The sequence below is a fragment of the Jeotgalicoccus sp. S0W5 genome (genome assembly GCF_011634875.1).
Classification (GTDB): Bacteria; Bacillota; Bacilli; order Staphylococcales; family Salinicoccaceae; genus Jeotgalicoccus; species Jeotgalicoccus marinus.
In genome coordinates this window covers 56,992-172,334 of the sequence record NZ_SIRQ01000004.1, presented here as the reverse complement: position 1 = coordinate 172,334, position 115,343 = coordinate 56,992, and the positions used below count along the sequence as shown (strand labels likewise).

Annotated in this window: 120 protein-coding genes, 2 tRNA genes and 1 riboswitch (2 of these 123 only partly in view); of the genes, 90 read left to right on the top strand and 32 right to left on the bottom strand. The window is 36.1% G+C overall.

The window, feature by feature from the left end; all coding sequences use genetic code 11:
- Window positions 1–178 carry the 5' end (the start) of a bifunctional hydroxymethylpyrimidine kinase/phosphomethylpyrimidine kinase gene (thiD, locus tag EYB29_RS07355; protein ID WP_026866125.1) on the bottom strand. It extends 656 nt beyond the left edge of the window, so 178 of the gene's 834 nt are visible here — the first part of the coding sequence; it begins with the start codon at window positions 176–178; its stop codon lies off the left edge, out of view.
- Between the two features lie 119 nt (window positions 179–297).
- Between thiD and EYB29_RS07350 the strand changes: the two genes are divergently transcribed.
- From EYB29_RS07350 to EYB29_RS07315, 8 genes are all read left to right on the top strand, one after another.
- Window positions 298–957, top strand: a complete 660-nt coding sequence (locus EYB29_RS07350; RefSeq protein ID WP_035855713.1) for a uracil-DNA glycosylase — start codon at window positions 298–300, stop codon at window positions 955–957.
- Entirely contained in the window at window positions 957–1,193 is a 237-nt protein-coding gene (locus tag EYB29_RS07345; protein ID WP_166627015.1) for a YwdI family protein, read from the top strand. The genes EYB29_RS07350 and EYB29_RS07345 overlap by 1 nt, the downstream gene beginning before the upstream one ends.
- A 17-nt stretch (window positions 1,194–1,210) precedes the next feature.
- Entirely contained in the window at window positions 1,211–1,483 is a 273-nt protein-coding gene (locus EYB29_RS07340; RefSeq protein ID WP_166627014.1) for a hypothetical protein, read from the top strand.
- 17 nt (window positions 1,484–1,500) lie between these two features.
- Window positions 1,501–1,866, top strand: coding sequence for a DUF423 domain-containing protein (locus EYB29_RS07335; RefSeq protein WP_166627013.1), 366 nt, complete (start codon window positions 1,501–1,503; stop codon window positions 1,864–1,866).
- 478 nt (window positions 1,867–2,344) lie between these two features.
- Window positions 2,345–2,713, top strand: a complete 369-nt coding sequence (locus tag EYB29_RS07330; RefSeq protein ID WP_026866120.1) for a GntR family transcriptional regulator — start codon at window positions 2,345–2,347, stop codon at window positions 2,711–2,713.
- Entirely contained in the window at window positions 2,713–3,591 is an 879-nt protein-coding gene (locus tag EYB29_RS07325; protein WP_166627012.1) for an ATP-binding cassette domain-containing protein, read from the top strand. The genes EYB29_RS07330 and EYB29_RS07325 overlap by 1 nt, the downstream gene beginning before the upstream one ends.
- Window positions 3,592–3,595: 4 nt before the next feature.
- Complete coding sequence (locus EYB29_RS07320; protein WP_166627011.1) at window positions 3,596–4,234, top strand: hypothetical protein; 639 nt, start codon at window positions 3,596–3,598, stop codon at window positions 4,232–4,234.
- A gap of 13 nt (window positions 4,235–4,247) precedes the next feature.
- Entirely contained in the window at window positions 4,248–4,913 is a 666-nt protein-coding gene (locus EYB29_RS07315; RefSeq protein ID WP_166627010.1) for a hypothetical protein, read from the top strand.
- Between the two features lie 54 nt (window positions 4,914–4,967).
- On the opposite strand, the gene EYB29_RS11600 is transcribed toward EYB29_RS07315, so the two are convergent.
- Together EYB29_RS11600 and EYB29_RS11595 are read right to left on the bottom strand one after the other, a co-directional pair.
- Complete coding sequence (locus EYB29_RS11600; protein WP_256370667.1) at window positions 4,968–5,525, bottom strand: LysR family transcriptional regulator substrate-binding protein; 558 nt, start codon at window positions 5,523–5,525, stop codon at window positions 4,968–4,970.
- A gap of 12 nt (window positions 5,526–5,537) precedes the next feature.
- On the bottom strand, window positions 5,538–5,840 hold the full coding sequence (locus tag EYB29_RS11595) for a LysR family transcriptional regulator (RefSeq protein WP_240921846.1): 303 nt from the start codon (window positions 5,838–5,840) through the stop codon (window positions 5,538–5,540).
- A gap of 104 nt (window positions 5,841–5,944) precedes the next feature.
- On the opposite strand from EYB29_RS11595, the gene EYB29_RS07305 reads away from it, so the two are divergent.
- Window positions 5,945–6,628: a YczE/YyaS/YitT family protein gene (locus tag EYB29_RS07305; RefSeq protein ID WP_166627044.1), complete on the top strand. Its 684-nt coding sequence runs from the start codon at window positions 5,945–5,947 to the stop codon at window positions 6,626–6,628.
- A gap of 164 nt (window positions 6,629–6,792) precedes the next feature.
- Window positions 6,793–7,773: an acyltransferase family protein gene (locus EYB29_RS07300; RefSeq protein WP_166627009.1), complete on the top strand. Its 981-nt coding sequence runs from the start codon at window positions 6,793–6,795 to the stop codon at window positions 7,771–7,773.
- Between the two features lie 51 nt (window positions 7,774–7,824).
- On the opposite strand, the gene EYB29_RS07295 is transcribed toward EYB29_RS07300, so the two are convergent.
- The 3 genes from EYB29_RS07295 to hemQ all read right to left on the bottom strand — a co-directional run bounded on the left by EYB29_RS07295 (window position 7,825) and on the right by hemQ (window position 9,584).
- A complete protein-coding gene (locus tag EYB29_RS07295; protein ID WP_166627008.1) occupies window positions 7,825–8,547 on the bottom strand; it encodes an MBL fold metallo-hydrolase in 723 nt (240 codons plus the stop codon).
- Window positions 8,548–8,609: 62 nt separating this feature from the next.
- On the bottom strand, window positions 8,610–8,753 hold the full coding sequence (locus EYB29_RS07290; RefSeq protein ID WP_156889126.1) for a hypothetical protein: 144 nt from the start codon (window positions 8,751–8,753) through the stop codon (window positions 8,610–8,612).
- Window positions 8,754–8,834: 81 nt separating this feature from the next.
- The gene (gene hemQ, locus EYB29_RS07285) at window positions 8,835–9,584 is read right to left on the bottom strand and encodes a hydrogen peroxide-dependent heme synthase (protein WP_166627007.1); all 750 of its coding nucleotides are present in this window, start codon (window positions 9,582–9,584) and stop codon (window positions 8,835–8,837) included.
- A 130-nt stretch (window positions 9,585–9,714) separates the two neighbouring features.
- Here hemQ and pta point away from each other — a divergent pair, with 130 nt between their 5' ends.
- The 17 genes from pta (at window position 9,715) to EYB29_RS07200 (ending at window position 27,772) form a co-directional block, all read left to right on the top strand.
- On the top strand, window positions 9,715–10,716 hold the full coding sequence (pta, locus tag EYB29_RS07280) for a phosphate acetyltransferase (RefSeq protein ID WP_166627006.1): 1,002 nt from the start codon (window positions 9,715–9,717) through the stop codon (window positions 10,714–10,716).
- A complete protein-coding gene (locus EYB29_RS07275) occupies window positions 10,709–11,527 on the top strand; it encodes a lipoate--protein ligase family protein (RefSeq protein ID WP_026866114.1) in 819 nt (272 codons plus the stop codon). Before pta ends, EYB29_RS07275 begins: the two co-directional genes overlap by 8 nt.
- Window positions 11,528–11,574: 47 nt before the next feature.
- Window positions 11,575–12,753 carry an MFS transporter gene (locus tag EYB29_RS07270; RefSeq protein WP_166627005.1) on the top strand — a complete coding sequence of 393 codons (1,179 nt, stop codon included), beginning with the start codon at window positions 11,575–11,577 and terminating at the stop codon, window positions 12,751–12,753.
- 72 nt (window positions 12,754–12,825) lie between these two features.
- Window positions 12,826–14,121, top strand: a complete 1,296-nt coding sequence (locus EYB29_RS07265) for an HD domain-containing protein (RefSeq protein ID WP_166627004.1) — start codon at window positions 12,826–12,828, stop codon at window positions 14,119–14,121.
- 11 nt (window positions 14,122–14,132) lie between these two features.
- On the top strand, window positions 14,133–14,660 hold the full coding sequence (locus EYB29_RS07260; RefSeq protein WP_026866111.1) for a YwhD family protein: 528 nt from the start codon (window positions 14,133–14,135) through the stop codon (window positions 14,658–14,660).
- 185 nt (window positions 14,661–14,845) lie between these two features.
- On the top strand, window positions 14,846–15,244 hold the full coding sequence (locus EYB29_RS07255; protein ID WP_026866110.1) for a YwiB family protein: 399 nt from the start codon (window positions 14,846–14,848) through the stop codon (window positions 15,242–15,244).
- Between the two features lie 2 nt (window positions 15,245–15,246).
- On the top strand, window positions 15,247–16,899 hold the full coding sequence (gene argS / locus EYB29_RS07250; protein WP_026866109.1) for an arginine--tRNA ligase: 1,653 nt from the start codon (window positions 15,247–15,249) through the stop codon (window positions 16,897–16,899).
- A 98-nt stretch (window positions 16,900–16,997) separates the two neighbouring features.
- Complete coding sequence (locus EYB29_RS07245; protein WP_084145679.1) at window positions 16,998–17,900, top strand: ABC transporter substrate-binding protein; 903 nt, start codon at window positions 16,998–17,000, stop codon at window positions 17,898–17,900.
- Window positions 17,893–18,846 carry a FecCD family ABC transporter permease gene (locus EYB29_RS07240; RefSeq protein ID WP_166627003.1) on the top strand — a complete coding sequence of 318 codons (954 nt, stop codon included), beginning with the start codon at window positions 17,893–17,895 and terminating at the stop codon, window positions 18,844–18,846. Before EYB29_RS07245 ends, EYB29_RS07240 begins: the two co-directional genes overlap by 8 nt.
- 69 nt (window positions 18,847–18,915) lie before the next feature.
- Window positions 18,916–20,886, top strand: a complete 1,971-nt coding sequence (locus EYB29_RS07235; RefSeq protein ID WP_166627002.1) for a S9 family peptidase — start codon at window positions 18,916–18,918, stop codon at window positions 20,884–20,886.
- Window positions 20,887–21,975 carry an aminopeptidase P family protein gene (locus tag EYB29_RS07230; protein WP_166627001.1) on the top strand — a complete coding sequence of 363 codons (1,089 nt, stop codon included), beginning with the start codon at window positions 20,887–20,889 and terminating at the stop codon, window positions 21,973–21,975. It abuts the gene before it with no gap.
- 22 nt (window positions 21,976–21,997) lie between these two features.
- Window positions 21,998–23,407, top strand: a complete 1,410-nt coding sequence (gene aspA / locus EYB29_RS07225; RefSeq protein ID WP_026866105.1) for an aspartate ammonia-lyase — start codon at window positions 21,998–22,000, stop codon at window positions 23,405–23,407.
- 141 nt (window positions 23,408–23,548) lie between these two features.
- Window positions 23,549–24,898 (top strand): IS1096 element passenger TnpR family protein, encoded by a 1,350-nt coding sequence (locus tag EYB29_RS07220; protein ID WP_026866104.1) that lies wholly within the window; start codon window positions 23,549–23,551, stop codon window positions 24,896–24,898.
- Window positions 24,899–24,909: 11 nt separating this feature from the next.
- Window positions 24,910–25,692, top strand: a complete 783-nt coding sequence (locus EYB29_RS07215; RefSeq protein WP_026866103.1) for a hypothetical protein — start codon at window positions 24,910–24,912, stop codon at window positions 25,690–25,692.
- A 23-nt stretch (window positions 25,693–25,715) separates the two neighbouring features.
- Window positions 25,716–26,906, top strand: a complete 1,191-nt coding sequence (locus EYB29_RS07210; RefSeq protein WP_166627000.1) for an amidohydrolase — start codon at window positions 25,716–25,718, stop codon at window positions 26,904–26,906.
- 81 nt (window positions 26,907–26,987) lie between these two features.
- Window positions 26,988–27,368, top strand: coding sequence for a RidA family protein (locus tag EYB29_RS07205; protein WP_026866101.1), 381 nt, complete (start codon window positions 26,988–26,990; stop codon window positions 27,366–27,368).
- 38 nt (window positions 27,369–27,406) lie between these two features.
- Window positions 27,407–27,772, top strand: coding sequence for a PH domain-containing protein (locus EYB29_RS07200; protein ID WP_166626999.1), 366 nt, complete (start codon window positions 27,407–27,409; stop codon window positions 27,770–27,772).
- A gap of 189 nt (window positions 27,773–27,961) precedes the next feature.
- On the opposite strand, the gene EYB29_RS07195 is transcribed toward EYB29_RS07200, so the two are convergent.
- Window positions 27,962–28,801, bottom strand: a complete 840-nt coding sequence (locus EYB29_RS07195; protein ID WP_166626998.1) for a PPK2 family polyphosphate kinase — start codon at window positions 28,799–28,801, stop codon at window positions 27,962–27,964.
- A gap of 175 nt (window positions 28,802–28,976) precedes the next feature.
- Between EYB29_RS07195 and EYB29_RS11655 the strand changes: the two genes are divergently transcribed.
- Both EYB29_RS11655 and EYB29_RS11650 read left to right on the top strand, forming a co-directional pair.
- Window positions 28,977–29,453 (top strand): nucleoside hydrolase, encoded by a 477-nt coding sequence (locus EYB29_RS11655; RefSeq protein WP_256370659.1) that lies wholly within the window; start codon window positions 28,977–28,979, stop codon window positions 29,451–29,453.
- 76 nt (window positions 29,454–29,529) lie between these two features.
- Window positions 29,530–29,847 carry a nucleoside hydrolase gene (locus EYB29_RS11650; protein WP_198687338.1) on the top strand — a complete coding sequence of 106 codons (318 nt, stop codon included), beginning with the start codon at window positions 29,530–29,532 and terminating at the stop codon, window positions 29,845–29,847.
- A gap of 37 nt (window positions 29,848–29,884) precedes the next feature.
- Here EYB29_RS11650 and EYB29_RS07185 read toward each other — a convergent pair whose 3' ends face one another.
- The 5 genes from EYB29_RS07185 to EYB29_RS07165 form a co-directional block, all read right to left on the bottom strand.
- Window positions 29,885–30,040, bottom strand: a complete 156-nt coding sequence (locus EYB29_RS07185; protein ID WP_166626997.1) for a hypothetical protein — start codon at window positions 30,038–30,040, stop codon at window positions 29,885–29,887.
- Between the two features lie 98 nt (window positions 30,041–30,138).
- Window positions 30,139–30,417, bottom strand: a complete 279-nt coding sequence (locus EYB29_RS07180) for a hypothetical protein (protein ID WP_166626996.1) — start codon at window positions 30,415–30,417, stop codon at window positions 30,139–30,141.
- A 71-nt stretch (window positions 30,418–30,488) separates the two neighbouring features.
- A complete protein-coding gene (locus EYB29_RS07175; protein WP_305793598.1) occupies window positions 30,489–31,139 on the bottom strand; it encodes a tellurite resistance/C4-dicarboxylate transporter family protein in 651 nt (216 codons plus the stop codon).
- 442 nt (window positions 31,140–31,581) lie between these two features.
- Window positions 31,582–32,526, bottom strand: coding sequence for an ornithine cyclodeaminase family protein (locus tag EYB29_RS07170; RefSeq protein ID WP_166626995.1), 945 nt, complete (start codon window positions 32,524–32,526; stop codon window positions 31,582–31,584).
- 14 nt (window positions 32,527–32,540) lie between these two features.
- A complete protein-coding gene (locus EYB29_RS07165) occupies window positions 32,541–33,854 on the bottom strand; it encodes an MFS transporter (protein ID WP_166626994.1) in 1,314 nt (437 codons plus the stop codon).
- Window positions 33,855–33,969: 115 nt separating this feature from the next.
- Between EYB29_RS07165 and EYB29_RS07160 the strand changes: the two genes are divergently transcribed.
- The 7 genes from EYB29_RS07160 (at window position 33,970) to EYB29_RS07130 (ending at window position 38,741) form a co-directional block, all read left to right on the top strand.
- Window positions 33,970–34,743 (top strand): serine hydrolase, encoded by a 774-nt coding sequence (locus EYB29_RS07160; protein WP_166626993.1) that lies wholly within the window; start codon window positions 33,970–33,972, stop codon window positions 34,741–34,743.
- A gap of 66 nt (window positions 34,744–34,809) precedes the next feature.
- A tRNA-Val gene (locus tag EYB29_RS07155) sits at window positions 34,810–34,881 on the top strand.
- Window positions 34,882–34,954: 73 nt separating this feature from the next.
- Window positions 34,955–35,677: an ABC transporter ATP-binding protein gene (locus EYB29_RS07150; protein ID WP_166626992.1), complete on the top strand. Its 723-nt coding sequence runs from the start codon at window positions 34,955–34,957 to the stop codon at window positions 35,675–35,677.
- A complete protein-coding gene (locus EYB29_RS07145; RefSeq protein ID WP_371807498.1) occupies window positions 35,674–36,750 on the top strand; it encodes an ABC transporter permease in 1,077 nt (358 codons plus the stop codon). The genes EYB29_RS07150 and EYB29_RS07145 overlap by 4 nt, the downstream gene beginning before the upstream one ends.
- 14 nt (window positions 36,751–36,764) lie before the next feature.
- The gene (locus EYB29_RS07140) at window positions 36,765–37,148 is read left to right on the top strand and encodes a VOC family protein (protein ID WP_166626991.1); all 384 of its coding nucleotides are present in this window, start codon (window positions 36,765–36,767) and stop codon (window positions 37,146–37,148) included.
- A gap of 63 nt (window positions 37,149–37,211) precedes the next feature.
- Window positions 37,212–37,676, top strand: a complete 465-nt coding sequence (locus EYB29_RS07135; RefSeq protein WP_166626990.1) for a GNAT family N-acetyltransferase — start codon at window positions 37,212–37,214, stop codon at window positions 37,674–37,676.
- Window positions 37,677–37,763: 87 nt separating this feature from the next.
- A complete protein-coding gene (locus tag EYB29_RS07130) occupies window positions 37,764–38,741 on the top strand; it encodes a M24 family metallopeptidase (RefSeq protein WP_240921845.1) in 978 nt (325 codons plus the stop codon).
- 191 nt (window positions 38,742–38,932) lie between these two features.
- Here the strand turns inward: EYB29_RS07130 and EYB29_RS07125 are convergent, their stop codons facing one another.
- From EYB29_RS07125 to EYB29_RS07115, 3 genes are all read right to left on the bottom strand, one after another.
- On the bottom strand, window positions 38,933–40,408 hold the full coding sequence (locus tag EYB29_RS07125) for an aldehyde dehydrogenase family protein (protein WP_166626989.1): 1,476 nt from the start codon (window positions 40,406–40,408) through the stop codon (window positions 38,933–38,935).
- 18 nt (window positions 40,409–40,426) lie between these two features.
- Complete coding sequence (locus EYB29_RS07120) at window positions 40,427–41,596, bottom strand: iron-containing alcohol dehydrogenase (protein ID WP_166626988.1); 1,170 nt, start codon at window positions 41,594–41,596, stop codon at window positions 40,427–40,429.
- A 375-nt stretch (window positions 41,597–41,971) separates the two neighbouring features.
- Window positions 41,972–42,280 carry a hypothetical protein gene (locus EYB29_RS07115; RefSeq protein ID WP_166626987.1) on the bottom strand — a complete coding sequence of 103 codons (309 nt, stop codon included), beginning with the start codon at window positions 42,278–42,280 and terminating at the stop codon, window positions 41,972–41,974.
- A 145-nt stretch (window positions 42,281–42,425) separates the two neighbouring features.
- On the opposite strand from EYB29_RS07115, the gene EYB29_RS07110 reads away from it, so the two are divergent.
- The 8 genes from EYB29_RS07110 to dcm (EYB29_RS07075) all read left to right on the top strand — a co-directional run bounded on the left by EYB29_RS07110 (window position 42,426) and on the right by dcm (EYB29_RS07075) (window position 53,157).
- Entirely contained in the window at window positions 42,426–42,920 is a 495-nt protein-coding gene (locus tag EYB29_RS07110; protein ID WP_166626986.1) for a BglII/BstYI family type II restriction endonuclease, read from the top strand.
- A 263-nt stretch (window positions 42,921–43,183) separates the two neighbouring features.
- Window positions 43,184–44,422 carry a DNA (cytosine-5-)-methyltransferase gene (gene dcm / locus EYB29_RS07105; protein WP_166626985.1) on the top strand — a complete coding sequence of 413 codons (1,239 nt, stop codon included), beginning with the start codon at window positions 43,184–43,186 and terminating at the stop codon, window positions 44,420–44,422.
- Window positions 44,423–44,468: 46 nt separating this feature from the next.
- Entirely contained in the window at window positions 44,469–47,255 is a 2,787-nt protein-coding gene (locus tag EYB29_RS07100; RefSeq protein WP_166626984.1) for a Z1 domain-containing protein, read from the top strand.
- Window positions 47,256–47,259: 4 nt separating this feature from the next.
- A complete protein-coding gene (locus EYB29_RS07095) occupies window positions 47,260–49,326 on the top strand; it encodes a hypothetical protein (protein ID WP_166626983.1) in 2,067 nt (688 codons plus the stop codon).
- On the top strand, window positions 49,319–50,239 hold the full coding sequence (locus EYB29_RS07090) for a hypothetical protein (protein WP_166626982.1): 921 nt from the start codon (window positions 49,319–49,321) through the stop codon (window positions 50,237–50,239). Before EYB29_RS07095 ends, EYB29_RS07090 begins: the two co-directional genes overlap by 8 nt.
- 4 nt (window positions 50,240–50,243) lie before the next feature.
- Window positions 50,244–50,942, top strand: coding sequence for a DUF6339 family protein (locus EYB29_RS07085; RefSeq protein ID WP_166626981.1), 699 nt, complete (start codon window positions 50,244–50,246; stop codon window positions 50,940–50,942).
- The gene (locus EYB29_RS07080; protein ID WP_166626980.1) at window positions 50,942–51,871 is read left to right on the top strand and encodes a restriction endonuclease PLD domain-containing protein; all 930 of its coding nucleotides are present in this window, start codon (window positions 50,942–50,944) and stop codon (window positions 51,869–51,871) included. Before EYB29_RS07085 ends, EYB29_RS07080 begins: the two co-directional genes overlap by 1 nt.
- A gap of 26 nt (window positions 51,872–51,897) precedes the next feature.
- Window positions 51,898–53,157 (top strand): DNA (cytosine-5-)-methyltransferase, encoded by a 1,260-nt coding sequence (gene dcm, locus EYB29_RS07075; RefSeq protein WP_166626979.1) that lies wholly within the window; start codon window positions 51,898–51,900, stop codon window positions 53,155–53,157.
- 74 nt (window positions 53,158–53,231) lie between these two features.
- Here the strand turns inward: dcm (EYB29_RS07075) and EYB29_RS07070 are convergent, their stop codons facing one another.
- On the bottom strand, window positions 53,232–53,888 hold the full coding sequence (locus tag EYB29_RS07070) for a PDDEXK family nuclease (protein WP_166626978.1): 657 nt from the start codon (window positions 53,886–53,888) through the stop codon (window positions 53,232–53,234).
- A 442-nt stretch (window positions 53,889–54,330) separates the two neighbouring features.
- On the opposite strand from EYB29_RS07070, the gene EYB29_RS07065 reads away from it, so the two are divergent.
- The 14 genes from EYB29_RS07065 to EYB29_RS07000 all read left to right on the top strand — a co-directional run bounded on the left by EYB29_RS07065 (window position 54,331) and on the right by EYB29_RS07000 (window position 66,169).
- Entirely contained in the window at window positions 54,331–55,122 is a 792-nt protein-coding gene (locus EYB29_RS07065) for a transposase (RefSeq protein ID WP_483299985.1), read from the top strand.
- A 334-nt stretch (window positions 55,123–55,456) separates the two neighbouring features.
- Complete coding sequence (locus tag EYB29_RS07060) at window positions 55,457–56,635, top strand: benzoate/H(+) symporter BenE family transporter (RefSeq protein WP_166626976.1); 1,179 nt, start codon at window positions 55,457–55,459, stop codon at window positions 56,633–56,635.
- 25 nt (window positions 56,636–56,660) lie between these two features.
- Window positions 56,661–57,227, top strand: a complete 567-nt coding sequence (locus EYB29_RS07055) for a glycerol-3-phosphate responsive antiterminator (protein WP_166626975.1) — start codon at window positions 56,661–56,663, stop codon at window positions 57,225–57,227.
- Between the two features lie 186 nt (window positions 57,228–57,413).
- The gene (locus EYB29_RS07050; RefSeq protein ID WP_166626974.1) at window positions 57,414–58,094 is read left to right on the top strand and encodes an HAD family hydrolase; all 681 of its coding nucleotides are present in this window, start codon (window positions 57,414–57,416) and stop codon (window positions 58,092–58,094) included.
- 6 nt (window positions 58,095–58,100) lie between these two features.
- Window positions 58,101–59,396, top strand: coding sequence for an ABC transporter substrate-binding protein (locus EYB29_RS07045; protein ID WP_166626973.1), 1,296 nt, complete (start codon window positions 58,101–58,103; stop codon window positions 59,394–59,396).
- Between the two features lie 61 nt (window positions 59,397–59,457).
- Window positions 59,458–60,333: a carbohydrate ABC transporter permease gene (locus EYB29_RS07040; protein ID WP_166626972.1), complete on the top strand. Its 876-nt coding sequence runs from the start codon at window positions 59,458–59,460 to the stop codon at window positions 60,331–60,333.
- Entirely contained in the window at window positions 60,323–61,138 is an 816-nt protein-coding gene (locus EYB29_RS07035; RefSeq protein ID WP_166626971.1) for a carbohydrate ABC transporter permease, read from the top strand. The genes EYB29_RS07040 and EYB29_RS07035 overlap by 11 nt, the downstream gene beginning before the upstream one ends.
- 11 nt (window positions 61,139–61,149) lie before the next feature.
- The gene (locus tag EYB29_RS07030) at window positions 61,150–62,229 is read left to right on the top strand and encodes an ABC transporter ATP-binding protein (protein ID WP_166626970.1); all 1,080 of its coding nucleotides are present in this window, start codon (window positions 61,150–61,152) and stop codon (window positions 62,227–62,229) included.
- Complete coding sequence (locus EYB29_RS07025; protein WP_166626969.1) at window positions 62,229–63,023, top strand: sugar phosphate isomerase/epimerase family protein; 795 nt, start codon at window positions 62,229–62,231, stop codon at window positions 63,021–63,023. The genes EYB29_RS07030 and EYB29_RS07025 overlap by 1 nt, the downstream gene beginning before the upstream one ends.
- A 96-nt stretch (window positions 63,024–63,119) precedes the next feature.
- Window positions 63,120–63,190: transfer RNA gene (locus EYB29_RS07020), tRNA-Thr, on the top strand.
- A gap of 101 nt (window positions 63,191–63,291) precedes the next feature.
- Window positions 63,292–63,813 (top strand): hypothetical protein, encoded by a 522-nt coding sequence (locus EYB29_RS07015; RefSeq protein ID WP_205710600.1) that lies wholly within the window; start codon window positions 63,292–63,294, stop codon window positions 63,811–63,813.
- A 202-nt stretch (window positions 63,814–64,015) separates the two neighbouring features.
- Window positions 64,016–64,114: riboswitch (TPP riboswitch) on the top strand.
- A gap of 80 nt (window positions 64,115–64,194) precedes the next feature.
- Entirely contained in the window at window positions 64,195–64,857 is a 663-nt protein-coding gene (gene tenA / locus EYB29_RS07010) for a thiaminase II (protein ID WP_166626967.1), read from the top strand.
- 167 nt (window positions 64,858–65,024) lie between these two features.
- Entirely contained in the window at window positions 65,025–65,225 is a 201-nt protein-coding gene (locus EYB29_RS07005) for a hypothetical protein (RefSeq protein ID WP_026866075.1), read from the top strand.
- Window positions 65,226–65,350: 125 nt separating this feature from the next.
- A complete protein-coding gene (locus tag EYB29_RS07000) occupies window positions 65,351–66,169 on the top strand; it encodes a metallophosphoesterase (protein WP_166626966.1) in 819 nt (272 codons plus the stop codon).
- Between the two features lie 178 nt (window positions 66,170–66,347).
- Here EYB29_RS07000 and EYB29_RS06995 read toward each other — a convergent pair whose 3' ends face one another.
- Window positions 66,348–66,779, bottom strand: a complete 432-nt coding sequence (locus tag EYB29_RS06995) for an acyl-CoA thioesterase (protein ID WP_035855668.1) — start codon at window positions 66,777–66,779, stop codon at window positions 66,348–66,350.
- 125 nt (window positions 66,780–66,904) lie between these two features.
- On the opposite strand from EYB29_RS06995, the gene EYB29_RS06990 reads away from it, so the two are divergent.
- Window positions 66,905–67,762, top strand: coding sequence for a fumarylacetoacetate hydrolase family protein (locus EYB29_RS06990; RefSeq protein ID WP_166626965.1), 858 nt, complete (start codon window positions 66,905–66,907; stop codon window positions 67,760–67,762).
- 5 nt (window positions 67,763–67,767) lie between these two features.
- Complete coding sequence (locus EYB29_RS06985; RefSeq protein ID WP_026866071.1) at window positions 67,768–68,478, top strand: MOSC domain-containing protein; 711 nt, start codon at window positions 67,768–67,770, stop codon at window positions 68,476–68,478.
- 28 nt (window positions 68,479–68,506) lie between these two features.
- On the opposite strand, the gene EYB29_RS06980 is transcribed toward EYB29_RS06985, so the two are convergent.
- From EYB29_RS06980 to EYB29_RS06960, 5 genes are read right to left on the bottom strand one after another with little or no spacing between them, the layout of a single operon-like run.
- Window positions 68,507–69,262: an alpha/beta hydrolase gene (locus EYB29_RS06980; protein WP_166626964.1), complete on the bottom strand. Its 756-nt coding sequence runs from the start codon at window positions 69,260–69,262 to the stop codon at window positions 68,507–68,509.
- A gap of 58 nt (window positions 69,263–69,320) precedes the next feature.
- Window positions 69,321–70,010, bottom strand: a complete 690-nt coding sequence (locus EYB29_RS06975) for an ABC transporter permease (RefSeq protein WP_026866069.1) — start codon at window positions 70,008–70,010, stop codon at window positions 69,321–69,323.
- Between the two features lies 1 nt (window position 70,011).
- The gene (locus EYB29_RS06970) at window positions 70,012–70,941 is read right to left on the bottom strand and encodes an osmoprotectant ABC transporter substrate-binding protein (RefSeq protein WP_026866068.1); all 930 of its coding nucleotides are present in this window, start codon (window positions 70,939–70,941) and stop codon (window positions 70,012–70,014) included.
- A gap of 10 nt (window positions 70,942–70,951) precedes the next feature.
- The gene (locus EYB29_RS06965; RefSeq protein WP_026866067.1) at window positions 70,952–71,587 is read right to left on the bottom strand and encodes an ABC transporter permease; all 636 of its coding nucleotides are present in this window, start codon (window positions 71,585–71,587) and stop codon (window positions 70,952–70,954) included.
- A complete protein-coding gene (locus EYB29_RS06960) occupies window positions 71,584–72,741 on the bottom strand; it encodes a betaine/proline/choline family ABC transporter ATP-binding protein (protein WP_166626963.1) in 1,158 nt (385 codons plus the stop codon). The genes EYB29_RS06965 and EYB29_RS06960 overlap by 4 nt, the downstream gene beginning before the upstream one ends.
- A gap of 301 nt (window positions 72,742–73,042) precedes the next feature.
- Between EYB29_RS06960 and EYB29_RS06955 the strand changes: the two genes are divergently transcribed.
- The 10 genes from EYB29_RS06955 (at window position 73,043) to lhgO (ending at window position 84,273) form a co-directional block, all read left to right on the top strand.
- On the top strand, window positions 73,043–74,218 hold the full coding sequence (locus tag EYB29_RS06955; RefSeq protein WP_166626962.1) for a M20 metallopeptidase family protein: 1,176 nt from the start codon (window positions 73,043–73,045) through the stop codon (window positions 74,216–74,218).
- A 74-nt stretch (window positions 74,219–74,292) separates the two neighbouring features.
- Entirely contained in the window at window positions 74,293–74,823 is a 531-nt protein-coding gene (locus EYB29_RS06950; protein ID WP_035855657.1) for a thioredoxin domain-containing protein, read from the top strand.
- Between the two features lie 57 nt (window positions 74,824–74,880).
- Window positions 74,881–75,153, top strand: a complete 273-nt coding sequence (locus tag EYB29_RS06945; protein ID WP_026866063.1) for a YciI family protein — start codon at window positions 74,881–74,883, stop codon at window positions 75,151–75,153.
- A 19-nt stretch (window positions 75,154–75,172) separates the two neighbouring features.
- The gene (locus EYB29_RS06940; RefSeq protein WP_166626961.1) at window positions 75,173–76,528 is read left to right on the top strand and encodes a fibronectin type III domain-containing protein; all 1,356 of its coding nucleotides are present in this window, start codon (window positions 75,173–75,175) and stop codon (window positions 76,526–76,528) included.
- A 203-nt stretch (window positions 76,529–76,731) separates the two neighbouring features.
- Window positions 76,732–77,751, top strand: coding sequence for a TAXI family TRAP transporter solute-binding subunit (locus tag EYB29_RS06935; protein WP_026866062.1), 1,020 nt, complete (start codon window positions 76,732–76,734; stop codon window positions 77,749–77,751).
- The gene (locus tag EYB29_RS06930) at window positions 77,744–79,693 is read left to right on the top strand and encodes a TRAP transporter permease (protein ID WP_166626960.1); all 1,950 of its coding nucleotides are present in this window, start codon (window positions 77,744–77,746) and stop codon (window positions 79,691–79,693) included. The genes EYB29_RS06935 and EYB29_RS06930 overlap by 8 nt, the downstream gene beginning before the upstream one ends.
- Window positions 79,680–80,381, top strand: coding sequence for a FadR/GntR family transcriptional regulator (locus tag EYB29_RS06925; RefSeq protein ID WP_166626959.1), 702 nt, complete (start codon window positions 79,680–79,682; stop codon window positions 80,379–80,381). Before EYB29_RS06930 ends, EYB29_RS06925 begins: the two co-directional genes overlap by 14 nt.
- A 10-nt stretch (window positions 80,382–80,391) precedes the next feature.
- Window positions 80,392–81,798, top strand: coding sequence for an FAD-binding oxidoreductase (locus EYB29_RS06920; protein WP_026866059.1), 1,407 nt, complete (start codon window positions 80,392–80,394; stop codon window positions 81,796–81,798).
- Window positions 81,791–83,068: a (Fe-S)-binding protein gene (locus EYB29_RS06915; RefSeq protein WP_166626958.1), complete on the top strand. Its 1,278-nt coding sequence runs from the start codon at window positions 81,791–81,793 to the stop codon at window positions 83,066–83,068. Before EYB29_RS06920 ends, EYB29_RS06915 begins: the two co-directional genes overlap by 8 nt.
- The gene (gene lhgO / locus EYB29_RS06910; protein WP_166626957.1) at window positions 83,065–84,273 is read left to right on the top strand and encodes an L-2-hydroxyglutarate oxidase; all 1,209 of its coding nucleotides are present in this window, start codon (window positions 83,065–83,067) and stop codon (window positions 84,271–84,273) included. Before EYB29_RS06915 ends, lhgO begins: the two co-directional genes overlap by 4 nt.
- Before the next feature lie 121 nt (window positions 84,274–84,394).
- On the opposite strand, the gene EYB29_RS06905 is transcribed toward lhgO, so the two are convergent.
- The gene (locus EYB29_RS06905; protein WP_166626956.1) at window positions 84,395–85,543 is read right to left on the bottom strand and encodes an aminotransferase class I/II-fold pyridoxal phosphate-dependent enzyme; all 1,149 of its coding nucleotides are present in this window, start codon (window positions 85,541–85,543) and stop codon (window positions 84,395–84,397) included.
- Between the two features lie 128 nt (window positions 85,544–85,671).
- On the opposite strand from EYB29_RS06905, the gene EYB29_RS06900 reads away from it, so the two are divergent.
- The 5 genes from EYB29_RS06900 to EYB29_RS06880 are packed head-to-tail and all read left to right on the top strand — an operon-like array spanning window position 85,672 to window position 89,513.
- Entirely contained in the window at window positions 85,672–86,673 is a 1,002-nt protein-coding gene (locus EYB29_RS06900; RefSeq protein ID WP_166626955.1) for a DctP family TRAP transporter solute-binding subunit, read from the top strand.
- Entirely contained in the window at window positions 86,670–87,134 is a 465-nt protein-coding gene (locus EYB29_RS06895) for a TRAP transporter small permease (protein ID WP_035855649.1), read from the top strand. Before EYB29_RS06900 ends, EYB29_RS06895 begins: the two co-directional genes overlap by 4 nt.
- Window positions 87,134–88,423: a TRAP transporter large permease gene (locus EYB29_RS06890; protein WP_166626954.1), complete on the top strand. Its 1,290-nt coding sequence runs from the start codon at window positions 87,134–87,136 to the stop codon at window positions 88,421–88,423. The genes EYB29_RS06895 and EYB29_RS06890 overlap by 1 nt, the downstream gene beginning before the upstream one ends.
- A complete protein-coding gene (locus tag EYB29_RS06885; protein ID WP_026866052.1) occupies window positions 88,424–88,759 on the top strand; it encodes a cupin domain-containing protein in 336 nt (111 codons plus the stop codon).
- A gap of 13 nt (window positions 88,760–88,772) precedes the next feature.
- On the top strand, window positions 88,773–89,513 hold the full coding sequence (locus EYB29_RS06880; protein ID WP_166626953.1) for a 2-keto-4-pentenoate hydratase: 741 nt from the start codon (window positions 88,773–88,775) through the stop codon (window positions 89,511–89,513).
- 52 nt (window positions 89,514–89,565) lie between these two features.
- Here the strand turns inward: EYB29_RS06880 and pdxS are convergent, their stop codons facing one another.
- Entirely contained in the window at window positions 89,566–90,420 is an 855-nt protein-coding gene (gene pdxS / locus EYB29_RS06875; protein WP_166626952.1) for a pyridoxal 5'-phosphate synthase lyase subunit PdxS, read from the bottom strand.
- A 94-nt stretch (window positions 90,421–90,514) separates the two neighbouring features.
- On the opposite strand from pdxS, the gene pdxR reads away from it, so the two are divergent.
- Window positions 90,515–91,867: a MocR-like pyridoxine biosynthesis transcription factor PdxR gene (gene pdxR / locus EYB29_RS06870; RefSeq protein ID WP_166626951.1), complete on the top strand. Its 1,353-nt coding sequence runs from the start codon at window positions 90,515–90,517 to the stop codon at window positions 91,865–91,867.
- A gap of 20 nt (window positions 91,868–91,887) precedes the next feature.
- Here the strand turns inward: pdxR and EYB29_RS06865 are convergent, their stop codons facing one another.
- A complete protein-coding gene (locus EYB29_RS06865) occupies window positions 91,888–92,967 on the bottom strand; it encodes a branched-chain amino acid aminotransferase (protein WP_166626950.1) in 1,080 nt (359 codons plus the stop codon).
- Between the two features lie 209 nt (window positions 92,968–93,176).
- Between EYB29_RS06865 and EYB29_RS06860 the strand changes: the two genes are divergently transcribed.
- The 8 genes from EYB29_RS06860 (at window position 93,177) to EYB29_RS06825 (ending at window position 102,478) form a co-directional block, all read left to right on the top strand.
- Entirely contained in the window at window positions 93,177–94,280 is a 1,104-nt protein-coding gene (locus tag EYB29_RS06860; protein ID WP_026866047.1) for an NADH-dependent flavin oxidoreductase, read from the top strand.
- A 140-nt stretch (window positions 94,281–94,420) separates the two neighbouring features.
- Window positions 94,421–95,947 (top strand): AbgT family transporter, encoded by a 1,527-nt coding sequence (locus EYB29_RS06855; protein WP_026866046.1) that lies wholly within the window; start codon window positions 94,421–94,423, stop codon window positions 95,945–95,947.
- Window positions 95,948–96,004: 57 nt separating this feature from the next.
- The gene (locus tag EYB29_RS06850) at window positions 96,005–97,180 is read left to right on the top strand and encodes a M20 metallopeptidase family protein (RefSeq protein ID WP_035855639.1); all 1,176 of its coding nucleotides are present in this window, start codon (window positions 96,005–96,007) and stop codon (window positions 97,178–97,180) included.
- Window positions 97,181–97,291: 111 nt separating this feature from the next.
- Complete coding sequence (locus EYB29_RS06845; protein ID WP_026866044.1) at window positions 97,292–97,594, top strand: metal-sensing transcriptional repressor; 303 nt, start codon at window positions 97,292–97,294, stop codon at window positions 97,592–97,594.
- Window positions 97,595–97,609: 15 nt separating this feature from the next.
- On the top strand, window positions 97,610–99,994 hold the full coding sequence (locus tag EYB29_RS06840) for a heavy metal translocating P-type ATPase (RefSeq protein ID WP_166626949.1): 2,385 nt from the start codon (window positions 97,610–97,612) through the stop codon (window positions 99,992–99,994).
- A gap of 40 nt (window positions 99,995–100,034) precedes the next feature.
- A complete protein-coding gene (gene copZ, locus EYB29_RS06835; protein WP_035855628.1) occupies window positions 100,035–100,241 on the top strand; it encodes a copper chaperone CopZ in 207 nt (68 codons plus the stop codon).
- A 129-nt stretch (window positions 100,242–100,370) separates the two neighbouring features.
- The gene (locus EYB29_RS06830) at window positions 100,371–101,621 is read left to right on the top strand and encodes a hemolysin family protein (RefSeq protein WP_342664962.1); all 1,251 of its coding nucleotides are present in this window, start codon (window positions 100,371–100,373) and stop codon (window positions 101,619–101,621) included.
- A complete protein-coding gene (locus tag EYB29_RS06825) occupies window positions 101,618–102,478 on the top strand; it encodes a metallophosphoesterase (protein ID WP_035855619.1) in 861 nt (286 codons plus the stop codon). The genes EYB29_RS06830 and EYB29_RS06825 overlap by 4 nt, the downstream gene beginning before the upstream one ends.
- Before the next feature lie 48 nt (window positions 102,479–102,526).
- Here EYB29_RS06825 and menC read toward each other — a convergent pair whose 3' ends face one another.
- Complete coding sequence (gene menC / locus EYB29_RS06820) at window positions 102,527–103,666, bottom strand: o-succinylbenzoate synthase (protein WP_166626948.1); 1,140 nt, start codon at window positions 103,664–103,666, stop codon at window positions 102,527–102,529.
- A gap of 150 nt (window positions 103,667–103,816) precedes the next feature.
- Here menC and EYB29_RS06815 point away from each other — a divergent pair, with 150 nt between their 5' ends.
- Complete coding sequence (locus tag EYB29_RS06815; RefSeq protein ID WP_166626947.1) at window positions 103,817–104,929, top strand: amidohydrolase; 1,113 nt, start codon at window positions 103,817–103,819, stop codon at window positions 104,927–104,929.
- Between the two features lie 32 nt (window positions 104,930–104,961).
- On the opposite strand, the gene EYB29_RS06810 is transcribed toward EYB29_RS06815, so the two are convergent.
- The 4 genes from EYB29_RS06810 to EYB29_RS06795 all read right to left on the bottom strand — a co-directional run bounded on the left by EYB29_RS06810 (window position 104,962) and on the right by EYB29_RS06795 (window position 109,045).
- Window positions 104,962–105,537: a hypothetical protein gene (locus EYB29_RS06810; protein WP_166626946.1), complete on the bottom strand. Its 576-nt coding sequence runs from the start codon at window positions 105,535–105,537 to the stop codon at window positions 104,962–104,964.
- A gap of 109 nt (window positions 105,538–105,646) precedes the next feature.
- Entirely contained in the window at window positions 105,647–105,886 is a 240-nt protein-coding gene (locus tag EYB29_RS06805) for a hypothetical protein (RefSeq protein ID WP_026866038.1), read from the bottom strand.
- Window positions 105,887–105,951: 65 nt separating this feature from the next.
- A complete protein-coding gene (locus EYB29_RS06800; protein ID WP_166626945.1) occupies window positions 105,952–108,591 on the bottom strand; it encodes an MMPL family transporter in 2,640 nt (879 codons plus the stop codon).
- The gene (locus tag EYB29_RS06795) at window positions 108,575–109,045 is read right to left on the bottom strand and encodes a MarR family winged helix-turn-helix transcriptional regulator (protein ID WP_166626944.1); all 471 of its coding nucleotides are present in this window, start codon (window positions 109,043–109,045) and stop codon (window positions 108,575–108,577) included. The genes EYB29_RS06800 and EYB29_RS06795 overlap by 17 nt, the downstream gene beginning before the upstream one ends.
- A gap of 152 nt (window positions 109,046–109,197) precedes the next feature.
- Here EYB29_RS06795 and EYB29_RS06790 point away from each other — a divergent pair, with 152 nt between their 5' ends.
- The 3 genes from EYB29_RS06790 to EYB29_RS06780 all read left to right on the top strand — a co-directional run bounded on the left by EYB29_RS06790 (window position 109,198) and on the right by EYB29_RS06780 (window position 112,130).
- Window positions 109,198–110,187: a hypothetical protein gene (locus EYB29_RS06790; RefSeq protein ID WP_026866035.1), complete on the top strand. Its 990-nt coding sequence runs from the start codon at window positions 109,198–109,200 to the stop codon at window positions 110,185–110,187.
- A 122-nt stretch (window positions 110,188–110,309) separates the two neighbouring features.
- On the top strand, window positions 110,310–111,233 hold the full coding sequence (gene rarD, locus EYB29_RS06785) for an EamA family transporter RarD (RefSeq protein ID WP_166626943.1): 924 nt from the start codon (window positions 110,310–110,312) through the stop codon (window positions 111,231–111,233).
- 69 nt (window positions 111,234–111,302) lie between these two features.
- Window positions 111,303–112,130 (top strand): hypothetical protein, encoded by an 828-nt coding sequence (locus EYB29_RS06780; RefSeq protein WP_026866033.1) that lies wholly within the window; start codon window positions 111,303–111,305, stop codon window positions 112,128–112,130.
- A gap of 59 nt (window positions 112,131–112,189) precedes the next feature.
- Here EYB29_RS06780 and EYB29_RS06775 read toward each other — a convergent pair whose 3' ends face one another.
- Window positions 112,190–113,110, bottom strand: coding sequence for a VOC family protein (locus EYB29_RS06775; RefSeq protein ID WP_026866032.1), 921 nt, complete (start codon window positions 113,108–113,110; stop codon window positions 112,190–112,192).
- A gap of 74 nt (window positions 113,111–113,184) precedes the next feature.
- Between EYB29_RS06775 and EYB29_RS06770 the strand changes: the two genes are divergently transcribed.
- Window positions 113,185–113,823: an alpha/beta hydrolase gene (locus EYB29_RS06770; RefSeq protein WP_026866031.1), complete on the top strand. Its 639-nt coding sequence runs from the start codon at window positions 113,185–113,187 to the stop codon at window positions 113,821–113,823.
- Here the strand turns inward: EYB29_RS06770 and EYB29_RS06765 are convergent.
- Window positions 113,818–114,669, bottom strand: a complete 852-nt coding sequence (locus tag EYB29_RS06765; protein ID WP_026866030.1) for a Cof-type HAD-IIB family hydrolase — start codon at window positions 114,667–114,669, stop codon at window positions 113,818–113,820. The two genes, EYB29_RS06770 and EYB29_RS06765, sit on opposite strands and share 6 nt — an antisense overlap.
- Window positions 114,670–114,779: 110 nt before the next feature.
- Here EYB29_RS06765 and EYB29_RS11670 point away from each other — a divergent pair, with 110 nt between their 5' ends.
- On the top strand, window positions 114,780–115,343 hold the 5' portion of the coding sequence (locus tag EYB29_RS11670) for an SEC-C metal-binding domain-containing protein (RefSeq protein ID WP_035855615.1). 477 nt of this gene lie beyond the right edge of the window; only the first 564 of its 1,041 coding nucleotides appear in the window; it begins with the start codon at window positions 114,780–114,782; the stop codon falls past the right edge of the window.

Sequence of the window (115,343 nt, the reverse complement as noted above, 5' to 3'; positions counted from 1 at the left end):
CAATTACAGGAATTGGACTTACACGGTGTGACCATGTACCTGGATCCATCGAAACGACAGTTGTTAAGACACTGTAACCGTATGTTTCATGTTCCTGAAAAGTTTTTAAATCTGCTGCAATTCCTGCACCTCCACTTACATCGGTACCAGCAATTGTTAACGTTTTTGCTAAAGCCATATATTTTCCTCCTAGTAACTACATATAGATATTGTCATTCTACTATAATTTACCTTGTAATTCTAGAGCATTGCTTACTTCGGTGATATAATGAAACTTTAATGGAAGGTGAGTAAGAAATGACAAAATTACATTGGGACAATGTATTTAAAAAGATAAATGAAAATCATGATTTTTCCACTTTAAAAGAAACTTTAAGTTCACGTTATCAATCAGGAAATGTCTTTCCACCAAGAGAAGAAATTTATACAGCATTTGATTTAACACCTTTTGAAAATGTGAAAGTTGTTATTCTCGGTCAAGATCCTTACCACGGGGAAGGTCAAGCCCATGGTTTAGCCTTTTCAGTAAACGATGGTATTAAGTTGCCGCCGTCCTTAAGAAATATTTACAAGGAATTAGAAGCTGATTTAGGTATCAAACGTCACTCTGGCAGTTTAAAAGACTGGGCTAGAGAAGGGGTACTTTTATTAAACACGGTACTCACCGTTGATGAGAGTCAAGCAAACTCACATAGAGGTTTAGGCTGGGAAGTATTCACCGATAGCGTCATTGAAGCGGTGTCTGACAATTTAGAGGGCGTGGTTTTTATCTTGTGGGGCAAACCTGCACAGAGGAAGATTAAACTCATCGATACGACTAAACATCACATCATCCAATCTGTACATCCGAGTCCATTGTCAGCATATAGAGGATTCTTTGGATCAAAACCTTTTAGTCAAACCAATGACTATCTAGTGAGTCAGGGGTTGAAACCAATCGATTGGAGCGAGAAATAATGAACGAAAGAGTAATTGCGCAGCTTGAAAATGAACTTGCCTTGCTTAAAAATAGTGAGGATATTGAAAAGCATGTGTATACGATGAAGCGGCTGTTGGATGTTTTGGATGACGAAGCGGTTAAAGAAACAACTGAAGAACGAACTGAATCCAGTCCAGTTGTCAGTAGACAAATTATAAATCAGCAAGCTGAAGACAAAGCAGGCGGACACGGTGGAGATATCTTCGATTTTTAGAGTAGGAAGTGTAAATTATGTTAGCGTTTATTATTATAGGTGTCCTTGTGTTTAGTTTAACTTTTCTAGGAAAGAGTTATAAAATCAAGTTACAAGAGAAGTATCAGAAACCTTGGTCTAAAGTGTTGAATTATATAAGATGGATTGCCCTTGCCACAGCATTTGCAGGTGCGATGTATACACCAGGTGCACAGATGCTACTCATCAGTGGTTGGCTCTTGGTATTTAGTTTATTAATATATGTGGCATCATTATTTATGATTTACTATAAAAATAAAAAAGTGATTTAAACGAAAGGAAGTTCTTGATGAAATTATTCGTTATACTCGGTGCAATTAATGCTTTAATTGCCGTTGCATGCGGTGCCTTCGGTGCACATGCTTTAGAAGCAAAACTCGAACAGCACTATTTAGACATATGGGAAACTGCTGTTAAGTATCAGTTCTACCATGCATTAGGACTTATTGCGATTGGTATTTTAATCCAAGTGACAGGTGCACAGTTCTTAACTGCAGCAGGTTGGTTCATGTTAGCAGGAATTATCTTCTTTACAGGTTCACTGATGGTCCTCGCCTTATCAGGTGTGTCTATACTCGGAGCAGTCACACCAATCGGTGGCGTAATGTTCTTAATCAGCTGGATCCTTGTAATTATCGGTATCGCAAAACTATAAAAAGAAATATATACGCATCAAAAATCTTTATATAAGGTTTTTGATGCTTTTTTTGTTGTATTGGGATTGTAGGAAGATGAAGAGCGGCACTAGGTCCGATTCGAAATATAAACGAATCTGAGCGCAGGCACTAGGTCCGCTTCGAAACCAAAACGAATCTGAGCAATATTACTAGGTCCGCTTCGAAATAAAAACGAGTCTGAGCGTTGGCACTAGGTCCGCTTCGAAACCAAAACGAATCTGAGCAATAGTACTGGGTCCGCTTCGAAATAAAAACGAAGCTAAGCAATGACAGGAGGTCCGATTCGAAATAAAAACGAGGCTCAACAAGCAAGCTATCTCCCTAGTCTAACCCTTCTATTTATATGAAAATCCCACAAAGGGGTTTACAAAATTCATATATGGTTATATAGTTATATACATAGATATATAACCAGTGTACCTGTCGAATAAGTACAAGGTGATGGGAGGGATACATTTGACAAGTTTGTTGAACGATAAAAAACCGATATATGCTCAAATCAAGGATTGGCTAACGGATCAAATTATAGACGAGACATTAGAAGTGCATGACAAGATTCCATCGACAAATGAGATAGTGACATACTTCAAAGTTAATCACATCACAGTTTCTAAGGGTGTAACGCAGTTAGTTGAAGAAGGCATACTCTACAAAAAGAGGGGTGTAGGCATGTTTGTTGAAGAAGGTGCGAGAGAGAAATTGTTAACCGTCAGACGAGAAGAATTTGTTGAGGATTATTTAAAACCGATGTTAGACGAAGCTAAGAAGTTGGAATTAAGTAAATCCGATATTCAAAAACTAATTGATAATAGAGGTGAAAAGTAATGAATTTAAATATTGAAAATGTAGGTTTATCCATAAATAAGGAAGAGATTTTGAGTGATATCAATGTAACGTTCACTCCAGGAAAAATATATGGCTTACTAGGAAGAAATGGTGCAGGGAAAACTTCTTTAATCTCTTTAATTGCTTCCTATAGAAAAGCAACTCAAGGTTCAATTACCTTGGATGGGAAAACAATATATGAAAAAGATGAAATGATGCAGCATGTTAATTTTATTTACAATGTTAAAGATACTTCATCTGAGACGGATAAAGTAAAAGAGTACCCGGAAAGTCATGCGATGTTTAGGGATGATTTCGATCAAGAATATGCAAATGAGTTACTGAAGAAGTTCAAAATTGATGAAAATAAAAATTTCAATGAATTATCTCAAGGTCAACAAGCGGCAGTGAATGCGTCTATGGGCTTAGCTTCTTTATCGAAAGTAACCATCTTTGATGAGGTTACAAATGGCATGGATGCACCAACAAGAGAGTTATTCTATGAAGAAGTATTGCAAGCTAAACGTAGAGGCACGCGTATCATCATCTTATCTACGCACATTATCTCTGAAATGGAACACTTATTTGATGAGATTGTCATGATGCACAATGGCAAGATTTTACTTCAAGAACCGACGGATGATTTATTAGAGAAAGGATTCACAGTCGCTGGTAAGGCGGAGAAAGTAAGGGAATTTACTGCTAATAAGAACGTTATCAATGTGAAGTTTTTAGGTGCTTTACAAATCGATACAGTTATTGGTTATTTAAGTCCAGAAGAAATGGCGTTCGCTGAAGATAATCATCTAGATATTTCACGTCTAGCACTACAGGAGTTATTCATAAGTCTGACTAATGACGATAAAGGTCAGGAGTGATTATATGATAACTATAAAAAAGAAAACTCTATATAAATTTCTATTATGGATATTGATATATATGACCTTGATGACACTTGTCGTTGGTTCAATTATTCATTTTTTGAATGAACCAGCTGAGATATTCTACCAAGCTCATATCAGCTCACTCAGTATAGGAATGCTTGTATTTGGCACACTTGCTTTTATGGTATTAAAAAAACAAGTTGGTCATGGTAAATCTAGGAAGACATACTTCAAGGAAAGCATAGGGACAGTATTGTTTCTAAGTCTTTACAGTATGATCCTGATGAATATTTTTTCCTTGGGACTTAATTTGTTTCCTAGCTTAAGTGGAGAAATTATTCAAAATTGGACAATCACGGAAAATATTATTATAAATATTGTTGCTATTTTATCAGGTTTACTAACTTACTTTATTGGTCTGATAGTGTTCTACTCATTTGTTAAGAATTTTATTTTAGGTATTTTTGTATGTTTTATCGTCGGTGGACTTGGTGGTTATTATTCTCAAGCTTTTGGAGAGTTCACAACTATGAATGTCGACAATCCACTATTGGTGTTGGGTGTACAGCTTTTCGCAATAATTATACTTGGAATAATAGCAAGAGCATATGTACTCAATGCGGCAATTAAAGTTTAATAGGAGGTAAATAATGAAGACAAAATTTAAAGAAACGACTCAGTCTCTAACTTATATATTATCGATGTTCACCTTTGTATTTTTAGGGATACTGCTCATTATATATATCATACTCAGTTTTCTAAATGACCCGACATCTTCATTCTTTGGAACGGGTATGAGAACAGCACGAATATACTTTGCAGTTGTTGGAATAACAACGGTCCTTGGTTTCTTGGAATGGGCAGTGAATTCCGGTGTTTCCAGAAAGACATTTTTCAAATCATTGATAACTTCAGCTATATTGACAGCTGTAATTACAACAGTTTTGGTGATTATCATTAACTTTGTATTATCCTTTACACCATTAGCAGGGGATTATTTGATGGAAGAGCAAATTAAAGGCTTATCGGTGTTTGGCAATGGTCTATTTATTTTCTTACAAGGACCACTGTACTTTGTAACAGGTGCATTAATCGGAGCGGCCTTTAGTAGAGGGTTTGCAGCCGGAATGACATCAATAGTAGCTGGACTAATATTAATTATTCTGCAAGTCTTTACTGAGAACTTTATGAATGATTTAGCTTATTTGGGTGAAGCGATTGTATACTTTGGTCATATTGCTGCGGTTGTTCTAACGATAGTTTACGCATGGATCTTATCGAGAATCTTGAAAGATATGCCTGTAAAAGTAAAATAAATTCTATAATTGGTTTAACCCTCTCGGAAATTTAATTTACCGAGAGGGTTTTTACTAGTTTACTAAGTCCCAAAAGTTATTCGCAGCGGTCGACATCGGTATATCTTTTAGTTTTAAAAAGACAGGTTCTACAGTCACTTCTAACTGAGGTAATTTATAGATCTTTAGATGTTCTGTAACTAGGGATTTTTTATTCATACCAGGAATAATAGAGATGCCGAGTTCGTGACTGACCAACGAAACCAAAATAGGTAGGTCTTTACACTCCATGACGATATCTGGTTTGATTCCTCGACGGGCGAATGACTTGAGTAAATCGTTTCTAAAAGTATAGTCCTTCATTGCACCGAGCATAATAAAGGGAAGATGGACCAGGTCTTTTAATTCTGGTTCTTCTGGTAAACTACTCGCCCAGCTTTCTGGAGTGATTAAAATATTAGGCTCACTCTCGAGTGTTTTAACATCATAATCATCAGTCATTGAAGGACGCATGACAATGGCAATGTCTATTTCCTTTTCTTTAAGTTTTTCAATTAAAGTTTCAGAATCACCGGAATGGATGAGTATCTTAACATTTGGATAGAGTGACCGGAAATTATGAAGATAGTCGATTAATAAGTTATATCATGAGGATGAGACGCCTATTTCAATGGTTCCACCTTGACCCATCTCAAGTTCATGAATTCTCTTTTTAAGTTGATCAGACTGGCCAATTATTTGACTTGCGTAATCATATAAAAGACGACCCGCTTCAGTGACTTCCCACTTTTGTCGGTAACGGTGAATCAGTGTTGTTTCAAGCTCATCTTCTAAACGTTTTAATAACTGGCTAAGGGGTGGTTGAGCAATATGTAACTTTTCAGCTGCCTTAGAAATACTTGCTTCTCGAATAATTTCTCTATAGTAGTATAGCTGTCTAAAATCCATAAGCCCTCCAACATATTATTTTTAATATGACTTCATTATATTTATATATTATTCACAAACCTTGATATAATATTTAAAGGACAAATTTTGAAGGGGGATTAATTATTTCGCATATTAATGTCACAGTAAAACGTTTATTCATTTATGTATTAGGTTTATTTTTCCTTTCCCTCGGCGTCAGTTTTTCAATTCAAGCAAACATGGGTGTATCGCCTGTGTCTTCACTTGCTTATGCACTCACACTTTCTTCTGGAATTTCCATCGGTTTAATGACCGTTGCCGCTAACGTATTGTTTATCATTGTTCAAATTCTTTTAAGTAAAAGACTAAATATTAGAGAAGCAATTGTTCAACTCATCATCGCATTTTTATTTGGAGGTATGATGGACTTTACCTTGTTTTTAGTTCAACAATTACCTAACCCTGAAAATTTAGTGACACAAGCTATTTTCCTTTTAGTTAGTCTATTCTTTGTGGCTTTGGGCCTACTCGGCTATTTCAATGCTAAGTTCCCTTTAATGCCATATGATGAATTGACACATGTGATTAGTGATCGTTTTAATCTAGAGTTCTCCAAGGCCAAGGTCACAAGTGATATGTTGAACGTTATTGTTGCTGTTGTTATAGGTTTAATATTTACTCAAACACTAGGATCTATAGGTATCGGAACATTTGTAACTGCGCTTTTTGTAGGAAAGATACTGGGTTGGATGATGAGAAAATTCCAGCCTGCACTTATGGATTTTGTACATCTACCAAAAGATACGCTACAAGAATCAGTTGAATGAACTGTGCTAGAGAAACAAGAGCAGGAAAAAGAACGGGAAGAGAAAGAAAATAATGTGTTATTAGAATCTTAATTAGTTTAAGATTCTTTTTTTATTTTACTTTCATTTTCGTGTAAATTATCCTACTATATTGGGAATGATATTTTTTGGCCCGGAGGAGAACTATGAACCGCTTACCGTTTTTTGATAATGCGAGATTGATTTTGATTTTCTTAGTCGTGTTCGGTCATATGATTCAACCATTTGCGACGGATTCACAATTAATAAATTCAATCTATGCCTTTATTTATATTTTCCATATGCCAATGTTTATCTTGTTGGCAGGTTTTTTTGCTAAGGGTATTGGTGAACCTAAATACATTTTAAAGCTCGCTAAGAATTTACTTTTGCCTTATTTAATTTTTCAAGTTATATATACGGGCTTGTATCTTCTCTTAGGTAGAGAGGACGTGTACGTGGGTATTCTGAAACCGCAATGGGCGATGTGGTTCTTAGTCAGTCTATTTAGTTGGCACATATTGTTAATCTTGTTTAAACGCTTTCCGGCATACGTAGGTATTCCGCTTACGGTCCTCATAGGCATTTCAGTTGGCTATGTGGATTTATCAAGTTTTGGCCTAAGTTTGTCTAGAACGATAGTGTTCTTCCCATTCTTTTTAGCCGGGTATTATATGAATAAAGAGCATGTAGTCATGTTAAAAACCAAGGGCTTAAGGATAATTGGACTTATATTTGCAGTTGTACTTTTTGTTTTTATATACAGCTCGATAAATATCGATGTATCTCTAGATACTGACTGGTTAACTGGCGCTATTGCTTACCGCTCGTTGGAAGCTGAAATCAGTGGTAGCTTGATGCGACTCATTATTTATGTACTTGCTACCTTGCTTATTATTTTTATGATTGCTTGGATACCAGACAAAAACTATGGTTACCTCACTAAGCTTGGACAAAATACCTTATATGTCTATCTTTTACACGGCTTTATAATCCAGCCACTTAGAGAATTTGATGTGCTTTGGTATGACAGATGGTATGAAACCTTTATATTTGTCATTTTCTCAGCGCTTATTGTGTTGGTGCTATCAAGTAAGCCAGTTGTGACATTGACCCGTCCACTAGTAGAATTAAAATGGAAGAAATAAAAAGAGAGCTGATTTTATCGGCTCTCTTTCGTATATTAATCGGTATTTTGCCTACAATTCTTCATCTATGATTGTTTGCCGAAATCTTTGAGTCTCTTCACGGTTAAAGGGTCCCACATGTCCATGAATATAGGTTTCGTATGGGAATTGATCAACTGTTTTTACGTAGTGATAGAAGCGGTCTGAATCATAACCACCATCTAATTTATAATACTCGCCACTGTCTGCATCACCAGCAAATAGCACTTTTTCTTCTTCTACGAACAACACAACACCATCATCTGAATGGGGATTATCGATAGGTACAACGTGTACAGTCAGGTTTCCTAAGTCTAAAGATAGCGTGTTGTCATAGACGATATCAGCAGTTACGACTTTCATCTCTGAGATATCATCATATTCGATAAGGATATGATGATGGCAAAATTGACATTCTTCACCTGTTCTAAGACGTTCCATCATCGCGTCTTTTGTCCACTCCCAAGTGCTGACCTGAGACAAGATATCATTTGTCTTTTTGTGGGCGATTGTTTTACCTTTAAAAGCATGCATAGCAAAAGTATGATCCCAGTGCCAATGGGTGATGATGGCAAGTGTCGGTTCTGGTAAATTATTTTCTTGAATTTCATTTAGTACTTCACTGAGATGTTCAGGTGAATTACCGACATCCACTAAAACACTAAACTGTTCACCTTGAATATATCCAATGTGTGGCCGGTCCCGCTCACTATCAAATGGCATAACATAGACGTGATCTGAAATTTGTTTAATCATAGGCGTCCTCTCTATAGTAAAATCCACTTAACGATTGTTAGGTGGATTTTATAAGTTGATCTTTATTTTCTTTTATTTTTCTTACTTGGATAAGTACCTGAATTTGAGTCAGTATCTTTACTGCCTTTATTCATGAATTTCTCACCGATTTTATTGATGATAATTGGTGCAGCAAAGATTGCTACACGCTTTAACAAGCGCTTCATAAGGTTTCCTCCTAAAAATCTAGATAATTATATATAACCCATTTTAAAGAGGATAAAACAGAGGAATACTTAAAATATCTATTACTTAAAGTACGCTTCTAATCCATCACGTTCGATGATACTGCCGACATAGAAGTCACCAAAGACACCATAACGAGCACTTGCTTCATCAAAGCGCATTTCATAGATGATTTTCTTGAACTCAAGCATGTCATCTGATAGTAGCGTTACACCCCATTCGTATTTGTCTAGACCTTGAGAACCAGAAATGAACTGTTTGATTTTACCTGCATATTGGCGACCAATCATACCGTGATCACGCATCAATTGTTTGCGCTCATCCATCGGTAGCATATACCAATTATCGTCTAGGTCACGTTTTTTATCCATTGGATAGAAACAAATATATTTAGACTTATCTAGGCTAGGGAAGAGTCTATTTTGAATGTGAGGGATGGCAAGCATTTCCTCAGCAGTCTTATTACCACCTAGATAGCTACTCATTTCAATGATTGAAACATAAGAGTATGTTGGAACTAAGAAATCTCCAATACCAAGTTTATTGATTTGAAGTTCAAGTTTAGTTAATTCTTCTGGCGTGTTTCTTAAGAACCAGAAAATCAAATCCGCCTTGTGTCCCATAACATTGTAGAAAGCATAGTCACCTTCTTTATTGTTGTGAACAGCTTCTTGTTCATCCAAGAATGTCCGGAGTTCTTCTAACAAGGCATCTTTCTCTTCATCATCTAAAACTTTAAATGCAGCCCAATCCACGCTATAAAGTAAATGTAAGCTATAATAACCTTCTATTGTACTGACCGGTTCGCTCATTCTATTCTCTCCTTTTGATATATATAACTCTATTTTAGTTAGTAGAAAACGTTTTAACAACAGATTATGTTTAAAAGATGTGACAGAACCAGTATAATAATATATAAAGTAATTCACCGAGGAGGCCATAATGAGTAACTTTATTACGAATCTTAAAAACATCTTACATGGTGAAAAAATTAAGATAGTGTTCCCAGAAGGTATTGATAAGCGCATATTAACTGCCGCTTCACAGCATTCAAAGGATAGCTATGTCCATCCAATTGTTCTTGGGGATACTGATGAAATAATAAGAATAGCAAAAGAAGAAAATATAGATATAGATAACTTAGAAATTATAAACCCAGCAACTTCTGAATTAAGTCAGAAACTCGCGGATGAATTTCAAACAGTAAGAAATGGCAAGGTAACTGCAGATCAGGCAGTCGAAATTATCGGTACAAACGTAAACTATTTTGGCACAATGCTGGTACATACAAACTATGCACAAGGTCTTGTATCAGGCGCTATGCATTCTACACCAGACACTGTTCGCCCGGCGCTTCAAATCATTAAAACTAAAGAAGGTGTCTCTAAGACAAGTGGCATCTTCTTCATGCGTCGTGATAATGAATTATATGTCATGGGTGACTGTGCCATTAACCCGACATTGACTGCTGATGAATTGGCTGAGGTTGCAGTGGAAACGGCGAAAACAACAGCAAGTTTTGGTGTTGAACCAAGGGTTGCCTTATTGAGCTTCTCATCTAAAGGTTCTGCGAAGACTGAAGAAGCAGAACGTGTGCGTCTCGCAACAGAATATGCACAAAACAAATTACCTGATGCGATTATTGATGGCGAGTTACAGTTCGATGCGGCCTTTGTACCAAGTGTAGCGGAGAAAAAATCACCAAACTCACCTTTAAAAGGAAACGCTAATGTATTCATCTTCCCATCACTAGAAGCGGGAAATATCGGTTACAAAATTGCACAAAGACTCGGTGGCTTTGAGGCATATGGGCCAATTCTTCAAGGTTTAAGAAAGCCTGTTAATGATCTGTCTCGTGGTACGACAACAGAAGAGGTTTATAACCTAGCTCTATTTACTGCAACACAAGTTGTTGCAAATCGTGAAGGCGATAGTAATGAGTGAGACCTACTTCACAGGTAAAACTGTTGAAGTGATTCACAAGTATCATACAACACATCCCTTTGAATCCTTTGCTTTCGATGATTTTTTACAACATCAAGTATCAGAAGATAACACGCCAAAGATTCGTTTTTGGCAGCACAGTCCATTTATCATCTTAGGACTACAAGATGCACGTCTGCCTAAGTTGAATTATGGCTTAGATTTTTTAAATGATGCAGGTTTTGAATTTATCGTTCGAAATAGTGGGGGGCTCGGTGTCGTACTTGATGATGGTGTGTTGAACATTTCACTTGTCATACCTAAGGCGGATTTCCAGTATATAGAAGATGGTTATGATATGATGGTAGAGTTGGTTCAAACTATGTTTAAGGACCAAGGTATTGAAGCATATGAAATTCATGATAGTTATTGCCCAGGTACATATGATTTAAGCATTGATGGTAAAAAATTTGCTGGTATTTCACAACGCCGAATCAAGGACGGGGTGGCAGTACAGATTTATTTATCTGTTACGGGCAGTGGTAGTGAACGTGCTAAATTAATGAAGGATTTTTATAAGTATGCACGTGCAGTAGAAAGTGAGAAATTTACTTATCCCTTGATTAATCCAGAACATATGGCTTCTCTAAATGAGCTCTTAAAAACAAACTTTAGCGTTCAAGAAGTTGAGGCGCTCACCTTAAAAGCACTTGAGAAAATGGGTGCGAATGTTGTGGATTTCAGAGAGTTATCAGAAACGGATAAGACAGTCTATGAACGTTTTACAGATAATATCAAAAACCGCAATAGTAAATATATGAACGCTAACTAACCAGTATTTTAAATACTGGTTTTAATTTGTCAGAAAGAAGGAATTTAATGTCAAACAGTGTCTACGCACCAAAAATATGGACCAAGGAATTTATAGCGATTTTTGCCTTTCACTTTATTCTAATGGGTGCGATGTATTCAACTTTAGTAACGGTAGGAAACTACACCATTGAAAAATATGATATCAATCCAAGTATTGCTGGTTTTACGGCGAGTATTTTTATTGTCGGTGTTCTAATCGGTCGCGCAGTGACAGGGTATCAAATTAACCATCTTGGTGCTCGGAAAATTATGGTTATCGGAACTAGCCTGTATTTTTTAACTTACATTTTATATTTCTTTGATTTTGGCCTAACATTCCTCTTGGTGACACGTCTTTTAAATGGTCTCGCAACAGGTATTATCTCGACAGCACTCAATACACTCGCAACAATTTCTGTCCCTGAAGAGCGTAGGGGTGAAGGAATAAGTTACTTTAGTTTAAGTATGGTAGTTGCGAGTGCAGTTGGACCCTTTATTGCTTTCTTATTACTTGAAGTAATTACCTTTGAAATGATGTTAGTATACGTCGGCGTACTCATGGTTTTAGTTGTGTTGATGATCCCAATGATAAAAATTAATAACATAACTAAAGAGACAGCAGTTAAGCCGACTAAATTTATTCTGATAGAGAAAAATTCTCTACGAATGTTGATGCCTATATTCCTAATGGGGTTAGCATATTCCAGTGTATTATCATTTTTAAATACTTATGCAATTGAAATTGATGTTGTGACTGCTGCGAGTTTCTTCTTTATTGTTTATGCGGTAGCGGTCTTATCGACCCGACCATTTACGGGGCGCTTAATTGACCAAAAGGGACCTAATATGGTCATCTACCCGACATTTATTCTAATGGCGATTGGCTTTTTAATTCTTGGAAATACGACCTCCGGACTGCTTGTACTAGTCGCAGGTTTCATTATTGGTTTAGGTTTTGGTAACTTCCAATCGGCTGCCCAGATTATCTGTGTGAAAGTGGCACCGAAAGAAAATGTAGGTCTTGCCACATCAACTTACTTTATTATTTTAGAAATCGGCTTAGGTTTTGGCCCAGTTTTACTCGGTCTTTTGATACCATTTGTCGGATATGACGGTATGTATCTGTGGCTGATTCTCCCAATTCTCATAGCTGGTTTATGTTACATGCTTTTTGTTGGAAAAAGAGCCAACCGATTTCAAAGCTAATGTGAGCTATTGGTTGTTAATCGTAAATTTATGATATTATTGGATTGAAAAAGGAGGCGTCACCCATTGGTAATGAGCGAATATACTCACAAGCAACTGCAAGAAGAAAAAGTATTTAAAGATCCAGTTCACCGATATATTCATGTCAGAGACCAGGTGATTTGGGACCTTATTAAAACTAAAGAGTTTCAACGCCTGCGTAGAATAAAACAACTCGGGACTCTGTATCTTGCTTTTCATTCGGCAGAACATTCTCGCTTCAACCATTCGCTAGGCGTCTATGAAATTGTGCGACGTATGATTGATAACTTTGAAGAATATCCTGAGTGGAACAAGGATGATAAGTTGCTCGCACTTACTGCAGCACTCCTACATGATTTAGGTCATGGACCGTTCTCCCATAGCTTTGAAGATATTTTTCATACTGACCATGAGGAATTTACAAAGAAAATTATCTTAGGTTCAACAGAAGTCAATGAGGTACTATCGAGAGTTTCTCAAGACTTCCCAGAACAAGTGGCAGCAGTTATAAATAAGACACATCCAAATAAATTAGTTATCAGCATGATTTCAAGCCAAATTGATGCTGACCGTATGGACTACCTGCAGAGAGATTCTTATTATACGGGAGTCAGTTATGGTAATTTTGATATGGAACGTATATTAAGAGTGATGCGACCTTCAAAAAATGAAGTGTTGATCAAAGAAAGTGGGATGCACGCTGTTGAAGACTACCTGATGAGTCGTTATCAGATGTATTGGCAGGTGTATTTCCATCCTGTGTCACGTGGTGGGGAAGTACTTTTAAATCTTATTTTAAGACGTGCGAAGCATCTCTACCAGTCTAGCTATAATTTTAAACAAGCACCAACATATCTCATCCCTTTCTTTAATGAGAATGTAACTGTTGAAGATTATTTACGACTTGATGAAATGGTTGTGAACTTTTACTTACAAGAGTGGATTCGTGAAGACGATGAAATTCTCAGCGATTTAGCAAGTCGTTTTGTAAACAGAGATTTATTTAAATACTTGCCGTTTGATGGCTCTATAATTACAATTTCTGAACTCAATGATTTGTATAGACGAGCTGGCCTAGACCCTAACTATTATGTATTTAGTGATAGTTATTCTGATTTACCATATGACTACGACCGCCCTGGTCAAAAAACAAATCGTCAGCCGATTCATCTATTGAGATCGAATGGTGATATTAGAGAAATTAGTTCACAATCTGCCATCATTAATTCAATTACAGGCTTGCATCGTTTAGGGTCTCGTCTGTATTATCCGAAAGAGAAAATTTTAGCCATCGAAGATTTGAGTGTAAAGGCGGAAATTATTAATTTACTAAACGAACTTGATTAGGAGGGTTCAATTTGGCAGATGAAAAACCAAAGAAAAAGCCAGGATTTCAATTTAATATTATAAAAAATGACCCACTTGATGGTCATAGAGGACAAAATTTTGGCTCAATTAGTCTAGAAAACATTGCACCAATATATATTAATATTGAAACGAAAGAAGCAGTATTAGATATCGGCGGCTTACATGGTAAAGCTGAAGTTGAAAAACGAGTGAAGTGGATTACGGATAAGACTGAAGCCGAAGGTGAAGATGCTAAAGAGTATTATCTTGTTTGGATAGCAGTCGAACGTAAGGAAGTTGGTCCTGTCTATAACGGCGCAGGTGCTTGTTATTTAATGGTTAATAAGGAAAAACGTCGCGGCTATAAAATGATGCATGAACACGTAAATAGTTTAGATGATGCAATGAAAGGTCGCATTAAGCTTGAGCTTCTGGATCAGGGCTCAAAAGATGCGCTAATCGACTTTTTACAACAACATAATGAAGAAATGTGGAATAACTCAGACCGTATGCAGGAAGCACTCGGTGTTCAGTCCTAGCAAATATGTCTTTTTTATGACTTTCTAAAATTACGTTGCACATTCCTAAATCTATGGATAAAATATATTATAGTTATAGTGATATAACTAGGACACTTAGGTGGGGCGAAAGCCCTGCCTTTTTTATGTTTTAGGCGTCAATTTACATGCATTGTGCTATAATTTGTAATATTGAAGGTGATAAAATGAACGCTCCAAATCAAGGTATGTATAAGCTATCTCAAATCGTTGATATGCATGGTGAGAAAAATGAATACAAACAAGATTTAAACGTTTCAGTCATAGATAAAGAAGACCGTTATTTGCGTTATACAGAATCATTGGATGAACATGAGCTAAAAGTCACAGTTAGAATAAGTGATTGTAATATAAAATTACAGAGACGTGGCATTATCAATATGAATTTTCACTTTGAAAAAGGTATGAGAACATCAACATTTTATGATTCCCCAGCCGGCCGACATCAGTTTGAAATATTGACGCATGAACTGGATGCTAGTGACACAGGCTTGTATATTGAATATGATTTATTTGAATCGGGGTCACTACTTGGTCACTACAAATATAAGTTAGAGAGGGCTTAAATATGGATTTAAAACAACAACTTAAAGAAGCGATTGAAAGTGCAATCAAAAGTGCAAACTTAGTCGAAGAATCAGATATGCCTAGTGTAAAAGTCGAAGTTCCAAAAGATAAGAATAACGGAGACTTTTCTACTAATGCAGCGATGGTTTTGACTAAACTTGCGCGTAGAAACCCTCGAGAAATTGCTGAATTAATCATTGAAAAACTGGATAAAGAAAAAGCAAGTGTAAGTGAAGTCAGCATTGCAGGACCAGGTTTTATCAATTTTAAAATGGAAAGTAAAGAACTCTTAAACGTTATATTTAAGGTTCTAAACCAAAAAGAAAACTATGGTCGTTCAGAGCTTGAAACGAAAGAAAAAGTGTTAATCGAGTATGTTTCTGCAAATCCTACAGGCGATCTTCACATTGGTCATGCGAGAAATGGTGCAGTTGGTGCAACACTTTCTAATATCATGGATTTTGCTGGCTATGATGTCACACGTGAATACTATATCAACGATGCCGGTAATCAAATTAACAACTTAGCACGTTCCATAGAAGCACGTTATTTTGAGGCTTTAGGTCAAGGATTGAACATGCCGGAAGATGGTTATAACGGTAAAGATATTAAGGTGATTGGTGAAGAGTTAGCTGAGGCTCACCCTGAGTACAAAGATTTAGATGAAACTGCACGTATTAGTAAATTTAGAGACCTTGGTGTCGAATATGAAATGCGTAAACTAAAAGAAGATTTAAGCGATTTTCGTATTCACTTTGACAACTGGTTTAGTGAAACCTCACTATACGAAAGTGGCGAAATAGATGAAGCGATGACCAAGATGAAAGACAATGGTTTCATCTATGAAAGTGATGATGCGACATGGCTACGCACAACAGACTTTAAGGATGACAAAGACCGCGTTATCGTGAAAAAAGACGGGACCTTCACATATCTAATGCCAGATATTGCTTATCACTATGACAAAGTGGAGCGTGGATATGATAAGTTAATTAACCTCTTTGGTGCAGACCACCATGGTTATATTAACCGTCTAAAAGCATCACTCGGTGCTTTAGGTGAGAACCCGGAGAAGTTAGAAATTGAAATCATGCAAATTGTCCGTTTAATTGAAAACGGTCAAGAAGTGAAGATGAGTAAACGTACTGGTAAGGCAGTGACGATGAGAGATTTAATCGATATGATTGGTGTTGATGCTGCACGTTACTTCATGGTTATGCGCTCAACTGATACGCATTTTGACTTTGATTTAGACTTAGCACGTAGTGAATCCTCTGATAATCCGGTTTACTATGCACAATACGCACACGCTAGAATATGCAGTATTTTACGTCAAGCGAAGGAAAGTGGTTTTGATATAGACCAAACAGTTGCAGTGGATGTAATCACCAACGAGCAAGCACTTGAATTACTGAAGAAAATATTAGAATTTCCTAATATTGTTCGAGGTGCAGCAGAAGCTCGTGCGACACAAAGAATTCCAAATTACATCCATGACTTAGCTGCGAGCTTCCATAAATTCTATAATGCTGAAAAAGTACTAGGAGAAAATGACGATAAGACACGTGCTTATATTTTAATGATTGAAGCCGTTCGTCAAACTTTAGAGAATGCCCTAAGATTAATAGATGTGAATGCACCTGAAAGAATGTAAGTAACTAAGAAGGGGTTGGGAATATTTTTGCCCAGCCCCTTTTTGTATGTCATTTTATAAATAAATCACCCTACAATAGACAGTGTAACTTTATTATAATGATGCTAAAGGAGATGGTGATTATCAAAAAATTACCTAGGCACACAAAATTATTTTTCTTAACCTTATTTACGATAGTTATGACAGCCTGTTCTAATGAATCCGCTGTTGATCAGAGCTCGAATGAAGATATGAATATTATTTCTTTGATACCAAGTAATACGGAAATCATCGCAGAGCTTGGTTCAACAGAAGACTTGGTGGGCATTACAACAGTAGATACATACCCTGAGGATTTGTCTGAAGATTTAACAAGGCTGGATACTTTTGATTTAGATGAAGAGGCTATGATGGCTCTAGATCCAACACATATTATTTCACATGCTTCAAACCATGATGCGAACAAGGATATTATTGACCGTGTGGCTGATAATACAGGTGCTGAAATCTTAGTAGTAGACGATGCGCAATCAATTGATGCAATTTACGATACGATAACACAAGTTGGTGATTTTATTGATAAGCGTAGTGAAGCTGAAAATTTAAATACTGAACTTCAAAAAGAACTTACAGACCTTAAAGCCACTTATGAAGATCAACAAACTGATGATAGTGTGCTGCTCCTAGTGTCAGTGGTACCAGATATTTATATTGCAGGTGATGATACCTTTATTGATGACTTTTTGGAAACTTTAGAAGTAGAGAATGCTTTTGATGATGTCGAAGGTTATCCATCTGTTACATCGGAAGAGTTAATTGCACGTGAACCAACGAAGGTGATCTCAACATCTGGACAAGATAATGAAACATTATCTGAAGAAATTTCTAGTATCTCTGGGCTAGATACAACTGAGATTGCCGATGAACGCAACCAATGTATTCCAAATCCAGATACGATTTCAAGACCAGGTCCTAGGTTCGTTGAAGGCTTAGAAGAAGTCGCTCAGTGTATATATGAATAAGACAAATGTTGTTCTATCAATAATCTTAATGCTCTGTCTGGTTGTTAGTGTGTTTGTTGGATCTGTTAGTTTCTCTGATGTGTCTACAATGCAGTCATATACAATCATGCTAGATGTGAGATTGCCAAGAGTGTTAATGGCAATTTTCCTTGGAGCAAGCTTAAGTATGAGTGGGGCAGTATTTCAAATTATCTTGAAAAATCCGATGGTGGATAGCTTTACTTTAGGTATGGCTAATGGGGCGGTTCTCGGTTCAGCTTTGACAGTGATTACAGTCATCCCTGTTATCTTCGCACCAATTATGAGCATCATTTGTGGTCTTTTGACCATGGTACTCGTGCTAATAATTGCACGGCGTTTAGATTTGTCTTACCGTCCAGAAACATTAATTATAACCGGCGTTCTACTGGGTTCATTACTCTCGGGTATTTTGTACTTGATTATCTTAGTTAATCCAGAAGATACACAGAACATCTCAAGGTACATGTTTGGCTCCTTGAGTGGCGTAAATTACTACCAAGTTGCCGTCGTTATGGTGCTGACATTTATTGCATTTATCTTGTTAATAAGATATGGCAGACAGTTAGATTTGTTAAAGTTAGGAGATATTCGGGCACATGCCTTAGGCGTCAATGTGAGTAAAATACGCCCGATGTTATTAATGACCGCTGCTGTTCCGCCACTTGTTGCCTTAGGTTACACCGGTATTATTGCTCTTGTAGGCATTATCGTTCCTCAGGTGATTATGTACCTTAAGCCGATGCCATTTATCCCGTTGTTAAAACGTTCGATTCTTGTTGGTGCAATCTATGTTCTAATCGTAGATACTTTAGGGCGTACACTTTTTGCACCAGTTAGCATTCCTACAGGTGTTATGGTCATGTTATCTGCTGTTCCTATATTTATATATCTCTTATATCAACGCACATTAAGTACTAAAAAATGAAGCCATTTCATTCATTCGTTAGTAGGGTGAACTAAAGAGTGTTATATTAATTAAAAAGGGGGATTTTTAATGACAAAAGTTTCAATCGAAGACATTTTTGATATACAATCCGTTTCTGCACCAAAAGTCGTCCCAAATAGCTCGAGCGTGACGTATTTAACGAGTCGTACTGATAAGGACGAGGATACGTACTATGCCTACCTTCATTCTCACAATGGCCAAGGCAACATTCAACTTACATATAAAGATGAAGTAATCGGTAATGTGTGTCATGCCTATAATGGAAATATGACAGCCTTCACAGCACCTGATAAAGACAAAAAAACACAGATCTTCATACTCCGTCACACAGGTGGGGAACGCGAACAAATTACCTTTGAAAAAGATGGTGCATCTAACCCAGTCTTTAGTTCAGATGATGAGACAATTTATTATTCTGTCAGAGAAGGAAAGGACACAAAAGAGTCTGAAGAAGAAAAAGATAGTAAAACACCGAAACCGACGATTATTAATAAAATGAAATATAAATCTGATGGTGGGCCATCACCATATGGAATATTTCCCGAGAAATATTCACAGATTAAAAAAGTAAACATTCATACTAAAGAAACAGAAGTGGTCTTAAAAGGCGAAGCGAACTATCAACTTCATGACTTAACAGATACTGGTTTTATTTACTCAACTGATCAAAGTGATAATCCAGATTTCAATTTTTCTTCTAAACTGTATTTACGTAAAAACGGTACGGATCAATTGTTACGTTCAGACATGAATGTCTTTAAAGCGGAATTATCACCAGATGGGTCACATATTTTAATGACAGTGATGACACGTCAATATAAGAATGCAACACACCCACATATCGAAGTTTTGAATCTAACTACAGGCGATATTATTGATGTCACTACAGCACTCGACAAACCAGTCGGTGGCTTAGTCGCACAAGATACCCAACAAAATATTGACGGTAATCCGACGAAGTGGATTTCAAATAGTGAGTATGTTTTTATCGTGTCGGAATTTGGTAGTGTGAACTTATACCAAGGAGACATTAATGGGCATATTAAGCCACTTTACCGTGGCGACCATAACATTTTTGGTATGGATGCAGATGAGTCAGGTGCCTACTTAACAATTTCAACGCATGTGTCACCGAGTGAACTATATAAATTTGATTTTGAAACAGAAGAACTTGTTCAATTAACCGAAGTCAATAAGGACTACGTATCGAAAACAACACTCGTTTATCCAGAAAAAATTAAGTTTTCTAGTTTTGATGAGACGACAGTTCACGGTTGGTTCATGAAACCAGCTGATTATCAGGCTGGTCAAATCTATCCGATGGTAACCAATATACATGGTGGACCACATGCCTTATATGCCAATACGTTCTTCCATGAGATGCAAGTGTTAGCAGCGAAAGGCTATGCCGTATTATTTATTAATCCTAGAGGGTCACACAGTTATTCTCAGGAGTTTGTTGATGCTGTAAGAGGGGATTACGGTAACGGTGACTATAAAGATATTATGGCCGCAGTGGACTATATTACCAATAAGTATGATTGGATTGATCAAGATAATTTAGGTGTAACAGGTGGATCATATGGTGGCTTTATGACCAACTGGATTGTAGGGCATACGAACCGTTTTAAAGCAGCTGTGACCCAGCGCTCAATTTCGAATTGGATTAGCTTTAGAGGGGTCTCAGATATTGGTTATTACTTTACAGATTGGCAGATTTTAGCTGGACTTGATGATCTTGGAAAATTGTGGCATCACTCACCTTTGAAATATGCGAAACAAGTTGAAACACCTTTACTTATTTTACATGGTGAAGAAGATATTAGATGTCCAATCGAACAAGCAGAGCAGTTCTTTATAGAGTTGAAATATCACGGTAAGGAAACTGAGTTTGTCCGTTTCCCATCTTCTTCTCATGAGCTTTCACGTTCAGGAAAACCGAGTTTACGTCTCGCAAGATTAGAACAAATCACAGGATGGTTTGATAAGTACATTTCATATTCTGAGGAGGGAAAATAGATGGCGAGCAAAATCGATGAATTAGCAACAAGTGTCGAAGCGGATTATTCAATAATATCTAATCCATTAAACATTTTTTACTTTACCGGTGTACGCTTAGACCCACATGAACGATTGTTACTCTTGTTAATCGATAATCAGTCAAAAGAAACAACGATGATTTACCCAGCACTAGATGGTGAAACAGTGAAAAATAATACGGATTTAGATCATTACCTTCCACATGATGATAAGGAAGATGCATTTTCATATGTCTTTAAGACAATTCCAAGTGATAAGACGATCGCAGTCGAAGGCAGTCATCTAATCTATGATCGTTACCTTAGGTTGATTGAACAATATCAAGCTGAGAATATTCAGACCCTTGATAATCACATCAATTACTTACGTGGAATAAAAGATGACCATGACAAAAATGAATTACAACGTGCCGTCGATATGACAGAAAAGGCACTAGAGAATCTTAAAACATTTACTGTTGAAGGCAAGACAGAAATGGAAGTGTCAGACTTCCTGGTCAAACAATTTAAATCTTATGGTGCAATAGGACCAAGTTTTGGACCAAGTGTATTAACAGGTAAAAAATCTGCCTTACCACATGGTGACACGGGCAATGCCGTCATCCAAAAAGGAGATTTCTTGTTAATTGATTTCGGAGTTGTATCGGATACAGGTTATGTTTCAGATATGACACGAACTTTTATTGTTGGAGAAGCGACTGAAAAGCAAGAAGAAATCTATAAAACAGTGTTGAATGCAAATCTTGCAGGTATTAAAGCGAGTCAAGAAGGAACAGAACTCTCAAATATCGATAAAAGTGCGAGACAGGTTATCGAAGATGCAGGGTACGGTGAGTATTTCATGCACCGTATTGGTCACGGTCTTGGCTTAGATATCCACGAGGCACCTTCTGTTCATGGTGAAAACAAAGATAAGTTAGAAGCGGGGAATGTGATTACCATAGAACCAGGAATATACATTCCTGATTTTGGCGGTGTCAGAATCGAAGATATGTTGTATATTGAAGATGATAATACAATTAATCTCAACGCATTTCCAAAAGATTTTGAATCGATGATTATACAATAAACCCTAGGAGCTGTATGAAGACATGACGAAAGATACAAGAATTGAAGCAGACTTTCTTGGAGAAAAAGAAATTAATAATGATGCCTATTATGGAGTTCAAAGCCTAAGAGCTTTAGAGAATTTCCCAATTACAGGTTATCGTTTAAACACGGACTTAATCAGAGCCCTTGGTATGGTCAAAAAGGCAGCGGCTATTGGAAACCATGAGAATGGCGTCTTAGATGAGGAAAGAAAAAATGCCATTGTCCAAGCGAGTGAAGAAATTATAGACGGTCAGTGGCACAGTCATTTTATCGTAGATCCAATTCAAGGTGGTGCTGGGACTTCGACAAACATGAACGCAAATGAAGTCATTGCAAACCGTGCACTTGATATCTTAGGAAGAGAAAAAGGTGACTATGACTTTGTGAGTCCGAACAACCATGTCAATATGTCACAATCAACAAATGACGCCTTCCCAACTTCGCTCCATATTGCATTTTTAATACGTGCAGAAAGCTTGTTAGAAACGATGAACACGATGAAACAAGCATTTGAAGCGAAGGCAACGGAGTTTGATCACGTCATTAAAATGGGACGTACGCATCTTCAAGATGCCGTACCAATTCGCCTAGGTCAAGAATTTAGTGCTTACGCTAAGGTCTTATCAAGAGATATTCGCCGTGTATCAAACGCTTTAGAAAATCTTTATGAAATCAACATCGGTGCAACTGCAGTTGGTACTGGTTTAAATGCAGACCAAAAATACATTGATACAGTTGTTGAAGAACTTAGAAATCTTACAGGCTATCCATTTAAATCTGCAGAAAATCTTGTTGATGGAACTCAGAATACAGATGCCTATACTGAAATTTCTGCAGCACTTAAAGTATGTATGATGAACATGTCTAAGGTTGCAAATGACTTAAGAATGATGGCTTCAGGACCAAAAGCGGGTCTGAATGAAATCAATCTTCCTGCACGTCAGCCAGGTTCTTCAATTATGCCTGGTAAAGTGAATCCGGTTATGGCTGAAGTGATTAATCAAATTGCCTTCCAAGTCATCGGTAACGACAATACCATTTGTCTCGCATCAGAAGCTGGACAGTTTGAATTAAATGTTATGGAACCCGTGCTTGCATATAACCTACTACAATCCATAGACATTATGAACAATGGCTTTAGAGTCTTTACAGAAAAATGTATTGCAGGTATTACAGCTAATGAAAAACAGATGTCGGAATACGTGGATAAGAGTATCGGTGTAATCACAGCACTTGTGCCTCACATTGGCTATAAGAAAGCATCATCAATTGCACGTGAAGCGATGGCAAGTGGTGAACCAGTAAGAGACATATGTAAGAAATATGATGTCCTTTCAGAAGAACAGTTAAATCATGTGTTAAATGCTTTTGAAATGACGAACATTGGTGTATCTAAACTGCCAGAATAAGAAGTAGAATCGCATAATTTTAAACACTGGTGATTTATCACTAGTGTTTTTTTGTGATTAAACTGTCTCAACAGATTTTTATGATTAATAAGTGTAAAATAGTAAGTATAAAAGCAGTCAAAGAGCTGGGGGATTATGTCTATGGATATTCAAACTTTCTATCAGACTTATTTAGGAGAACATGAACTGGTCAGGGCCAGTTTGTTTAACTCTGTAAATTTTACGAGTATGGATGAGTTGATTGACTATAAATTAAAAGAACTTAGTGATGCGGCTTTACAAGCTGAAATTTTTGAACATCTATCAATGGCAGAAGCCAAACTCATTAGGCGTTTAGCAGCAGAAGAAAGCCATGATGAAGTCCACAGGGTTGCATACAATCAAAACAAATACTCTACCTTAATCGACTACCAGTACATTTTAGAGGATAATGTCAATCAAGGTGTGATTCATGAAGATATCATCAATCACTTAAATTACGGTCTGAGAAAAACAGGTATTTTCCCATTTGAACCGATGTACATTCCAGACTCACAAGAGATTAAACCTAGTGAACTGTCAAGATTTGAACCCATTTTTAAGGGTCCAATCTACTGGCTCTATAATAATCTGACCTTCATTAAATTACGAAAAGTAATGTCGAAATTAAATATTAAATCCATCGGACAATATAAGGACGATTATTTATCCGAAGTCACTGCTCATATTGTGACTAAAGAATCATTAGAACTTGCGATTTCCCTCTTAGATCGGGAGTTAGCCAATGAAGTGGCGCATAAAGTTAAAGAGGATGATTACCTTTATGCAAATCAACCACGCTGGCAAGATGCTGTAGAAATGGGCCTATTAGTTAAGGTTCATAAAGATTACCTGATCATGCATGAAGATGTATTGACGACCTTAAAACAAATAGACTTTAAAACTATCAACCATATGACGACAGCACGTGTCAGTGAAAACTACAACGCTTACCGAATTATGTTGTCTATTAATGGAATGGATGAGATATATAGAGAAATTCAATTACCAACACGTTTAAACCTCTTAGAATTAGAAATTGTCATTTCTGAAGCATTTGGTTGGCAGAATACCGGGAGCGGAGATTTTGTCACGGACGATGAAGTTCTAACAGATCTTGAATCCTCACCGAAAAATGTCCGTATGGCGGATGTGTATTTACAAGGTGGTCCAGTTCAATACCTGGCATCATCAGATGATTATTATGTCGTCGATATTGAAGTTGAGGACTATATAAATATAGAAAAGGCACTACCTAAAGTCCTGTCTTACGGTGGCCCAGTCCCAATTGAAGGTATCGGTGGCATCGACCAACTTCAGGATATCCTCACTATACTACAAGATAAAAACCATCCGGACTATGTGAGCACCTATGCCAAGGTTAGAAATAAAAACTTTAGGGAACGCTATCCGGTCAGCGCAGTAAATAAACAGCTTCTAAAACTATTTAACAGAGGTAGCCCAATTACTTAAGGAGAATCGAGATGGAGCTAGCAACATTTTATAAGACGTATTTAACATATTTACATCTAGATAAAGTGGGAGAGTCTTTATCCCAACTAGATAAGATAGTAGAAGAAAAAATAGAAGAAGCAAAATCGGATGACTATCTCACCTTACTTGGAGATAGCTTAAAAATGGAAGAAATTGAGTTAATCAAGCGTTATTCTAATGCCTTAACAGGTGACAATATCATTACCTTGCCTTTCAATCCTGATGATAATCCATTTTTAATTTACAATCATCACCTCTTATACATTGGCGACGGCGAAGGGGTAATGCATGAAGAAGTGATCGATGGGATATTAAGGAACTTTGGTTCAACAATCCATTTAGCACCCTTACCAGAAGGTATTAATGTATCAAATGTAACGTTGAATAATGCAGAATATACCACAACTGTAAATTTACTAGACTATCCAATTATCGAATATTATGACTTATTATTAACAGAAGAGCACATGAATCTTGTGGCAGAAAACTTAGACTTAGACCTTGAAGAGTACAAGACAAGACCACAAATTATTAATGCAATTTCTAAGCGATTAGTCCATAAAGAATATATGGAAGAAAAATTAAAGCTCTTTGATGAAGATGAATTAGAGAGATTTAAAGAGAAAGTACAAGCCGGACAAGTTTTATTTACAGAAGAAGAGGGTAACTGGGATACGTTCCTTGCTACTGGCATAATTATGCCTTATCTTCCTAATGTTGCAATCTTGCCTTTAGTTCTGTTCCATTTCTTTAAAGAAGAAATTTTCGATTAAATCAAGAAAAGGGGTTATGAACAATGTCATTAAAAGAAAAGATTTTTAAACAATTAGAAGAAAATGAAGAACGAATGATTGAAATTAGACGTCATTTACATGAAAATCCAGAGTTATCATTTGAAGAAGAGAAAACAGCACAGTTTATCGAAGAATTTTATAAAGACAAAGATGTGACTCTGACAACAAATGTGGGTAATGGCTATGGCATTATCGTGGAAATAGAAGGTGGAGCTGGTGAAGGACCGACAATCGGACTGCGTGCGGACTTTGATGCTCTACCAATTAAAGAAGAAGCAGATGTTGAGTTTAAATCTAAAAATGAAGGTGTCATGCATGCCTGTGGACATGATGGTCATACGGCTTACATGTTAATTTTAGGTGAAGCTTTAATCGATCTTAAAGATGAGTGGAAAGGTAGAATTAAGCTCATTCACCAACATGCTGAGGAAATTCCACCAGGCGGTGCCAAAAGTATCGTAGAATCAGGCATCTTAGATGATTTAGATGAAGTATATGGTATTCACCTCTTCCCAACGATTGATGTAGGTGATATTACAGTGTGTGCAGAAGAAGCGATGACAGGCCGTTCAAACTTTGACCTTAAAATCCAAGGCTCAGGCGGTCACGGCGCAATGCCACACACTACTAATGATGCACTTGTTGCAGGTGGTTACTTTGTCACATCAGCACAAACAATCGTCTCCCGTCGTATGGATCCAAATGACTCTGTGGTTGTGTCAATTACAGCCTTTGATGCACCAGGTGGTTACAACGTAATTCAAGACAGTGTAACACTTCGTGGTACAGTACGTTATTTATCTATGGATAATATGGAACCAGTCTATGAAGAAATGAAAAATCTGGTTGAAGGACTAGAAAGAAGCTACGGCGTAGATTGCACTTTAGACTATGTCTATGACTATCCAGTTCTATATAACATACCAGAAATTATAGATGAAATTGAAGCGACTTTAGAAGAGAGTGCAGGCACATACTTCGATAAAGTATACCGTGCCAAACCACAAGCTGCTTCAGAAGACTTTGCGTATTACTTAGAGAAAAAACCAGGCGCATTCATCTTTGTCGGTGCTAAACCAGAAGGCGTAGAAAATGCCTACCCGAACCACCACCCTAAATTCGAAGTCAATGAAAAATCATTGCTGATTTCAGCAAAAGCATTAGCTGATATTGTCTTGAATAAGATTCAATAGTCATGCTTTAGGTGTTGCACGTACGTGAAAAGCAAACGAGTTGACTCTATCAAAATATAAGTCGGTGTGAAGGAGATAACTATGAAACCAATTCATACAAAGTACTCAAAAAACAATCCTGGACACTATGTGCCTGCCATGGAGCATAATGGCACACTCTATATTTCAGGACAGCTGTCTATAGATAATGAAACAGGGAAAATTCCGAGTGGTGGCATCAAGGTTGAAACTGAACAAGCACTAAAAAACTTAGATGTTGTGTTAGAAGCTGCTGGCATTACTAGAGAAAATATCATTATGTGCCGTGTCTACACACCTGATGTGAAGTATTGGGATGAGATCAATGTCATCTACAGTGAATATTTCAAAGATCACAAACCTGCACGAGCAATTGTGCCGACAACGCCACTGCATCATGATTGTCTAATTGAAATTGAAGCAGTTGCTGAGCTCGGACAATAAATAGTTTGTAAAATTAAATTTAAAAGTGGAGTGTTAATATGTCTAACGTCAGTCTACCTGAATATACTTTACTTAGTAAATGTGAGTTACCTGCAGAAGTTGAAGAAATTATGATTGATGATGAAAGGTTTGTCACTGCTTTTAAAACATACAGAGATAGTGTGACATTCACCAACAAAAGAATTGTCTTCAGAGATTCACAAGGACTATCAGGTAAAAAAGTAGAGGTCTATTCAATCCCTTATAGCACGATCAATGCTTGGTCAAGTGAGAATGCTAAAGGTATTTTTGATGTAAATGCTGAGGTTGAGCTGTGGACTAGAGCGGGCCATTTAAAACTTAAACTTGGTAAAGGTATAGATATAAGGGAAATAGATAGACTATTAGCTAACGCTATTTTGTAATTTAATTCTGTAAGAAGCTGCTTAGGAATCCTTGATAGGGTTTACTAAGCAGCGTTTATTTTTATGCAATTATCTATCAACTAATTCTTTGAGATCCTCATGATATTCTTTACTTATTTCTTCTGCTAAGTTCAATAATTCTTCTTTATTCATAACCAACACTCTCCATATTTACAGAACTGTTATCCTCTATTCATTCTCCAATTCTTTAATATACTTTTCCAGTTTCTCTTTATCCTCACCTGAAATCTCAGGGAGTTTAGGGTCAATTTTCTCTAACACATGGATCATAACCTCTGTAATAATTCGACGACTATGCCATTCATCATCTGCGGGTAAAATGTACCAAGGGCTAAGCTGTGTGGAGGTATTATTAAGCATATCTTCAAAAGCCATCTGATATTGATTCCATTTCTTACGTTCCTCAACATCAGAGAATGAGAATTCCCACTGTTTGTCAGGGTGCTTCATTCTTTCTAATAGTCTATCTTTCTGTTCTTTCTTAGACATATTGAAGAAAAACTTAATGACAGTAAAGCCATTTTCACATAGATATCTTTCATAATCATTAATCTGTCGATAACGTTGTTCAAATATATTATCGTCTTCGTCATCCAGTAGATTATGGACCTTAGTGGCAATGATCTCTTCATAGTGAGAACGATTTAAAATCGCAATCTCACCACGATCTGGTTCTCCTGCATGAATTCTTCGTAGATAATCTTTTTTCTTATCCTCTTCTGATGGTTTACCAAAAGAAGTAACTTTTAGACCTTGAGCATTTAAATTAGAAAATATATAAGAAATTGCTTCATCCTTACCAGCAGCATCTATGGCTTGTAAGACGACCATAATACCGTGTTCTTCTTCAGCGTTTAATTTTAAATGTAAATTTTTTAGTTTTTCAACAAGTGGTGGAATGATATTTTCTTTAATGTCATCATTATTTTTTTTCATTCCCTCACTTGTTTTATAATCTTTTAATTTTATATCTTTAGTACCTGGTACTTTATAATTAGATAAATTCATATTATCACCTCTGTTTTCAAATATTTACCCCTATCAACTAGTTAGAAACACGATAAATATCATTAATTATGGGTATGTAATAAGTGTGAATTTAAGGCGAAAAACAGAGGAGATATAGAATGGAAAAAGAAAGATTATTTTAGATTGTGATCCTGGTCACGATGATGCTGTCGCAATGTTAATGGCTTATGCCCATCCTGCGATTGATTTACTCGGAATTACGATTGTGTCTGGGAATCAGACCATAGATAATAATGTACGAAATGGCTTAAGTGTTGCACAATTATTAGATATAGATGTAGATATTTACGGTGGGATGTCTGAACCGATTGTGCGTGAACAATTAGTAGCAGGCAATGTTCATGGTGAATCAGGTATCGATGGTCCAGTGTTCGATGAACTTCAGCGCTCAGCTAAAGAACAGCATGGTGTGCAATACATTATTGATACACTAATGAATAGCGATGGGGACATTACACTTGTACCAACAGGACCATTATCAAATATTGCTATGGCAATGAAATTAGAGCCAGCAATTTTACCGAAGATTAAAGAGATTGTCTTGATGGGCGGAGCTTATGGTAATTGGAACTTCACGCCATCAGCGGAGTTTAATATTTTAGCAGACCCTGAAGGGGCATGTAGTCTTTAAATCAGGTGTGCCAATCGTGATGATGGGCCTTGATGTGACAAATCAAACCCTCTGTACTCCAACAGTAATATAGAGAATGGAGGCAGTAGGGAATAAGGCAGGAAAACTGTTTGGAGACTTACTTAGATTCACTTTAAAGACTCAATATGAAGAATTTGGTTTAGAAGCGGGGCCAATTCATGACGCGACAACAATAGCATATCTGATTGATCCGAGCTTATTTGAAGTTAAAGAGATGTTTGTAGAAGTGGATATCAATAGAGGACCATCATACGGTAGAACTGTGTGTGATGAATCGAATGTCTTAAAAGAAGAACCAAACGCAAAAGTAGGAACTGGAATAGATAATGATAGATTTTTTGATTTAGTCGAAGAGTGTATAAGGATGTATTAAGAAAAAGTCACTTAGGAATCATTGCCTAAGTGACTGCTTAATTATCTTCATTGTCATTTAACATTGGGTGTGAATCTAAAAATGCCATAGTTAGCATGTAAACGATAGCCATAATTGTAGCTGTGATAAGATGCGTTGACTCAAAGTTACCATCATTTAGCGCGATTCTTGATGCTAAAACTATTGCAAACATGCTTAAACCTTGCGGTATATATTTTTAAAGAAACTTCTTAATTACAAACACCTTCTAGTTTGTAATTAACCACTATATAGTTATATAAAACGTCCTTCTTAATCTTCAGTTTTAGTGACTTGTCTTTCTCTAGTTTCTTGAATTAACCAAGGACTATTTTTCTCCGCTTCAATTTTTCTATTATCTGCCTTAATTCGATCAAGGACCTTTTGCATTTCTTCATTCTCTAACAGATAATTCTCTTGTTTCAATCTCTCTAATTCTATTTCCTTATCTATTTGTTTTAAACGGATTTTCTCCATATCCTGTTTATTAGATAAGAATGTGCTGAGTGCACCTACACCAATTGCCAGAATGACAATTATAGCAAACCACATTCTGCATCAGCTCCTTTATTCTAGATTGTTTGGATAGACGATGGTACTTATCATAATATATCCAAATATTCTCAATGTCTTCTTAACCGTTTCCCGTGATGCACAATCATACCTATAAATATTAATATCCAAGTTATCAAGGCAATCCCAAAAGTGATGTCTGAGATGATCATAAGAAATGATAGTTCTAGTGCTTGAGATATATTTATGGTTCCGACAGTGTACATTGCTAAAGGGAAAGACATCCCCCATAGATCTTGGCTGTAATTTAGAGGTACTTTGTTGATGACATGACGCCATACGCCCAGCATAACGAGTAGTGGAATCCACCAAGTTCCAAATGCCCAGAAGAAGAGGGTAGTGGCTTTTATGAATGATTCAAATTCTAAGATGATTCCTGAACCATTCAAAATGAAAATGGCTCCAGCTAAAGTAGTAATTGCTAAAGCCCCCATACTGATCCAGTAGGGTGGTGTGAGCGACATAGCTTCCATTTCATAAAACATTAATCTATAAAAAATCAAAACAATGATTGCTAGGTACAACATGCATGCTAAAAAGAAGAGGCAGAGTGATGTAAACATGATGATGTCTTCATAGTTTGATGGTGCCTGCATAAGGACACCAAGTATGGCTAAGGATTGTGTTGAGACAATAAGTAACAGCCAACCGCCATTGATTGATTCGTTTATTAAGGGTTTTGATTTTTTAATAATTAGGATGGTGAAAAAAACTATATATTAAAACGATCCATAAAATGAGTATGAGGACCCATATGTAAAAACCTAAAATTGGCATATTAGAAATTATGCTTAACTGACTACCAATCACGGAACTTGCCGCAATAAAAGTGAAAAAACCAGGCCCTTTGATTTCATTTGTGAAATCTAACCAGACAGCCTTTGTATTAACTGAAAGTCTGATGATGTTTAAGACGATTAAGACAAAATAGACTACGATATTTAAGTAGAGTAAAATCTCTGCAAATAAATGATAACCTAAATACCAGACAAAGAGAGTGGACCAGTTGCCATGACCATGGCAAAATAGCCTGGGTAAAAGTGTTCTGTTTGTCGTTTTAAAAAATTGATCATGTGTATCACACTTTCTAAATTCTACAGTAAAGCGCGTACCGTAAATGCGGTACGCGCTTTATATTATATCTTATTCAGCAAACATCTTCATTACACCGTTAGCAACTGCAAGATCGAAGTATCCGGCACCAACGCATTTGTAAAGTGTGATTTCTTCATCGTTTTGGCGAAGGTAGTTGCCATCAAAAATATCTGCTAAGGTCCCTTTGATGTCATCCCAGCTTATGATGTCTTTATCTACAGCATCAATGAGTTCCCCGGCTTCTTCTTTGGCACCATGCATGTCGTCTACATAAATCTGATCAGCTCTTTCGACGATTTTATGATCCATTTCTCTCATTTCAGGTGTGAATGAGCCGACGCCATTAATGTGTGTACCTGGTTTTACAAGTGCACCGTTATAAACTGGTGTTTTACTTTGTGTTGCGCAGTTGATGATGTCACTCATTTCGACGAGTGCATCGACATCGGATACGACTTCTATATCAGACCAAATTCCGAAATCTTCTAAGCGTTTTTTAAAGTCTTCCGCCTTACTTTCTGTACGATTATACAAGTAAATTCTTTGGATATCTCTGACTTGAATAACGCCGAGTACTTGTTCAAATGCCATATTTCCTGTACCAATGACACCTAATGATCTAGCGTCTTCTGTGGCAAGCTTATCTGTCGCAATAGCGGTCATCGCACCTGTACGTAGGCGTGTTAGGTAAGATGCATCCATCGACGCCTTATGCTCGCCGTCTGTTAAGTCAGTGACTAAGATATTACCCTGGGTCGTTGGCATATTTTTATTACTTGGGAAAATAGACACTGTTTTAATAATAGAAACTTGACTACTGATACTAATACAAGGCATATACAACATAGAATTATCTTCACCAGCCGGTAGTACAGTACGAATGGATTCTACGATCTGATCATTCTTATAGTCGTCAAGGATATTTATAACATCTTCAATGGCATGAGTAATTTTATACTTTTCTTCAATTTCTTTGTCTGTCAATGTAATCAAAGTATTCACTCCTATTAAGCTTCAATATTTTTAAGTCGATCTTCACGGTCCTGAGCATTTTCACCACGTATCGCCATGACAGCTACAATCGAAACGATAGCGGTCATAATAATGTAAAGTGATACAGGAATACTTGAACCGTTAAACTGATTCATTAAGAATTCAGCAATCAATGGTGCTGACCCCCCAGCGACTGCGGCACCAATTTGATAACCGAGTGTGACTCCAGTATAACGTACTTCTTTACTGAATGATTCTGAGAACATCGTACCGAGAATCGCAGTAATCGGTGGCCAAATCACTACAAGGCCTAAGAAGGTCGCGAGTATAACTAAAGCAGGTTCATGTGTATTGACAATGTAGAAATATGGGAAGCCATAAATCAACATTGCGACAGCACCGACTAAGAACATTTTCCTTCTACCTATTTTGTCGGATAAACTTCCCATAATCGGAATCATAATCGTTGTTCCGACTGAAACTGCCATGATGGATAACATCATAAACTCGAAAGATACATCAAGTGTCGCAACACCATAACCAACAATGAAAGTAGTAAATATATAGAATGGTCCAGTTTCTACAAATTTAGCCCCTGATGTAATCAGTACTTCTTTTGGATGTTTTTTAAAGATCTCAACGATTGGTAACTGACGGACTTCATTCTTTTTAGCAGCTTCTCTTTGCATTGCTTGGAATGCAGGTGTCTCATCTAGACCTTTACGGATTAATAGACCGACAACCACAAGTAGTAAACTAAAGATAAACGGAATTCTCCATCCCCAAGCTAGAAAAATTTCTTCAGGCATAGCCCAAGTCAATAAGAAGAAAAAGCCGTAAGCTAAGACTAAGCCAATCGGAATACCCATCTGTGGGAAACTACCGAAGAGCCCACGTTGTTTCTTAGGTGCATACTCTGTTGCGAGTAGTAAAGCTCCTCCCCATTCTCCACCAATACCTAAACCTTGAATTAAACGGAATAGAAGCAGTAAGATGGGTGCCGCAATACCAATTGAGGCGTATGTAGGTAAAAGACCAATCCCTGCAGTCGCTAAGCCCATCATGCTTAAAGTTATAATTAATGTTTTTTTACGGCCGACACGGTCTCCGATATGGGCAAAAATAACCCCGCCCAGTGGACGAATGAAGAATGATAGTGCCAAACCAAAATAAGCTAATATTGTTGATAAAAATTGATCATCAGTGACGAAGAATTGAGTGTTAAAAATAATGCTAGCAACAGCAGCATATAAGAAAAAGTCAAACCACTCAATCGACGAACCAATTAAACTTGCAGATAAAACTTTTGCACGTAGTTTTTTATCCATAGTAAACCTCCCCTTTGTATACGATTACATTATCATGATTTCGGGACATTATAAAGCTGTATTGTCATTGAGTTGATAGAATTTTTAGATTATACTCAAATGGAGGGGGATGAGGATGTTAGAAGAGAAATTAAATGCATTAGTATCAAAGCAAGCAACTAATAATATAGCCTATCAAATCGAGTATCAGGGGAAAGTATATACACATCGGCAAGATCATATCTTTCGCTCAGCAAGCATAACGAAAATTCCTTTATGTTTATCCGCCTTAAAAAAAGGTGAATTACTAGATGAAAACCCAAGGCTCGATGCGAGTAAGAAAGTGATGGGATCGGGTGTCTTACATTCGATGGAAGATACTAGAACAATGACCCTACATGACCTAGTGACCATTGCACTAATTGTGTCTGATAACACTGCGTCAAATGTACTAATGGATTATGTCGGCTTTGATCAGATGGACAAAGACTTTAAAGAGTGGTGTCTAAGGGATACCGAATTAAAAAGTCATTATATGAATATGAACGCAGATCCTAATAAAATGTATAATATTGCGACAGCATCAGGTATGATGACAGCACTTAATTTAATATATGAAGATAATGAGTATATATCACAACCCATTAGAGATAGAATGAAACGCTTATTAAGACAACAACAATTTAACGACCGAGTTGGTGGTACTTTGGATGATGGTGGTGAAGAAAATCATATCACTGTGTCATCAAAAAGTGGTACAATCGATAAGCTAGAGCATGATGTCGGCATATTTAAAATGGATAAGGAAATATTGAAGTTTGCAGTCCTCAGTCAAGGTTGGCCGACAAACTTAGATGGACGTCAATTTCTCATTGAAGTCGGGCATTTATTGAAAGCTGAAATGGAGTAGTAATTTCCGGTTATAGAGTTGCTTTATATATCGTTCTATCTTAAAGTAGATGATATGCTGACTCGTGATTCCGTAGCTCAGCGGGAGAGCACTTCGTTGACATCGAAGGGGTCGGTGGTTCAATCCCACTCGGAATCATAGATGACCGGAACGCTTTAGACGTTCCGGTCTTTTTTCGTAAATATAGGTAGATTAAAAGGTAGTGATAGAAATGGCTGAAAAAATTGCATCACTGATTGATGGCGATAAGTTTTTCTTCTTTAAGCAGGTTTTAAATAATATCAATCTTGATATATATGACGGGGAAATACTCGGTATAATTGGGCCGAGTGGCTCCGGCAAAACGACATGTATTCGAACACTTCTAGGCATGGAAGAGCTAACCAAAGGTGAGGCGTATTTCATGAACAAAAAGATGCCGAACCGAAAAATGATGAACAAGATTGGATATATGGGCCAAGAAACGGCACTTTATGAGACCTTGACGGCACATGAAAATATGTCCTTTTTTGGTAAGTTAAAAAAACTTAAAGGTGAAGTGCTCAATCACGAAATTGATAAGAATCTTGAACTCGTAGACTTGAGTAGTTCAAGAAATAAAGTTGTTTCTCAATTTTCAGGTGGTATGAAAAGACGATTATCTTTGGCAATCTCTTTAATTGGTGCACCAGATTTACTCGTCCTAGATGAACCGACCGTTGGTATTGATCCTAAATTGAGGAAAACGATATGGGAACAGCTAAGAGTTTTAAGAGATGAAGGGAAAGGCATTGTTGTCACGACACATGTTATGAGTGAAGCGGAACGCTGTGATAAGGTCGCACTCATTGTGAATGGAGAAATATACGCTTACGGTACACCAAAAGAACTGATGACACAGTTTGAGGTACACTCCATTGAGGATGTGTTCTTGAAACTGGAGGTGACAACATGATCAGATTGACGGCAATTGCTAAAAAAGTAGCCTTAGAATTATATAGGGATCAGAGAACATTAGCCTTAATGTTGTTAGCACCACTTCTTGTCATTACATTGATGTATTTTGTCTTTGATGTGAATAATGATTTGAATGTACGTATCGGTGTTCCAGATACAATTGATGAACGATTTATAGAAAATATGCCTGAGGAAGTAGAAGTCATCCCTTACGCCTTACAACCTACCTTGGATACGTTGTTGGATAATGATAATTTAGATGCTTACATGGACATAAAAGATGATCAAATTACAGTGACATATCATAACGAAGATCCGTCTCAAACCAACGCAGCGAAGCAGGTCATTCAAACTGCAGTTCAATCTACAATAAGAGAAACTGCACAGGAAATGTTTAATAACATGCCTGGTGATGAAACGATGCCTGCAATGGATGTTGAGGAAAGTTATCTGTATGGTGATGAGGATTCCACCTTCTTTGATAAGATGTTTCCAATTCTCATGGGCTTCTTTGTTTTCTTCTTTGTCTTTTTAATTTCAGGTATGTCGATGCTGAAAGAAAGAACGATGGGCACCATGGAAAGAATGCTAGCAACATCAGTAAAAAGGCGAGATGTTGTGCTTGGTTATATGGGTGGTTATGGTGGCTATGCAATTTTACAGACGATTATCATTGTACTGTACTCAATCTATCTCTTAAATATGACGATTGCAGGTAATATTATATGGGTATTTGTAATAACAATACTCTTAGCAATGGCTGCGCTCGTCATTGGGATGTTCATTTCCACCTTTGCAAACACAGAATTCCAGATGGTTCAGTTCATACCATTAGTGATTGTGCCCCAAGTATTTTTCTCAGGAATCATTCCTTTAGAAAATATTTCAGATTGGATATCAGTAATTGGTTACATCTTTCCACTAACTTATGCAGGAGAAGCATTGACTGAAGTCATGACAAAAGGGAACGGCTTTATAGCAATATGGCAAGAATTATTGATTCTTGTAGGGTTTATTGTGTTATTCACTTTACTAGATATCTTCGGTTTAAGAAAATATCGTAAAGTATAAAATAGGAGGCTGACATGTTTAAGAAACTTCAGAGTGTGATGGTGTATGTAGAAGATGTTGAAGCGGCGAAGGAATTTTGGACGACGAAGTTTGATTTTGTTGTAAAAGAAACGATTGAACTGCCGGAAGACTTTAAGGGCTATGACCTCGCGCCGAATGAAGCAGCAGAGACGACTATGACCCTGTTTTCAAAAGCGTTTATAGAAAAATACAGCCCCGAAGTGAGCCTAGGCACCCCGTCGTTGATGTTTGAAGTAGAAAACATTGAGGCCCTCTATGAGGAAAGTAAAACTAGGGGCGTAGAAGTTGGAGAACTAGTAGAAATTCCAGGTACGAAAACGTTCAACTTCCAAGATGGTAAAGGTAATTATTTTGCAGTAGGAGAACCAGTTGAGTAAGTAGTATGACCCCGCCAGTGAGAATACATTGGTGGGGTTTTAGTTTAAGGGGATGGACATTAAATGGTAGAGTTTAAAGAAATAACAGAAGACAATTTTGAAAAAGTGTTGAAACTTAGAATTAGCGATGAACAGGATAAAAAACGATTTGTCGCACCAAATGTGAGGTCGTTGGCAGATGCCTATCTGTATAGAAATGCAGGTGATGTCTTTCCCTTTGCTGTAGAAGATGAAGGAGAAGTTGTTGGATTTATCTTGTTAGATGAAGATGTAGAAGAAAAAGAATATATGATTTGGCGAATGATGGTTGATGAAAGATTTCAAGGTAGAGGATATGGTAAGGCGATTGTGAGGAAAGTAATTGAGCAATTTGAAGCGGACGAACGGTTTGATGTGTTGATTGCGGATTATGTTGTTGGAAATGAGCCGATGAAAAAACTATTGGAGTCTTTAGGGTTTAAGGAAAGAGAATTTGATGAAAGTATTAATGAGTATGTGATGGAGTACCTGGAAGGAATTTATAGCTAAGATCCTGTGAGTTAGTAATTTTCAAATAAATTAGGAATGAGCTGAGCTATTTATGAATAAGAAAAGGGTTGAGCATCTAAGAAGGTAATGAAAGAAAAAGATACTGTGCTACTTTCAAGTTTTGAAAACCAGTATTATTTTAGTGGTTTAAAGGCAATTACTTATTCTAGACCCATTCTTTTGAAAATGTCACAGAGTGACATGGCTATAGTAATTCCGAAGTTAGAAGAAAACCATGCAAAACATATGGCAGCAGCCGATCGGTTATATGTTTACCACGAAGTTGAAGGTAAAGAAGGAGAGTATTCGTACTTAGCTCAAGTTGATGCCTTAATGAATACAATACTTGCTGGCTCTAAAGTAGGAATTGAATTTGCATCACTGCCTACGAAGCTTGCGTTCATGTTAAAAGAAAAGCGTTTTGAAGTTGAAAATATAGAGACAGATATAGTAAATATGAGAGCGGTAAAATCTGCTGATGAAATTTCTATGATTAAAGAATCTGGGAAATTAGTAAGTGAAGCGGTGAAATTATCTCTAGAGAATGTACAAGCAGGTTTAAGTGAATTGGAAATGGACTATTTTGGAACGGAATATCTATTTAAAGAAGTATCGAATACCTATCCGAATTCTACCTTAGATTATTTTGTGATGTCACCTTCAGGTGTGGATAGAACGAACATGACACATGTATTCTCCAACTCTAGAAAAATAGAGGAAGGGGATATCATTATTCACAGTAGACAAGTCGGCTTGAATGGATATAGAGCAGAATGCGAACGAACGATATTTGTTGTAGAACCGACAGAAGAACAAAGAAAAGCGTTTGAAGTGATGGTTGAAGCACAACAAAAAGCATTGGACTTTATAAAAGTAGGTGTGACTACAAAAGAAGTGAATCAAGTTGCTTTAGATGTGTTTAAAGAAGCGGGATTAGAAGAATATGTTGTGCATCGAACAGGGCATGGCATAGGTATAGGTTTACATGAAGAACCAAGTTTAAGATTTGATAACGATTTAGTGTTAGAAGCGGGTATGGTGTTCTGTGTAGAACCAGGCATTTAAATACCAGGTGCTGGAGGATTCAGACACTCAGACACTGTGGTGTTAGAAGAAGACAAGACAGTGTTGATTACGGAGTATCCGAGAGATATTGAGAGTTTGATAATTAAACAATATTCTAAAATCACATTGAGGAGCACCCAACATTTAACTGTTGGGTGCTCCTCAATTGTTTAGGGGATTTTTTCTAGTGTTTAACTTAAATCCATCCAAACTGATTTAACTTCAGTATAATTTTCTAAGGCATAAGAACCCATTTCTCTACCAAAACCTGATTTCTTATAGCCTCCAAAAGGTATTGCTGGATTAGTAAGGTTATAACAGTTCACCCATACAGAACCAGATTTAATTCTATCCGCCATATAATGTGCATTCTTATTACTTTCAGTCCAAACGCCAGCTCCTAGTCCATATGGTGAATCATTTGCTTTCATAATAGCTTCGTCTAGCGTCTCAAATTTTTGAGCTACGAGTACGGGCCCAAAAATTTCTTCCTTTACTATAGACATATCATCTGTAACATCAGTGAAGATGGTAGGTTCTACAAAGTAGCCTTTTTCAGAATGACTACCTCCAGTTAGTAGGGTTGCTCCATCATTTATACCTTGCTGAATGTAGTCTTTCACACGATCTTGTTGTTTTTTTGAGACTAATGGCCCCATTTCTGTATCATCTGCTAAACCATGCCCTTGCTTAACTTTTTTAGCATAATCAGACAGTTTACTTAGAACTTCATCATATATATCTTTATGAACATATAATCTTGAACCTGCACTACACACTTCTCCTTGGTTAGCCATTATTGCTGCAAATGCTCCTGGAATTGCTTTTTCTAAATCTGCGTCTGGAAGGATAATATTTGGTGATTTGCCACCAAGTTCAAGAGTGACTCGTTTCATACTATCTGCTGCTTTTTTCATGATTGTTTGACCAACAGCTGTCGATCCTGTAAAAGCGATTTTATCGACGTCTTCATGTTCAACTAAGGAATTTCCAGCTTCACTACCAAATCCAGGAACTATGTTCACAACACCATTTGGAAAACCAGCTTCTTTAATTAGTTTAGCTAAATAAATTGCAGATAAAGGTGTTTGTTCTGCTGGTTTTAATATTGCTGTGCATCCTGTTGCTAGTGCAGGTGCAAGTTTCCAAGCGGCCATCATAAATGGAAAATTCCAAGGAATAATTTGTCCTGCGACTCCAACAGGCTCGTGTTTTGTGTAATTGAAAGATGCACTACTTACAGGTATAGTTTGACCAGTGTTTTTAGTAGTCCAACCTCCAAAATATTGGAATTGACCTATGGCATTTGGGATATCATTTTCTAGTAATTCTTTTATGGGTTTCCCATTATCTAATGAATCTAGTTCAGCTATAATTTGTTTATTTTCTTCAATCAGCTGAGAGAGTCTAAACATTAAATTCCCACGTTCTAAAGTGCTAATTTCTGACCATTCTGGACTTTCAAAAGCAGCTCGTGCAGCTTTAACGGCTTTATCTATATCATTTTTTCCAGCTTCAAAGATTGTGGCAAGTACCTCACCATCAGCTGGATTGATTGAGTCGAAAGTTTTACCTGATTCTGATTTAACAAACTCCCCATTTATAAACAATGGCACCGTTTCTTTTAAGAATTCTTTAGTTTCCGGAGATAAATTAATTTGTGTCATTTTAATCCTCCTAAATAATTATAATGCTTTATTAAGAATACGTTTAATGTCATTTAGAGAAACTGATCTTGGGTTTGGTTGCATGTACAAGTCATCATTAATAGCCATTTCTGCTAAAGTATCTATATCTTTTTCTTCAACTCCAATTTCATTTAGTTGTGAAGGTATTCCCACTTCCTCAGTGAGTTCAAAGACTCTTGCTACTCCAGCTTTTGCTGCTTGCTCGACTGTTAGTCTGACAGTATCAACCCTCAGAGCATTTGCGATATCTGAAAATTTCTCTGGATTAGATACCCAGTTGTATTCTAAAACGTACGGTAAGAGAATTGCGTTCACTATACCGTGAGGGGCATCATACTTTGCTCCAATTGCATGCGAAATTCCGTGAACTAATCCCAAACCACCATTAGACATACCAATACCTGTTGAACAACTTGCCTGAACCATATTGTTCATAGCAGTTATATTATTTGTGTTTGAATATGCCTGAAGAATATTATCTCCAATCACTTTTACAGCATGTAAATTTAAGGCGTCTGTAATTACTGAACCATTTAAAGAGACATAGCCTTCTATAGCATGCGTAAGTGCATCCATGCCTGTAGAAGAAACTAAATGCCCAGGCATACCAGATATCAATTTACCATCCAGTACAGCTACTTTAGGGAATAAATCTGCACCAAAAATAAGTTTTTTAAATCTATTGTTGTTTTCCTCAACTGTTAATACTGTTGCATTTCCCCCTTCACTACCTGTACCTACTGTAGTTGGTATAGCGTAGAGAGGAAGTGGCGAGTTTTCATATAAATCAAAACCGAAGTATTTATCAAGTGGTCCATCATTTGTGAAGAGTATAGAGACAGCTTTAGCAGTATCTATGACGCTTCCACCACCAAGAGCGACAATCGATTTTATTTGATTACTTTTGTGATTTTCGTAAATGCTTTGTGTATTTTCAATAGTAGGATTTGGTTTTACATCATCAAAGATGTGAACTTCCAAATTAAGTGGTTGCAAAACTTCTAAAACTTGATCTAACATTCCACTATTTTTAATACCTTTGTCCGTGACTATAAGTAGTGGACTATCAGAGTCCTTCGAAAGTTCATCAGCGAGGTTATAAACAGAATCTGAACCGGTAAGTAACTTCGTTTGCGCTAAAAATTCAGTGTAATTTGTTGCACTCATTTAATTACCTCCTAAATATATCTATTGTCCCTAAACCATAGCATAAAGAAAATTAAATATTAAGCGCTTTCAATTTATGTCACGATATGAAAAAATTATAATTATTAATAATTAAGAATTTTCTGTTAAAAATAATTATAGAAGACCAATAAGATACCTTAAACTTTATAGTGCGCTGGTCTTTTTATTAAGGAAGTGAATTATTTAGATCGGAATCTTTTAAAAGAGGTGAGCATGGTGTTTTACTTATTACAAATTTTTATATTCTAATCAATCTAGATTTCAGACAAAGTAGGATTAGAAGAAATAAGATAGTTTTGATTATAGAATATTAGAAGAGTATATATAGTTTCATTATATGATGAAAAGAAGATGTTAAACCATCTTCTTTTTTCTTTGGGGTCTTGTTTTTACCAAGTAAATTTTACGAATTGTGGCATGAAGTTCATCATTAGGTTTGCTTAGAATAAGATCTTTTATGAATGATGTAGAGAGTATTTCTTCTTCAAAATTATATAAATTTCTTTCTTTATTAAATTCTCTTACTACTTTACTCATGCTGTTATGAATAGCATATTTCTTAATAACAAAAGTTCTTAAGTTATTTATTTCATAATTATCAATTAAATTAATGAAATTAGTAAGAGATTTTATTTTTTTCTTTGCATCTCTATATGAAGTCACTATAAACACCCTCCGAGCGTTTTTATATTAAGTATATTATACATAATTAAAAGATATATTAGTAACTAGCACTTCTAATATTTTACATAAATAAGACGATTTGATATATAATATAGGTTAATCAAAATTATGTCGGTGATTAAATATGGATTTTATTGAACATTCCCATAGGTATGGTAAAGAAATCATATCTGAAATGGATGGGGCAGCTCAAAAGTACAATGAACTTTGTTCAGTTCTTGAGAATATATCTGAATTAGATTTGATAAATACTTTTCAAAAGATAAATAGTGGAAAAAGTATTGCACGTACAATCAATTTTTTAATTAAAAATCGTCTTACTGAATTAGGTTGGGAAAGTGAAAGCCCAATTTTTAAAGACAAGGCGGTGAACGCTTCTACTAAGGATTGGCGTTTAGATTTTGTGTCGTCTCCATATTTTTCGGTAGAGGTTGCATTTAATCATAGCTCCGCAACAACTGTAAACTTAATGAAACCTGTTCTAGCATCTGAATTAAATCATGTAGAAAAGAAATTTCAAACTAGATTTGGAATAATCATTACAGTGACTAAAGAAATGAAAAGATTAGGTGGATTTGATAATGCTATTGGTACATTTGAAGGATATAGAGCAATGTAGACCTCTCATGAATCAATTAACAGTTCCTATGATAATTATAGGTATTGAACCACCGAAAACTTTTGATATTATACATAAAAAATCTGGTAATTCTACTAAAGGTTTCGTCAAGTTACATAGTGGGACACAACTTAAAATTTCAGAATATATTGATGATAATGGAGAGATAGTGTCAGATATAAGTTAAACATATTCTTTGATCTCCAACCTGCTCATATGATATAATTTTATGAAATGAAAAGAGCGATTTGGAGGACTTTAAAATGTCGAAATTGAGGGTAGTTGAACTCTTCGCTGGAGTTGGTGGCTTTAGATTAGGTTTAGATAATACAAGACAAGAGATGTTTGATACTGTGTGGGGGAACCAATGGGAACCAAGCAAAAAAGTTCAGCACGCTTTTGATTGTTACAATGAGCGTTTTAAATCAGGAGTAAAAAGTAATGAAGATATTGCAAAAGTTTCTGATAAAGAGTTACAAGATACTCAAGCGGATGTAATAGTTGGTGGATTTCCTTGCCAAGATTACTCTGTAGCTAGATCATTAAATGGTGAGTTAGGTATTGTGGGGAAAAAGGGAGTTCTATTTTGGGAAATTGTAAGAGTAATACAAAATACTATACCTAAATTTATTCTACTTGAGAATGTGGATAGATTGTTGAAATCTCCCTCCAAGCAGAGAGGTAGGGATTTTGCAGTAATGCTCTCGACCATAAATGAGCTTGGCTATGAAGCTGAATGGAGAGTAATTAATGCAGCAGATTATGGTAATGCTCAAAGAAGAAGAAGAGTTTTCATATTCGCATACCGGAAAAACATTAATTATGCTAATTCAATGTCAAATAATAATGCTGAGGATATGTTATATAATAGAGGGTTTTTTGCAAGAGCATTTCCAGTGGAATCGAGACCTTATAAAGAGAGAGTTTCTAGCACTGAACTTTCTGGTGATATTGTTCAAGTGTCAGACAAGTTCACTTTTAAATTCTTCAATTCTGGAATAATGAGGGACGGGAAGATAACGACAATTGATACTATTCCAATTTTCGAAAAACCAACTCCTTTAAAAGATATATTAGAGAGTGAAATAGATGAAAAATATATACTCGATGACCAAAAATTTGAGAAATTCAAATACTTACGTGGCGGAAAGAAAATCGAAAGAGTCTCTAAGGATGGTTATAAATATACTTATTCTGAAGGTGGGATGAGTGATGTAGACTCCCTAGATTTGCCCGGAAGAACAATGTTAACTAGTGAGGGGACTGTAAATAGAAGTACTCACATTATAGAGGAAAAAGGGTTTAGAAGGTTTATTACCCCAGTAGAAGCTGAAAGATTAAATGGATTTCCAGATAATTGGACTAACACGATGCCAGATAGAGCTAGGTATTTTTGTATGGGAAATGCATTAGTTGTTCCTTTAATAACTAGAATGGGAAATGAAATTGAAAATATAGAAAAAGTTTTCCCTGATAATCTGTCTCAGATAGAACTTTTTTAAAACTCATGTATATAATTGATGATTTGTAGGTAGAGGTGCTAAATAAATGAATGTTGAAGATAAGAAGAATGAGTATGCAATTGACCTTATTGAAGAATTTTTCGATAAACATAGAGATTGGAAAAAAATAGAGACTTTAAATGTGTTTGGGTTAGGAGAACATTTTGATACAAATTTTAAAATATTAAAAAACTCTGAAAAAATGGAAGAAACATATTCTCAGAATGAATGGTTTAAATTAGTATCAAGTGTACGAATTAGGAAAGAAAAGAATGCAGATAAAGATGAAATTATAGCACAAAGTAGTGTTAATAATGCTTCGATTTCAACTAATCCAAAATCTGCTTGGATGTTGTATAAAAGAAATTTGAAAGAGAAAGGGTGGGATAGAAATACTATAGATTCTATCCAAAGTTCATCTCTAAATATATTGAAATATTTAAGTAAGGATACAGGGAAACTTGGACCAATTAAAGGTTTGGTATTAGGTAATGTTCAATCAGGGAAGACTGCAAATATGGCTGGATTAATTAGCATAGCTGCTGATTATGGGTTTAATTGTTTTATAGTGCTTTCAGGAATGATTGAGAACTTGAGGAAGCAAACTCAAGACAGATTAGTTAATGATGTAGTTAATAATGGACAACTTGATTGGCAAATTATTGAACATCCCCATCCAGTAAGGCCACTATTAAAAACGGACGCAATGGATAATTTAGATTTGTCGTCCGACTCAAAAAAGAGGTATCTAAATGTTTCATTAAAAAACAGTAGTAGGCTTAATAATTTACTAAAATGGTTGTATTCAAGTAAAGCACAAGCAAAAAATTTAAAAGTTTTAATTATCGATGACGAAGCAGATCAGGCAAGTATTAACACTAAAAAAATGGATATAAATAGTGAAGAAGATAAAGAGAGATCAAGAATAAATGAATTAATCATAAACATGGTAAATGGGTATAATGGAAAAAATTTAGGAGCAGTTAATTATATTAGTTATACAGCTACGCCATACGCTAATGTCTTAAACGAAGCAGGAACAGAATCTTTATACCCTAAAGATTTTATAGTGTCATTGCCAGTTTCAGATGATTACATAGGGCCGAGAAAACTGTTTGGACTAACAGAGCCAGACGAAACTGAAGACCTTCCATTAATAAGAAATATTTCTCAAGACGATGTGGACACTATAAAAGATATTAACGAAGGTGAAACAGGTTATATTCCTAAGAGTTTAAAAGACGCCATACAGTGGTATCTGGCTTCATCTATGGCTATGATGATAAATGGACATAAAAGCCCTATAAGTATGCTAGTACATGTAAATCAAAAAATTAATTCTCATTCATACATGGAAGAGGTAATTTTAGATTACTTACATTCGGTTAAAACTAGAAATCTTGAAAAATTCTTATATGAAACCAAAATGGTCTATTTAACAGAAACTAGTGAATTCAGTAAAGAGGACTTTATTGAGGGTATGCCAGGTTACAGTAGAGATTCTAACGAAATACCCGAGTATCCATCTTGGCCAGAAATAGAAGATAAGTTGAGAATTCTGTTCTTTAGAGAAGAGGAGGAGTTTGTCTCAAAAATCCCTATGGAGCAAGATGGCTCTTTGAAGTTTCACAAAGGCATACACTTGTGTATCGATAACAGTGCAGCAAAATATAGCCCTAATGAGCATGTCAGAATAGTATACCCAGAAGGTAAAAACAAACCTAAGCATGCTACCTTATTTATAGTTATTGGTGGTAATACCCTTTCTAGGGGATTAACATTGGAAGGGTTAACAACTTCATATTTTATGAGAAATACTTTTATGTCAGATACCTTAATGCAAATGGGTCGTTGGTTTGGTTATAGAAAAGGATATGAAATTTATCCGAGAATTTGGATGAATGAAACAGCACGCGATAGATTCAAATTTGTAGCTCAATTAGATCAAGAATTGAGAGAGACTATAGAAGAATATGCTGAAAAAAATGCAACACCTAGTGATTATGGTGTTATGGTGAAAAATTCAGCTAATAATAAACTTATACAAGTAACTTCTAAGAACAAACAACAAGGTGCAGAACACACTGATTTGGATTTTCAGGGTATAAATAAACAAACTATATTATTTGAAGATAAACCAGAATTATTGAATGATAATATTGATATTACAAATGGATTTTTCAATAAACTTGGTAAACCGATTAAGAATGGTTCTAGGTTAGTTTGGGAGAATGTAGATTTTGAGGTATTAAAGACAAGCTTCTTAAGTAAATATTCAGCTCCCAAACAAGACATCATGTTTAGTAACTTAAAAGCTCTAGTGAAATGGTGTGATTCTCTCGAGGGTGATGCCCGTTACGATAGGTGGAATGTGGTATTGAGTTCTAAAGGAGAAATTAGAAAGAATCCAGAAAATTCTGATTGGGTGGTTCATGGTTATGGGGTAGCAAATGTGGATAGATCAGTATTAATAGATAAGAAAGGTAATCCAAGGTTGGTTAACATCGGTTCACTAAGAGCTCCACGAGATTTGCTATCAGACATCACAGAAGGAAAGGATAGTAAACATACCAGAACATTGAGTATGAAAGAAGTTCGACAAATTAGGAGAGATAACAACATTGATCATATACCCCAACTCGTAATTTATAGAATCAACAAAGATTCGAAGCCCAAGATAGTTGGTGAAAAAAATAAGAGAACAAACTTAGAATTCTCACAAGATATTATAGCTATAAGTATAATGATACCTGGAAAATCAGTAGGTCAAAATTTGGCGAAAAATTTGATGATCAATATTGATAACTCAGATGAAGATTATGTAGAGGAGTGAGGATTTGAAAGTACAGTTAACAAAACAAGAAAGAATGGGCGAATCAGGCCATAGTTTACTTAGACTATTACAAAATGAATCTCTTCCTTTAATTGATTTATTTATAAGAGAAGCAATACAAAATAGTTTAGATGCAACACTACCAAATCAAAAAGAAACAATAATAGATGTAGGTGTGAAAGAATTTAGCAATGAAAAACTATCAAAACAACTAGAGGGTATAACTGATATTTTAGTTTCTAGATATGGAAATGTTAATCCTAAGGCAATCTACTTATCAGATAAAAATACGTCAGGTCTCACAGGGGCCATAAGGGATGATGAAAATCATGATATTCAACAAAGTAAGATATATAAGTTAATATACGGTATATCAATGAACCAAACTCAATCTGGAGCAGGAGGTTCTTGGGGATTAGGTAAAACCAGTTTTTTTAGGCTAGGAAATGGTATTGTAATTTACTACACACGAGTAAAATTACAGAATGGAAAGTATGAAGAAAGATTAGCAGCATCTTTAATTGAAGAAAGTAATAAAAGCGATTCCTTGTTGAAAAATAACTCTAGAGGAATTGCTTGGTGGGGTTGGAAAACAGATAATGATAATTACTCAGATACATATCCAATCACTGATCAAACTGAAATACATGAAATTTTAGATATTTTTAATATTGAACCATATAGTGAAGATGAAACTGGTACTACAGTCATTATTCCTTATATTAATGAAAAACGAATTGAATCTCACGATATGAAACATGAAGATAATAACGAAGTCAATTCTAATTGGTGGGAACAAGACCTAGAATCAAGAATAGAAATTGCAATCCAAAAGTGGTATGGAGTAAGAGTGTTCAATAAAGATTACCAAAAATATTATGGGTCATATTTAAATGTTTCGCTAAATGGAAAAGGATTATACCCAAGTACTTTTCCAACATTTTTTCAAAAACTTCGTGAACTTTATAGTTATGCATTACGTGCAAAAGACGAACCCAATCTAGGTAGCGAGACAGATAATTTTAATATAAAAAACATAGAATTGAATAGAATGGCTTTAGAAAAAGACTCTAACAAAATAGTTGGAGATTTAGCTTATTGTACACTGGATAAAGAAGAACTAAGAATAGTTCCTCCAGACAATGAGCCACATCCATTAAAATTTTTAGGTTATTCCAGAGATGAAGATATTAAAGAGCTAAACTCGAATATTATTGCTTATACAAGAAAGCCGGCAATGATAATAGATTATGATGTAAATGGAACATGGTCACACAACTTACCAAGATTAGAAAACAAAATTGTATTAGGGATTTTCGTCCCTAGGAGTGAACAAGTTTTACATGAAGATTTCCAAAATGAGATAATGTATCTTGATGATTATCTAAGGAAATCTGAAAATGCAGATCACGCTTCTTGGCAAGATGTTATTGTAAATAACAAAAAGACTACCATAGTCTCTAGAATCAGGGGAAATGTTTCAAAAGTATTAAATGAAGAGTATGGAGATCGTGTCGAAGAAAGTAAAAATAGTAAAGCATCGATGTTAGGTAGAAAACTTGGAAATCTGATTTTACCTTCTACTAAAAAAGGAAGAACAGGGAAACCTGCCGTTGAGGGTGGGGGAAATACTGGAGCAGGTAATGCTCGTAACCGTAAAATATATTTTGAAATTTTAAGTACTCAAATTATTGAAGACAGTACTATGTTGGTGAACGCAAACCTCTCTCTAAACCAAGGAACGGCATCAGTTATAGATATAGATATTAATATGGGTACAAGAGTTTATAGTTATCATCAGTGGGTGAAAGATATGAATCTTAATTATCCTTTTGAAATCATAGATACAAAAATCCAAACAGTTAATGAAACAACTATTAATAAGAGTTTAATAGATTTAGATATGGATAATCTAGATGTTGTTCAAAGTGCTTTTTCTAATCCGAATAGAATTGAGATTGTTAATAAAGATGATGAAAAAGTCGATATAACACTATCAATTAAGGTGAAGGTAAATGATGGAACTATTAACCCGGTGTTCCAAGTTAAAGAGGTGAGCCATAATGATTAAAAACTCTTTATTTTTATACAAAACTTTAAACAATCAGTTGTTAGATAAGATTAATATTGAAATTATAGATACGACTTTCTCTTACGAAGAGAAAGGAGAAAATATAAAACTCACGATAGACAACAATGAATTTGAAAAATATTATTTGGGATCAGTACCAGAATATTGGGAGCCTGATGAGAAAGAACTTAATATTCATAGAACTTTTAAATTAAATAATGTTGAAACACTTTTTGGAGATGAAGGAATAGCACCTCATAATTCTAGTATTGCTTTAGGGGTGAAGATATATAGTAAATCAGCACAATTCTCCAAAAATATTGACTTAGGTTATGAACTTGATAATACAATGTCGGAACTTACTTTTGATTTTAATTATAGTTTTGCACCATCTACATTAAGAGGTAGTGTATTTATAGAAATATTCTTCTTCAGTAAAAATAACCAAACAACTAATTTAGGGTTTGCTAATGAACAGGGAATAAATTTAGGTGTAATAAATAATTTCGAAATAATTGTTGATGGTGATGGTGCTGCCTTCCCAATTGTAGAAGTACAGAGGAAGGGTGAACCACTTTGGAAGCTAGTGATGAATTGGACAGATTTAAATAACGAAAATTTTGATTTAGAAAACATTCGTTTAGAAATTAACGTAAAACATCAAATGTATGATTATATTTTTAAAGATGCAAAACCCTCAAGATTTTTATTATTTGAGATTATGACTAATGTAATGGCGCAAATTATATACAAAGCATTTAATGATAATTTGTATGATCCAGTTTCTGCAGAAGAAGAAAGTATTACTAGAGTAGTTAATTATTGGATTGAAGCCTATAGTATAGACACTAATTCTTTAGAAAGTATTAACTACAGTTTACAAAGTAATTTTGAAGATGAAATGGTGGGTTAATTATATGCAATGGGAATCTCTAAACTACAGTAAGAGTACCGCTGAAAAAAATTTTAATTTATTATTGAACAAAGGGCAAGATGGGTTGGCTTCTTTTGAAGCAAAAGATCAATATCAGACGTTAAGAAATGATTTTGTAAATATTCAAGATAAAGTTTTTGAAGAGTACTCACTTGATAGTTTAGAAAAGCAAGGCTATCTTTTAGACTTGAGTTTTGGAATTGAAATGTATCAATTATTAAATAGTAAATATGATTTTAGCCAAAGAGATGCTTCTAATGATGAAGTATGGCGATTCTTACAATTAGAAATAATCCCAGATTTAGTTTATATAAGATGGGGTGGATTTAACGCGGAAAGATTTTACTCTAGCAATAGAAGATTGTGGCTAAAATCTATTTGGTGGTATATACATCTATCATGGAAAAACAATGCGGACGAAACATTTGAAATTTTAAAAGGTAATTCTACAGATACTATTATGCAGTTAGTTGAAAGACCAGGGCAAGGTTATAATATGCAATTATACAGAGAAATTATGTACCAATACAAAGAAGAATCTATGAAATCCAAAGAACCAAGAGCACAATTTAGACAAGTATTAATTTTAAATAATGCTAGAATTCCTTCTATTAGTCCTGAATTATCCGAAGGTGAAATTACTGAATACGTTCACAGATTATTTAAGGATGTTAATGTTTAATGATCTATAAGTCAGACTTGATAAGTAAATTGTTAAAAGAACCTTTTGAAAATGGAAATGATGAATTAATAATAATAAGCGGTTATGGTTCTTCAAAATTTTTAGATGATATTATAACAAAGTTACCTGATATAAAGATTACTTTAGTTTTAGGAATGGCATCTCAAGGCATTCCTAAAATTGATTATGAATTATACAAAGAAATCTGTGAGAGAGATAATAACATAGTTGTTAAGTTCCAGTTAGAATCTCCACCCACACATATGAAAATATACCAATGGTTAAGAGATGGAAATCCGACAGAATGTTTTATTGGATCAGCGAACTTTTCTTATTCTGGATTTGTAAATAATAATGAAATTATGACTTTAGTAAATCAAGATTGTATGGATTTGATAAAAGAATTCATTGACAAATCTGTTTACTGTTTAAGTGAAGACTTATTGACAGACAATTTATTATTATTCAGTTCAAAAATACCTTTACAAGAACAAACTGAGAATGAAAGTAAATTAAGTAATATTAATAGAGATTTTATTACAAATCATCAACTTAAAAGATACGAATATGATGAGGAATACACAGAGGTAGCTTTAATTTTTAGCAATGGTCTTAATAGAGGATTGAGAAATAGGAATAATTCTTATTTAGATATTGACAAGAACCTAACTTTTTTTGACAAGTGCCTTCCAATAGGAGAAGAAGGTACAATGGAAATTGATGAGTTAAGACTTAAAGTTATTAGAAGTGGTCAATTTGGTAGACAGTTACATGTATTACATGATTATTATGATTTTTATTCAATTCTTTTATCGATACTCTCACTTGACAGTGATGATGTAATTGATTATGCTGCTCTAAGAAGGATGAATTTGGAAACAATTAAATTTAAATATATAGAACGAGGTCTAATCAGTTTACAATTGTAAATTGATCTAACAGAAGGAGAATTACTATGCTAAAGGTAGTAGAGGCATTCAGTGGCATAGGAAGCCAAGTAGAGGCTCTAAAGAATATAAAGATAGATTATGAGGTGTCTGCAACAGTAGATTGGGAGATTAGTGCCATATATACATATGATATTTTACATAATGGTAAGCAGAATCTAAAAGATTATAGATTACATCATAAAGAATCTATAGTTGATAAGCTCACTACTTATAACCTAAGTAGTAATGGCAAAGATCCTATAACTAGAAGAGCTATGATGGCAATGCCTACGGTTCAATTAAAATCTCTTCTTGCAGCTATAGAAAGAACAAACAACCTTATAGATATTACTTCAGTAAATGCAGATCAATTGCCTAATGATATCGACGTACTGACGTATTCATTTCCATGTCAAGATTTATCTGTAAGTAGTTTTTGGCATAACAATTTTTCTGGTATTACTAAAGGTGTAGGTAATAGATCGGGTCTATTATGGGAAATAGAGAGATTACTAAAAGATTTTAGTAATAAGAACAAACCATTTCCAAAATTTTTATTAATGGAAAATGTTAGTGCAATACTATCGAGGCATCATATTGACAATTTTAATCTTTGGAAAAAGTTTTTAGAGGATTTAGGGTATTATAATCAAGTTTATACATTAAATTCAAATAAGTTTAATGTTGCACAAGATAGGCAAAGGACATTTATGATAAGTGTTCTTTGTGAAACTCCAATTATTGAGAGTAACGTTGATCATTATTTTAGCTTGAATAATCTAGAAAATGTGGATTTATTAAAAACTAAGAATATTAGTGATTATTTAAGATTAGATTACGATAATAATCAATATCTTCATGAAGCTATTTTAGCAACACCAAATTTTACAGAATCTCGCAAAAAAATAATGGAAAACAATAGAATACTCGCAGTGGATAGATTAGCAAATGAACATTTAAATGCAGCTACGTTAACAACTAAACAAGATAGAAATCCAAACTCAGGAATAATTAAGTTTGAAAAAGAGGTTATAAAAACAGGAAGTCAATACAGAAATTTAACTCCTAGAGAATGTTTCTTATTGATGGGGTTTAAAGAGAATGACTTTGACACAATAATTGAAAATGATTTGGAAGTTTTGTCTGGGAAAAAGTTTCTATCTAATGCAAGACTGTACAAATTGACTGGAAATAGCATAGTAGTTCCTGTTTTAGAAGAAATTTTCAAACAGATTAATCAAATTAATACAGAGATATTAAAACCGACTGTATCTATTCTTCAATGAGATAGTAATTCAGATTATAACTTCTCTCTGAGATGTAACCCCCGTTCAAAATGAATTTGAACGGGCTTTATATTTTAATCAAAAAATTCTTTTACTTGACTATACATATTATCAGAGTTTAACCACCATGCTTGTTTTGTCATGTAATTAGATGTAAGTTCTTCAGATGGTAAGTTGAGAGGTTTGGAACCCTCAACCCAATCAGTTGAAATGGGTTTGTTTATCCATTTTGAAGGTGTAGGCAATTCCATTGTTAGCCTCGGATTATTATAATAACAAGCTGTTGTAGCTGATGGTCTTACATGCAATGCCGATTTTGATTGAATGCCTGGGAGGTTACTATGAACTTCATAAAGTTTACCTGTTTTTGTTGGTTTATTACGCTTCACATACTTCAAGGTCACACCTTTAGAAATAATTGACTTTACTTTTAACCAAGTATCTCTAATCATACCCTCTAAATCTTCATTATTAACTCTCCAAAATTTTACTCCTTTAAAGAATACATCTTTACCGATTTTCTCATATATTACTAGCAAAAATTGTTGTGTGGTAAGATATTCTCTTAGAGAAGAGTATTTCCAAGTTTGATTTAAAATCAGAGAAGATTCTATAGAGCTTTCGCCAGGTATTAAAATCTTAAAGTGTTCTGTAGCTTTTTTATTCTCTGGAATAATTGTTAGAATTTTTGGTTCTGTTGCAAAGTTGAATTTATAGTATAATTTTAACAAAAAGGAGTCTTCTGTATGAAAGCGAACACTGACATGATAAATTAGTGGTTAGCTATATTTTTTACTTTGCAACAGAACCCACGAAAGTACACTTACTAAATTTAGGAAATTAAGATTAAAAGATGTAAATTTATTGGATTTACTTATTAAAAAAACTGTTGAGCTGGCTTTAGAACATAATGTATTGACTAGCCATACATTGATTGTGGACTCTACACATACTGTATCTCGCTTTAAATCAAAGTCTGCGTCAGAGTCTATACAGGAACATGCGAAGTCTTTGAGGAAGGTAATCTACCAGTATGATGAATCAATTAAAACAGAATTTCCTGAGAAACCGACATCAGACCGCTTAGAAGATACTATAGATTACACTCATAACATTATAGATGTGATTAAAAATAAACCACAAATCAATCAGATTCCAGCGATTCAGGAAAAGATGAACCATGTTAAAGAGGTTATTGAAGATATTAGCGATGATAATCACTTTAACGAAGACCCTGATGCACGTAAAGGATATAAAGCGGCAGACCACTCCTTCGTCGGTTATAAAACGCACATTGCGATGTCTGATGAAAGAATCATCACAGCAGCAGTCATTACAACTGGAAATCAGAGTGATACGAAGCAACTTCAGTCACTCATCGAAACAAGTGAAAGAAATGGAACTACAGTAGATCATATAGTTGGAGACAAAGCTTATTCGAGTAAACAAAACCTTATATACGCACAGGAAAGAAATCTACAGTTGATTTCAAGATTACATCCCGTCATTACTCACGGTAAACGTCATTCAGACAAAGAATTTGAATTTAATAAAGACGCAGATATGTTTGTCTGTCCAGCCGGACATTTAGCTATCCACAAAGGGGTTAAGAAACAGAAAGACACTGCCCGGAATGATCAATTAAAATACTTCTTTGGCGTAGAAAAATGTAAGGTATGTCCATTACGTGAAGGGTGTTACAGGGAAGGTGCGAAAACTAAAACCTATTCTGTCAGAATAAAATCTTCAGAACACAGCTCTCAGGAAGCATTTCAGGAAACCGAAGGGTTTAAACGGTTATCCAAAAAGCGATATAAAATTGAAGCGAAAAATAGTGAATTAAAACATCGACACGGGTATAAAAAAGCACACAGCTCGGGTCTATTTGGCATGAATATTCAGGGAGCATCCACAATATTTGTCACTAATATGAAAAGAATAATCAAACTAATTAACGAAAAATAGACAGTAGATCACGCTCATACACATAAAAAGAAGCATTATCAGAATGTTTTTCTGGATAATGCTTCTTTTCTTCACAATTAAATCTTATTGCCATAACATCTTAAAGGTTTTTCAGCAGCCTCGAATAGCATCTGTGTGAGACTACAGGCTCACGCGATGCCTCAAGAATTGCTAACGTTCGGCTTAGTTTTGAGGGTAAAACTTTTGTATCAACCCTGTCATATTATATATGAGAGGGTTGAATTATTTATATATGGTCTTAATATCTCAATATAACTAGACAAAATTTATAGTAGTGATAGCATTATGTTATTAGTAGACAGGAGACTTTTTTATGAAACATAGTATATACAAACCACAAATATTAAATGATATAAACAGAGATAATATTGCAGGTGGTTTGATGACTGGAATGCTAGGTATTATCGGTCCACCCGTTATGGTAATTGAAGCGGCAAATGCGGGTATGATCAGTCATGAACAAACAATCACTTGGTTTTATGGTGTACATATTTTTGGTGCGCTACTTGGACTCATTATGTCCCTTTACTACCGGATGCCTATAGTCGGCGCACACTCTATTACAGGTGTTGCATTTTTAGTCACAGTGACACCATATTTCACTTTTGAAGAGCTTGTCGGTAGTTATATCATTACTGCACTCATCGTCATTTTATTTGGTGTATCAGGGATATTTAAAAAAGTGATGAGCTGGATTCCCCGGGAAATTATTGCTGCGATGTTGGCAGGTATTATTTCATCGTACGTATTTGGAATCATACCTGCAGCTATAGAAATGCCAGCTATAGGTCTGACTACGATTCTAGTGTTTTTTATTTTTAGAAAATGGGATTTAATTATTCCACCAATGTTAGCGGGTGTATTTACAGCGGTGATTATGTATTTTGTCTTGAATCATTTCGATTTTTCGGCGATAGGTACCACTCCGGTTGCTCCTACCTTTACTGTGCCCGAATTTTCTATTTCCGCAATCATTTCAATCACATTGCCTTTAACTTTATTAATACTATCAAATGATGCGACACCTGCCATTGGTGCTTTGGAAAGTAATGGCTATAAAGTCCCAGTCAACAATATTTTGACGGCAAGTGGAATTGCTTCACTTGGTGCCACTATCTTTGGCGGACAATCTGCCAATGTTGGTGGAATGATGACGACTATTGCGTCAGATCATGCCTCAGGAGAAAAATCAAAACGTTACATTTCTTCAGTTATTTCAAGTGTGGTCATGATTATCTTTGCAGTATTCGCTTGGGCATTGGTTCCTTTAATGTTTGATCTACCAGCATCATTGATGGCAATACTGACTGGTTTTGTCTTAATCGGAGTATTTTCTTCAACATTAAAACGGAGTTTTTCCAATCCTAAATATACTATGAGTGTGATTTTTGCTTTTATTATTTCAGCATCAGGCATTACTTACTTTTATATCAGTGCACCAATATGGGCCTTATTAATTGGCACAATCATTGCGAAGTTTATAGAGGATTAGTTAGGACTAAATATGGAGGGAAAAAATGAAAGCAGATAAAAAACTAATCGCTGCAGTATTAAATTTTAAACAATTAGAAAAGGCAATTAAATTTAAGGAAAACTTGAAATGTGTATTTGTTTTATTTGGTAACATTAGTAATTTAGAGCACATAGTCAAGCAGCTCAATGACGAGGACATTCCGTGTTATATTCATTTAGAATATATAGATGGCTTGAAGGTCGATGACTATGCTTTTAAGTATTTAAAGAATAATGTTAAAGCTAAAGGTATAATCACAACGAGGTCCGGTCATATTAAAAGGGCACACAAAGAAAAATTAGAAGTCGTACAAAGGTCATTTATAGTAGATACTAGAATGTTGAACTTAACTTTGGCAGGTTTAGAAAAAAATCAACCTGACTATTTAGAAATCATGCCCGCTCTAGTTTCAGATTTAATTCCTGAAATAAAAAAGCATACAGATATACCAATCATTACAGGTGGCTTAGTCAATTACGATTACGTTTTTGAAAGAGCGCTTGAACATGGTGCAGAAGCTGTCTCCACTTCTAATATTAATATGTGGAAATATATTTCTAACAATTATTAACAAAATAATCAACAAAAATTAATATTCACTAGTTATTATAATTATTGAAAAGTGAATAGCAAATGGTGCGATAGAGAGACCAATATTGACATTCAGTTGAAATGTCAGTATTGGTCTCTCTTATTTTAAGGAGGGAATGATAGGCGCCACACTTTAAAAGTAAATATATATTAAAGGAGAAACTCTGTGACTAGCGACGTATTAGTATTTGACATGGATGGCACATTATATTACTCGGAAGATTTTATCGACACATATATTAATAATTTAACAGTTGTGGAAAGTAAAAGAGCGGAGATGTTGGAGGATTATAAGCAGATTGCTGAGCAATTCTCTATGCCGGATCAAAAAGAATTTTTATACAAAGAAAAAGCGCTTGGTGATGTATGGCAAATCCTCTTTTATATTGCAGATAAATATAATATTTCCGAAGAAGATAATCATCAAGCATTTCTTAAAACAAGAGAAAAAATGATTAATAATCAGGAGATTTCAATCAACTTCGAGCTAATCAATACGATTAAGAATCTAAAGTTACCAAAGGTATTAATGACAAACTCACCGGAAGTGAGTGCGACACCATTTATAGATTATTTAAACCTTAATGGCGACTTTGATATGTATATCTTTGATGCAAAGAAGCCCGTTGAACTTAGGAATCATATAGAAGAAATCGCTAAAAAATTTCCAGGGCATAATATTATTAAAATTGGGGATAACTATCATAATGATATACAAGCATCTGTGGATTCTGGCATCGATTCAATACACATTAATCATTTTAATCAGCAAACAGTACATAATATTACCGTTTATAACCTTGATCAGTTAAACGACTATCTAGTTGAAAAATATATGGAGGTTTAAATTTTTATGAAAAAGAAATACTTATTGTTACTCATGTCACTATTTGTTCTGTCACTTGCAGCTTGTGGAAATAGTGATGAATCAAATGAGGCATCAGCGGAAACCGAAGAGAAAACTGTCATTGAATACTGGCACGTCAATGCAGAAACACAAGGTGGAAATACTGTCGACCAACTCGTCGAGGATTTTAATGCACAGAGCGATAATGTAGAAGTTATCGCGAGATACAATCCAGATATGTATGCAGGATTAATGTCTAATATGCAAGCTGAAGTTGCTTCAGGAAAATCGCCAGCAGTTGTACAAGTTGGGTGGGCATTTTTAGATTACTTCTCTGAGAATTTTGAGTATGTTGAACCTCAGGAAGTGATTGATAATTATCATGATGAAGACAGTACATTTTTAGAAGATAATTTCTTACCTAATATTCTAGAACTTGGTCAAAATACAGAAGGAAATCAAGTCGGTATTCCTTATTCATTAAGTAGCCCAGTTTTATATATCAATAGAGATTTGTTAGAAGAAGCTGGCTTAGATGTTGAAGGCCCAACAACTTGGGAAGAAGTCAGAGAATATTCTGAGGCAATTAATGAAACTACAGGTAAGTATGGTGTCTATATTCAAGAACCAGCAGATTCATGGGGTCAACAAGCAATGGTTGAAAGTAATGGTGCTAACTTTATAGAAGATGGGAAAGCGAGTTTCGCATCTGAAGAAGGTATTGAAGTATTCCAATATTATCAAGACCTTGTCAATGATAATCTAGCGCTACACATTGGATGGGATCAAGGCATTCAGAGTTTTATTGACGGTAATGTCGGCATGCTTTATACGACAATTGCACAGCGTAATAATGTCGAATCAAATTCACAATTTGATGTTGCTGCAATACAGTCACCGACTTGGGAAGGAAAAGAAAAGCGTGTACCAGCAGGTGGAGCGATGTTGTCAATTACAGCACAAGAGGAAGATGAGCAAGCTGCCGCTTGGGAGTTCATGAGATATTTATACAGTGTGGAATCTATTGCCGAGTGGACTAAAGGTACGGGTTATGTGCCACCACGTGAAGGCGTATCGGATAGTGAGGAAGGATTAAAAACATTTTTAGAAGAAAATGAGCTAATGATCCCAGCCATTGAGCAGATGGATGCCATGGTTCCGTGGGCTTCATTCCCAGGAGATTCTGGCTTAGAAGCGGAACAAAAATTATTAGATATGAGAGATATTATCCTAGGCGGAGATGTAGATGTTGAGGAAACAGTATCTAATACAGAAGAAGAAATCAACAATCTTTTAGAATAATTTTAAAGACAGGAGATTGACCATTCAATCTCCTGTAGCTTTAAAATAAGGAGGCTTTTTGGTGAGTAAAAAGTATATAAATATACTACTTTTGGCACCTGCATTATTACTATTAGCTATTTTTACAGTAGGGCCATTAGTTTATACGATTTATTTAAGTTTTTTTGATTGGAACTTAATATCTCCAAATAAAACATATGTAGGCTTAGATAATTATAAGGCACTATTAACAGATCCAACATTTAGAAGAATTATAGTCCAAACCTTCATATATATTTTACTTTTTATTATTCTTAATACAGGACTGACCTACATAATGGCATATATTATCGCTCATTTAATTAAATCAAATAAAGGTATATACAAGGTTGCGATATTTACACCTTCCGTAATTTCTCTAGTTGTTGGCTCCATGTTATTTCTTTGGATTTTGAATCCAGTATCAGGACCGGTCGCCATCGTTTTAGCTTGGTTTGGTTTATCTATACCGAATTGGACAGTAACTGAAGGTATGGTTATTGTCGTTCTGAGTCTAATCGTAGCTTGGAAAGTATTTGGCTATAACTTTATTGTGCTCTATTCAGGAATTGTCGGGATACCAACTGAAATTATTGAAGCAGCTAAGGTGGATAAAATATCTAAATTTAGAATTTTTACAGATATCATCATACCGATGAGTTCAGCAACAGGTTTTTACATATTAATTATGACCATTGTGCAGGGGCTACAATATGTATTTACTCCGATTAGAGTTGTCACACAAGGTGGTCCTAACTACCACAGTAGCAACCTAATATATCACTCCTATCATGAAGCATTTGATCTATTTAATACAGGAGTCTCAGCAGCAAGCTCTGTCATTACTTTAATCATATTTATGTTTCTTCTTGCAATGCAATTCATATTTGTAGAAAGGAATGTATATTATGAAAATTAGACAGTTTATATGGCACATTCTAATCATTATTTTTATAGTGGTTGCCTTATATCCAATTTTATTTGCAGTATCAAACTCTTTTAAACATTTAAATGACGCCTTCGTGTCAACAATTAATTTAATTCCTAATTCATTTACTCTCGAGAATTATCAAGGTTTATATGAAACAATTCCATTGTTTAAGATTACATTGAATACCTTTGTCATTGCGAGCATCATCACTTTTTTCAAAATAGTAACTTCTTTGCTGGCAGCATACGCATTGACATATTTTAATTTTAAATTTAAAAAAGCAACATATTTTTTACTAATCAGTACCATTTTTATTCCTTTTACAGTCACTATGATACCCAACTATTTAATCGTTTCTCATTTTGACCTAATTGACAGTGTATGGGGAGTTATTCTCCCACAATTAGCAGATGCCATAGGAATATTTATGTTAACGCAAGCAATGAGAAACATTCCTAAACCTTTAATTGAGGCAGCTCAAGTAGATAATATCTCTACTTTTAATATTATGAAGGATCATGTATTACCAATTGTCAGACCGGCACTAACTTCAACAGCAATTTGGTTTTTTATCTTGGCGTGGAATGATTATGTCTGGCCCCTTCTAATGCTACGTTCTAGAGATAGTTATACACTGCCACTCGCTTTACAGCTATTTGTAAGTTCAGAGGGTGGGACAAACTTTACGGTAGCTATGGCTTTATCTGTGATAACAATGGCGATTCCATTGATCTTATATTTAATTTTCCAACGTTACATCATAAATACTTTTTCATCTAGCGGAATTAAGTGAGGAGTAAGTTAATGACATCAATTATTTTAAAAAACGTAAACAAAAGTTATGGTGACAATACCGTAATAGATAATTTGAATCTAGAGATTAAAGAAGGGGAGAGAACTATATTTCTTGGCCCTTCTGGATGTGGTAAATCGACTATATTAAGGATGATTGCAGGCCTTGAAAAAATCACTAGTGGTGAAGTATTTCTTGGAGATAGAAATGTAACACATCTAGCATCTGGAGAAAGAAATATTGCTATGGTCTTCCAAAACTATGCCTTATATCCCCATATGAGTGTGGAGAAAAATATTCTCTATGCATTAAAGCGTAATGGAGTATCTAAAACTGATAGAGAAAATCGTTTAGAGAAAGTTTTAGCAATGCTGGAATTAGAACAGTATAGAAAGCGTATGCCTAAAGATCTTTCTGGGGGTCAGAGGCAAAGAGTGGCTTTGGCTAGAGCAACAGTGAAGCAATCAAATTACTTTTTACTAGATGAACCCTTATCAAATCTAGATGCAAAACTAAGAGTAGTGGCTCGTAGAGAGTTATTAAAGCTTCATGAAGAATTTAAACAGACTTTTGTCTATGTGACTCATGACCAAGTTGAAGCGATGGCACTTGGAGATCGTATCGTCGTTTTAAATAAGGGTGAAGTTCAGATGGTAGATACGCCTTATAACGTCTATCATCAACCAAGGAACTTGTTTACAGCTCAGTTCATTGGTTCACCACCAATGAATATTCTTGATGGTTTTGTTAAAGATAAGCAGTTCTGTTTCGATGAACAATCCATAGATATTAGTAGTATCAATGGAGTGGGCAAAGAATTAGAAGGTAAGAAAGTATATCTCGGTATTAGACCGGAAAATATGAAGATTAGTGAAAATGATGATGGGGACATCAAAGGGAAAGTCATTTTTAGAGAAAATTTTGGAGCAGAGGTCGCTCACACCATTCAAATTGGTGCAACAGAAATTATTGTAATGTCTAACACAATCATTAATCAAGACGAGGTGTCGGTTATCGTTAATCGAGAACATGTTCACTTCTTTGATAAAGAAACAGAAACAAACTATAAATATTTGATGGAGGATTTATAATGAATATTTTACTTAGTACAAACGCATTTATTACTACTGGCTTTAAGCCACTAAAAGAATTACTAGTTGATTATGATACATTCGATTTTGGACTTGAACTGTTCCCGAATTTTGAAGATAAAAGATTTAAAGATGAATTAGCCGAAATTAAATCGCTAATCAAAGACAGACCCTTGTCCATGCATGGTCCGTATTTTAAGGTGGAGCATAGTGCAGAGAAAGGTACAGATGCTTATAAATATGCCATAGACCAGATTGAACAAACCTTAGAAATCTGTGAAGACTTAAATATCAAGCATCTTGTTTTTCATCATAATAACAAAAAAATTACTGATGAGAATAAAGCTTCATCAATAGTTGAAAGTCAAAAAAATCTTCATGAATTGGATGACATTTGTAAAGAATCTGATGTTGAAATCCTCGTTGAAAATGCAGGGGTCTATGCTAAAAATAATGTACTATTTGATGAAGAAGAATTTATAAGTATGTGTAAAGAAGAGGGAAATAATCTACTTATCGATATTGGCCACGTTAATGCTAATAACTGGAGTCTTGAAAATATTATTTCTTCTTTAAAGGAGCAAATTACGCATTATCACTTGCATAATAATGTTGAAGGGAGAGATGATCATAATAGAATTCATGATGGTTCATTAGATTTTGAAGACTTTGTTAAATTGTATAATATGTATACACCAGAAGCGGACTTAGTTCTTGAATATAACTATGATCTTGGTAATGATATAAGTGCAATAAAAGAAGATTTGGACTTCTTATATAAAACTTTTAAGTAAGACTTTTAAACAACATGCTGTGTTCTCTTATTTTCTTATAAATAGACTAGAAATAATTTGCCATTTATACTATAGTAAAGTGTATTGATTACTTATGCCGACATAGTTTAATGGTAGAACACAGCCATGGTAAGGCTGCAATACGAGTTCGATTCTCGTTGTCGGCTGTTTCAACCAACTCTACAAGAGTTGGTTTTTTTGTTTAATTATTTGCAAAAGATTGTACTAATCGATAATGTTAAATAAAGAATGAAATTTGGAGGTTATGATGACAACAGTCACTCTACAAGAAGCAATTTTTACTGTAAGTAATCTTAGAACCGAACTCGCTAATGAATATGAGAAATTCAGTACAGAGTACCGAGTGCCTATTTCGGTTAACAATGAAAAAATTGATCATGCAGATAAGCTTTCTAAAGTTAATGAATCACTAGCTAAAGTAAAGCAATTGAGAAATGATTTAGTAACTTTAAAAACAGCAATTCACCACAAAAATTCTACAGCTACAGTGGTTCTTGACGGCACTGAAATAACCGCATCTAGTGCCTTAGAGTCATTGAAAATTGAACGTGGTATCATCAACAATATAAAGAACAATATTACTTTTGGCTATGGTCGTGAACGTGTTAAGACTATATCTGGGGTAGGTATTGTTGAAGAGGGTATCATCAATGAAGATGAGATCAAAGAATATCTGTCAGAACTTGAAACACTCGTTAACAAAAAATCAATCTTAATCGATAAATTTAACAGTACTGAAACGATTGACGTCACACTAACAAGCATATAAGTCATGTATTGGTAGAAAGAGACCTATTTTAAATCGAGAATTTGATGGATTACAATTTACGTTTTATTTATCTGTTACGATTTAAGAATTCGAATCAAACGACTGATGGACAATCATAGTGATGATTATCTCTTTCGATGGAGTTTCCCTCAAAAACTTTTGGGTGTTAAGTTTTGCCTTTTTGCTCACCTACAAATTAAATAATAAAGACTAGGGGTGCACTTTTGTGCTGAGAGATGAACAATCGACCCTTTGAACCTGTAGGTTAGGACCTGCGTTAGGGAAGTCTGTGTCGATAAATTTTGGCGACACCTTTCTAATGGACTCGGACCTCTCAACAGGTTCGGGTTTTTATCTTGTCTGGTCGGAAGGGGAGTTTTAATGTTTACTGAACGTTTATGGACGCGTGTGGAAGGGATTTGGTCTTCTTATTTGGAACATCCTTTTGTTAAAGGTTTAGGGGATGGCTCGCTTGATAATGAGAAGTTTCAGCACTGGTTAAAGCAGGATTACGTCTATCTTGTGGAGTATTCTCGTTTAATGGCGATTGGTGCAGAGAAGGCACCAGATCTAGAGACGATGAACTTGTTTACAGAGTTATTACATGGGACTTTGTTCGGGGAGATGGATTTACACCGATCTTTTTCAAAACGCTTTGGTATATCTGAGGATGAATTGTTGGAGACAGAAGCATCAGCTGTGAATACGGCTTATACATCTTATATGCTAAATCATGCTCAGCGCGGAGATGCTGCTGTTGTAGCTGCATGTTTATTAACTTGTGCTTGGTCTTATAATTTTATTGGCAGTCATTTAAAAGAGCAGTATAACCATGATAAGAATCCATACAAAGAATGGGTAGATATGTATTCTGATGCGGAGTTTACTGCCTTAAATAATAATGCTATGAAACTTATGAATCGCTTGGCCGAAGGGAAGCCTGAACGTGAGCTGAAGGTCTTGGAAGATATTGTTGTAAAGACGAGTAAGTACGAGTATATGTTCTGGGATATGTGTGAGAACAGGGAGACTTGGGATGTCTAGTTTGAGGTGCAGATTTAGCTGAAATGCAGTTATAAAAGATCATAAGTTTTCTAAATTGTTAAGGGTCTGTAAAACATGTGTATTCCATAATTTCTTTGGGGTAAGCTAGGACTAACATCACGATTCAGTCTGAAAACCTATACTACTTTAAGGAGAGGGAATTTATTATGAAGAAACTCTTAACTGTTACATCATTAGTAGGCGTATTGGCACTTGCTGCATGCGGAGGCGGTTCTGAAGAAGAAGGTACAGAGGAAGGTACAGAAACAGAAGAATCTGGTACAGAAGGAACTGAAACAGAGACTGAAGGCACAGAATCAGAAGATACAGAGTCAGAAGATACTGAATCAGATGACGAAGGTGAATAGAACATTTGAATATCGGCCGCTGGTAAAAACCGGTGGCTTTTTTTCTTGATGCGAATTATTAAAATTTTGTAAGGGTATCATATATAATATATATAATTCGACATATTACAGGAGCGAAAAGAAGTATGAAAATTGGTGTGATTTCTGATTTGCATATTGATCGATACAATGATGAAAAACTACAACAGAAGGATTTTACCTTAACCTTGGCAAATGAGGTGAATCGTCAATCACTCGATGTGTTGTTGATAGCGGGCGATATTTCAAATGATCATATGCGGTCTTATCGTTTCATGCAGGCACTGGAACAAATGACAGGCGTTGTGATTTACTTTGTGCCAGGCAACCATGATTTTTGGAATCAATCAGGAGATGATAAGACGACACAGGAGATACATCAATTCTTCAAAAGCACGAAGTATTATAAAGAAGGCGAACCTGTAGATCTAGGTAACGGCTGGGCAATCGTTATGAATGCCGCTTGGTACGACTATACTTACGCAAGTGACCGCTTTTCTAAATCACGTCTAGAAGAACGCAGTTATTACGGTGGAACATGGCAAGATTTAGTACGTGTAGATTGGGGAAAAAGCGATCCAGAGATATCTTTAGAATTTGCAGAAAAAGCTGCACATGATTTGGAAATGATAAAGGATAAGAAAATTATTTTAATGACCCATGTCGCAACACATAAAGCATTTAGAGTTCCCATGCCAAACCGCTTATTTGATTACTACAACGCCTTTATTGGTACGTCAGACTTTGACACATTTTATGGGGACTATGATATTAAATACAGCGTTATGGGGCATATCCACTTTCGACACCAAGTTATTGAAGGTGGCGTTAAATATATTTGTGCATGCCTTGGATACCGTAGAGAATGGCTGACAAAAGATATTGTTCATGAGATACGTGATGCCTTAGAAATTATAGAAATTTAAAAAGACCTCCTGAGTCTTTTTATTTTAAGTTTATTTAATAACTTGTCCGAAAAAATATAAGTGATATGAGAATTCTATATCGACTGGTAAAGTCAAAATACCGGTCAATGAGTGCTATCTTTGTCCAGTAAAACAAAAGTACCGGCAGATGAATACGCTCATTTGCCGGTAACACTGTTTATTTCTTTTTGATTTCTTCGTATTTAGCGTACCACTCTGGAAAAACTCGCTTGAAGACGACTGGTTTGAACTCTCCATCAACTTTTTTTACTACAAGTAGTGTCGTAGTACCGTGAGTACAAACTTCACCATCTCCGTTGACAATTTCAAAACCGTAGATGGTCCGCATACCTGTATTTTCTTCTACCCAGGTGCGGACAAAGGCACGATCACTGTATTTTAGTGGTTTGGCATAGGTAATATTGACGTTGTGTACTGGGGCTAAATATCCTTCTCTCTCCATCGCTAAATAATCATAACCGATGTCTTCAATTAGTTTCCGACGTCCGAGTTCAAGCCATTTGATATATGAACCATGATAGATGACGCCCATCATATCAGTATCTGCATACAAGATTTGAATTTCTGTTTCTGCTACATATACACTCATGAAAAATCCTCCTATTAATACATATTAATATTGTATCATTCTAATACTGTAAAAATCTCCTCGACTTTTAGACCGGAAAAATAAAGGTTATGATAGAATGAGGTAACTAGGAATGGGGTAATAATATGAAATTACTAACTTTTATAGATCCAGATTCAGGAGATTGTCGTACAGGTGTACTTACTTCTAAAGGTGTACTCGACATATCTGAAGATTTTAGTTCGATTCAAGAGGTTATGAACCATCAAGGAAAGGCTGAAGCACTGATTGATTTTTATATTGAAGGTGAAGGTGTGGATTTTCTAGAGTATGACAGTCTCACTCTTGGACCAGCTGTTCCTAATCCAGGAAAAATCATTTGTGTTGGGGTAAATTACAAACGCCACGCTGAGGAAATGCAAATTGATATTCCCAAACATCCGATACTATTTTCTAAGTTTAACAACGCACTCACTGCGCATAATAGTACTATAAATATTCCGCAAGGTGTGACTGCAATGGATTATGAAGGTGAGTTAGCGATTATAATCGGGAAGACAGCTAAAAGTGTCAGTAGAGAAGACGCTATGGATTATATTTTTGGTTATACAAATGCGAATGACGTATCGGAGAGAACATCACAATTTAGAACGAGCCAATGGCTAACAGGTAAGACCTATGATGGGTTCTGTCCCGTTGGACCATACATTGTCACCTTAGAAGAACTCGGAGAACCTCATAAATTACGTATTAAGACTTATGTCAATGGTGAGTTACGACAAGATTCTAATACGAATGATATGATATTTAAAAGTAGAAGTTTAGTTAGTTATACTTCCCAGTTTATGACTTTAGAGCCAGGCGATATTATTTTAACAGGAACTCCAGAAGGTGTTGCTTCAGGTTATAAAACAGCAATTAAACCTTGGATAAAAGACGGTGACACTGTAACAGTAGAAATTGAGTCACTCGGTAGATTAACAAATTGTTTTAAAATGGAGTGATAGAAATGCCAGTGTATGGTAAAGTTCACAAACTTTTTGTTGGTAAAGTAAAAACGATTGGTAATCCTAAGGCAGAAGAAAAGATGGATCAAGAATGGCAGACTGGTGCATTCAAAGAAGAGACTAAAGAAGCGGTATTTTTATCGAAAAATGGTTTAGTAGGAGACGAATGTCAGGATAAGAAAAACCATGGTGGTCCTGAAAAAGCTTTGTTTGCTTATGCAGTTAGTCACTACGAAAAATGGCGTGTTGAACTCGCTACTGATGACATTGGACCTGGTGGCAATGGAGAAAATATTGCTGTCTTGCACATGGATGAAGAATCGGTATGTATTGGAGATATTTACGAACTGGGTGAGGCAACCATTCAAGTTTCGCAACCTAGAAGACCATGCTGGAAGCTTGCTAGACGACATGGCGATATTGAACTTGCTAAAAAGATAGAAGATAGTGGGCGGACAGGTTGGTACTTTAGAGTACTTAGAGAAGGTAAAATCAAAAAAGACGATGAATTTAAGTTATTAGAACGCCCAGCATTGGATTGGACGATTGCTCAGATGAATGAGGTGCTTTACCATAACCGCGACAATATTGGCTTACTTGAAAATCTTAGAGACCAAGAATTCACACCAGACAGTTGGGTTAAAACAATCAATAAAATATTAACAGGTGAGGAAATTGATGAATCACCAAGGTTATATGGACCGAATGTATAAAAGACTAGATTTTATTTCTAGTCTTTTTTTACTTGCTCATCCATTCAATTGCTTTTTTTATGCCTTGATCCCAATAAGCATAATCATGTTTACCGGGTCCATCTTCAAATTTTAATTTAACCCCTTTAGAGTGAAGTGTATCAGCAAATTCCAGATTGTCACTGTGTAGTTCATCTTCTTGACCACACATGATATAAAGTTCGGGTAGATTGTTTGAAAGTATCCCATTTTCTATAATAGTGGTGATATCGAGTTCCGTATCTCTTGTAGTAGATACCTCACCAATTATGTTAGCCATCTGAAAGTCTTGCCATTTATAGTTTAATAATTTTTCAGGGTTTGTAGTTGCTGACATGAAGCATGCTTTTGAGAATAATTCTGGATGTTCGAATGTTGTTTTAATCGCTCCAAAACCACCCATAGAGTGTCCGGCAAGGAAATTATCAAGACGATCTAGAGAAAGTGGGAAGATGCTATGAGCATAATTCCAAACTTCTAAGATGTGATCCTCATAACTATGGCCATATTTCATGTTGGTATAAAAACTATTGTCACCGTCGGGGAGAATGATTGCAATACCATAATCATTTGCATAACGCTCAATACTGGTAAAGCGCAGGTATGAATTATAATCGCTTGAAAGACCATGGAGAATCATTAAAGTAGGTAGTAATTTGTTTTGACTCCCTGTGTCATAATGACTATCCGCTTCGGGTAAAATTATATTGAAATAATGATGTTTACCTAATACTTTTGAGTAAAAATTGATATGCATTAGTGCCACTTAATCAAGACCTTTCTCTTTATAAAATAAGAGCAGCCCTACATGGGCCACTCACAAATTAATTGTTAATGGATTGTGCTTTTGGTTCTTTGTCATCAGGGTTATGAGTCGGGTCTAGTTTGCGCTCGACAAATCTTAGACCGAAGTCGATAATGACCGCAATTAATGCAATGGGTATCGCACCAGCTAAAATGTATACTGTACCATCAGTGGCATTAGTTCCTCGGATAATTAAGTCTGTCAGGGTAGGAGCCCCAATAAAGGAACCGATTGCTACGACACCGATTGCCACAACGAGGGCAATGCGGAAGCCACCAATAATAACCGATAATGCTAAAGGTAATTCAATCAATCTTAATACTTGATTACGTGTCATACCCATACTTTTACCCGCATCAGTAATATTATGATCCACACCTTTAATGCCAGCATAGGTGTTTTTTATGATGGGTAATAGAGCGTATAAAAAGACGGTCATAATGACGGTGTTTGTTCCTAAGCCCATAACTAACATTAAAATTGCAAGCATCGCTAGGGCTGGAACAGTTTGAATAATGTTAGCCAAAGTGATGACAAAACCGGACAGTTTTGAATAACGCGCAATCATTATACCAATTGGTACACCGACAATCGCAGCAAATAACACACCGTAGACACTCATAAGTAAGTGGTCTAAGAAGAGTCGGAACAAGTAAGGGAAGTTATTGGTAAAGTAATCAAATAGTTCAACTAATAAGTTACCATCCATTTTAATTCTCCTCCTCTTCAAAGTAGTTATGTTCTTCTAAAAATTGTTCTGCAACAATAGCAGGTTCAGTGCCTTCTTCGTCTGCTTGGTAGTTTAATTGTTGCATCGTTTCAGTTGTGATTGTACCTTCTAAACGCATCAGTGCCTCGTCTATAACCGGATATTCTTCAATGATTTCATAGGTCGCAAAAGGTGATGCATCATAAGGTGGGAAGAATTGTAAATCATCCTCTAACACGACTAAGTCATAGGCTGCAATACGACCATCGGTTGTGTAACCTAAAGCGACATCTAAGCTGCCACTATACAGGGCTTCATATACCAAACTAATTTGCATCGGACTCATGTCAGAAAAACCAAATCCATATGCTTCTTGGAATGCATCATAGCCATCGCCTTCACGGTTAACCCAAGAGTTGTCCACACCTACTGCGAATTCATCTGCATATTCAGCTAAATCAGAAGTTTTCTCGAGGTTATATTCTTCAGCGGTTTCCTGTGTCACCATAAAAGCATAGGTGTTATCGAAACCATAGGAATTATAGAATTTCATATTGTACTGATCTTTAAAACCATCTTGTACTAATTTTAAGGCCTCATCTGGATCGCTGACAGGTTCTTTTTGTAAGGCACCTGTTAAATCTGTACCAGTGTATCTAGTTCCAGAAATTTGAGCATCACCTGTAATTAAGGCGTTATGTTGAATCGTTGATGAGCCTAGATTATTGATTAAAGTCGGTTGAAGTTCTCCATCACTATAGTGTTCAATCATAAGTCTGACCATATGTGATGTGATTTGTGATTCAGATGTACTTAATGATGTAATTGTAATACCATCGCTCGAACTGCTACTTAAACCAGGTAAGCTACACCCGGATAAGAAGATAACAGATACGAGGATGACAGTTATAAACCTTTTTATCTGTGTCATATATTCTCTCCTATCTGGATACTTTTAATCCTTTGGGTGTGATCCATTTTTCTGTAAGTGCCAAACAATAGTCTGCTAGTAGAGCAATAACAGTCACCATGATTGTTGCACTGATAATTAATTCTGGTTGGTAGGTATTTAACCCATTAAAAATATAATCTCCTAAACCACCTGCGCCAATATAACTCGCAAGTGTTGCCCATGAAATGACATATACAGATGACAGGCGGATACCGCTTAAAATTAATGGTGTAGCTAAGGGGATTTCAAGGCCTTTTATTATTTGACCCTTAGTCATTCCCATGCTTTTAGCTGCATCTCTAAGGTCTGGGTCAATATTTCTCACGCCGATAATGGTGTTATTTAAAATAGGCAATAAGATATAGGCGCTAAGTGCAATAATTGCTGGCACACGACCAATGCCGAATAATGGAATCATGAGTGCCAGTACGGCTAGTGTTGGGACGGTTTGCAGTACGCCTGCTAAGGTGAGTATCCAACCCGCTAAACGTTTAGTGTTTGCTATAGCCATACCTATAGGGACAGCAATGATAATACCGATTCCTAAAGATATTATAGAAATATAAAGGTGTTCCCATGTTTTGAAAAGTAAGTCGCTACCATTGGAACTAAGAAAATCCATCATGATTGCTCAACTCCTAAGGGATTACTTTCATCTTCCTGGCTTTCTCCCCAAATCGTGTCATAGACAATATCTACTAAGTTCGAACGGGTAATGAGTCCAACTAACTTGTTGTTATCATCGATAACTGGAATATTTCTAATGTTACGTTTCAAGATAGTGCGTACAGAATCTTGAAGTTTAGAATCTACACCGATTCGATAAACGTCGCGATTCATTAGGTCAACAAGATCCATGCCTTTTCTGTAACCATCATTAATATCTTCAATATCTACAAAACCAAGTAATTTTTTCTGATCATCTGTTACTAGGATTGTATCGATACGCTTTTCTCTCATGAGTGTTATACAATCATTGATTGATTTATCTACAGTGATACTAATCGGTTGAATCATGGCATCTTGTACTGTTCTCATATTTGGACGATCCTGGATGAGGCGGCCTTCACCAATGAAATCACGAACGAAGCCATTAGCAGGATGTCTTAAAATTTCGTCAGGCGTATCAAATTGGACGATTTTACCGTGACTCATGATAACGATTCTGTCAGCGAGCTTGATTGCTTCATCCATATCATGGGTAACGAAGATAAATGTTTTGCCTAATTTTTTCTGTAATTCTTTAACTAAATCTTGTAGGGTGTCACGCGTAATAGGGTCTAGCGCGCCGAAGGGTTCATCCATCAGGATGATGTTTTGTTCAGCTGCAAGTGCTCTGACAACACCGATACGTTGTTGCTGACCACCTGAGAGTTCGGAAGGATAACGGTCGAGATACTCTTCTGGTAAATCGACTAGTTTGATTAGTTCTCTCGCTTTTTTGTCTTTATCTTCATCGGACCATTTTAATAGTCTGGGGACTAAGGTGATGTTTTCTTTGATAGTCATATGAGGTAAGAGTCCAATTTGTTGAATAACGTAACCAATGCTACGACGAAGTTCAACAGGATTTTTCTTAGAAATATCCTCACCATTTATTGTGATTGTGCCTGTTGATGGTTCAATCATGCGATTGATCATACGTAGAGCGGTTGTTTTACCACTACCACTCGTACCAATAAAGGCAATAAATTCACCCTCATTAATATCGAGTGAGATATTGTCGACGGCTTTCTTGTTACCGCCATAAGTCTTTGAAACGTTCTTAAAACTGAGCATAATCTATCTCCTTTTCCATAATTAAAAAGTTGATCTCAGAACATGGTTAGTATAGCATAGTAGATTTTAAATTTCATATTATTAGATAAGTTTCACATATTTAAAATGCTTTTAAAAAACTGTTATAAATAGTATTGTGAAATTTATAATTGAAATTTATTGAAATATTAGTCTGTAATAATATGAAATTTTGAAACGCATAAATTATATTACCCTATAATTTTAAAAGTATTCAGAAATTTATTTGACAAGTTCATGACAAACAATTAGCTTTAAATTAAATAGAAGAAGGGGTGTTTATATGCAAGAAGGTATTTTATCGAAAGCAGCCGCATTAAAAGAGGACATTATTAGTTGGAGAAGACATTTACACCAGTATCCTGAACTATCATTTGAAGAAGTAGAAACAGTTAGATTCGTTAAAGAGAAACTTGAACAATTAAATTTTGATATCGAGTACCCGATCGCGAAAACTGGTTTAATAGCTACTTTAAAAGGAGAATCTGAGGGTCCGACAGTTGCTTTACGTGCGGATATGGATGCCCTGCCAATACAAGAAGAAAGTAATCTACCTTATAAATCGTCAGTCGATGGCGTCGGGCATTTGTGTGGGCATGACGCACATACTGCAATTTTACTTGGTGCTGCTCATATACTCAGCCAAAATCCGCTGAAGAAGGGGAATATTAAATTGCTGTTCCAGCCAGCTGAAGAGGGCTATAGTGGTGCAGAGGTGATGGTAAATGAAGGCGCCTTACAAAATCCTCATGTTGATGTGATTGCTGGACTGCATGTGCACCCGACAGTTAAAACGGGAGAAACTTCGATTACAGAAGGTTATGCGACGGCGTGTGCAGACTCATTTGATATTAAAATTATTGGCAAAGGCGGGCATGCTGCCCATCCTCACCTATCCATTGACCCGATTGCAATTGCTTCTACAGTCATTGCATCATTGCAGCAGGTCGTCAGTAGAAATGTTGATCCTTTAGAAAACATCGTTTTAACAATAGGGAAGATTAACGGTGGATTTGCGAGAAATGTCATTGCGCCAGAGGTCGCCTTAGAAGGCACTGTACGATTATTAAATCCAAACCTTCGACCACTCGTTAAAGAAAAAATGGATGAGTATTTAAAAGGTATTACTGAGGGTATGGGTGGGACTTATGAATTTACTTATACAGATGGTATTCCTTCAGTTTATAATGAACCAACATTAATTCCTAACTTACATCACTCAATTGATAAAGTCCTTGGTGAAAATCAGCTGCTTAAAGTGAAACCGAGTATGGGTGGAGAAGATTTTTCATATTACACTAACAAGATTCCAGGTGTCTTCTTTAGGCTAGGTACAAATGGCAGTGAAGATACGAGCTACCCCAATCATCACCCTAAATTTAATGTGGATGAAGATGCTTTGCCTTATGGTTCAGCGATACTGTCACAATTTGCATATGATTATATAGAAAATCATTAAGTTTAGAATTTATTAGGTTGTGATGGGTCACAATAGGGTATGTATAAATAAGTAATTTTTCTAGGAGGATTTATATGAAAAATAGATATAGTGCGGATATTGAATATTTAACGGTGGGCTTAGACCATGCCAAAGTTGAAGTTGAAGCTTTTGTGAATCTAGGGTGCCCTTATTGCCAAACATTCTTTGAAGTTATTGATGAGGTATTAAAACCTTATGCAGATGATGGTTATATCAAACTTGTTCTTAAACATGTGGACAGAACAAAATCAAAATTATTGCGTGGTACTGTTGCCAATAATTATGTGGACCATGATGATCCAATCGAAGGGTATAATACAATGAAAGAACTATTCATGACACAAGATTCATGGTCGGATAGCTTTAAGGATACGATTAATAAGTGTGAAAATGACCTGGGCTTACCAGAATTAAAAGCACAGTATGACCGTGGTGAGGAAGTACTTAAAGACTTCAATGAACGTGGATTAAGAATTGTGCCAACTGTGTTTATTAATGGCGAACAGGTAGATTACAAGCCAAAAGAACTGTCTAAAGATGAAGTAGCTGAGCTATTTAAAAATAAAATAGAACCTTTAAAATAGGCTTGTGTTTCAAGTCTATTTTATTTTAGTGTATAGTACCTGTAAGGAGAGATAGATATGAAATATTTTGCCGTTTTTTTATCGATGAAAAGTGAAGCATTATCCAAACAACATCGACCAGAACACCTGGCTTTTTTAGAAACACATAGAAATGCAGGTAATATCTTAATGAACGGGCGCTTTACTGATGGCTCCGGAGGGCTCGTGATATATAGGGGAGAAGATGAAAGTAAAATTGAATCACTCGTCAACGAGGATCCTTACATTAAATTAGGTGCAAGAAATTACGAGATACGTGAATGGGATATGGAAAGTAACTACGAGTTTTAGATGTTCGGAGTGGTAAAAGATGATTAGGGCAACTAGAAGAGCGAGCTTAATTATTATTGCAATGCTATTGATGATCACACCGCTTGTTAAAGCGCAAGAAGAAATTAATCCATACTTATTGAACATGGTTGATATTCGGACTTCATCTGAAGAGGCGAATCAAGAAGCGTGGCAGATGATCAGTCGTATGAATCATGTAGAGAATCGAATTTTATATGAAACGAATAATCATGGTGCAACATTTATATTGGCAGATACACCGATTACTGAACAACCAGAATTTGAATACTTAAAGGGGAGCGTCCCTAGAGGACATACTAACTCATGGGATTCGATTCCCGGTGCTGGAGCGTATGAATCTATCGCACGAATTGGTTATAGTGATCCAGGTAAAGGGCATTCTGCCATTAACCTTGAGCTTCACGAGTATGGCCATGTTGTTGACTCATTTACAGTCGGGGTTCAAGTGAGTGAAACGGAAGAATTTCGTGCAGTTCAGAACGCTGAGCTCGATAGTCTGTTTGGTGATAATTCACAAAGAGATTACTACAATAATGTAGATGAGTACTTTGCAGAAGCCTTTGCTATGTATTATCTAAATGATGAAAGTCGTAGTGAATTGGCTTCAAAAGCACCAAGAACACTCGCTTTCTTCGATAAATTTGCACATAGCATTTTATCAGTTGGGGAAGTGACAGGTAATACTGTTACGATGCACTGGGATCCTCATGAAGACGCAGTTGAATATGAAGTGTTTAGAAATGATGAATCTGTCGGTACAACGACAGGTCCAAACTACAGAATAGAAGGACTAGATACAGACACAACATATGATTTTAAAGTCATTGCTAAAGATTCAGAAGGTAAGGCCATGTATACTTCATACACACGGTCGGCACTGACAGGCAGTGTACAGGATCCACCTGATGTAGATATTGAAGAACTTGAAGCTACAATCTCAGAAGTTGAGTCTGCCTATGAAGATGAAGAAATGGGCAAATCATTAACAAGAGCCCTGCAAAATGCGAATACTTATATTGCAGATGTAAACAATGATGAATATACTTCTGGGGGCAATGAAATTACTCAAGGTGGCGTAGATTCATTGAATGCAAGCTTACAAGAAGCTTGGGAAGAAGATGAGGAAATCAAGCGTCAAATTGAAGAAGAAAAACAACGTGAAGAAGAAGAAAGGCAGGCAGAAGAACAGAGAAAAGCAGAAGAACAGGCTGCCTTAGAAGCTAAAGAGAGAGAAGAAGCTGAAGCCTTAGCAGAAAGAGAAGCACTGATGTCAACTTTAACTAAGGTTGGTGTTGGACTCTTAGTGATTGTTGCAGCATTTATTGGCTGGATGATATACCGTAAGCGAAAATAAAAATAGAAGAGATGACTCGGACAAAGTATACTAGTCCGAGTCATTTTTTATTTTAAAGTGGAAGATGAAAAACTAATAGAATCGACAAAAAAAGATTAAAATTATCAGAAAATAGACTTGATTTAGACATGTTTATATTGTAAGGTTGTCATATTGTAATACAAGTGTAAGCGTATACATTTAATTAGGGGGGGATAGACCAAATGAAGAGAGGTTTATCGATTATTATGATTTTGCTCTTGTCACTTAGCGTATTAGCTGGATGTAATTTTGAAAAGAAAGAGATATATAACATTGCAACAGCATCAACAGGTGGTACTTATTATCCAATTGGAGTGGGGATGGGACAACTTTGGACAGAACACTATCGTGATCAAAATATTAAATTTAATGGACAGTCGTCAGCTGGTTCAGTTGAGAATATCGATTTAATGAAAAGTGGAGAGGCTGATTTGTCTATTCTTCAAAATTTAATTTCAACTCAAGCTTATGAGGGGGCTGGAATATTTGAAGGTAATGAATATAAAGACTTGAGAGCGATAGGTATGATATGGCCAAATGTTGAGCACTTTGTACTTATGAATAGCGAAGTGGAAAGTGGAGATATCTCTGATATTGAGGGAACTTCATTTTCTGTTGGACCACAAGCGAGTGGGACAGAACAGTCTACTGTCACAATGATGGAAGGAATCGGTTTGACTAAAGAAGATATAAGAACTGAGTACCTTGGTTATGACGATACAATTTCTTCTATGAGAGATGGTCGTTTGAATGGTGGATCTTTACCAGCTGGAACGCCTGTATCCGCAATTACTGATATGTTTGCAAGTAACCTACAAGCAAGTATTTTAGAAGTGACGGATGAACAATTAGATCAGATTAATGAAGTCGCAAATGCTTGGTATCCATACACTATAGAAGCGGGAACATACCCGAGACAAGAAGAGGATATACAAACGATTGCTCAACCAAACGTTCTTGTGGCGACACCGGATATGGATGCTGATTTTGTATATGATTTGACTAAAATTTTGTATGAAAATCAGGAGTTTATGATTGGCGTACACAACTCTGCTCGAGAAATGAAAGTGGAAACAGCGCTAGATGGACTAAACACACCACTACATGAAGGAGCTTATCGATATTTTGAAGAACAAGGACTTGATATTCCGGACCATTTAAGACCTGCGGAATTAGAGGAAGGAGCTGGTTCAGATGAATAAGAATGAAGATGAAGTTATTGAAGTGTCTCCTGACGAATATCGTAAGCAAAGACTTGAGGGTTGGCCATCTAAAGCCGCAGCTATTATTGGTATTGTTTTGGCAATTTTTGTCCTTCTCACATCAAGCTACTTGAATATTCAAGAATTTTATAGAAATACGATATTCTTGATACTGATTGTTGTACTTGGATTCTTTATATATCCAAGAAATAAAAAGAAACCAGGTCAAAAATTTTCCTATTTTGACTTAGCTTTAGCTGGCTTAGGTATTATTTCTATAGGATACATTACTGTAACCTATACAAATTTACATGTGGAACGTATGTCACAGGCAAACAATTTAGATTACATTTTTGCAATCCTATGTATTTTAGTATTATTTGAAATTACAAGAAGGTCAATTGGTTGGTTTATTCCAATTATTAGTGTTCTCGCAATGATTTACGCAGTTTACGGTGCATATTTTCCTATTGATTTTGCACATTCTGGATTTAGCATAGAACGTTTATTGTACAGAATCTACATGACATCTAATGGTATTTTCGGAAGTACGTTATCAATTGCATCTACTTATATCGTACTTTTTATCTTGTTTGGTTCGTTCCTAAGCGCAAGTGGTGCGAGTAAACTATTCAATGACTTAGCGCTTGCAATAGCTGGGCAGCGCCGAGGTGGGCCAGCTCAAGTTGCAGTAATTACAAGTGCACTAACAGGGACACTAAACGGTAGTGCTGTTGCAAACGTTGCAACAACAGGTGCTTTTACAATTCCTTTAATGAAAAGTATAGGTTTAAAACCTAAATTTGCAGCCGGTGTCGAGGCCGCTGCTTCTACTGGTGGTATGATTATGCCTCCAATCATGGGAGCTGCAGCGTTTATAATGGCAGGTTTTCTTGGTGTACCTTACACTGTTGTCGTTATCGCTGGAATCATACCTGCCTTACTTTATTACTTAGCATTAATCTTTGCAGTAGATGCTGAAGCGAAAAAACATGGGCTAAAAGGTATTAGTAAGGAAAATATTCCTGAGATTAAGAAGGTGCTTTTAGAAAGAGGTGCCTTATTGATTCCGATCGTCGTTGTTTTCGCTGTGTTATTAACAGGGAGAACAGCGATAATGGCAGGATTTGCAGGTATTATTACGGCAATAATCACTTCATATTTAACGAAAGATAAAAACAATCGAGTGAATGTAAGAAAATTCTTTGAGGCATTAAGTGATGGTGCGAGAGGATCTGTTCAAGTTGCCATTGCCTGTGCATCAGTCGGTATTATTATCGCAGTCGTATCAATGAGTGGCGTCGGTTCAATGTTAGCTTACAATGTTATCGACATTGCTGGAGGTAACTTATTCTTAATTCTAATCATGGTAATGGCCACATGTATCCTTCTTAGCTTTGGGTTACCATCTACAGCATTGTATATCGTTGTTGCTGTAACTGCAGCGCCAGCTCTTGTTCAAGCAGGTGTAACGCCATTGGCTGCACACTTCTTTGTGTTCTACTTTGGAGCAATGTCGAATGTCACACCACCGGTTGCTCTTGCAGCATATACTGGAGCAGGTATTGCTAATGCTGATCCAATGAAAACATCGTGGACAGCGCTAAGACTAGCCTTACCAGGCTTTATCATACCGTTCATTATTGCTTATGATCCGATTATACTATTAGATACTTCAGAAGGACCTATTGAATACCTAAGACTTCTTGGTGTCTTGGTAACTGCAATAATAGGGGTTTATGCATTAGCTGTTGGGTTAGGGAAATTTATCAGAACTAACCTAAATATAATTGAGCAGGTATTGATGATACTTGTCGCTTTCCTTTTAATAACAACAGATCAGATGCTAGATTTAATAGGGATTGTCATATTTGTTGTCGTGATGATCATTCACTTTATGAGAAGTAGAAAAAAGGTGGAAGCGAGTAATGGACCTAATTAAAAAGGGAAAACTTTCGGATATTATATTTAAAGATTTAGAAAAACGCATAAAAGGTAAAGAATATGAAGTCGGTGAAAAGCTACCTTCTGAAAATGAACTCTCAAAATTTTACAAGGTAAGTCGTGTACCAGTAAGGGAAGCTTTGAGTCGATTAGTATCTATGGGTTATGTAGAGTCGAGCCAGGGGAAAGGTAGCTACGTTAAAACCACTTCTGTTGCTGATCAAGTTAAAGCCTATACTTATGAGAGTTTTAACAAGAAAGAATTACTCGATTTACTAGAGATGAGAACAGTTTTAGAAGTTCAGTCCGCACCTCTTTCTGCATTAAGAAGGACGGAAGAAGATTTGAAGGAAATTGCTGCTGCACTTAAACATTTTAAGAAAATAACCACTAATCAGCATGTGATTGGAATGGAAGCGGACTACGACTTTCACAAGGCAATCGTCATTTCAACGAAGAATGAGTACATGATACAGACGTTCAATAACCTTCAAACAGTTCATAGAGATGCATTGGAATTCTCGTTGAAATTGAACATTGGGAAACCTGAGAAGAGAGAAAGTGTATATGAAGAGCATGAATTGATTTATGAAGCCATAAAAAACCAATCTCCTGAACAAGCTGCAAAATATATGGAAACACACTTATTTAATATGAGGAGAAAGCTTGGAGATGACAGAATATAGGTGACGTTTGATGAAGGAAAAGGTAATTAAAAAACTAAATTTGATATTTGCTGAGAGATTATTGCTTGAAATAGACGATAGAATTTCGTATGGATATGATGGCTCTTTTGGACAGTATATACCAGAGGCTGTGGTACAAGTGTTAAGTACAGAAGAAGTTAAAGAAACAGTGATTTTGGCAGATGAATACGAAGTCCCAATATATCCTAGAGGAGCAGCAACAAGCCTGTCTGGTGGACCATTACCAGTACATGGAGGGATTGTGCTCGACTTCTCTCAATGGACTCAAAAGCTAGAGATATACCCAGATGATTTACTGATAAAAGTAAGTCCTGGTGTAAAGACTGAGGATATTCATAAACTCGCTGAGTCACATAATTTGATGTATGCACCTGATCCGTCATCATCTAAAATTTGTACAATTGGTGGTAATCTCGCAGAAAATGCGGGAGGTCCTAGAGGAGTAAAGTACGGAGTGACAAAAGACTATGTAATTGGTTTAGAAGTTGTTACGGCAAAAGGTAAAGTGATTAGAACTGGCGGTAATACAGTTAAAAACGTTACAGGCTATGATCTAACAAAGTTATTAATCGGTTCAGAGGGAACGCTGGGTATAATTACAGAAGCGACTTTAAGATTAATTCCTAAACCACAAGATACCTTAACCGCAATGGCAATTTTTGATGATTTATATACTGCAGGTCAATCGATTTCAAAAATATTAACCTCCGGTGTTCGACCATCGAAAATGGAAATTCTGGATCAAAATTCAATAAATAAGGTTGAAGACTATGCTAAGCTCAATCTCCCAAGAAATGCGGCAGCTATTATCTTAATAGAAGTTGATGGTGACGAGGATGTATTACCGAAAGAACTCAATGTTATTAAAGAAGCATTGGAAAGTATTGGGGTTAATGATATTAGAATTGCAGAAAGTAAAGAAGATGAAGAAAATTTGTGGCGAGTAAGAAAGCTTGTATCACCCGCTATTGTGACAAGTGGCTATACCAAAATTTCAGAAGATGCTACAGTCCCATTGAGCAAAATACCTGACATGTTTAAAAAAATTAATGAATTAAAAAATAAATATGAATTAGATATTGTCGTGTTCGGTCACGCGGGTGATGGTAATTTGCACCCATCTATTAATACAAATATGAGGGACCAGTCAGAAGTAAGTAGGGTCGAAGATGCAATTGAAGAAATCTTTGATTATGCTATTGAACTTGGTGGTACATTATCTGGCGAACATGGAATTGGAACGATGAAACGCGCATTTTTCGAAAGAGAAGTGGGCCAAGATGGATTAGAATTACAAAAAGCGATTAAAAAAGCAATGGATCCAAAGAATATATTGAATCCAGGAAAAATATTTCCCCAAGACGGAGAAAAAAGGTTAGTGTTGCGAAATGACTAATGAACTTGTGAAAAAATTGGATTATGAAGCGACTTTCGATTGTGTGCAGTGTGGATACTGTTTACCAGCATGTCCGACATATATAGCTTTTGAAAAAGAAAAGCACTCTCCAAGAGGTAGAATAAATCTCGTTAAGATGGCAGCAGAAGGTAAAATTACAATTGGGGATATGCAAGAAGGTATAGATCTTTGTTTAGGGTGCCGGGCGTGTGAAACAGTTTGTCCAACCAATGTTAGGTACGGTGACATTTTGATGTCGGCTGTTGAGGTTTTAAAGGAAAATAAAAAACAGAGCGTGATAGAAAAAACGAATCGAACACTGGCATTTAAAATCGCTTTAAAAAATAAAAATGTGTTGAGATTGATTAACAAAGGTTTGTATATGTATCAAATTTCTGGAGTCAAGCGCTTAACTAAAAATTATAATTTATTAAAATCAGTTCAAAAATTTAATGAGTTAAATAAAGCAATGCCTGACGTGATATTGAGTCGACGAATCAACCGTAATATTAATCCTTTTAGACGAAACAATGTATCGGTTGGATTCTTCCAAGGATGTATAATGGATTCATTTTTTGCACGAATTAATGATCTTGCCATAAAAATAATGCAAAAAAATTATGTTCAAGTCACTAACATCCCTAACCAAACATGTTGTGGGGCACTTCAACATCATGCAGGTGAGTCAAAAGACACTATAGAGCTTGCAAAGAAAAACATTGAGGCTTTTGAGAAGTATGATTTTGATTATATAGTCAATACAATTGGTGGGTGTGGAGCGACTTTAAAAGAGTACCATAAACTATTTAAGTCTGGTACAGACTGGCATAATCGAGCTTTAGCATTTACTAATAAGGTAAGAGACATATCTCAGATTCTCTCATTTTTGAATTTAGAATTTATCAACCCAATTAATAAGAATGCAGTGTATCAACCATCTTGCCATTTAGAAAATGTACAAAAAGTATTTAATGAACCTGACAAACTGATAGAGAAAATTCCTGGACTAACATATTTACCTATGCCACAACGGTCATTATGTTGTGGTTCAGCCGGTATTTACAATATTGTTCATTATAATGAATCGATGAAAATATTAGATATGAAAATGAAAAATGTCAGAGCAACAGAACCTAATTTGATTATTACTTCAAACCCTGGCTGTCATATACAGATGCAGTTAGGCGTTGAAAGAGAAGGTTTAAGTGACGTATTAGAAGTCAAGCACTTAGTGGAAGTTATCGCAGAATCTTGTGGGGTGGAAGTATGATGAGAAATGTTGATATATTAATTGTAGGAGCGGGAATCATTGGAATGAGTACTGCTTATCATTTGTCGTTAATAGAGCCAGATAAAAAAATCGTTGTCTTGGATAAAGAAGATGAAGCTGCTAAACATCAAACAGGTCATAATAGTGGTGTTATACATTCGGGGATTTACTATAAACCTGGGTCTTATAAAGCTGAATTTGCAAGGAATGGTTCACAATCCATGATGCATTTTTGTCGTGAACATGAGATCGACTTTAATCAATGTGGAAAGGTGATAGTTGCCACTGAAGATGAAGAGTTAGAACGACTTCATAATCTCTATAAAAGAGGGTTGGAAAACGGCTTAGATGTGGAATTAATGTCTGCGGAAAAAGTGAGAGAAATAGAACCATTTGTGAACACTGTTGGAGGTATACATGTAAAAAATACTGGGATAGTGGATTATAAAGAAGTGACTGAAAAGTTTAGTGAGTTGTTCATTAACAACGGTGGGAATGTCATTTATAACAGTGAAGTGACTTCGGTTGATCCTATAGATAATCAAGTGGTGATACACACTAAAAATCAGGCATTTCAAGCCAAATATTTTATTAATTGTGCTGGCCTATACAGCGATAAACTAGCAAAAATGAGTGGTATTAACTCTGATGTGAAAATCATTCCATTTAGAGGAGAATACTTTGAATTAAGTCGTGAAACAGAAAAGTATGTAAAAACTTTAATCTACCCTGTTCCTAACCCTGAATTACCATTTCTAGGTGTCCACTTCACTAATATGATTTCAGGTGGTGTTGATGTTGGACCAAATGCTGTACTTGGACTAAAAAAAGAGGCTTATCAGAAAATTGGTTTTGATAGAAGTGAAACGCTAGAGATTTTAACGTTTCCTGGACTTTATCGAATGGGCATAAAGAATATCAAAGAGGGTATCGGTGAATACTATCGATCCTTCAATAAGAAAGCCTTTGTAAAGGCTGCTAAAAAATTAATACCGTTATTGAAAGCTAAAGATATTACACCAATGGAAGCGGGAGTGAGAGCTCAAGCGATGAAACCGGATGGTACCTTATTAGATGATTTTTACTTTGAGGAAAATGATTACTCAGTTCATGTATTAAATGCACCTTCACCTGCAGCTACGTGTTCAATAGAAATTGGAAAAGAAATTGCCAGAAGATTTCAGGAGAAAGTCAGTAAAAATTAATTTGAAAAGTAGAAAACCCGAGTCATTGTAAGACTCGGGTTTTTGAATAAAGTAGGGTCTGTGCCGGTAGATGAGCGAACTCATTGACTTGTAAAATCAAAATATCAGTCAATGAACAACATTATAATCCATTCATAAATCGCTCTAATCGATCCATACCTTCTTCTAAAACTTCCATAGAGCTAGCAAATGAGATACGAATATGTCCTTTACCGTATTTTGAAAAAGCTGAACCTGGCACGACAGCCATATGTTCTTTTTCTAAGAGCTTAACTGCAAATTCCCAGTCGTCTAATCCAGTGTGTGCGATGCACGGGAAAATATAAAAAGCGCCACCGGGTGTTTTGACGTCACAACCCATCGCTTTAAGTCGTTCGCATATATAGTCACGACGCTTGAGGTAAGCTTCATTCATTACTTTAGGATAATCAATGGCACCTGTCAGCGCTTCTATAGCAGCATATTGACTTGGCACAGTAGCGCAGATGGAGTTGCTTAAATGTACTTTTAAAATCTCATCGCTTAAATACTTTGGTGATAGGGTGTAACCGATTCTCCATCCAGTCATTGAGTGAGATTTTGAAACGCCATGAATAATAATCGTCTTGTCTCTTATACTACTAAAGCTTCCAAAGGAAATATGTTGTCCTTCATAGACATTCTCACTATATATTTCATCACTAATTAAAAAAACATCTTTTTGCTCAATAAAGTCCACAATGGCTTGTATCTCTTTTTCACCTAGGGAAGCGCCTGTAGGATTGGATGGATAGTTTAAAAGAATAGCTTTTGTACGATCTGTCATTAATGCTTCTAGTTTATCTATTGAGGGTATGAAGTCACTATCAGAAACATCTAAGTATTTAACAACTCCGCCGTTTAATTCTATTAATGATTCATAAGCTGGATAGGCTGGTGCGGTGATAATCACTTCATCACCTTCAACGAGCAATGTACGGAGTGTTGAGTCTAGCGCTTCGCTAGCACCACTTGTAATCACGACTTCATCAACTGAATAGGGAGCTTGATATTTATTTTCAAAAAACTCAGCAACGGCTTGTCGTAACTCAACCATCCCGGCATTTAACGAATAACCCGTATGGTTGTCGTTAATGGCTTGTATAGCAGCAGCTTTCACACTATCTGGTGTAGGGAAGTCTGGTTGTCCGATTGTAAGGTTAATACCGTCATCCATTTGTTGGACTTGGTTAGAAAAAACTCTGATGCCTGGTGTTGATAGTGCTGTGGCGCGTGGATTAATTGTTGGCATATGTATCACTCCTGAAATATATCTTTCATTTATTATAGGAGTCCTTTAAGGAGGAAAGCAAATCGAATTGATAATTGTATATAATTTCATAATAATGCATAGTTATTAATAAATAAGGGGGATTGCTTGTGAAGCAATACATATTTTTCATATTGTTTAGTGGATTGGTTGTGTTTCTGAGTGCATGTAATAATGATGAAGAAACGGTAACCTTGCAGTTTGGCCATGCCTTGCCTGAAGATACCGAACAAGCTAAGAAGATTGAGGAAATGGGGGAATCGGTAGAAAGGCAAACTGAAGGTCGAGTTAAGTTTGAAATCTATCCGAACTCACAGCTTGGTAGTGAGACAGAAATGCTCCAACAGCTTGATGTTGGTGCAATGAATGGGTTGGCGATCATGGTGGGTTCAATGCAGACCATGGATATGCGGTTAGCCATTGAAGATTTACCTTATATGTGGCCGAGTGAAAAAGAAGCGAGACTTGCCTACGAAGGCGAGTTCGGTGACTATTTAGCAGATATTGTCGAGACATATGATATGCATACAGCAGGATATATGGAATGGGGATTTCGTCATGTGACGAACAATGAGGGCCCGGTTGTTGAACCGGAGGATTTAAAGGGGATGAATATTCGTGTCGCTGAAACAGCACTCCGTGTAGATACATTTGAAACTGTTGGTGCACTTCCGACAGTCATGGCCTTCAGTGAAGTATATGGGGCGCTTCAACAAGGCGCTTTAGATGCCCAAGAAAATCCTCTCGCTAATATCGTTGCCCCAAGATTAAATGAAGTACAAGATTATCTCTCTTTAACCGGTCACTTTTATAACACATTGATGATTGTCTTTGATGATGAATCTTGGAATGAAATTAGTTCCAACGATCAAAAAATTATCATTGAAGAGATTGATAAAGTATCAAAAGACATTCAAGTAACTAACGATGATACGGAACAAGAACATATCGATTTTCTTGCAGAAAATGGTATGGAAGTAAATGATGATGTGAACAAAGAAGCGTTCAGAGAAGCGATGTTGCCCGTCTATCAAAAGTGGGAAGATGAAGTGTTTGGTCAAGAAATGATGGACATTTATAGAGAAAATTCTGGATGGGAGGCAGACCAATGATTGCTAAATTTATTGTAAAAGTTTTGTATGTCACCTGTGCAGTCGTGATTGGGATTTTAGCGCTGATTGTTTTAACTCAAGTGGTTTCCAGATTCTTTAATTATTCTCTCCCAGGAACAGAAGAGTTATCACGTCTTTTCATTGTATGGATGACATTTTTAGGTTCGAGTATTGCAGTCTATGAACGTGGGCACCTGGCTGTAAATTTCTTTGTTAAAAAATCAAATGATAAGATCAGACCCTATCTATATTTAATTGTGAATATTATTCTAGGATTGTTCTTTTTAATTCTGACAGTTTACGGTTTTATTTTTTCTTACCAGTCCTTAGACTTTACCTCATCAACCTTGCAATTACCGATGACAATTTTCTACTTAGCAATTCCGGTGAGTAGTTTGCTCTCAACGTATTTCATTATACAGAATTTCTGGCTACCTCAAGATGAAAGTGAGGCGGTTTGATGTTAGCTATTTCAATGTTGATATTATTCTTTGTCTTACTGTTTCTAGGTATGCCTATTGCCTTTGTAATCGGTATTGTCGGTTTAACGATGCTAATTATTGCAGATGTCCCCTTGGAAATTATAATCCAGCGATCATTTGCAGGTGTAAATAACTTTTCTTACTTAGCACTACCGTTATTTGTTCTTGCTGGTAATATCATGGGTAAGGGGGGCTTAACACGTCGTTTGATGGCCTTTGCCAATGTATTTACAAGAAAATTAACAGGTGGTACTGGTATTACGACTGTTTTAACGACTGCCTTATTCAGCTCAGTATCAGGATCCACCGTCGCGACGACTTACGCTGTCGGTTCCGTCTTAGTCCCAAGACTAAAAGAGGAGAAGTACTCTAATTCATTTATAGCGTCAATTATTGGACCAGCAGGCGTTTTAGGATTGATCATTCCACCGAGTATCACCATGGTTATACTCGGTATAACGGCGAATATTTCTATTGGTGATTTATTCATAGCAGGAATTCTACCCGGACTCATATTAACAGTCGCACTATCAACATATGTATGGTATATGAGTAAAAGAGCAGGTTTTGGAAACAGAACTGAAGATAAGATCACTAGTAAAGAATTTTGGAAGGTAACGCGCCAAGCATTCTTTCCTTTATTAACACCAATTTTTATATTAGGTAGTATCTTCTCAGGTTATGCCACAGCAACAGAAGCAGCAGTTGTTGCAGTTGTGTACGGCTTTATACTAACCTTAATATATAAAGAATTATCATTTAACAAACTTAAAACAATATTAGCAGATTCAGCAGTTACTTCAGCAGTGATTTTAATGATTATTTCAATGGCGAATGTCTTTACATATGTACTGACTATTAATCATATCCCTGAAGCAGTATCTGGATTTTTCTTAGACTTTGCAGAGTCACCACTTATATTTTTAGTAGTTGTATCAGTCATACTATTATTCCTAGGTATGTTAACAGAAGTCACCTCTTTAATTGTACTATTAACACCAATCTTTATGCCGATTGCTGTAGAATTTGGCTTGGATCCAATCCACTTCGGAATGGTGATGATCATAAATTTTGCCCTCGCGAACGTGACGCCACCAGTTGGTCTATCATTAATTGCTGGTGCCTCAGTAACGGACCGAAAGATGGGAATAGAAGATACACTGCCCTATATCTTGCACGTGCTCTTTATTATCGCAGTAATGGTGTTATTAATTATATTCGTACCAAGCATTTCAACGTTTTTACCTAACTTACTTGGAGGAGAGTAAATGATTATTAAAGGTGAAGAAACAAAAGAGATAAAAAATAAATTTGGTGGAAAAGGGAGTATCTTTTCTAAATCTTATATACAAAAGAATGATTTTGAGGGTATAGATAAAGTACTGGAGATTGTTCTCGGACCACATGCTTCTATTGGCTACCATCAACATCAAGAAGATAGTGAAATTTATCATATTATAAGTGGGAATGGAGAATTTCAAGATGCGGATGGTGAATACAAACCAGTAGGTCCTGGGGACTGCTGCATCATTACAAAGGGGCAATCTCATGGGTTGGTTAATTTATCTGAGAAACCTTTAAAGATGATGGCAATTGTTTTTTAAAAGGAGAGATACTATGCAAGATGTACAGAAGCTTTATGATGCTAGGGTAAGTGGAAATATGTTAACACCGGGGCAAGATATAGAAATCGACTCTGTTGAAGCGGCTTATGAAGTTCAGGATGAACTATTAAAGATGCAAGGTGATAGTGCTATAGGCTATAAAATTTCTATGACAAGTCCAGAAACGCAAAACCTGTTTGATAGTCATGAGCCAGTTTATGGACCCTTTACTACTAGACAGGTAATCAGGGAATTATCTTTAAAAGATTACAATGTGCCACTCGCAGAATTAGAACTTGTTTTTTATGTTAACGAAGACTTATCTGTTGATGATGATGCAACAAGTATTATAGAAAAATGTGATGTTGCCCCAGCCATAGAGATTCCTGATGGCCGTTATGATGATTGGTTTCCTAACATTTCAAAATACGAAGTTGTTGCAGATTGTGCAGTCTCAGGTGCGATTGTAATCGGAGAAAGAAGGAAAGCGACTTATAATGAGCTGGATAAAATCCAAGGGCAACTGTATTTAGATAGTGAAGTTGTTAAAAGTGGAGATAGCTCAGAAGTCATGGATCACCCAGTTAATGCTATGCTGTGGCTAATTGAAAAACTAAATTCGCAAGGTAAAACTTTAAGGGCAGGTCAATTTGTCTCATCAGGAACATTCATCTTACCTATTAAACTAGAGGTTGGAGAATACAAAGCAGAATTTGATGGCATAGGTACTGTAAGCTTTAAAGTGAGTGAATAAATAATTGTAAAAAACTCGGAGAAATTTTTCTCCGAGTTTTTTACACTAACGTTTACCAACCGCGATCTGACATGCGTTCTTCTAGCGAAAGACTATGCACATCAAGACCAGGCATTGCTGAACCGAGTTCTTTTGATAGATCGCCAATCATTTTGTAATCATTGTAGTTTTCTACAGCTTGAACAATTGCTTTGGCATATTTTTCAGGGTGCTCTGATTTAAAGATACCTGAACCGACAAAGACACCATCTGCACCGAGTTCCATCATTAAAGCTGCATCTTGTGGTGTTGCTACGCCTCCAGCTGCGAAGTTTGTTATCGGTAATTTCCCTGATGCTTTAATTTGTTGTAACACATGATATGGTGCACCTAAGTCTTTTGATGCAGTCATCAGCTCATCATCATTCATACTTACAATTTGCTTAACCTGTTGATTCACTAATCGTAGGTGACGAACGGCTTCAACAATATTACCAGTACCTGGTTCACCTTTTGTTCTTAACATAGATGCCCCTTCGCCTATACGTCTCGCTGCTTCTCCTAAATCTTTACACCCACAAACAAATGGTGCCTTATACTGATCTTTTTTGAGATGAAACTCTTCATCTGCAGGCGTAAGCACTTCGGACTCGTCTATGTAATCGATACCCATTGCTTCTAATACCCTCGCTTCAACAATGTGTCCGATACGACATTTGGCCATTACAGGTATAGATACAGCATTAATGACTTCCTCAACAATTTTTGGGTCGCAAGCACGTGCAACGCCGCCTTCTGCTCTAATATCTGATGGCACACGCTCTAAAGCCATGACTGCAACAGCACCAGCGGCTTCAGCAATTTTTGCTTGTTCAGCATTGACGACATCCATGATGACGCCACCTTTTAATTTCTCTGCTAAGTTCATCTAAACAACCTCTTTTCTTTAAATTAATATCAGTTTAATCCATAATCTGATATTCTATAAGTATCAAATTAAAAGAAAAATTAGGGGTCAGATTATGTTTATCGACTTAAAAAAGAATAGCAAGGTAGCGCTATACGAACAGTTATATACAGATATTAAAACTAAAATTTTAGATGGTCGCTTACATGCGAATGCTAAATTGCCGAGTAAACGTCAGTTGAGTCAAGATGTGTCGATTAGCATTACAACAGTGGAACGTGCATATAATCTACTGGTTGAAGAAAACTTAATCACTTCTAAGGAAAAAAGTGGACATTACGTCGTGCCAACAGAAGCATTAAAAATACAGAGCAAACCACTCATATCAGTTAAAAAGCCAGTATTTAATAAAATGGAGTTTCTTCTAGGGGAGGTGGATACTTCCATTGTTCAAAATGATGTTATTAAACAATTGAGCATTGATGTATTTCAAGATCGGTCACTACTCAACAGTGGGGATAAGAGTGGAGAAGCAGAATTGAAATTAGCCATAAGAGAATACTTATATGTGAACAGGGGGGTACAGTGTACTGATGACCAGGTTTTCATAGGGCCTTCGACAGAATACTTGCTTGAACAGGTGTTTTACCTGCTAGATTACCCTGCAGTCACGTTAGAAGACCCCTCATATCCTGTGGTTAAGAATGTCTTAACTCGGTTGAAAATATCATATAATACTGCAGGAGTTAATACAGATGGTATTGATCTGAAGGCGGTAAAAAAATACAATAATAAAATTGTTCACATTACACCATCTCATCAGTTTCCAAGTGGTGTCGTCATGTCTTTAAACAAGAGAATTCAACTACTAAATCTACTGAGTGATACTGAAAATTATGTAATTGAAGACGATTACGATAGCGAATTTCGATACACTGGCCGACCATTATCTTCCCTTCAAGGTTTAGACCAAAATAACAAGACCATTTATATCAATACATTCTCTAAATCAATTTACCCTTCCTTACGTATTGCTGTCATGGTCTTACCTCCCGAGCTCGCAGAGAAATACTATGACAAAGGTCTGTCTTGTAATGTATCTAGGCAGATGCAACATATTGTTGCGAAATTTATAGAAGGACAATATCTTGTTCGACATATTAATAGAGTAAGAAAATTCTACGGAAAAAAGATGGAAGTTATAATAGAATCCTTAAAGAATAAACATCCTGAAGTTGATTTAAGCGGCTATCATACAGGTATGCATTTTGTAGCAAAATTGAAAGGGGTGGATCTGCGACAATTAGCAAAAGAACATCTTATCATTTCCATGGCAGACTACACTGAAAATAGGGTCGGAACTGATACGGTACTTATCGGTGTTGGCTCAAAAGATGAAAAAGAAATCATCAATAAGCTCGATTATTTTTTTCAAGAAGCAAAAAAGAAGGTCAGAGCAAAAAACTAGCTCTGACCTTCGTCAATATATTATTTCACTGTGGAAGTAACTTCAAAAACCCATCCATGTTTGTCTTCTAGTTTGCGTGTTTGAATACCTGTTAAATTCTCATAAAGTTGTTGTGTAACTTCACCGATTTCGTTATTGTTCACACGGTAATCTTTCCCATGAATATTCATTATACCCACTGGAGAGACAACAGCTGCTGTGCCCGCTCCGAATACCTCTGTAATGGAACCATCGGTTAGACCTTTTTCAACATCATTGATATGAATGCGTTCTTCAACAACTTCATATCCTAAGTCACGAGCAAGCGTAATTAGAGAATTTCTAGTAATTCCAGGGAGGATTGAACCGTTTAATTCAGGTGTAACAAGTTGACCATCTCTAACGAAGAAAATGTTCATACTGCCTACTTCTTCAACGTATTCTTGATGCACACCATCTAACCAAAGCACTTGTTCATAACCAAGGTCGTTGGCTTTTTGCTGAGCGGTCAAACTCGCAGCATAGTTACCTGCAAACTTCGCTTCACCAACGCCACCACGTACGGCACGTACATAATAATCCTCAACATAGATACTTGTCGGATTTAGCTGTGCGCCGTAATAACCTGCTACCGGGGAAAGTACAATAAGCATTTTATATGATTTCGCTGGACGGATTCCAAGGTAAGATTCATCTGCAAAAACAAAAGGGCGAATATATAGGGCTTGGTTTTCACCATCTGGTACCCAATCATGTTCGATTTTAAGTAATTCTCTAAGAGCACTTAGGGCAAATTCCTCATCTATTTTTGGCATCGACATGCGTTCTAAAGACCGATTTAATCGTTTAAAGTTTTCATCTGGACGGAACAAAGTTACTTCTCCGTCAACATTATATGCTTTTAAGCCTTCAAAAACTGTTTGTCCGTAATGAAGGGCTTGTGCACTAGGTGAGATTTCAAATGGTGCATATGGGACGATGCTTGCATTATGCCATCCCATCTCTGCAGTGTAGTCCATAATGAACATGTGATCGGTAAAATATGAGCCGAAAGGAATCCCAGCGACCTCAGGCTTTTCTTTTAAATTTTGTGATTTAATAATTTGTAATTGCTGTGTCATAATTGGGCCTCCTAAATAATATAAGTTAAATAATTTGAAAATTGTTCTCATTGTAACAAGGCTAGATTAAAAAGGCAATATATTATCAGATAATTTAGAATTAAAGATAAATTATATTAATCATACTAAAGTAATATGGTATATTTTTATATTAAATGTACAATGGAGTTATAAAGCTTTTTTCATTAGTAAAAGTTAGGGGAATTAATATGACGAAGCAAATTTTCGAGGCAGTTAATTTGAAAAATGGACAAACCTTCGAAAACCGTTTAGTTATGGCACCAATGACGACACAATGTTCATTTCATGATGGTTCAGTGACTGATGAACTGATTAAGTACTACGCAACTAGAGCAGATGGCCCTGCAGCTGTGATTGTAGAAAGTACTTTTATAGATAATTATGGACGTGCATTTGAAGGTGCTTTAGGTGCGGATTCTGATGATAAGATTCCAGGCTTAAGAAAACTTGCAAGTGCAATAAAGGAAAAAGGATCTAAGGCACTCATTCAGCTCTATCATGCAGGAAGAATGGGGAGTCCAGAACTCAATATGGGACGTCAGCCAATTTCTGCAAGTAATATCAAAGCGCTTAGAGATAATGCAGTAGAACCAAGAACTTTAGAAATTGATGAGATTGAAGCACAAATCGAATTATTTGCTGATGCGAGCCGTCGAGCAATGGAAGCTGGATTTGACGGTGTTGAGCTTCATGGTGCAAACACTTATCTCTTACAGCAATTTTTCTCACCTCACTCAAATAGAAGAGAAGATGAATGGGGAGGTAGTAGAGAAAGTCGTACGACATTTGCCGAACGTGTAGTTGAAAAAGTGAAAGAAACTGCCGAAGAATATGGTAAATCTGATTTTATAATTGGCTATCGTTTCTCACCTGAGGAACTAGAGGAACCAGGCATTAACTTTGACGACACTATGTATCTTTTGAATACTCTCGCCGAATATCCAATCGATTACTTCCACTTCAGTATTAATAACTGGCAAAGAACATCGATTATAGACACTGATGATGAAGAGCTTTTAATCGATAAATATCTTAGAGCAAGAAATAGCTCACTTAAGGCCATCCCTATTATGGGGGCAGGGGGTATTAAATCTAAGGAAGATGCACAAAATGCACTAAATTCAGGTTATGACTTAATGAGTGTCGGTAAGACTCATTTGATTAATCCAGATTTTGTGAACAAAGTGAAGAATGATGAACCGGTAAATTCTAAGCTTCTTGAGGGAGATAATGAAAAACTCTCAATACCGACACCTCTGTGGAATATACTCGGATTTTTAAAAGAAAAATAAGAAATTAACACAAACCTTTGTAAAAATTTACAAAGGTTTGTTTGTATTTGTGAGAATATATAGTAAAATCGTTTATTATAAGTTCCCTGGAAAGGGCTTTCTTATATAAAGATATACATAGTATGAAAGGGTGAAAATACTTGGCAGAACAAAAAGAAAAGAAGTCCTTTGCACAACGATTTTTAGATGTAATAGAGAAGCTGGGTAATAAGTTGCCAGATCCAATCGTACTTTTCATGATTATTGCTGGTTTAATTTTATTAGCATCTTGGATTGCAGGAATGTTTGGTCTATCTGCAAAGAATCCAACAGATGGAGAGACTATCGAGGCAGTTAACTTACTTTCAGGTGACGGTATTGTCATGATTATTACAGAGGCTATTAACAACTTTGGTGCTTTCCCACCGCTTGCTATGGTATTAGTTGTTATGATTGGTATCGGTTTAGCAGAGAAAACAGGTTATTTTGAAGCTTTAATGAAGCGTTCTCTAGAAATTACACCAAATGCTTTAATCATTCCAATGGTTATCTTAGTGGGTATTATTTCTAACGTAGCAGGTGATGCAGGACCAGTTATTCTTCCACCAATCGCAGCGATGATTTTCATTAGGCTTGGTTTGAATCCTATCGGTGGTATTTTTATGGCCTATGCTTCGACCAATGGTGCCTTCTCGGCAAACTTTTTATTAGGTATGACGGATGCACTTGCTGCCGGCTTTACAGAATCAGGTGCGAAATTGGTTGACTCAGAATATGTTGGTAATATCGCAATGAACTATTATTTCATTGCTGCATCTTCAATTATATTACTTGCAGTGATTTACGTAGTTGTTAAAAGAATCTCTATCCCACGTCTGGGTAAATATGATGGACCAGCTGTGGATGAGGAGCCAATTTCAAAAGAAGAAAAGAAAGCATTACTATGGGCAAACTTATCTGCCTTAGCATTTATCGTAATTATTATCGTTGCAACAGTGTTACCTAACGGATTACTAAGAAATCCCGAAACAGGTTCTATTTTACAAGAATCCCCACTAATGGATTCAGCGGTGTTCTTAATTACTATACTATTTTTTGTACCTGGTTTAGTTTACGGTTTCATGATGAAGAACTTAGATGGAACTAAAGGATTTGCTAAAATGTTAGGAGACTCTATGGCATCTATGGGGCAGTATATTGTCCTAGTGTTCTTTGCTGCGCAGATGTTAGCTTACTTTGAGTGGTCTAATCTTGGACCAATCATAGCAATTTATGGGTCAGACTTACTGACATCAATCAACATGACAGGTATTCCTCTATTCATAGGATTCATACTTATTGTGGCATTGATTAACTTACTCATTGGATCAGCGAGTGCAAAATGGGCAATCTTGGCGCCAGTCTTTGTGCCGATGTTCATGTATCTTGGTTATGATCCAGCCTTTACTCAAATGCTGTATAGAATTGGGGATTCAACAACGAACCCAATTGCACCAATGATGCCATTCTTACCATTAATCATCATGTATGCACAACGTTACCAAAAAGATATCAAGTTGGGTACAGTAATTGCCAACCTCTTGCCATACTCTATTGCACTTTTAATAGTATGGATAATCTTTATAATAATTTGGTATTTACTCGGAATACCAGTCGGACCAAACGGGCCAATTTACTTACCAGAATAAAACATTTAGAGGCTTTGATTTATACAAATCCTCTTCATTATATTAAGGAGAGATAATATGTTAGAAAATATGATTAAAGAAGTTGCTCCAAAAGTTATTGGGTGGAGAAGAGATATGCATCGCCATCCAGAGCTATCTTTTGAAGAGTATTGGACAAGTGATTATATTGAAAATGCTCTAAAAGAAATGGACGGTATTGAGATTCAAAGACCAACAAAAACGAGTGTCTTAGGTATTATTAAAGGGGACAAACCTGGACGTAAAGTTGGTTTACGTGCAGATATTGACGCACTCCCTATTCAAGAGAACCGTGATGATTTAGACTTCGTATCTGAAATCGATGGGAAAATGCATGCTTGTGGACATGACTCACATGCATCGATGCTTCTTGGCGCAGCAGAAGTCCTATCTAAAAATAAGGATAAAATTAGTGGAGAAATATATTTGATTTTCCAACATGCTGAAGAATTACCACCAGGTGGAGCCATTGAAATGGTAGAAACAGGATTGTTTGATGACCTGGATGTCGTCTTTGCTCAACACATAATGACAACTAAACCAATCGGTGAGATTCATATTAAATCTGGTGCGGTCACTGCAAATTCAGATACATTTGAACTGACTATTCAGGGGCAAGGTGGTCATGCTTCTCAACCAGAAGGTGCCATTGATCCTTTAGTAATCGGTTCGAGGATAGTGACTCAAATTCAAGATATTGTTTCACGTATGGCTGGCCCATTAGATAATCTAGTCATATCAATTACTAACTTTAATTCAGGTACAGGAGCGAAGAATGTCATTCCTCATACGGCAGAAATCAGTGGTAGTGTTCGTTCTTTAGATGCAGATATTAGAGAATTAGCTAAAGAGAAAATTGAAGCGATTGCTAAGGCGAATTGTGAAGTTTATGGTGCAGAATATGACTATAGATTTAACTACGGTTATTCAGCAGTATTAAATGATGAAAGTGAGACAGCGCGCGTGCGTACTATTTTAGATGAGACTTTTGGTCAAGATAGAGTGATCGAAAGTGAGAAAATGATGGGTGGGGAAGACTTCGGCGCCTTCACTGCTAACCTCCCAGGGGTATATATATTACTGGGCACATATAATGAAGAGAAAGATTATGTTTACCCACACCATCATCCTAAATTTGGAATTGACGAAGATGCCTTCATAGATGGCGTCCGTGCACATGTTAATGTTGCGCTTGGCTTAGGACTAAATAATTAATTATTCTAGAGACCAATTTAGGTCTCTAGTTTTATGACTTGACTAATACCCTATAGGGGTATATAGTATGGATATAAGATAAAACATTGAACTTAAGAAAGGAGTGGAAAAATGACAGAAGAAACGGTAAAACATATGTCAAGACCACGTCCAGAAGATGAAAAGGCAAAGATTATGAATCGACTCAAACGTATCGAAGGACAGGTTAGAGGCATTCAATCTATGGTTGAAGAAGATCGATATTGTATAGATATTTTAGTTCAAATTTCAGCAATTCAAAGTGCACTGAAAAACACAGGATTAACAATTACAGAACGTCATATGAAGCACTGTGTAACAGATGCAATCAATACAGGAGAAGGGGACGACTCAATTGAAGAATTGATGGCAGTCCTAAAACAATTTAGTAAGTAGAAAGGAGGAAAAGAATTGGCAGAAAAAGATGACTTAAATTTAAACATTACCGGCATGACCTGTGCAGCATGCTCAAATCGTATTGAAAAAGTGCTTAATAAGATGGATGATGTTGATGCGACAGTCAATTTAACAACTGAAAAAGCTTCTATTCAATACGATAAAGACAAAATTCAGCCAGAAGATATTACTAAAAAAATTAATGACCTTGGTTATGGTGTTCGATATGAGCAAGCAGAACTCGATATTACGGGTATGACTTGTGCAGCATGCTCAAGCCGAATTGAAAAAGTTCTGAACAAGACAAGTGGTGTAGAAAATGCTACAGTCAATTTAACGACGGAAAATGCAATGATTGAGTACAATCCTAATATGATTGACGAGAAAGGCTTAATCGATAAAATTGGTAATCTTGGTTATGAAGCAAGCCAAAAACGCTCAAACGAGGAAAAAGTTTCCCATAAAGACCAAGAGTTAAAAACAATGAAGTGGAAAGTAATTATTGCGGCGTTACTATCAGCTCCATTACTTGTCACGATGTTAGATCACCTATTTGGTGTTAACTTACCAGATATCTTTATGAATCCATGGTTCCAACTTGCCTTTGCAACACCGGTTCAGTTTATATTAGGTTGGCAATTCTACCGCGGGGCTTATAAGAATTTAAAAAACTTTACGGCTAATATGGACGTCCTTGTTGTAATGGGGACGACAGCTGCATATGGTTTCAGTCTTTACGAGACTTATTTATGGATGACAGATGCTGTCGGACACCCACATTTATATTTTGAAGCCAGCGCAATTATCATCACTTTGATTCTATTCGGTAAGTATTTAGAAACGAGGGCTAAATCACAAACGACAGGTGCCATTTCTAAATTACTAGACATGCAAGCAAAAGAAGCACGTGTATTAAGAGATGGTCAAGAAGAGATGGTTTCTGTAGATCAAGTTAAAGTGGATGATGTGTTAATTGTTAAACCAGGTGAAAAATTCCCTGTAGACGGAGAACTATTAAAAGGAAGAACCTCTGTTGATGAATCAATGCTAACAGGTGAATCGATTCCTATTGAAAAAGAAGCTGGGGACAGTATCATCGGTGCAACAATCAACCAAAATGGTAGTGTTCAAGTCAGGGTTACAAAAGTTGGGAAAGATACTGCCTTAGCAGGAATTATCAAAGTAGTTGAAGAAGCTCAAGGTAATAAGGCGCCAATTCAAAGAATGGCTGACGTTATTTCAGGTTATTTTGTACCAATCGTAATTGGTATTGCAATCGTGACCTTTATTGTGTGGTATTTCTTGGTACCATCAGGTGACCTAGAATCTGCACTTGTTGCAGCAATATCAGTACTTGTTATTGCTTGTCCATGTGCTTTAGGACTTGCAACACCGACTTCTATAATGGTAGGTACAGGTAAGGGTGCTGAAAACGGTATTCTTTATAAGGGTGGAGAGCACTTAGAGAAAACACACAAGGTGAATGTTGTTGTTCTAGACAAAACAGGTACTGTTACTAAAGGTAAACCTGAAGTTACAGATTTTACTGGAGATGATGAAACACTTCGTCTTCTAGCTTCAGCAGAAAAAGGGTCTGAACACCCATTAGCAACAGCAATTGTTGCCAATGCGACTGAAAAAGGACTGACTTTAAGTGATGTTGATCACTTTGAAGCAATTACCGGTCATGGTGTAACAGCGACTATTGAAGGTAAAGAAATTCTAGTAGGTACGCGTAAGTTAATGCAAGACTACCAAGTGAATATCGGTACTGCAGATAGTGATATTGAGCAGTATGAGCATGAAGGTAAGACAGCAATGCTTATTGCAATTGATGGCGTCTTTAAAGGTTCTATAGCAGTCCTTGACACTGTTAAAGACACAGCTAGAGAAGCTGTTAAAGAAATGCATGATCAAGGTTTAGAAGTCATCATGTTAACTGGAGATAACCAACGTACAGCAGAGGCAATTGCACGTGAAGTTGGTATTGATGATGTGATTGCGGAAGTCTTGCCTGACCAAAAAGCGGATAAGATTAGAAGTATCCAAGAATCAGGAAGAGTCGTTGCGATGGTTGGTGACGGTGTCAATGATGCACCGGCTTTAGCTTTAGCGGATGTTGGTATTGCCATGGGCACTGGTACTGAAGTTGCCATTGAAGCAGCGGATCTTACAATACTTGGTGATGATTTAACACTAATTCCAAGAGCGGTAAATCTGAGTCACGAAACAATTAAAAATATTAAACAGAACTTGTTCTGGGCATTTGCTTATAATACGCTTGGAATTCCAATTGCAGCCCTAGGTTTCTTAGCACCATGGGTAGCTGGAGCTGCGATGGCATTCAGTTCAGTAAGTGTGGTAACCAACTCATTACGTTTAAAACGTGTTAAAGTGTAAATACAATATATAATTAATAAAAATTTGGAGGATGAATATAATGGCTAAAACAACAATTGATGTAGTAGGAATGACTTGTGGACACTGTAAAGCTTCTGTAGAAGGTGCTTTGAATAATCTAGAAGGTGTATCTGAAGCTTCTGTAAGCCTAGAAGATAACAATGTTGAAGTAAACTACGATGATACAGTAACCGATCGAGCAAAAATGACAGAAGCAATAGAAAATCAAGGTTACGATATAAAATAAGTAACCGAAAGCCGAAATCCGTTATCGGATTTCGGTTTTTTTATACCTTATTATTCCAATCAAAAGCTCTATAATGGTAAGATAAGTATAATACATAACTTAAACAAGGGGGAACCACGATTGATATTTGTGGTTATTGCTTTGCTCTTAACGTCATTATTCTTCTCAGGAAGTGAAACAGCTTTAACAGCGGTTAATAAAATTAAATTGCAATCACAAGCAGCAGGGGGAAATAAAAAAGCAGAGAAACTCTATGAACTGGTAAATAAACCGAGTCAATTTATTACGACAATATTAATAGGTAATAATATAGCAAACTTAATCACACCGGTTTTGGTGACTTCAATGGCAATTCAGTACGGGTGGAGTGTCACACTTGCATCAGCTGTACTCACAATTACGATAATTATTTGTGCAGAAGTTATACCGAAATCTATTGCAGCAGCGTTTCCAGAACGCGTGTCATATACGGTGCGCCCAATTATTTCATTTTTGAATATCATTTTTTATCCATTGACTGTTATCTTAAATTCAATGACAGATTTTATAACGAAGATACTATCAAAGGGGTCAAAAAAAAGCTGGACAGTATCGCGTGATGAAATTGTGAATCTAGTTCAGATTGCAGATAGTGAAGGGGCACTTGCCTCGACCGAATCACAGAGGTTAAAAGGAATCTTAGATTTTAAGGAATTAAATGTTAAGGATGTTATGACAACACCAAGAACAGAAATGATGGCAATCCATAAAGATGAAAAGATGGAGGACGTCAGGGATACCGTTATAAATAACATGCATACCAGGTATCCTGTTTATGATGAAGACCTAGATGATATTGTGGGTGTTTTTCACTCTAAATATCTTTTGAAATGGTCTGTTACACCAGAAAAGTCACTTCTAGATTTTAGTGATACTAAACCTCTTACTATTAGAGAATTTCAAAATGTAGAAGATGTTTTAAGACGTATGAGTAGAGAACGTAGACATCTTGCGATTGTTCTAGATGAATACGGAGGAACTGAAGGTATTTTAACACATGAAGATATTATAGAAACCATGCTTGGTTTTGAAATAGAAGATGAAACGGATTTAAAAAATGATTCTGTTGTACGTGCCTTTAGTGACGATAAGATAATCTGTGATGGGAAGATTACTTTACACCGTCTAAATCAATTGTTCAATACAGCAATACCAGAAGAAGAGGATACCTTATCAGGATTCTTATTATCAGCGTTTGAAGATATTCCAAAAATGGGAGATAAGACATATCTCGATAATCTAGAATTTCAAGTTTTGAAGATGGAAGATCATATGATTCGTCTTGTTAAAATTATGAAGCATGATAGATCATTCAACGAAAATAATGAGGAAGAGAAATGAGTATACTTAGAAAATTAAAAATAACACCACTCATCCTAGGATTTACGATTGCTCTCGCTCGTTTTTTATGGAAAGAAGATAAGCATATTATTACGACGAAATATCAATATAAAAATAAAAATATACCCAGTGCTTTTGATGGATATAGAATTATTCAAGTTTCAGACTATCATAATGCTTTTTTTGGTCGAAGCGCAAGTAACCTCTTAAGAGCAATCAAAAAAGCTAATCCAGATGTAATTTTTATTACTGGTGATGTTATCGATAGACGGACACCTTTTTTAAAGCGTTCTAAGACCTTTATTGAGAAGGTTACCAATATTCAGGATGCATATTATGTAACGGGTAATCATGAAGCGGATTACACTAAGTTTCATAAGTTGTACGAGATTATTGGAAATTCTGATGTAGTGAATGTGACAAAGAAGGCTGTTGAACTTGAGCATAGGGGTGAAAAGATTAACCTCACTGGTGTGAGCGATGTTTGGTTCTTTGGTGATGAAGAGAATATTATGACCTATAGAAATTTTTCTAATGAAATTAAAAAAAATGTGAATAATTTACCACATAATTTTACAATATTACTCGCGCATCGTCCTGAGCTATTATCTATCTATAGCAAGAATCCTGTAGATCTAGTATTTTGTGGCCATGCACATGGAGGTCAGATTCGCCTACCAATAGTAAAGGGTTTATATGCGCCTCATCAGGGGGTTAATCCAAAATATACAGAAGGTTTATATGAAAAAGATGGCACCACAATGGTGGTCAGCCGAGGACTTGGCAACAGCCGCTTCCCTTTTAGGGTATTTAACCATCCTGAACTTGTTGTCGTAGAACTTAAAAAAGAGTATTAAAATACTGCCTAGGGATCTTGGTATTTCAAGAACCCTAGGCAGTTTTAATTAGTTATGCATAATCATATCGAGTTGATCGTCTTCAGTAAGTACTTCTGTTTTTACTAGGTATTGTTTCATCTTATCGAAGTCAACTTCTGCACCTATACCAGGCTTTTCTGATATTTTTACAACACCATTTTCTGCGACTACTTCCGGTGTGATGATGTCTTCATACCAATATCTTGAAGAGGACGCTGTGTCACCTGGAAGTACAAAGTTGCTGAGTGATGTAATTGCCACATTGTGAAGTCTACCAACACCCGCTTCTAACATACCGCCACACCATAGAGGAATATCATGTTTGGCCGCAAGGTCGTGAATTTTTAGTGATTGGGTTAAACCACTGACACGTCCTACTTTGACATTGATGATCTTACAGCTACCAAGCTCAATTGCTGCCTGGGCAGATTCAAATGAATCGATACTTTCATCTAAACATACTGGGGTCTTAATTTCTCTTTGTAATTTAGCGTGATCGATTAAGTCTCCAGCCATTAGAGGTTGTTCAATCATCATTAAGTTAAATTCATCTAGAGCCTTCAGCGTATCGATATCATCGAGTGTATAAGCAGAGTTAGCATCAACCATCAATGGGATATCAGGGTAGACTGTTCTTATGCTACGAACCATTTCTACATCACGGCCGGGTTTGATTTTAACTTTAATACGTTTATAACCTTCTTCAACTTTTTCACCGATTTTTTCAAGTAGGGCTTCATCTGTATCTTCTAAGCCTAAAGAAACGCCGACTTCTACAGTTTCTTTTTCTCCACCAAGTGCTTTAGCAAGTGTAATGCCTTGTTTCTTAGCGTATAAGTCCCAAACGGCACCTTCAATACATGCTTTAGCCATGTTGTTACGCTTGAATGGCTTATATATATCCCAAACTTCATCTGGATGTGAGATTTCTTTACCGATAACTAATGGGCCGAAATATTTCTTTAAGGCAATTAAAGTCGCGTCCATAAATTCTTCAGAGTAGAGCGGGTCTTCACCAGACACACATTCTCCAAAGCCACTTGTGTTGTCCTCATCAATGACTTCCACGATAGTAATAAAACGCTGTTGTTGTGTGCCAAAGGATGTTGTAAATGGGTTTTTCATATCCATCAATAGCTGATGTAGTTTAATTTCTTTTATTTTCATCTTATTTCCTCCGTGTAATCAATATATATGTATTATACACCATAAGCATAAACACTTCTTTCATTTCCCACCATTAATTTAAATTTTCTTACAATTATAACTGTGATATATTTATTAATAACAGATTTTAATTTTTGAAAGAGGGATTGCATGACAACGGCAAAAATCAATGAAATTTTCAATCATATTCACAACAATGCAGAGCTTAGCAACGAAGAATATAAAACGACGGATTATATATATGAATTTCTAAAAAATGAAGGTTTTGAACCGGTGAAGTTTAAGAATATTACTGGATTATACTGTGATATGGGGAATTGGAGTGGAGAATACCCTCTAATTGGTATGCGTGCCGATATTGATGCACTTTACCAAGAAGTGAATGGTAAACTTCAGGCGAATCACTCCTGTGGACATGATGCACACATCTCTATGGTGATTGGGGCAATGTTAAAACTAAAGGGTCATGATGCACTTAAAACACGTGGTGTAAGATTTGTTTTCCAACCAGCCGAAGAGCTAGGTACTGGTGCTTTAGATGTGCTAAAAGAAGGCGTTATTGATCCATTAGATTACATGTTTGGTATTCATTTACGACCTATTGAAGAGGCGACAGACGGGTTTATTTCACCAAGTATTGAACATGGATCTGCAGGATCATTTGAGTTTAAAATTAGTGGGCATGATGCACATGGTGCAAGACCGCACTTGAATTCTAATGCGATTGAAGTCGGTTCAGCTATTGTTGACATGCTCTCTAAAATACACATTAACCCGATGGTTCCGGCGAGTGCTAAGATGACTAAATTTATGGCGGGTTCAAAATCATTAAATATCATACCAGGTTCAGCTGAATGTGGAATTGACGTGCGTGCACAAACAAATGATGCAATGAAAGATTTAAAAGCGAATATTCATAACATTTTAAGAGTCGTTGAAGAATTATATGATGTGACTATTGAAGACTTGAAGGAATCTTCAATAGTTGCAAGTGAGAGCAATGAAGAGGCTATTGCTGTTTTCCGTTCAGCAATCATAGATACTGTTGGAGAAGAGTATTTACTAGAACCAATTGTAACAAGTGGTGGAGATGACTTCCATAACTATACAGTACAGTACCCAGAACTCAAAGGCGCAATGGTAGGTTTAGGCTGTGATTTACAACCAGGCCTTCACCATCCAGATATGATCTTTAATCATGAACGTATGGAAACAGGTGCGAATGTTTTATATCAAACGATTTTGAATGTACCTGAAAAATAAATGTGCAAAAATAAAGGACCAGTACTGGTCCTTTAAATGTTTCTATTCAGGTTTGGGTCATTTGGATGTTGTGGTTGTTTGTCATTTGAAGCGTTATCTTCAAAGTCTTCGTTATTCAATACACTGCCGTCATGTTCATCTCTTAGTTTTCTAGAATATAAGAAGAGGATGATAATAGCAGCAATACCTGCAGTAACAGCATTCAACAGGGCAAGTAAGACACCAATAATAGGTTGTTTAACATACGCTGTAAATATACCAATAAAGGCGATTGATTCCATTAGTAGATAAGTGATGACAATATCACCAATAGATAAGCCCATTAGATATAAGATGATACCAGCGATGGCAAATACTAGACCAATGTGCTTAGGTTGAAATGATCCTTTCTTGAGAATATTACCATCATAAGCTTGGCCACCGAGGTAGAAAGTACCAAATGGTATGAAGGCAAGCCAAGGTAAGTCATATCTTTTGATTTCAGCCACTCTGAAAAGGAAGTAACCTTGTAGCAACCATTTCAATAACCCTACTATAAATACGAAGAGTAATAAAAAGATTCCAAGTGCTGCTGCTCCAAAGAAAAATGCTATAAATTCCCAGCCCATAGATACACATCCTTTAATAAGTTATGTTAATTGTACCATTAACAGTAATTCTCAAAAAATCATAAGCCTATTAAATAACCCGTATGTGAATTCACATACGGGTTATTAACTATCCTCTATATAACCTTCTATTTACACGTTCGGCATGACGATATGCATTGATCACACCGTAGAGCCATACGATTGGTAATGTAATAAAACCAATCAGAACATATAGAAGTAGACCGTTAATCATTTGTATCAATATGAGTAGGATACCTTTAAAGATTTGTCCGTTATATATCTGTCCGAGTCCTGTTACAAAGAAACTCAATACTGCTGCTAATCCAGCACTTTTCTCTCCTGGCATGGATTCAACTCCTTACTTAAAAAATACTAGTTTTTTATACCCTAGAATTGTCAATTTCAAACTTTCTATTGATCATCAATACTATCTTCGCGACCCTTTCCACCTGGCATTCTAAATGGCCAGAATGTGCCGCGTTTAAGCGTTGCGATCATTGCTGGAATAAGCAATGGTAAAACGACAAAGGCATAGAATAGTAGGGCGAATATAATGACGCTGGTTACCTGCACTAATATCGCGATACCTGAAGGATATAGGGCTGCGAAGGTACCAGTTAGGATGATAACTGCTGTGATGACTACGGTACCCATTCGGCGTACAGATAATTCAATCGCTTCACGAATTGAACTGTATCTCACTTCTTCTCTAAAGCGGTCGATAATGAAAATAGAGTAGTCAATACCGAGTGCGGCAAAGATGATTAGACTAAAGAATGGAACTGCCCAGTTTAATTGATCGATACCAAATAAGGACAAGAGCCACTGAGAAATGGTCATTGAACTGAAGTAGGTAATGAAGATGGAACTGATCATTACGACTGGCAGTACAAGTGATTTAAAGAGTACCGCTAAAATGACGAATAGAGTGACGATGAATAGTATGACAACATTTGTGTAGTCATCAGTTGTCACTGTGTCTAAATCTCTATTCATACTAGTGACACCTGAGTAATATGCAGTTGTTTCCTCGTTGTCTAGACGTTGCATTTCACTATCGACTGTTTCTTCAATATCATCAAGCACACCAATCGCTTCATTACTATAAGGATCGACATCTAGGATGACATTCATCTTAACTGCTTGTCCATCTGCGAATGAGTATTGGTCAATTGCTGATTGAAACTCTTCGTTTTCTATCATTTCGTTTGGAACGTTAATACCTGTACTATTTGTCGCTTCATTGTCATTAATGGCAGTCATAAGATCACCAACTTGGCTCACACCATTGTTGATTTCGTCTAGTCCTGTTGCCATCTCTGATAGTCCTGCGGCAAGTTCTGACATCTGTGTTTGAGATTGTTCAGTCATTGTTTGAATTTGTTGGTTTGCTTGAGTCATACCTTGTGATAGCTGATTTGCACCTTGTGAAAGTTGTGCGAGCTGTTGACTTGCACCGTTTACGTCTCCTGTGGCACTTAGGTATTGGCTGACACCATCAATACCAGTCGATAATTCTTGAACACCGCTTTCTAATTCGGATAGGTCTCCGCCACTCATATCAGCACTAGAGATTTGTTCATTAATTTCTGTAAGTCCGCTAGAAATTTCAGTTAAGCCATCTTGAATTTCAGTCAATCCATCATTGGCTTCATTGAGTTGGTAAGAGACTGACAACTCATCCATCTTATCTCCGACAGGTCGTGTAAGTGTCTGTACTTCTTTGACGCCGTCTAACTTAGTTACCGCATCAGATACAGATTCTACACGAGTGAGCCCGTCAGAAGTAATCAGATTTTCATCATTAGAAAAAATAACTTCTACAGGGAAGGTTGAACCTGCATCAAAACTATCGCTGATCGTATTAACCGCATGAACGGCTGAATATGAATCATCGAGTTCAGATAGAGAATCGTACTGAACCTCATCGTCATAGAAGTAAATTAATGCAATGAGAACAGCAACCACTGTAAATATGACACGCGTTGGGAATTTTAAGGACAACAAACCAAGTGGTGTCCAAATTTTACTTTCTCCTGAACCAGAAGTGTGTTTACTTGGCCAGAATATATACTTACCAATGAGAGACATTAAGATAGGTAATATCGTAAATAGTGATAATAATAGTGCTAAAATACCAACTGCTACCCCAACTGCTGAACGGTAGATTTCAAAGTTCGCAAAGTAAAGGACACCAAATAATATTGCACCTGAAATACCACTTATAAAGACTGTCTTACCTGCTGTCTTAAAGGTATTGATGACCGCTTGATTTTTGTCGTGATGTTCGAGCTCTTCTTTAAATCTATTGAGTAATAGGATGACGTAATCCGTACCTATACCGAATAGAATTACAATTAAGAAACTCTGTGTTTGAGGTGATACTGGGAAACCGAACCATTCTACAAACCATCCAACAAAGGATTGTCCGAGTAGGTAAGAAATACCGACTGCAATCAGTGGCACAAATGGTGTGACAATCGAGTGGAACATTACAAGTAAGACGACGATAATAATCATGACTGTAAAGATTTCAGTTGTCTGTACACCATTCATTGCATCTTCTTCGAGTGTTCTTTGAATCATCTCATTAGATGTAATGGACGTGTCTGCGTCTGTGGTATTCATGCCTTCAATTTCTTCGGCATTAGTGAGGATATTATTCGCATCACCAGTGTATTCCATTGGAATCATAATGACGCCAGTATCTTCGTTTACAAAGTTTTCCTGCATGTCTTCACTGAGTGTAAATGGATTGATCACATTTTCTGTATAATCTGCGTCTTCAATTTCTGAGATATAAGATTCAATATCTGCTTGATGAGACATTGGTGAGTCTTCAAACTCGAGAACTAAGGACATCATTTCTACATCTTGGCCGTGATCTTCTAAGTATTGTCTTGCTTGTTCGCTTGCGGCCGTACTCGGTAATTGAACATCACCTTTTTCAGCGGCAAGTTCAGTTAAGTTTGGCGATAACATGAAAGAAATAATCGCAAAAGCGAGCATTAATACAGTAATCGGCCATTTAAATTTAAGCACCTGCTTCATTAAATAATCCTCCGTCTATCTTAAAAATTTTTATGATGGTGTCTGCTGCTTCATTAAGAGCTTGGGTATCTTTCTGTGATAATGGGCCTAATTTCTGACATATAATCTTAGATAAATGTGTAAAGACCTCACTAATGATTTCTTGTGCTTTTTCTGTCAGACTAATAAGTTTTGAGCGCTTATCATTGTTTAGTGGATTTTTCTTCGAGTAAATCAATTTTTTTGTACTCAACTTTCTTAAAGCATGGGCAATGGAACTTTTATGTACGCCTAGTTTTTCTGATAGTTCTGTTGGTTTTGCGGATTTGTGCATAAATAAATATTCAATGATTGCCATCTGTTCTTTAGAAATATGCATTTGTCTGACTGACTCTGTAACTTCAGAAAAAATGTGAGCATAACCAAAGCCGAAAATCTGAGTAAACTTTTCAATTGTCTCAGAATCTGCATTCAATGTAAGTGACCTCCAATCAAGCAAATTTATATTTAGAACAAAAGAAGTTTAACATGTTCAACTACTTAAGGCAAAAGTTATCGCTTGGTATGAATGAATATATTGAATCAGGGTATGGAAGACTATATAAATAAAGGAGTGATTATTAGGTTATGTTTGAATATCTATCTTTGTATAGAAGAAATGCAAAAGGGCAACACGGTAAAGTATTAGGCTTTACAATTTTACAGATGATACTTTGTATCATACTACCTTCAATCTTGATGTTTGCTTTAATGTTTGCACCTGCGCTTTTATCATTTACTAATACCGATGACTCGACAATAGGCGTCGCCTTCATTGTCTGGGGACTAGTCATTTCGTTGGTTTTTGTATTAGCTTGTATCTTCTTAATTTTTCCAATGTATGTCGGTATTCTTAGATACTTTGCAAGTGCGTATACAGGTAAACCATTTAGTTTTGGTGAAGCATATAAAGTTTTCAAGAAAGGAAACTACTCAAAACTTATTAAGATTGCTTTACTCGTTTTTCTCCTGTACGTTGCCTTGTCTATAGTGATTGGTATATTAATAAATATGCTGTTTGTTATTGCAATTACGCCACTTGCTGGCGCAGGATTTGTGACTGAAACAACACAGCTCCAAGAATTGTCTGTACCAATGATAATCTTATCGGTAGCTCTAGCTCTTATCGTTACGATTGTTGCTTACATTCCATATATCATCATGTTTATTTATTTCGCAGTGGTATTTATGGTCTACATTGATGAGCCTTTAATTCCAACTATGGATAAGCTAAAAATAGCGTGGGACATCTTATTCAAATCAAGCGCGAGTATGGTGAAGTTATTCTTTAGTAACTTAATCTTGTATATTGTGATGATGATTGTAATGTTCGCTGTCATTTTCGGTCTTGCATTCTTAGTCAGCTTCACCGCTGTACAAACGGACATGCCTGGCTTGTCAGCAATATTAGGATTTGTTGTACTCTTAATCACGTTTGTGATTGGTGTGTATGTCTCTTACCTGATTTTAGGATCAATCGTTGCATATTATTTTGTAGGAAGAGAATCATTGGATGAGATTAATCATCAAGAGAAACGTGAACCGGATCACCAAATTGAAAACGATAATGATTTATAGTAAAAAACTTAGCGGTGAACAGCTCAAGCTGTTTGCCGCTATTTTTATTGAAGTGTAATTGTTGCTAATTTAGTGTTCAGTTGTAAAATTAAGATAAAATACAAAAAGAATGAGGTGAGTCAATGTCCAATGTAGCAAAAGGGATATTGCTAACAGGTGCAACATACGTAATCTGGGGTGTACTTCCAATTTACTGGAGGCAAATTGAATATGTCTCACCATTAGAGATTATAGCCCATAGAATATTTTGGTCTTTTATTTTTATGATTTTTTATATCAAACTAACTGGGCGATGGGAATATTTAAAAACCAATCTTACATACATATTCAGTGATAAGAAAAAAGCGTTAAGTATCATAGCAGCTTCGATTATTATAAGCTTAAACTGGTTGACCTATATTTTAGCTGTGAACCAAGGTTATATACTAGAGGCAAGTTTAGGATACTATATCAATCCGTTTGTCAGTATTTTACTTGCCTTTTTTATTTTGAAAGAAAGATTCTCTAAGGGCGAATGGCTAGCAATATTCATAGTTTTGATTGGTGTAGTGTACATGACGCTTGGCGTGGGGAGAATACCATTACTCGCTTTGACTCTAGCAGTAACATTTGGGGTATATGGATTGATTAAAAAGACGATTAACTTAGACGCGACGTACGCACTTGCTGTTGAGACGGCAGTACTCGCTCCCATAGCTTTAATATATATCATCTATTTGAATGTTACGGGTATGAATACCTTGGAATTTGGTGTGAACGCTGAGACAGCCTTCACTGTAGGAACAGGTGTTGTTACAGCAATTCCACTATTAATGTTTGCGATTGGTGCAGTGTACATTCCTTTGTCTTTAATAGGTTTACTACAATATATAGGACCAACCCTAACACTGTTAATTGGCATATTTATATATGGTGAATCATTCACCGACACCCATAAAATTTCTTATACTTTCATTTGGTACGGCCTAATATTGTACACAATAATAAGGTTTAAAAATTCTAGACCAAGACGTCCGAAGAAGACCGTCAAACTTACGGAGTCTTAGCTTATTGTTAGATATAATGAGAAGTCCGTGGTACTATTTAGAAAGATTTTAGTGTAAGGGGAATGAGTCATGTATTATTTTAAAAATTTTGGCTTATTGTTAATCGTCACGGGTTTTTTAGCAGCCTGTCAGGCAACTGATTCACAAGCTGTAGATGACTCAGAAAACGAAAGAACTGTCGATACCAACAAGACTAAAGTCTCAGAAGATAATAATTCCACAGAAGAATCTGAAGAGCAAACCAGTGAAAATAAAAATAATTCTACTGAAGAAGACAACATAGAACAGGCGAAAGTTGAAGATGAACAGCTCGCCAAAATAATCGATAAGTCAACAGAAATCGAAAGCTACAAAGCAGAATTAAACCTAGAGGCTTCATTAGATGAGATGGAGGAAGAATCTCTTAATGCAGAAGCTGACGTCATAAATGGAGACCCACCTCAATTACGGCTAAGAAGTGCAGGCGAAGATCGCACTTTATCGAGAGATGGACAAACTTATTTCTACAATGGTCAAGATTGGATTAATGTATCAGATTCGGTCGATGTTAATTTATTATACAGTGTCACTTATGATCAAGCGGTTCATTCTTTAGAAACCTTGTTTGGTTACATGACCACAGAGGAGACCGATGATAAGATTATTTATAAGTACCATGGAAATGATGAGGAAGTTTATAGAAATCTAGAGTCATTGGTGCAAGTTAATTTTGGACAAATGACTGTAGAAACAGTGGAATCCTCAATCGAATTTGTTGTAGATGAAGAGAGAATGTTGATAGAGAAGATTAATTTTGATGTCGAAGGTAAAGATACAGGTGGCACGTTCTCATTAAATGGTGATACTACCTTTGATAACTTTAATAATATTGATCAAATCGAACTCCCTAATGAGTAATGATAAAACCGTTCCTTTAATTTTAAAGGAACGGTTTTTTATGTTCTAATTACTAAATTTTAGAGTGGGTGTAGGCGCATTTCAATGAAGTCTCTATCATCCTCTAAAAATGGAGGGACTGCGAGTTTTTCTCCTAATGTTTCTAGTGGCTCATCGACTGTAAACCCTGGACCATCTGTAGAAATTTCAACGGTAATATTGCCTGGTGCATTAATATATAGTGCCTTGAAGTAATGTCGATTCACAACGCCAGAAGACAGCCACTTATCTGCTTTAATCTTTTTATAGATTTCTTCTAAATCAGCTTCATCTTTCACTCTCAGTGAGAAGTGATGAACACTACCATAGCCTTCTTTTTCAACATTTGTCGTTCTAGATTCGAAGATAAACACCGCATCATCACCAAAGTCAACTCGAGCTTCTGTATCTTGGTCAATGTCCCCATCGTATTTACCGCCTAGCAATGTAAGAAACTCAACCATAGGTTTTAAATATTGAACGGTGAGTTCAACACCGTAAACGCCTCTAATGGCGTAGGCTTCAGGAATATCGTTATCTGTATGAGGGACTGCCTTATTCTCATTATCGTCAACGACTAGGGCAAAGCGTTGACTTTCCTCATCAGAAAATTTCATCAATGTTTCGCCGAAATAATCGATGATACCTTCGTGATAAACGCCTTTTTCATCGAAACGGTCACGGAAGTATTGTAAGGCTTCTTTTGACGGAACACGTAAGATTGTACGTGAGATAGAGTTAGTTCCTGGTGTGTACTTAGGGGCAAGACCGATTTCAAAAAAAGTCACATCTGTCCCTGGTGTCCCTTTGTAGTCACTATAAAATAAGTGATACATACTTGGGTCATCTTGGTTAACAGTCTTTTTAACGAGACGATGACCTAATATTTTAGTGAAAAAATCATGATTTTCAATGATATTCTTAGTAATTGCGGAAACATGGTGTATACCAAATGCAGGCATAATGCATCCTCCTTTAATCTCTTTGATTTTATTATATAATACGACTATGCGTAACTCTATTAGGAGGACTTTAAATGAAACATTTATACATCAAAAGTAAAGTTGAAGAAAATGTTGAAACCATAATTCTTTTACACGGTACAGGAGGTAGAGAGACGGATTTACTCGATGTTGCTGCCATGGTAGATGGTGATGCCAATGTCCTAAGCCTAAGAGGTGAGATTGATGAAAATGGACAAAGCCGATTTTTTAGACGCCTTTCAGCTAATGAATTTGATGAAGCGAGTCTAAAAGAAGAAGGTGATAAAATATACAACACTTTAAAAGACTTGAGTAAAATCTATGATTTTGAGCTCTCTAAATCCATACTTATTGGTTATTCTAATGGCGCAAATATGGGAGCTTATTTATTGTTGAACTACGATTTAGGGTTAAGAGGGGCAATGTTAATGCACAGTGCTTACCGTAGTGAAACAGTTGGAAAAGGAATGTTGTTTAATACAGATGTACTTCTAACAGCCGGTGCAAAAGATATGACTGCTACAGCTGGTGAATCATACACCTTAAAGAAAAAACTAGAAGACAAGGGCATGAATGTAACCATTAAGCTGACTGACGGGGGTCATGAAATTTCGCCGATGGAATTGATGGAGGGTAATGTTTGGTTTATGCCAATTAAAAAAGCCCTCAGAGACGAGGGCAAATTGCTATAGATAATGTTTCTTTAAATAAATCTCAAGGCCATCTTCATCACATGTAAAATCGGTGACATCATCTGCAAGACATTTAACGTCTTCTTGACCGTTTTTTAAGGCAGTTGATTTACCGACAACTTTAAACATAGGGATATCATTCATAGAATCGCCGAAAGCATGAATGTCATGAAGCGGCAGCTTAAGTTCTCTAGCAATTGTCTTTAAACCGGAACCTTTGTCTGTGCCATAGACCATGATTTCTGAGTTATGATTTGATGTACGGTATATCTGAAAACCAGCGTCTGATGTAAAGTGATTATTGAGGTAGTCATACCAGTTGTCCATCTTATTTTTATCATTTGAGAAGAAGTAAAACTTAATAATATCATTGGTGTCGAGTGCGTGATTATCGACCCATTGCTCTTGAGAGTTTAAGGTACGGGCAGTGCCGATGTTTTCATAATCTAGTACTGTCTCATCAGCTTGTGCAGTGAGGTCCTCCAAAGCATAATCGTAATCATCATTATAGGTATATGGACCACCGCTCTGGCTCGTTGTTATCTCATAATATATCTTGTGTTTACGAACCTCTTCTAAGACGAAACTGACTTGTTCTTTTGTAAAGGCAGTGCGTGATAAGAGCGTGTCACCAAGGTATACGGTCATACCGCTCGCAGCGACAAAGCCATCGACCGGAACATCGTTAGGCACTTTTTGATGAATCATTTGAAGCGAACGTCCGGTCGCGATAATGATTTTGATTCCTTTATTATGGATGTCTTGAAGTGTCTTAATGAGACTGTTGGGGAATTCACCTGCATGATTTAATGTTGTACCATCTAAATCGAGGGCAATAGCTTTCATCTTTATATGAGCTCCTATCATATGTATTCGTTACCTCTTAAATTTTAGCATATTTACACAAGTATGATAAAATACCAGTACTAGAATTAGTATATAAGGAGTTGTTCATTGTGACAAATACGGGTGTGTATTTAGAAAAATATGATTTAGAAGACTTGCATCAAGTTGCAATAAATACCGGCGTCAAAAATGAAACAGCTTTAGATAAAGAAGACTTAATTGAGGCAATTTCAGCAAACTTAACGAATGAATCAGTACTCACGTACACTTACCTATATAGTGATGATATTGCGCTCGAATCATGGAAAAGAGCAGCGACAAATTTGGATGAAGCGAAAGATTTAAGCCTTGTAGACATTTACGGCTTGTATATCATGGGCTTGGCCTATGAAGATTTAAATAATCCTGACCACTTCTTTATTATTGATGAAGTGCTCGATAAATTTAAAACAGTCGATACGAAAGAAAATAAAGAAAAACGTTTGGCAGTTCAAAGAAAGTTAAATTTAATTAGAGCTGCCTTACATCTCTATGGTGTTGTTGAATTTAAACAGCTTACTAAACTATTTAAGAAATACTATGGCCAGGAGACGACAATTGAGGAATTAGTCGATTTAGTAAATGAGTCACCTTATGTCATTACGATTAATGAAAAAAACAAAGAATTTGTCATA

Excerpts from the sequence above, each read along its gene's own strand:
- EYB29_RS07015 (WP_205710600.1), top strand. The coding sequence starts at position 63,292 with ATGACAACAGTCACTCTACAAGAAGCAATTTTTACTGTAAGTAATCTT.
- EYB29_RS06965 (WP_026866067.1), bottom strand. The coding sequence starts at position 71,587 with ATGATGGATTTTCTTAGTTCCAATGGTAGCGACTTACTTTTCAAAACA.
- EYB29_RS07060 (WP_166626976.1), top strand. The coding sequence starts at position 55,457 with ATGAAACATAGTATATACAAACCACAAATATTAAATGATATAAACAGA.
- EYB29_RS06860 (WP_026866047.1), top strand. The coding sequence starts at position 93,177 with ATGACGAAGCAAATTTTCGAGGCAGTTAATTTGAAAAATGGACAAACC.
- EYB29_RS07030 (WP_166626970.1), top strand. The coding sequence starts at position 61,150 with ATGACATCAATTATTTTAAAAAACGTAAACAAAAGTTATGGTGACAAT.
- EYB29_RS07210 (WP_166627000.1), top strand. The coding sequence starts at position 25,716 with ATGTCATTAAAAGAAAAGATTTTTAAACAATTAGAAGAAAATGAAGAA.
- EYB29_RS07135 (WP_166626990.1), top strand. The coding sequence starts at position 37,212 with ATGGTAGAGTTTAAAGAAATAACAGAAGACAATTTTGAAAAAGTGTTG.
- EYB29_RS06790 (WP_026866035.1), top strand. The coding sequence starts at position 109,198 with ATGTTTGAATATCTATCTTTGTATAGAAGAAATGCAAAAGGGCAACAC.
- argS (WP_026866109.1), top strand. The coding sequence starts at position 15,247 with ATGGATTTAAAACAACAACTTAAAGAAGCGATTGAAAGTGCAATCAAA.
- EYB29_RS07275 (WP_026866114.1), top strand. The coding sequence starts at position 10,709 with ATGAGTGAGACCTACTTCACAGGTAAAACTGTTGAAGTGATTCACAAG.
- EYB29_RS07235 (WP_166627002.1), top strand. The coding sequence starts at position 18,916 with ATGACAAAAGTTTCAATCGAAGACATTTTTGATATACAATCCGTTTCT.
- EYB29_RS07005 (WP_026866075.1), top strand. The coding sequence starts at position 65,025 with ATGAAGAAACTCTTAACTGTTACATCATTAGTAGGCGTATTGGCACTT.
- copZ (WP_035855628.1), top strand. The coding sequence starts at position 100,035 with ATGGCTAAAACAACAATTGATGTAGTAGGAATGACTTGTGGACACTGT.
- tenA (WP_166626967.1), top strand. The coding sequence starts at position 64,195 with ATGTTTACTGAACGTTTATGGACGCGTGTGGAAGGGATTTGGTCTTCT.
- EYB29_RS06805 (WP_026866038.1), bottom strand. The coding sequence starts at position 105,886 with ATGCCAGGAGAGAAAAGTGCTGGATTAGCAGCAGTATTGAGTTTCTTT.
- EYB29_RS07350 (WP_035855713.1), top strand. The coding sequence starts at position 298 with ATGACAAAATTACATTGGGACAATGTATTTAAAAAGATAAATGAAAAT.
- menC (WP_166626948.1), bottom strand. The coding sequence starts at position 103,666 with ATGAAAATAAAAGAAATTAAACTACATCAGCTATTGATGGATATGAAA.
- EYB29_RS07295 (WP_166627008.1), bottom strand. The coding sequence starts at position 8,547 with ATGATTAAACAAATTTCAGATCACGTCTATGTTATGCCATTTGATAGT.
- EYB29_RS07090 (WP_166626982.1), top strand. The coding sequence starts at position 49,319 with ATGATTAAAAACTCTTTATTTTTATACAAAACTTTAAACAATCAGTTG.
- EYB29_RS06905 (WP_166626956.1), bottom strand. The coding sequence starts at position 85,543 with ATGCCAACAATTAATCCACGCGCCACAGCACTATCAACACCAGGCATC.
- EYB29_RS06800 (WP_166626945.1), bottom strand. The coding sequence starts at position 108,591 with ATGAAGCAGGTGCTTAAATTTAAATGGCCGATTACTGTATTAATGCTC.
- dcm (WP_166626979.1), top strand. The coding sequence starts at position 51,898 with ATGCTAAAGGTAGTAGAGGCATTCAGTGGCATAGGAAGCCAAGTAGAG.
- EYB29_RS07300 (WP_166627009.1), top strand. The coding sequence starts at position 6,793 with ATGAACCGCTTACCGTTTTTTGATAATGCGAGATTGATTTTGATTTTC.
- EYB29_RS07110 (WP_166626986.1), top strand. The coding sequence starts at position 42,426 with ATGGATTTTATTGAACATTCCCATAGGTATGGTAAAGAAATCATATCT.
- EYB29_RS11650 (WP_198687338.1), top strand. The coding sequence starts at position 29,530 with ATGGAGGCAGTAGGGAATAAGGCAGGAAAACTGTTTGGAGACTTACTT.
- EYB29_RS06935 (WP_026866062.1), top strand. The coding sequence starts at position 76,732 with ATGAAGAGAGGTTTATCGATTATTATGATTTTGCTCTTGTCACTTAGC.
- EYB29_RS07000 (WP_166626966.1), top strand. The coding sequence starts at position 65,351 with ATGAAAATTGGTGTGATTTCTGATTTGCATATTGATCGATACAATGAT.
- EYB29_RS07325 (WP_166627012.1), top strand. The coding sequence starts at position 2,713 with ATGAATTTAAATATTGAAAATGTAGGTTTATCCATAAATAAGGAAGAG.
- EYB29_RS07240 (WP_166627003.1), top strand. The coding sequence starts at position 17,893 with ATGAATAAGACAAATGTTGTTCTATCAATAATCTTAATGCTCTGTCTG.
- EYB29_RS07200 (WP_166626999.1), top strand. The coding sequence starts at position 27,407 with ATGTCTAACGTCAGTCTACCTGAATATACTTTACTTAGTAAATGTGAG.
- EYB29_RS06810 (WP_166626946.1), bottom strand. The coding sequence starts at position 105,537 with ATGGGCTGGGAATTTATAGCATTTTTCTTTGGAGCAGCAGCACTTGGA.
- EYB29_RS07100 (WP_166626984.1), top strand. The coding sequence starts at position 44,469 with ATGAATGTTGAAGATAAGAAGAATGAGTATGCAATTGACCTTATTGAA.
- pdxS (WP_166626952.1), bottom strand. The coding sequence starts at position 90,420 with ATGAACTTAGCAGAGAAATTAAAAGGTGGCGTCATCATGGATGTCGTC.
- EYB29_RS07065 (WP_483299985.1), top strand. The coding sequence starts at position 54,331 with ATGAACCATGTTAAAGAGGTTATTGAAGATATTAGCGATGATAATCAC.
- EYB29_RS06940 (WP_166626961.1), top strand. The coding sequence starts at position 75,173 with ATGATTAGGGCAACTAGAAGAGCGAGCTTAATTATTATTGCAATGCTA.
- EYB29_RS07245 (WP_084145679.1), top strand. The coding sequence starts at position 16,998 with ATGATGCTAAAGGAGATGGTGATTATCAAAAAATTACCTAGGCACACA.
- EYB29_RS07255 (WP_026866110.1), top strand. The coding sequence starts at position 14,846 with ATGAACGCTCCAAATCAAGGTATGTATAAGCTATCTCAAATCGTTGAT.
- EYB29_RS07045 (WP_166626973.1), top strand. The coding sequence starts at position 58,101 with ATGAAAAAGAAATACTTATTGTTACTCATGTCACTATTTGTTCTGTCA.
- EYB29_RS07025 (WP_166626969.1), top strand. The coding sequence starts at position 62,229 with ATGAATATTTTACTTAGTACAAACGCATTTATTACTACTGGCTTTAAG.
- lhgO (WP_166626957.1), top strand. The coding sequence starts at position 83,065 with ATGATGAGAAATGTTGATATATTAATTGTAGGAGCGGGAATCATTGGA.
- EYB29_RS06960 (WP_166626963.1), bottom strand. The coding sequence starts at position 72,741 with ATGCTCAGTTTTAAGAACGTTTCAAAGACTTATGGCGGTAACAAGAAA.
- EYB29_RS07230 (WP_166627001.1), top strand. The coding sequence starts at position 20,887 with ATGGCGAGCAAAATCGATGAATTAGCAACAAGTGTCGAAGCGGATTAT.
- EYB29_RS07055 (WP_166626975.1), top strand. The coding sequence starts at position 56,661 with ATGAAAGCAGATAAAAAACTAATCGCTGCAGTATTAAATTTTAAACAA.
- EYB29_RS06955 (WP_166626962.1), top strand. The coding sequence starts at position 73,043 with ATGCAAGAAGGTATTTTATCGAAAGCAGCCGCATTAAAAGAGGACATT.
- EYB29_RS07185 (WP_166626997.1), bottom strand. The coding sequence starts at position 30,040 with ATGTTTGCAATAGTTTTAGCATCAAGAATCGCGCTAAATGATGGTAAC.
- EYB29_RS07220 (WP_026866104.1), top strand. The coding sequence starts at position 23,549 with ATGGATATTCAAACTTTCTATCAGACTTATTTAGGAGAACATGAACTG.
- EYB29_RS07180 (WP_166626996.1), bottom strand. The coding sequence starts at position 30,417 with ATGTGGTTTGCTATAATTGTCATTCTGGCAATTGGTGTAGGTGCACTC.
- EYB29_RS07265 (WP_166627004.1), top strand. The coding sequence starts at position 12,826 with ATGAGCGAATATACTCACAAGCAACTGCAAGAAGAAAAAGTATTTAAA.
- EYB29_RS07120 (WP_166626988.1), bottom strand. The coding sequence starts at position 41,596 with ATGAGTGCAACAAATTACACTGAATTTTTAGCGCAAACGAAGTTACTT.
- EYB29_RS06880 (WP_166626953.1), top strand. The coding sequence starts at position 88,773 with ATGCAAGATGTACAGAAGCTTTATGATGCTAGGGTAAGTGGAAATATG.
- EYB29_RS06890 (WP_166626954.1), top strand. The coding sequence starts at position 87,134 with ATGTTAGCTATTTCAATGTTGATATTATTCTTTGTCTTACTGTTTCTA.
- EYB29_RS07125 (WP_166626989.1), bottom strand. The coding sequence starts at position 40,408 with ATGACACAAATTAATTTATCTCCGGAAACTAAAGAATTCTTAAAAGAA.
- EYB29_RS06895 (WP_035855649.1), top strand. The coding sequence starts at position 86,670 with ATGATTGCTAAATTTATTGTAAAAGTTTTGTATGTCACCTGTGCAGTC.
- EYB29_RS11595 (WP_240921846.1), bottom strand. The coding sequence starts at position 5,840 with ATGGATTTTAGACAGCTATACTACTATAGAGAAATTATTCGAGAAGCA.
- EYB29_RS07140 (WP_166626991.1), top strand. The coding sequence starts at position 36,765 with ATGTTTAAGAAACTTCAGAGTGTGATGGTGTATGTAGAAGATGTTGAA.
- EYB29_RS07215 (WP_026866103.1), top strand. The coding sequence starts at position 24,910 with ATGGAGCTAGCAACATTTTATAAGACGTATTTAACATATTTACATCTA.
- EYB29_RS06985 (WP_026866071.1), top strand. The coding sequence starts at position 67,768 with ATGCCAGTGTATGGTAAAGTTCACAAACTTTTTGTTGGTAAAGTAAAA.
- EYB29_RS06765 (WP_026866030.1), bottom strand. The coding sequence starts at position 114,669 with ATGAAAGCTATTGCCCTCGATTTAGATGGTACAACATTAAATCATGCA.
- EYB29_RS06815 (WP_166626947.1), top strand. The coding sequence starts at position 103,817 with ATGACAACGGCAAAAATCAATGAAATTTTCAATCATATTCACAACAAT.
- EYB29_RS06770 (WP_026866031.1), top strand. The coding sequence starts at position 113,185 with ATGAAACATTTATACATCAAAAGTAAAGTTGAAGAAAATGTTGAAACC.
- EYB29_RS06995 (WP_035855668.1), bottom strand. The coding sequence starts at position 66,779 with ATGAGTGTATATGTAGCAGAAACAGAAATTCAAATCTTGTATGCAGAT.
- EYB29_RS06945 (WP_026866063.1), top strand. The coding sequence starts at position 74,881 with ATGAAATATTTTGCCGTTTTTTTATCGATGAAAAGTGAAGCATTATCC.
- hemQ (WP_166627007.1), bottom strand. The coding sequence starts at position 9,584 with ATGAGCGAACCGGTCAGTACAATAGAAGGTTATTATAGCTTACATTTA.
- pta (WP_166627006.1), top strand. The coding sequence starts at position 9,715 with ATGAGTAACTTTATTACGAATCTTAAAAACATCTTACATGGTGAAAAA.
- EYB29_RS07270 (WP_166627005.1), top strand. The coding sequence starts at position 11,575 with ATGTCAAACAGTGTCTACGCACCAAAAATATGGACCAAGGAATTTATA.
- EYB29_RS06825 (WP_035855619.1), top strand. The coding sequence starts at position 101,618 with ATGAGTATACTTAGAAAATTAAAAATAACACCACTCATCCTAGGATTT.
- EYB29_RS07035 (WP_166626971.1), top strand. The coding sequence starts at position 60,323 with ATGAAAATTAGACAGTTTATATGGCACATTCTAATCATTATTTTTATA.
- EYB29_RS07195 (WP_166626998.1), bottom strand. The coding sequence starts at position 28,801 with ATGAATTTATCTAATTATAAAGTACCAGGTACTAAAGATATAAAATTA.
- EYB29_RS06885 (WP_026866052.1), top strand. The coding sequence starts at position 88,424 with ATGATTATTAAAGGTGAAGAAACAAAAGAGATAAAAAATAAATTTGGT.
- EYB29_RS07160 (WP_166626993.1), top strand. The coding sequence starts at position 33,970 with ATGTTAGAAGAGAAATTAAATGCATTAGTATCAAAGCAAGCAACTAAT.
- EYB29_RS06865 (WP_166626950.1), bottom strand. The coding sequence starts at position 92,967 with ATGACACAGCAATTACAAATTATTAAATCACAAAATTTAAAAGAAAAG.
- EYB29_RS06930 (WP_166626960.1), top strand. The coding sequence starts at position 77,744 with ATGAATAAGAATGAAGATGAAGTTATTGAAGTGTCTCCTGACGAATAT.
- EYB29_RS07150 (WP_166626992.1), top strand. The coding sequence starts at position 34,955 with ATGGCTGAAAAAATTGCATCACTGATTGATGGCGATAAGTTTTTCTTC.
- EYB29_RS06920 (WP_026866059.1), top strand. The coding sequence starts at position 80,392 with ATGAAGGAAAAGGTAATTAAAAAACTAAATTTGATATTTGCTGAGAGA.
- EYB29_RS07080 (WP_166626980.1), top strand. The coding sequence starts at position 50,942 with ATGATCTATAAGTCAGACTTGATAAGTAAATTGTTAAAAGAACCTTTT.
- EYB29_RS06845 (WP_026866044.1), top strand. The coding sequence starts at position 97,292 with ATGACAGAAGAAACGGTAAAACATATGTCAAGACCACGTCCAGAAGAT.
- EYB29_RS07335 (WP_166627013.1), top strand. The coding sequence starts at position 1,501 with ATGAAATTATTCGTTATACTCGGTGCAATTAATGCTTTAATTGCCGTT.
- dcm (WP_166626985.1), top strand. The coding sequence starts at position 43,184 with ATGTCGAAATTGAGGGTAGTTGAACTCTTCGCTGGAGTTGGTGGCTTT.
- EYB29_RS06975 (WP_026866069.1), bottom strand. The coding sequence starts at position 70,010 with ATGGATGGTAACTTATTAGTTGAACTATTTGATTACTTTACCAATAAC.
- EYB29_RS07345 (WP_166627015.1), top strand. The coding sequence starts at position 957 with ATGAACGAAAGAGTAATTGCGCAGCTTGAAAATGAACTTGCCTTGCTT.
- EYB29_RS07145 (WP_371807498.1), top strand. The coding sequence starts at position 35,674 with ATGATCAGATTGACGGCAATTGCTAAAAAAGTAGCCTTAGAATTATAT.
- EYB29_RS07315 (WP_166627010.1), top strand. The coding sequence starts at position 4,248 with ATGAAGACAAAATTTAAAGAAACGACTCAGTCTCTAACTTATATATTA.
- EYB29_RS07085 (WP_166626981.1), top strand. The coding sequence starts at position 50,244 with ATGCAATGGGAATCTCTAAACTACAGTAAGAGTACCGCTGAAAAAAAT.
- EYB29_RS06970 (WP_026866068.1), bottom strand. The coding sequence starts at position 70,941 with ATGACACAGATAAAAAGGTTTATAACTGTCATCCTCGTATCTGTTATC.
- EYB29_RS11655 (WP_256370659.1), top strand. The coding sequence starts at position 28,977 with ATGTTAATGGCTTATGCCCATCCTGCGATTGATTTACTCGGAATTACG.
- EYB29_RS07130 (WP_240921845.1), top strand. The coding sequence starts at position 37,764 with ATGAAAGAAAAAGATACTGTGCTACTTTCAAGTTTTGAAAACCAGTAT.
- EYB29_RS06990 (WP_166626965.1), top strand. The coding sequence starts at position 66,905 with ATGAAATTACTAACTTTTATAGATCCAGATTCAGGAGATTGTCGTACA.
- EYB29_RS06850 (WP_035855639.1), top strand. The coding sequence starts at position 96,005 with ATGTTAGAAAATATGATTAAAGAAGTTGCTCCAAAAGTTATTGGGTGG.
- pdxR (WP_166626951.1), top strand. The coding sequence starts at position 90,515 with ATGTTTATCGACTTAAAAAAGAATAGCAAGGTAGCGCTATACGAACAG.
- EYB29_RS07165 (WP_166626994.1), bottom strand. The coding sequence starts at position 33,854 with ATGGATAAAAAACTACGTGCAAAAGTTTTATCTGCAAGTTTAATTGGT.
- EYB29_RS07340 (WP_166627014.1), top strand. The coding sequence starts at position 1,211 with ATGTTAGCGTTTATTATTATAGGTGTCCTTGTGTTTAGTTTAACTTTT.
- aspA (WP_026866105.1), top strand. The coding sequence starts at position 21,998 with ATGACGAAAGATACAAGAATTGAAGCAGACTTTCTTGGAGAAAAAGAA.
- EYB29_RS06780 (WP_026866033.1), top strand. The coding sequence starts at position 111,303 with ATGTATTATTTTAAAAATTTTGGCTTATTGTTAATCGTCACGGGTTTT.
- EYB29_RS06950 (WP_035855657.1), top strand. The coding sequence starts at position 74,293 with ATGAAAAATAGATATAGTGCGGATATTGAATATTTAACGGTGGGCTTA.
- EYB29_RS07320 (WP_166627011.1), top strand. The coding sequence starts at position 3,596 with ATGATAACTATAAAAAAGAAAACTCTATATAAATTTCTATTATGGATA.
- rarD (WP_166626943.1), top strand. The coding sequence starts at position 110,310 with ATGTCCAATGTAGCAAAAGGGATATTGCTAACAGGTGCAACATACGTA.
- EYB29_RS06775 (WP_026866032.1), bottom strand. The coding sequence starts at position 113,110 with ATGCCTGCATTTGGTATACACCATGTTTCCGCAATTACTAAGAATATC.
- EYB29_RS07205 (WP_026866101.1), top strand. The coding sequence starts at position 26,988 with ATGAAACCAATTCATACAAAGTACTCAAAAAACAATCCTGGACACTAT.
- EYB29_RS06915 (WP_166626958.1), top strand. The coding sequence starts at position 81,791 with ATGACTAATGAACTTGTGAAAAAATTGGATTATGAAGCGACTTTCGAT.
- EYB29_RS07290 (WP_156889126.1), bottom strand. The coding sequence starts at position 8,753 with ATGAAGCGCTTGTTAAAGCGTGTAGCAATCTTTGCTGCACCAATTATC.
- EYB29_RS06925 (WP_166626959.1), top strand. The coding sequence starts at position 79,680 with ATGGACCTAATTAAAAAGGGAAAACTTTCGGATATTATATTTAAAGAT.